The following is a 113,752-nucleotide window of genomic DNA, read 5'->3' as shown; positions in this document are numbered from 1 at the left end:
GCCTACACACCGCCATCACCTGCACGGCACGGGACGACGCGGGTATGCTCGCCACCGAACGTTGGCGTACCGAGCTTTCTGATGATCGGCACCGCAGCTCCACGTCATTAAGAGAAGCACGATGGCCTGTCAAGATATCCTTCGCTGCGCTTGCGTGGGCTGCTGGTGTCGCCCTTCTCGCGGCTGCAATTTTTGTGCCCTGCACGCCGCTGCAAGTGGTAACGCATCGCGTTTCGACGAACGAAGCGAGCGCGCCGGCCGCACGCCGGCGTAACCACGGTAGGCACGGCCCCCTCGTTGTAAAAGACCGGCTCTGCCCTGCTGCGACGGGTGCAGGGCGGCACCGCCAGAGATTTCCTGGGTGCTCAGGAAAGCGGTGGTTTCCGTTTTTATTTGATGCTCCTTTTACCCGTATGGGGCTCCTCTACGCTGCAAGCCGACGACCCGTCAATGCCGGCCGTGCAATCGCAGGCGGGAATACACACCAGCAGCCGTCATCGTGCCGAAAGAAGAAAATCGCATGCGAACCGCTTGGGGCCAAGGCCTCAACGCGCACATAGCGTCTCCTCTCGCAACCGGTACGGCCGAATTGAATTACGCGGAGCCGCGTCGTCGGAGTCGGCGCAAGCCATTTTTCTACCAGGAACCGCAGGGACTTCTCGGCGATGTTCATGTTCGCCTCCTTCCATTTCTGCCGCAGCTCACGACGATCAGCTGTCGGTAGCGGAACCCTGCGACCTGTCGATCGTGCTGCGTACACTGAGCTAACCACGCCAGCGTCCGATTTATTCCCGAGCCTCGAACGTGGCGGCATGCCGCGATTTCGAGCGCGCCTGTGCAACTTGCCCGAATTTTTGCGAGTTTTCTTGATCAGAGTCGAACCGGTCCGGATGCGGCTTCCTGTTGGACGGACGGTCAAATGGCGGGAATAAAGGTGCGTCGTTTCAAGTGCAACAGTGAGCTCAAGGGGAACCGAAGTGCAATCAATCGAGTCAATGCGACCAGTTCGTTGATTGGTGTGGCTTTCGGCCACCGAGGGGGTGCATCTTTAAGCGGTGTTCGGCAGCCTCGACTAAACCGCGGCGCGCTGTCTGGCCCGAGGAGAGACCCGCGGCAGACAGCGTGTTTCGCCGGATCGACTAGAACATCGTGTTGTCGTTGGCCGACTGCTCGGGCACGGGTTGAATCACATCCCAGTGCTCGGCGATCTTGCCGTGCTCGACGCGGAAGATATCCACGATGGCGTTGCCGCGGTCTTGCGGGTTGCTGGTCGAGTGAACATGCAGAAAGACGAGATCGCCGTCGGTCGCACTGCGCACGATGGTCGAACGGGCATCGGGGGCATGCTTGAAGTATTCGGTAAAGAAGCTGATGAACGGCGCGGACCCGGTGGGCACATGCGGATTGTGCTGAATGTAATTCGGTGCGAGCACGGTGCTAGCAGTCCCGAGATCGTGCCGGTTGAACACCGCATCGTAGAAGTTCACGACTAGCGCGCGGTTGCGCTCTTCCTGGGCAATATCGCGAGCGGCCGGATGAACCGGCGCGACGCTATCTTCGGCGCGGGCCACATGGCTCGCGATCAGCACAAAGAAAGCCGCGGCGGCTGCCGCGCGCTGGAGCAAGGAGGTTCTGTTTGGCATGACGATCCCTTTCTTTTCGTTAAAAGCCGGCGGCTGCAAGGACTTTAGCATCCGCAGGTGGCGGCGACGAGACGGATCTTGCCGGCGCATCGGTGCTCCCGCGCCGAATGGCTTGCTGCATTGCAAGCGCGTCGCCATGCCATCTGCGCCGGCCCTGGAACCTGGGCCATGGCGCGAAAGCCTGCAACACCGACGCGCTTGCAGCATAAAGCAAGTCCCCAAGAGACCCAATTCAAAAAGACTGCTCCGTGCGTCTGAAGATGTTCCAGCAGACGAGCGAGCAACCCATGCAGCCATGGTGACCACCAACAGCATCAGCTGCACACGGCCGAAGAACGGTGAATCGATCCAGAACGACTACAGCAACTCCGAGTAACCCTTGTTCAGACCGAACTCGGCAAAGGCGACCCGCGTATTCACGAGATGGTTGGCTAGCAGCGGCGGTATGCACAAAGCCAGAACGAGTTGCGCCATTTCACCTCGAGTCCAGTGCAATGAGCGTCGTTCGCACAGAGCCCACAGACCAAAGAAGAAATGCGTCACCAGCGCGCTGTACAGCACGGCCGTTCCAAGCCATCCCTGCCAGATGAATTTCTGCACAAGCAGATCACGCTCCATCCATGCGAGCGAGATATTCCCCAGCGAGTGATTCAGGAGGTACGTGCCCGCGTAGGTGAACACCACCAGTCCCGTGGTCATCCGGACCGATCGCACATCCGCCGGCCGCAACCATTGAGGATAGGGAATGTGTGACAACTTCTCCTCTCCAGGCGTCTCGATGCGCACATTCTTAACTACCTTGCTACATCGTGTCGATTCGGAGTCCGTTCGATACGTAGAGGGCGAGTTCCTGCACTGATGGTGTCCATCGTTCACGCCGTCAGGCCGCCCCACGCTGCTACGCCGCGAATAACCCCATTTTTCAGATCAGTTCCTCTTCTATTGTGGCCTCGTCAGCTTTCTGCATTGGCGGCTTGTAGCCAATCGACACCCGGCTACGGTCTCCCGACACCGGGAAGCCCGCAGACATTCGCGACTTCGCAAGCCTGGCGAGCTCAGGCAGTGGGAATAAATCTCCAATCGGGCAGGTACTCCCTGCTGAAGGCGCCGGTTTCTTCCTGGTCGATCCGGCCGCTCAGCTTGCTGATTCGCTTGCGAGGATCTCATGTCGTCGCAGAACCCATCCAATCCGTCACGTCGCAGCGTCTTAAGGTGCATGGCCGATGGCGGACCCGGAACGCTGTTCACGCTTTCCGGCGGCGTGCTCACGCCCATCGACCTGGCCATAGCGCAGGAAAAGAAGGGACAGTCCGTGGACATAGGCAAACCGTTGTTCCTGCAGATCAACGACACACACATTGGGTTCAACAATGAAGCCAACCCTGATGTGTCGGGAGCACTCAAGCAGACCATCGATCTCGTGAAGAGCATGCCCACGAAGCCTGCTCTGGCCATTCATACAGGCGATATCACCCGCCTCTCTCACGATTCAGCAACTGCATAAGCTTCGAGGAGATCATTGTGAAAAATCATTCGTTACCGAAATCCGTATTTGCGGTCGTGTTCTGCCTGGTAGCGTCTGGAGCTACAGTCACGGCGTCCGCACAAAGCGCGAGCGACTCTCTCGTGACGATAAAGAATTTGATGTTTTCGCCCTCGTCCGCCACGATCAAGGCCGGAACGACGATCACGTGGATGAATCTCGATGCGGAGCCGCACACGATAGTCCACGACGTAGGCGCCTTTGACGTGGGCCTCTTTCATTCGTATGACCTCGATCAAGACGACACGTTTTCGTACAAGTTCGACAAGCCCGGGATCTACAAGGTCTTTTGTGGGGACGACCCTGACATGAAGGAAACGATCACGGTTCAATGACTCGAACTATTGTGGTCTGAGCCGAGTAACGCCATGCATATCTGGACCATTGACGTACAGCGCGTCGACCGCGAAATCAATGGCTACGATGCCCTCGTGCCGCTTGTTGCGCGGATAATGCAGCTTCGGCCGTTTCACTGCGGCGCTCACACCATCGTCCATGGCAAAGTCGTACACCATCTATCCCTTCACGCACATCGCGCGTCCACGAATCCGTTGCCCGGAATAAGCCACGAACTTCCGCAGTCGACACGTAGCAGCCCCGCGAGGACACGAAGTGAGCGACGGCTACCCACACAACAGGCCGCAATTCACCACACGTCTGGCACTCACGATCGTGATAGCGACATTTGCGGCCGTTGAAACGCTGTGCCCGAGGCAATCCGCTTGATCTGGAAAATGCCGGCCGCTCCCGCATCGAAGAGCGGCACGAAGCTCCGGTAAGGCCTTGATCGGTGCCACCTTCGCTGGCTGATGTGGAACGCGCTTACGGCCATGAAGTCATCTGGCGTGCGCCGTCGCGATCGCGCTTTACTGCGGACAGTCTGCCGCGTATTGCTCCCAAAGTCGGCGCTGCGCCATGTTGAGATTGTCGGAAAGCTGGTTTTGCCGTTGTAACGTACGCTACTGTGGCGCGCAGGCAACCGGTCAGTAGCCGCCCGCGCTACCTCCGCTGCTGCCCGCGTTGGACATACCCGCGCCACTTTCCGACGAGCAGCCGGATGCCAAAGACGAAAGTGCAAGCGCGAAGACGATGAATAAAGTGGAAAGGATGCGAGACTTGTTCATTCTGAACTCCTGCAGGTTTGAACGTTCTGTTTGGTGACACCGACAGTGGCTGATGCGCTGTACGTTCCGTCGCCAGACTTGGGTCAGGGTTAAAGTCGAGATGGCAAATGCGGCACCGATAGCGCCGCCATCAAACATAACTCCCGCGAGCCGCGATTTATTCCGGGTGTTGCGCTCTTATATGTTCCCTGGTTCGGCGCGAACGACTTGTTCGCCATTCAAACGCCACTGACGACATGATCTGAGCAGGGCCGGGTGAGCCCACCTGCCCCAATGCAACCACATTGACAAGTTGCGTTAGGTTGCCGTAATGGCAATTACGCAGAGGATCGCGGCGTGAAGAGTGCGAAGCCAACCTACACGAAGGTGTTCGCTTTCAAGTCCGCAACGGCGGGATTCTCGATAATATTGCCAACGGCGCGCCGGCCGTACACCACGCTGCGCCGGTTGCCAACCGCTGCAACCAGGGAACGCGTACAGGCAGCACCACATAGGGCGGTTCGTTTCGCAATGACGCGGACATGGCACACAACGCCTGCAGGGCCCTGTCAAGCGCGCGATACTCCCCTGACTGTTCCGCCGTCTGCGACGCGTCGGAACGGTCGCCCGCGTGCCAGCGAGAAGTCGGTCAATAGCCGCCAGCCACCACGCCGGAACAGAACTGCAGCCTTTGCGAGGCCCGTCGCATCCCGGCACGCCCCGGCCCCGGTCTTCCGGCCTCGTGGTTGTTCATCAGCAGAATTCCGGCGGCGTCAGTAGTTCTTCAGAAATTACTGAAATTCATCGTCGCCTTTCGTGCGCGGGCTTGAGTCGGTCGGCGGATTGGCGTCTGACGAAGCGTTGCTGTTCCCGATCCCATTGCAATACAATCGCCCGAGCCGTCCGTATGGCATAAGCATTTCACTCGGCCCCGCGCCGCCCAAGCTTTTCCGTCGACGAGCCCGCTCGATGACGTAGGCCTCAGTCTGCGTTGCTGCCCTTCTGGGGCGACCCTCAGCAATCCACGAATCCAGCAGATCAGTTGCCTCCAGCGGTAGGTCCCAAACCATGGGGCGCGGCGCGCACCTGTGCAGTGGCCAAAGCATGCTAGCGCCAGCCGAATCAAGGATGGCCATGGTTCCTCACCCGACTTGCAATGGTCGGCGAGATCCCGTTGCGACTGGCTTGGAACGTCCTCTGCTTGCCTCTCCTCGTCGTCCATCTTCGTATCCTCCGCGCTTCCAGCGTATGAGCGGTATACCGGAGAGTGGGCCGGTTTATTCCAACGATGTGCCACGTACAGCGCACGAAGTTCGGGTCCAATGCTTCCGTCGTTCGTGCTGACGCATTGGATATCCGACGCTGCCACTTCGGATCGAACTGATAGAGGAGCGCCGAGTCGCTGAGGGCGATCCTCGACGTGGCGCCGTACAGCTGCGGTGAATACGTCGTCAGTGGTGGAACGACCCGATGCCGCCATGGTCCTGCTGGAGCAACTCGCTGCGCGACGCGTTCGTCAGTGCCTCATGTTTTGTACAAAACCATAGAAGCCGTTGGAATAAGCGGCGCCGGTCCCAGGTATACCTTTGCGTGAGCAGGCCTCGTGACGACTACAGCGTTTCGGCCCACTCACATTGAAGCGCGCGGAAAAAATGAATCACCATTTCATTCTCATCGTCTAATTAGGAGTCTAAAGTGATAAATCGAATCGTGATTGTTTCCCTGATTCTCTACGCCGGAGTAGGGATTTCCACCAGCGCGCCGGCTCAAGAAAAGACCCGAGAGCAAGTGCGTCAGGAATTGATCGAAGCCGAAAGCAACGGTTTGAATTCTGCCACCGACGCATCATCCACCGACGTCGCCCCGATCTCTGAAGAGCAAGCCGCCGGGCTCAAGCACCAAAAAGACTACGGCGGTACGGGCGCCGAAATGACAGGCAGGAGCGACGCCGGTCACATCAAGCGCAAGACGTCTCCATCCGCCTCACCGGCCTGCGTCGGACCGGTTAGCTTCTGCGATATTTTTTTCGGCGGCTCCTGAGCCGGATGTCTCCGTGTCTCACTCGTTCCCCGGCAAACCGGTCCTTTATTGGAAGGAATCCAGATCATGAAACAACTCGCCCTGCTGACGTTGACGCTCAGTGCGCTCGTCAGTTCCTCATTGACTTTTGCGCAGTCCGCGTCCGTCCCACTTACCAGAGCACAGGTACGCGCCGATCTCAAAAGACTCGAACAAGCCGGATACAATCCGGCGGCTGAAGACGATGCGAACTACCCCGCCGATATTCAGGCTGCGGAGGCGAGAGTCGCCGCCCAAAACGCTGCCCAAATCGACCAGCAACGGGCTGTCGAGTCCATGGGCGGAACGCAACAGTACGGCTCATCCGAAACAGGGAAGCCAACCGCGCAGACTCCTGCGCGCTCGATCGATTTCGGACACTGACTTCGTCAGGCCGTCGATGTGCGCACGATGCGTCGCCTCGCATGCTCCGCACCTGGCGCAAGCTGCCTGTATGACGCGGGAATAAACATCAACCAGGAACGGTCTTCCTCGGTAAGCCTGCCGACAGACGCGCCCAAACGAGCCGCTGTCTCAGTGCCGGCTCGACCCGCTAATTATCTAGCAATCCTATATGAATCGGTGTTTTGCACGTGCCATCGATTCGAAGTACGCATATGTGGGAATCAAAGGGGAGCGTGACGCACGCCCCTCGTGCAACGGCCATGCCGGGAGATCGCGATGAAAAACTCTCTGTTGCTTGCCAGTCTGATTTCAGGATCGGTTTTGTTCTCCATCGGCTCGAGCGCTCATGCTCGACCGCCTTCCGCACAAGACGACGTCTATTCACCGGAGAATAGCCTTGCGCTAATGCCGAATGCTCCGCTCGGGAGCGCATATCCCACGCATGGAGCCAGGCAAGCGGGTGAACTACCGCTGAACCCTGACGATCCGCGTGCGCAACTGGCAAACGGCTTGCCCAACAACACGCAATCCGGTGGCTATGGCTCACCGCTTGCCGGGGCGCGTCGAGCAACGGTTGTGCCGCCCGGAAATCAATGACCGTCCTCCACACCGCACCGACCACCAGCAGACGAGAGAATGACTCATAAGTATGAGGAATCGACATCATGAAGACCATCAGGCTGGCCTATCTGGTGCTGCTGACCGGCTTGGCGTTGGTCTCGCTGTTTGCCGTCGCCCCCGCTCAAGCCGGTGCATTCGGATTGGCGTTCACGCAGCCGCGTCAGTAGTTCGTGCGCTTTGCCGCGGTCGACGACAACACAAATACCTTGACCGTCTGGAAGATGCCTTTCGAGAATGGTGGGCAATGATGCGCGATGGAATGACGCGCAATCCGGCATCGACCGACGCCGAAGTCGCCTGGGAAGACGTTGTGGCGCTCGCGGAAACGGTCCCGTCACCGGGTAAGCCGCATGCCGCAGAGCGGGCCATCCGGCCGTTATGGCGCGACGAGTACCAGGCCCGCACAGGGGCAACCCGGCAAAGGCTATGGGTCGACCGTGTCGCAAGCGCATGGCTGATCCGTCGCTTCATCGACCCGAAGATGCGATTCCTCTGGCTGGATTCGCCAGAGGCCTGCCCGCCGGATGCACTCGGATTCGACTTCGACGGCGCTGCCTTTACGCAGGTCGGCGTGCGCGTGACGTTTGAGGTACTACTCGTGAGTTTCGGCCTCGACGACGACGCGGCGCTTCTTCGGCTCGGTGAAATGGTGCACGCGCTCGATGTTGGCGGAGCACCGGTGCCCGAGGCGATCGGCTTCGAAGCGGTGATGGCTGGTGCTCGGCAACGCGCGTTGGACGACGATCAACTGCTCGATGAGATGGGTCGCGTGCTGGATTCAATCTACGCAAACTTTACGGCGAGCACAAAAAACAGCAACGCGGCGGGCCGGTCATGAACACCACGACGGCGACCTCGCCCGGCTACACGCTCGGCCAGATGGTCCTTTATATGCTGCGGCTCGGCACCTTCGGTTTTGGCGGCCCGGTGGCGCTCGTCGGCTACATGCACCGCGACCAGGTCGAGCGCCGGGCCTGGATCAGCGAACAGGACTACAAGGATGGGTTGGCGCTGGCTCAAATGATGCCGGGTCCTTTCGCAGCACATCGTGGCATTTACCTCGGCTACGTACATTACCGCGTCGTCGGCGCAACGGTGGCCGGTATCGCTTTCGTCCTGCCTTCGTTCCCCCTGACCGGCTTGGGTCATGCGTTCTTTGACGCGCCACGTTCCAATGATTCCCGTTGGCATGAGACCGGTCGACGAAGGTTGACGCGAACGGGTTGAGCGACGGCGCAGCGTTAGCACTTGCCCAGCAACGATCTTTGCCCGGAAAATGGAATAGACCACTGCGGCAAACCGTTTATACGACATATCCGAACCTGCAGCAGACTTCGATGAGCAATCGACAATCGCACCTCATTCGATCCAACAGCGGACTGCTGCGCGCGGCGCTTGAAGGTAAGCCGTTGCGCACACGGGAGCGAAGAGAAAATGTGGGGCTTGAGGGATTCGGCGACCTCGTTTTGTCACACGCGGTAACGAAATTCCCCTGCACGGCCCCCGGACATGCATGCCGCGTCGCGGTCTAAATCTTTAGCGGAGTCGTTCCGCCGTATTAGATGAGGTCTTACCGTGCAACACATGATTTTTCCCCCTTTGACGGGGATGTTTGCAGCCGCGGTGCTGGGTGGCTGTGCCGCAGCACCTTACGACACATCGATGAATTCCTGTGATCAGGCGTACATGATGACGAATCCTGCGGGCGCCGAATATTACTGCGGTCCCGACTATGAGTATCCCCTGTACGGAGGCGGCTTTCTCGGTTTTGTCGATATCGACCACTTTCATCGTCATGACCATGACCATGACTTCGATTTTCATCGCGGCCCTGACCATGATCGTGACGTTCATCACGGCGGCGCCATGGCACGCGGCGGGCACGGCGAAGCGCGCGCCGAAGGCCACGGCGGCGGGCTCGGCTCGAGTGGTTTCGGCAGTGACTTTCAGCCGTCGGGAGCGAGCGGATCGCACGGGGGTGGCCCGCACAAGTAGCCGGAATTACACACCAGACAGCACCTTCACCATCCTCCGCTCGTACGCTCCGTACGTCCGCCCTTCTCCACGCCTTGTCTCTCGGCCGCTCTCGACTATTTGAGTGCGACCAGGAAATGCTTGCACATGGCATGGTGATGTGTGACGCACTCTACGCGTGGTGTCGCGATTGCCAGAGCGAAACGCACGGCAATGCCGCCAGCAGCGTAGACCGCATGCGGGTCAGTCAACGCAGCAGCGGCCTGACTGCTCATACGGCACCGGTTGGTGCCGTATGAGCAGTACACGCAACAATCTCCAGGTTCCGGCCTGAGCACTGCCTTGCAATTCTCGCATTCGGGAAGCCACACGCAGGCGTTGGTGGGCATCGCCTCGTCTTTCCTGTGTCCGAACACCGGACACGTGATGGTGGAATCCAGCACAACCGAAATCATCACTGCGGCTGCCTTACATGAGACGGATAATGCGGCTTCGCCACTGGGCCACGGGTGCTGAAGATCGAACAGCAGTCTCACACGCTGGGCATAGTGCGCTGGTGGCCTCGACGGAGCGGTCCATGTCCAGGCACAAGCAAGCGCACGCCGTGCACGTTCATGAGTTCGATGCGGGTCGGCTTTTCAGTCAGTCCCTCTTCACGAAAGCTGCGGGCATCGTGCTCGACGGTGCGCGCGATGAACTGCAGGCCGAGATCGCGGACACTATGGCGAATCAGGGAGAGGATCTGAGCGTCGGTGAGGGACAGAAGTGAGTGGTTTTCGATCCGCGTTCGCAACGACGTCGCCTGTTCGTCAGCCGTGAGACACCGGAACTGATCGACGTCCGCGCGGTTGCCTGCCAACCCGCAGCAGGCAGCGTGTCCCGGTTTGCTGGATGATCGGAAATGCGAACTCCGCAAAGCATCATGGGTTCAAACCGTCGCTGGCTTCCCGGCTTCTGAACGCCCGCCCAAGCATGCTGCATGCGTCGATCGCCATGGATCGCAATTGCACCGTGGAGATCTGGCCAGTCAGCGCGCATCCCGTCCCCTGACTCCCCCAGTAGAACGTGCTGCGATTGCCGTTACGAAACAGGCGGAATGCCGTCGCGCCCTTTGGAACTGCTGCGACGTACATCGTGAGCCGGATGCCGGCCGCGTTCTGATACATGAATTGCGCGGCGGGACCGGACTCGCCGGGCAGCAGACGACCGCCAACCAGCGAATACCCGTAGTCCCGAAGCGAAGGCACCGACAACCGCTGACCGAGGCGCAGTGACAGCCAGTCGACCAGCTGATCGCGTTGCGGCGCCGCTACCTCCACGGGGTGGCGTTGCTCAGGCGCGTACACCGCGAAAGCGATGTCGGCGCGCTCCGCGAACACGGATGGATCGGCCGCGAAATTCGCCGACACCCAACCGGGCGACGAGCCGAGCGCGACGCCCATAACCATGCAAGCTGCCGCCACACCGGCCTGCCGCCACCACGGCGTCCGGTGTCGCACGACAATACATCGCGCACCGTCTCGCGGATTTCCGAACAGTACAGTCAGCGCAGCCTTTTGCGCGCGGTAACCGGCCACACGGTCGGCCGCCCCGCGGTCAATCGTCATCCGGACGAGTGTGGCTGAGCGTTCCGTGGCGGACAGCTCATTGTCGGCAAACGCCGATAGCGGCCGCAGATCCAGCGCGTTCGAGCCTTGTCTCCCCCAATCACTATCGTCGTTCATGGCGCGTTTCACACTACCCCGGTTCGGTGCCTCGTAAAAACGGAATGTCGCGCATGGGCCAACGGCAGGGCCCGGCGTTGCCCGACGGGCATGCGATGGTGCCTGCGATGCACGTCGCGCAGGACCAGCCTGTCGCGCTCGCCCGGCCTAACTGTCTGGCTTCGATACTCATGGAAGTAATCCCGACCCCTGCGACTCCACCACAGTCATCAATATCCGCCGCTACCGCCACTGCTACCGCCACCGTTGTTTCCACTGCTGGACGTTGTGTCGCCATGCGTGCTCGCGTCCCGCGAGCATCCCGCCACGGCAGCCGATAAAACAATCAGGAATGCTACCAATAGTCGAGTCGCTTTCATTGTCATCTCCTCTGAGCGCGGTCTCGCCAGGTGCCGTATGCCCTTCGAACCATCACCATTCCTGGAACCAGATTCCCGGTCCATCGCAAACCCGGACGGGCGGTTCCCTTTGTATGTCAGACGGCCCTGTCATTTCCATACGCGAGCGCCCGCGGCCAGTTCCCGGCGCAGCCGCGCCCAGCACGCACCCTTGCCGGGTAACGGTGTACTTGCAACGGCGTAATGGGTCTGGCTGCCTTCGCCGACCCATTTTCCCGCGCTTGGTCTCCGCCAGGTCGGCAAGCCCGCAGCAGCGAGGCTCGCACAGGCGGCCTGCGGATCGGGGCTCCTGGCATAACGCCTACTTCGCGCTCAGGAACGACACATCCCGGTACGGAGTGGGCTCGAAGCATCGCGCGCCACTGTCGTTAATAAACGTGTGGGGGGACCGTTCTATTCCGCCAGGGTGAGGTAAAGGTCTGCTGGCAATGAGCCTTCGACAACGCTATCGACGTTCGCATTCGTCATCGTGCTGTTGGGACCCAGATCCCAGGGATGGTGCCCCTCACCCGTGCCGCCACCGCTTCCGGGAAGAGCAGTACTTCGGTGGCGATCAGCTTGCCGTCGGCTCCCGTCATCGCTGCCGTGCCCACAAACGATCCGACCTTGATCTCAGACAGCTGGATCGCCTTGACTGCCGAGACCGTCGCGGCAGGTTGGACTTCGATGGAAACGGTCTCGCCGCTGCGGCGATGCACCTTCAGGATATCGCCGTCGAGGGACATGATCTCACCACGGATGTGTTCCGGCTTGACAACTGGCGTCTGTGCGAGCGTTACGGAAGCGAACGCGAGCGTGGCCAGCGTAAGGGCGAGTTTGATGCGAACTAATATGGATGTTCCGCGTATGTCGGTTGAGACGAAAGTGAATCGAGCTGGCTCCCCCCGAACAGGTTGTACCTTTGCTTCGCGGTTCGAGCGTCGCTGAGCGACCTTTTTTCAGTCGTTCGCATGACTCGACAGCAAACATTCGCAAACTTCGCTGAACGGCGCGATCCAGCCCAGCGAAGACGGTTTGGACTTCCGCTCTGCGATTATCTTTTCTATCTTCAGAATGGTCGCGGAGAGTACCTGTCTCGTTGCATCTTCCGGGATGATTCAGTATCCCTCGGATACTTCCCGTGTTTGACAGAATTGTGGAGAATCCTGTCGTGTTCCGATTCTATACAATGCCTGTTCGAGCGTCAGCCTCAACTCGCCGGAGGAGGTGGTGGTGGCGGCAATACATAGGGCCGGCCCCCCGGCGCGACCATCATGTGCCCGCGGACCGGGACGCGATCGCCGGCGGCATACATGCACTGGACATACGAGTAGTCGTAGCGGCGCTGCACGTCGTAGGCTGAGCCTTGTGCTGCGCCCACGCCGAACGCGCTCCCGACGAGCAGGCCGGCACCCGCACCTACGGCCGCGCCGGCGCCTCCATTGAACGCCGCGCCCGCCGCCGCGCCGAGTGCTGTTCCAATGGCTGCGCTACCCACCGCGCTCGCGGTTGCCGCCTGGTTGGCCGACACTCCGCCCACCTGGCTGAACGCAAATTGCCGGCATGAGGCGTCGTCTGCGCGGAACTGGTCGAACGTCTTTCCGGTACCGGGCAACGCCATCACGCTCGGAGCGGTCGGTAGAACGGAGCACCCGCTGACACAGGTCAGCGAGGCAAGCAGAACAAGTCTTAAATACTTCATGGCGCTTTGAACAGCCAGTTGATTGTCAACGGGAAGATGCGGGCTGCGGAGACACCTCACGCCACCCGCCGGGGCACTGCTTCACGTAGGGGTAATAGGCCTTGGACGCATCGCAGTAGTACCAGGCGCCGCTGTACTGGCCCGGGCCGGCTGACGGCTGACCTTGTTCCACGTAGTTCACCGGAGCGGCCGGCACGGCGACGACGGGCGGATAGTAGTAGTACGGGAGCGGAGCGAACGGATAGAAGAAAGGGGTGCCAACGCCGACAAAGACCCGGACGCGCCCGGCATCTGCGGACCCGGATACGCAGGCGGCGGCCAGCACCGCCAGCGAGACGAAAATCTTCAGGCTTTTCACGACAAACTCCTCAATGGACGTGCTTGCCGTCAGCGTCAAGCAGACGTCTTTGCCGGCTAACGGCGACCGGCTGCCCTACTGCCCCCGAATGGCTCTAATGCGTTCCTGAGCGGCCGCGCTGGACGATCTCATATGAGTGTTGCGAGAGGCGCGGATAGGGAAAGGTGGACTAGCGCCGATGCGTTCCGCCGAACCCATGCATGCCACCGAATCCCCTCATCCCACCGAAACCACGCATACCACCGCCGGGGAATCGATGAAAGCCCGCTCCAGCTGATGCGAAGTGAACGTGCCCCATCTGACGAAAGTGGTCGAAGTGGTGGAAGTGATGGAAATGGTCGACAAAGATAAAGCTCACGCCCGCACCAATGAATATCGGCGGTCCCCACCACCAGGGGTCGGGATAGGGATAGGCTGCAACGGGGTACCACAGCACGCTGCCATCCGGGCTTTGCACAATCTGCCAGGTCCCATCACTTTGCAGGCACGCACGTCCGACGACCTGCTGCATCGTCCCATCGATTTCTGCCTGCCCGACAACTGCGCGGCAATTCGTGCTGTCCGTGCTGTCCGTGCTGTCGGCCGGCACCGGTTGATCGTCATAGGTTTGCGCGAGTAGAGGCGCAGCGAAGCCGAGACAGACGAGCAATGTCCCGAAACGAAGCAGTTTGTTCATGATGTATGGCCACCTGAATCCCCGACGTTTTCGACGTCGTGTCATCGGCGTCACCCAGCACATCGGTGTGCTTGCGCAAATTCACGCCGCGGGCTTAGCTGCGGTAATGGCTTGCCGCTCGGGACGTGGTTGCCTGATGGGTAAACGATGAAGCACGCCGGCTTATTCCAGCACTGTGCGTATCACGCGGACCATACCAAGGAGAGGGTGATGGGGTAAGCAACGCACCGGACACCGGTCTGACACATGAACTGGTCGTGCTAAAAACGGACCTGACCGCCGATAAGCCGCGCGTTGAAAACGTACAAGTGCCAGAAAGCCAGTTCAAAATGGATGGAGGGGTGGAGGACATGACGCGTTCATCGCCATTGTGGCGCTGAGCATTCTGACGACCGTATGCGCGCAGCTCATCGTTATCGGCCTCGGTGCTGTGCTCGGCCTCGCGCTGTGCCAGACGACGAGATCGTCAGACGCCAGTCGCGTACCACAGCACACTCACGAAATCCGAGTTTCCCGCACGGTGGGTGCTGTCGCGTTGATCCTCTTCTGTGTCCTGCTGCTCGGACTTCCAGCGCTGGTCGGACTCCACGCGGGTCAGGCGGTCAAGGTCTTCGAAACCTTCTACCGCTCGGGTGCTCTGGTGTTTGGCGGCGGTCACGTCGTGCTCCCGCTTCTGCAACAGCAAACCGTCGCGACCGGCTGGATCTCGCCAAACGATTTTCTTGCAGGCTACGGTGCCGCGCAGGCAGTTCCAGATCCCTTGTTCACGTTCGCCGCATTTCTCGGCTGGATGATGGCCGAAGCGCCGAATCACTGGGCCGGCGCATTGCTCGCTACAGCGGGCAATTTCCTCCTAGGTCTGCTACTCGTGCTCGCGGCGCTACCCTACTGGCAAGCGCTGCGCGCCCGCCCGTCGATGGCTGCACTGCTTGCCGGGGTGAATGCTGCAGTCGTCGGACTGCTGGCCACCGCGCTGTACTCACCGGTATGGACCAGTGCGGTTCTCTCGGAGCTTGACTTTGCCATTGCAGCCATCGGCTATTTTCTGCTGACGCGCTGGAAGGTCCCACCGTTCGCTGTCGTTGTGCTTTGTGCGCTGGCCGGCGTTGCGGAGGCGACCTTGCACTGAGTCGATGATTCCCTTGGGAGCGGGAAGTACTCGCCTTGGCGCAAATGCCAAAGGTGATTGCCGGAAAGAATCCGTTCATCCGCTCATCGATACTTTCCGTAACGTCCCCATCGACAAGCAATCCAAGATACTTTGCGCCTCGCCCTCGCTACGGGAATGCCAAGGGCCGGGTTATGGCGGCTGGCCTCAGATGGGTAGATGGCTCTTACCTTTTATTTGTAGAGCCAAGGCTTATAGGCAATCTCGATGTTGTATCCGTCCGGGTCGCCGATGTTCGCCGCGAAGTAGTCGGCACGCCATTCGGGCCGAAGGCTCGGTTCCTTGTTTGAAGTAGCTCCCGCGTCTATCGCCGCCTTGTAGCTGGCCCTGACAGCGTCCGCGCTCCTGGCGGTGAATGCGACGTAAAGGTCTTTGGCGACTTCGCCATTCTTCAGCCAGAAACCCGGATTGCTATTGATCGCGAAACCGTGCAGTTGATCGAACTTGTAGGGCATGTCGATGCCAAGCGGCTCAAGCGGCTTCTTGTAAAATTCGCTCGACCGTTCCAGGTCAGAGACGGGGAGATAAATATGGTCAATCATGGCTTTCCTCTTTTCGTTTGACTTTGACAGCCCCGATCAGGGCTCTGCTAAATCCTCATCCGGCAAGTTAGTTTGCCGGGGTCAGCACACCTCGGCGAAGCAGACGCGAATCTCCACGCTGGCTCCTCCCAGGCGGCGAAGTGGTCCCCGGTCCAGGATGAGGGTGAAGGGGGTGATGGCGTCATTGAGCATGCATTTCTTCTCCGTCAGCTGACACCTTCAACAATGAGTCCGTGATAGATCGCCCCGTGCTTGCGGTGCTTGGCGACGTTTTGGTAGGCCTCGCTGTAACACCAATCCTTTGCGGCTTTTACGCTCGGGAATTTCACAATGACCATTCCCTCAATCGGATCACCTTCAAGGACTTCGTGCTTTCCATCGGCTACGAGCACTTCGATAGGATGATCCTTCATCGTTGCTTTGATTCCAGTCCGATATTTTTCGAGCTCTTTTTGATCGATGGATTTAATTCTAGTGAAGACAATGTACGCGGACATGATCGTTCTCCTACTTTGTTAATCGATTACCGAAATTCCAATGAAAACCCTTGAGCCGTAGCCCGCGTTATTAACGAAGAAGGCGTTTTACCTGTTGCCGCCGTTCGCGAAGATGATTTGTCCCGTGAGCCAGCCCGCATCATCCGAGGCAAGAAATACGGACACACGTGCGATGTCCTCGGGTTGGCCGACGCGGCCCAGCGGAGTACTTGCGATTATCTGCTTCTTAAACTCCGTTCCCATGACGCCTGCCGCGTGCGCACCCTCCGTTTCGGTTCCACCGGGACTGAGAGCGTTAACGCGGATTTTCTTGGGGCCGAACTCTTTTGAGAGCACGCGCGTCAAGCCATCGACAGCGCTCTTTGACGCCACGTAGATCGAAAGGGCCGGGTCGGCAGCGACACTCTCCGTCGATCCGATGTTGATAATGCTGCCGCCTTCCGCACCGAAGGCCGGCAATGCGGCTTCGATCATGAGGAACGTGCCAAGCACATTCGTGTTGAACTGACGGTGAAACTCCTGCTCGCTGAACTGCTCGAAGGGCGCAAACGAGAAGACGCCCGCGTTGTTCACGAGCACATCCAGACGGCCGAAGGTATTTTTCGCCTCCGCGACGAGGCGTTGCGCGTCGGACCTCTGCGCCACGTCGCCTTGCACGGCGATAGCTCGCCCGCCTTTGCCGGTGATCTCGCGCACCACCCGTTCGGCACCCGCTTGATCGCGCGCGTAATTCACGATCACCACCGCGCCTTCCGCGCCGAAGGCTTTTGCAATGCCCGCTCCGATTCCTTTTGAAGCGCCTGTCACTATCGCAACCTTATTGTCGAGCCGTTTCATGATGCATCACCTCGTTTGAACACCTTGTTTGTCGGTGATGCAAATCTATCAATTCCACCAGGCGCGGACTAGACGTTAATTCTGGATAGCATCGATCCCATTGGGGAATGGATCAGTCGTCCATTTCGGCGAGCAGCTCAGCGAGAAAGTCAACAAACACGGCGACTTTGCTGGGCAGACTGCGGGACGCGGGTCGCACGGCACTGATCGGAATTCTCGCCGGCTCACAATCGCGCAGGATTCGCCGCACGGTTCCGGCGCGTATGTCGGCCGCAAAAAGCCAATATGGCGCCTGGGTGATGCCGAGGCCGGCAAGGACCGCGGCGCGTTGCTCTTCGCCATCATTGGTGCGAAACGATGCCGCCGCCTGATGGGATACCACCCCGGCGCGGCTGGAGAAGGTCCAGGGTCGCGGTCCATCCCGTGAGACAAAAAACACGCCGTCGTGGCGCTCGAGATCGCTCGGTCGCTTCGGCACTCCTCTGCGTTCCAGATAGTCCGCAGACGCTACGGCGACGAGGGCGAACTCGCCGATCTTGCGCGCGATAAGGCTAGAGTCCGCAAGGGCGCCATTGCGAATGGCGAGGTCGATGCCCTCGTCAACGAGATTGATCGTCCGCTCGGAGACGAGCGACTCGACAACGACCTTGGGATAGCGAACGCGGAACGCAGGGAGTTGCGGCACGACATAGAGTCGAGAGAAGGCGGGCGCGGCGCTGACACGCACCACGCCGGACGGCGAGACCTGTCCCGAACCGATGCGGGATTCCGCTGCCTCGAGATCGCTGATGAGTCGTACGGCGGATTCGTAGAAGTCGCGCCCGGCCTCGGTCAGGCTCAGGCTGCGGGAGGTGCGCATAAGAAGCTGCGCACCGAGATGTTCTTCGAGCGCGGCAACCTGTTTGCTGATCGCCGGCTGCCCTGTCCCAAGCTCACGCGCAACCGCTGAAAAGCTCCCGCTTTCTACGACGCGCACGAATATCTTGATGCCTTCGAGTCGATCCATCCGATCCTCCTACGGGGAATCGGTTATCTTACTAAGGAATAGATCATGCATGATCATGGGTAAATCTATTCCGGAATTGAGGGGGCCTTTCCGGGCCGTTTTGCGGCTCTTGTGACGAAGCATGAGGTAGTTACCTTGGGAAAGCTCGGCGAGGAACGTGCCCAGGCTCCCGGCCGTGCGCCCGTCGCCGCGATGTCCGGCTTCCAGATAGCGGTCGTTCACAACTGTCCGGAACGGGTCGATTCTGTTGAAAAAGTCGTCGTCGATGCGGAATGTTGGGTATCCTGGGAGACATCGAACGACGGGAGTGAATCGTCATGATGGGTCGACTGGACAGCGGACAGGACAAGCTCTTCTACTCGTTCGACCTCGACAACCACGTCCCGCAATCGCTCCGGTGGCGACAGATACGGATGAGCCAGCAGCGTCTTCGACGCCTCCAAAGAAGATATCCCTGGCCGATCCTGCTGCACGATGGACGGCCGCACCGGGTGGTCCCGCGTTCTTTGCCTATTCGACGAATTACCTGATTGATCTGCAGGCAGGGATCATTGTTGATGTTGAAGCGACGCCGGCGAACCGGTCACAGGAGGTCGAATCAACCAGGACAATGATCAATCGTGTTGAACACCAACGGGACCTGAAGCCTCGCCGGCTGGTAGGTGACACCGCATACGGCACAGCAGCGCTGCTTGGCTGGATGGTTGAACAGAAGCACATTGAGCCACACGTTTCAGTCTGGGATAAAACCACTCGCAAGGACAATACGTTCTCGCGCAGCGAATTTATCTGGAATGAACAGGCCAACGAGTATCGATGTCCTGCGGGGAACGCGCTACGCAGCGACTGGCGTCCATTCAGGAATGCCCGCACACACGTCACGAAAGCCGACACCATCGTCTACCGAGCGAGCCAGATGGACTGTGACGGCTGTTCGATGAAGGATCGATGCTGTCCGAATACGCTGTTTCGCAAAGTCGTGCGCAGCGTCCATGAAGCTGCACGCGATGAAGCGAGGCGCATCGCGGCAACCCCAGAATACAAACAGTCGCGCCGACAGCGAAAGAAGGTGGAAATGCTCTTCGCTCACCTCAAGCGCATCCTCAAACTCGATCGCTTGCGACTGCGTGGTCCGAGCGGTGCTCATGATGAGTTTCTGATGGCAGCAACTGCGCAAAATCTGCGAAGAATGGCCAAGTGGCTCACGCCTGAAGGTAAGCAGGCAAACCAGGCAGCTACATGACGAGAAACGGGGGGCGTCTCACGTTGCAAGACCGCCGCCTCGCTGAACTCTCCAACTCGAAACGTACTGCCAAAGCCAGCACCCCAAACCAAAACGCGACTTTTTCAACAGTATCGGCCGACCTCCACCCGACACAGACAAACCGCGAAGAATTTTCGAAAATCGCTCGATGTTCCTGGCCGATTCAGTGGGACGTGCCAGTCGCGGGCCCTGCGGCGCTCACTAAAACAGCGGCAAAGATTCGACGGTGGCCTGGCGCCGACGGCGCGGAGGCCCGGATCGACTCGTTCGTGCGGCACCTTTCTCGCCGACCGATCCGAGGTGCCTATTAAGGTCCGAAAGTACTTTGCAGACAGACCTGCGATCGGGGATTCCCACCAATGCCAGCTCAAGCCGGTCTAGCAGTACCGGCAGACTCAATTCTCCAGTTACCTTTCCTGCTAACTTCCGCTTCCGCATAAGACCGCTCCCTAATCGGGCAAACGCCGCCTGATGGAGTCACCACAAATCCTCAAGATCCAGCGACATCTGTTTTTTCACCTTGGCGTTAACCGGTGCGCCGGATGCATCTCCCTTTGGCAACGTCAGTTTTAGCACGTCGAGATGGAAAATCACATCGCCACAGATCCGGACAAAGCCATCATTCCCCCGCTTCGAGCCCTCGGTGCTTTTCGGGACAGCGATGCTGCCCACGACCTCCTCTGCCACGCTGTTCACGCCGCGTCCGCCAGCATCGAGTGACGACACTCCGTAGCTGTACACCGGCACGCGTACTGCGCCCGAACGTCTGCATCCAGCGGATCGTCAGTGGCCAGCAGATATTCGATGAACAGTTCTTCGCCGGGCTCGATGGCACGCAGCGTGTGGATGAAGATGCGGCCAGCGACTTCGATGGTCTCGCAGTTGGGCGCGCACGCGTGATTGAGCCACCGCGCACTATTGCCGTCACGGCTGCCATCGATCACGCGGCCGTCCGACAGCCCAAAAAGAAACGTATGTCCTTCGACGCCTTCGCGTTGGTGACGGCGCACCGCGTTCCGCCACGAAGTGATTTCACCTTTGTACTCGAGCACGCGCTCGCCTGCTGCGAGTGGCATCACTGCGAACACACCCCTGCCGTGAACTGACGATCGCCGGACGATCACACGCCTCATACTGTTACCTCGACTGATATGCGCGCCAGTATAAAAGAGGCATAAATCCGCATCCACACCGACGTGATGCGTCACTTGCGTCAGGGTGGCGACACCGGGCCGTGGAATGAAGCTGGAAGTTCAGGTTGCCGCAACCAGTCTGAGGTTGCCAGTGCGACCGACCGGAGAAAGTGACGGACTAGAACAGCTGGGCGCAGAGCTCGCGCAGGCTGTTCCACTGCACAGTGCTGACAAAGGATCTGCCCGCAGTATCGAGAGACTCGATCATCGCGCGTTGCCCACGCGCTTCCGCGACAGCGCGCACGATGCGCGTCCGGTAGCGCAACAGCGCATCGATTGGTGGACACGAGACTTCCCGCCTGATTACTCTCGCCCAATCCATCGATCCCTTCGATCACGCGCTCGAGACTACATCACCACGGGATCGCTTCGTTTTCCCAGCGCGTGAACGTCCCTGTGGGACCATCCGGGCCCAGCAGCGCGACGCGCACCGCTTCGCGAGCGCCCTCCTCGACAGTCTGCGTGCCCGCATATCCGTTGAGGTTCGTCCTGGTAAAGCCCGGAGAGACGGCGTTGACCTTGATCCCCTCCGGCTCCAGCTCGATTGCCATGGCGACCGTCAAAGCGTTGAGCGCCGTTTTGGACGCAGGATAGACGAGGCCGAAGATCGCACGGTAGGCGAAGGCCGGATCTGAGTTGGCCGTCAGCGACCCAACGCCGCTCGACACGTTGACGATACGGGCACCGGGCGTCTCGCGCAGGATCGGCAACATCGCCTGGTAAACGGCGAGAACACCGAACACATTGGTGTCCCATACCGCGCGCATTTCATCGAGCGACACGTTGCTCGGGCGGGTTGTCTTGACGTACTCCTCGACGGACTGGCCGGGCAGCCTGCTCGTATTCGAGATGGCTGCGTTCTGGACGAGCACGTCGAGGCGGCCAAACTCGTTGCCCACGCGCTCCGCCGCTGCGGTGACCGAAGCCCGATCCGTCACGTCGAGCTGAAGCGCAAGGGCGTCCGGCCCAACCTCCTGAGCCGCAGCCTCGCCGCGCTCGAGATTGCGCGACCCGACCAGCACCGTGAAGCCGTGTGCCGCGAGATCCTTTGCAATCTGAAGACCGATTCCCTGATTGGCCCCGGTGATCAGGGCGACGGGTTTGTCCTGCATGGCAATCTCCTTGTGGTATTGCGCAGTTGCGCGCAGAAATTCAGGGCGGTGGCGCCGGCCGGTTAGCGAACCTCGGCCGCCCATGCTTCGGCGTCGGCGCCGGCCGGGATGCGCATCGGCGATGACGGGTCGGTCGCCGCGCGCCACACGGCTTCGGCGACGTCCTGTGCATGGGTGATCGGGGCAGACGTATCGCCCATTCTCGCGACGACGCTCTTGACGAGATCGGCATAGGCCTCGTGGTTGAAGCCGTGTATGTGGGCACGCGCGTTCTCTCCGAAGCGGGTCTCAGGAGCACGACCCGGCAGCACCAGGTGCGCCCGCACGCCGAACTGCTCGAGCTCCAGCGCCATCGACTCGGTGAATGCGTTCACCGCCGCCTTGCTCGCGCGGTACGCGGCGAGCAGAGGCAGTGCTTTCAGCGTCACGCTCGACGTGACATTCACGACGACACCGGCCTTGCGCTGCCGGAACTGGGGCAGCACCGCTTGCGTCAATGCGATCGTGCCGATGGTGTTAGTTTCGAAAAGCTCGCGTACCGTCGCGATCGGGGTGAGTTCGGCAGGGGAAGCCGCGCCGAAGCCCGCGTTGTTGACGAGGACGTCGATCGGGCCTGCGGCCTCGACAGCCTCGCGAATGCTTTCCGGATTGGTGACGTCGAGCGCCAGCACGCGCAAGCGGTCTGAAGGCGGTAGCACGTCGGCACGCGGTGTACGCATCGTGGCGACGACCTGCCAGTCGCGGGCTAAGAAGTAGCGAGCGATCTTGAGGCCGAATCCGGAAGAGCAGCCGGTGATCAGTACGGTTTTCATGGGAAATCCTTTGTTTGGGTGTGCCCATACGATAGATCTCTGAGACCGTACTCGCTACAATCAATCATCCGAATTTCATTTGCAGGAGTCCGGCGATGATCGATCCCTTAGCCGAAGTCGTGACGCTGCTGCAGCCGGGTGCCCGGTTCTCCAAACTCGTTCTCGGCGCCAGCCCCTGGCGCATTAGCCGCTCGGATGCCGGCCAGCCGTTCTATTGCGTGATTCTCGAGGGCGGGTGCCGTATCGCGATCGACGGACACGAGCCGATCGAACTCCTGTCGGGTGACTTCGTCCTGATTCCCGCAGCCTACGGCGTCGCGATGTCCAGCCTCGAACCCCCACCGCCGGGTGTCGAGACGCTGGCGCCTGTCGCGCTGGGCAACGGTGAATTCAGAATCGGCGCGCCGGGCAACCCGATCGACTTGCGAATGGTGGCGGGCCATTGCAGCTTCGGTTCACCGGATGCGTCCCTGCTGGTTTCGCTGCTGCCGCAATTCGTCCATGTCCGCGGCGAACAGCGGCTGGCCACGCTCGTGCAACTGGTGCGAGAGGAAACGCGCGAGCAGCGGCCGGCGCGCGAAGTCGTGCTCTCACGACTGCTGGAGGTGCTGCTCATCGAGGCGTTGCGGTCCACGGCAAAAACGAACGCGTCACCGGGCCTGGTGCGCGGGCTCGCCGACAGCCGGCTCGCGGCTGCGATCCGCGAGATGCACGAACACCCAACGCACGCATGGACGGTTGCTGAGCTCGCGAAGGAGGCCGCACTCTCGCGCTCGACGTTTTTCGAGCGGTTCAGCCGCGCGGTTGGCGTCGCGCCGATGGAATATCTGCTCACGTGGCGCATGGCACTCGCGAAGGACCTGCTGCGCCGCAACGCAGGTCGTATCGCCGAGATTGCGCTGCGCGTCGGCTACAGCTCCGCCAGCACCTTTAGCGTCGCCTTCACACGGCACGTCGGCCGGCCGCCTACGCAGTATGCCCGCGAGGAGCAGGCCGCCGCGAACGGCGCGTAGGACGGGTGACGCGCCGTGGGTCGAAGCCTTCTGCTATCACCCCGTGCCGCCGGGTACCGCGGTATTGAACGCCAATGAGAGCGTGCCCACCAGAATGAGGCTCGATGCCCAGACTGCGTCCAGATTGAACCAACTCCGTGACACGAACTTCAGCCCCAGGTAGCGGTAGACCAACCAGGCCAGAAGTCCGCCGATCATGATCATGGCGGCGGCATGGACGCCGGAGACAAGCAGCGCCATGCCCAGATTGGCATCGATCAGGGTCCGCGCGGCCTGATGCACTCGATCGATGTCGTAGGACCGGCAAAGGCCGAGGTAGATCGGTACAAGCATCAGTCCCGCGCCGTGCGCGATGGCAACGGCGAAGGACCAGAGTGCTAGCCGCGACGGTGGAATCCGCGCGAGTACACGCGGATGGCGCCGCCAGATCAGAAGGAAGACACCGAAGCCGATGACCAGCACACTCGCGCCGATCTGGATCTCACGCTGCCAGGCGAGCAGGATCGCAAGCATGGCGAAGGGCACCATGACCACGAACATGGCCAACACGTGCCCCGCCGCGAGATAAAAAAGCGCGGAGAACAGCGACCGTGCACGTCTGTCCATCAGCCCGCTCGAAACAGCGAGCGGCCATCCCATCGCCGGGTTGAGCCCGTGATAGAGACCACTCGCCGCGACGGCTAACCAAAGACCGGTCTGCGGCCAGCCGCTCCCGATCAAATCCCCACCGATGGATAGCAGAACGAATCGGTCGAGCAGTCTCCGCCTTCGAGCCGGATCTGGTGAGCCCGGTATCCGTCGGGAAAGGCGACCCAGTAGTCGTCGGCCAGTGCAAGGCCGCCACCCGGTTCGGCCCGGGCCATGACCTGTGCCGCCGGCACGCCGTCCGGGTAGAACTGGTTGTCCCACGTCGAGTAGAGCGAGTTGGTCCAGTAGACCCGCTTGCCGTCGCGGCTGATCTCGACCATCTGCGGACCACCCGCAAAGGTTTGACCGTTCGGGTGGGGCGTGCGCCGTACGATCCCGCCGATGTGGACTGATCCCGTGAGCTTCGGTTTCCGGGGGTCCGTCACGTCGTACTGGCGCATCTCGCCGGTTCCCCAACAGGCGACGTACAGGAATTTGTCGTCGATGGAGAGATCGATATCGGTGACGAGCGGCGGCACCGCGCCGAATCCCTGAAGCAACGGTGGAAGCAGTTCCGTGGCTGCGGGCTCGGGCGGGATGGTCGCGGTCTTCTCGATGTGGAACTTTCCCCCTTCCCGCCACCAGGTCCAGATCGACCCTTCAAGGTTCGTCGTATCGACCACCACGCCGATGAAGCCGTACTCCCGGCTGGGATCGTGCGCAGGTCGCACTTCGAGTGCCATCTGGTGGTTGGCGCCGAGGTCGATCGTCTGCACGTTGCGCCTCGCCCGCAGATCCCAGAAGTGGATGCGGTGCCCATACTTGTTCGACAGAAGATCTTCGGGGACGATCCCGTTCTCGAATTGCGGCGGCAACGCCCACTCGCTCGACACCATGTAATCGCGCGGCAGGTTCCACCAGAAATCGTAGTGTTTCTCCTGCGGCCCGCGGTCGATTTCCCAGCGGCCGAGGACATCGAACGTTTCGCAGTCCATGATGAAGATGCCCGGAGGGCCGTCTGTCCCATCCTTCCCTCCGCCACCGAGCGTGCTGATGTAGATGCCTTCAGGCCCGCAATGGACCGTATGGGGACGCGAATAGCCTGTCTTCCGGAAGATTTCCTCGGGCTCGATGATCTTGTGGATTCGCGCCTGGGTCGGATGGGGCTTGGTGTCCACGATGTAGATGCGCGACGAGCGCATCCCCGGAATGATCAGATAGCGCCGTTCGAGGAACGCGTGGCCGGTCAGCGGCGACAGTGACGACGAGCAGGCATTCCATCCGAAGTGGTGAAATTCGTCCCCCTTGTTCGGCACCGGCACCGTGTGAACCACCTGGCTGTAGGTCGGCGATCCGGGCTTCACGTCGACGACGGCAAGCGCGTCGGGCTGCGAAAAATCGGGGCTGAGCAGCAACGTGTAGGCGAAGTCTTCCGCTGGCGCATCCATCGCGAGTTTCGGCGATGCATGGAACGTAGGATCTGGACGCATTCCCATGATGGGTTCCTCCTGTCGATCTGGTTCGGCGCCGGTAGCGGCGAGAGCATTCCGGTCTGGTCAATACGATCAAACAGCGATCGTAGCAATGCCAGATCGCACGGATAAGCGAGCGTTTCAACTATGCTTAGCAGGCTAGAGCATAACGATGAAAACTGCGTTGAGAATCAGTGCACATCCGGGTCGACGATCATCGGCAAAACCCTCACGGAAGACGAAGCCGACTCCCCAGGCTCGTTGTGAGCCGGTACAACCACCACCCCGCCACCATGGCCGGCAGGAAATAGAGCGCTTCCGTGTCAGGGGCCGCGAACAGTGCGATGGCCGGGCCGGGACAATAACCGGCAATGCCCCACCCTACGCCAAAAATCATGGCGCCGGCAATCAGCCGACGGTCAACCCCCTTCGTTGTGGGCAAATCGAAGGACGGCGCCAATAGCGGCGCCTTGCGCCGCAGAATGAAATGGAATGCCACCGTCGCAACGGTCACTGCGCCGCCTAGTACGAGTATCAAACTCGGATCCCACTTCCCGGCGACATCGAGGAAGCCCAGCACTTTCAACGGGCGTGTCATGCCTGACAGCGCGAGGCCCACGCCGAACAGGAGTCCACTGATTAAACTGACCAGATAGCGCAGCATCATTGAACACCCAGCATGTGACGCACGACGTAGGTCGTCGCGATACCCGCAGGCAGAAAAGTCAGCGTGGCAACGAAGGAGCGCGGAGAAAGCCGGGCGAGACCGCACACGCCATGACCGCTGGTGCATCCCCGCGCGAGCGCCGTACCAAACCCGACGGCCAGGCCACCCGCGATGAGCAGGACCGGCGGAAATCCGGGACGGCTATGCGGCAGGGTCACCGCATGCCCAGCGTCTTTCGCAACGACGTAATACAGCCACGCACCGGCGACGAGCCCGGCAAGGAACAGCGCGCGCCACCAGAATGCTTCGCGGTCGCCGGAAAAGAGGCCACGAGCGATACCGCTGATGCCGGCGATACGCCCGTTGAACCAGAGCAGCAGCGCGGCCGAGAGTCCGATGAGCACACCACCGGCCAGCGCGCTATAAGGTGTAAACGATTCCATCGAAGCGCTTTGCCAAACCCTCTGAATGTAGCCTGCGCGGCCTGCGGCGCCCCGTAGGCATAAGGGCTGCGGCGACCGTCCACGTGAACATGATTTTATAGGCGACAGCAAAACCGACGGTCAGATCGGCACCCGATTGTCCAGGTCCGTCGGTCATATTTGCTATCACGAATAAGTCATTTGACTTCCCTACTCTCGGCACCAAGAATGGTCCATGTTGCAACGCATCACGTTCGCGCCATGTTGTCGAAGTCGCCACCCGTGCACGTCTACCTTGGAGTATAGAGATGACCCAGTTTTCTCAGGAACAGTTCATTGCAGCACAAAAAAACCATGCTGACACATTCTTCGGCCTGACCAATAAGGTGTTCGATGGTTTCGAAAAGCTGACCATCCTCAACCTGCAGGCCGCGAAGTCGATCATTACCGAAACTCAGGAAACGACCGGGAAAGCACTGTCCGGGAAAGACCCGCAGGATCTGCTCGAGCTTCAGAACGCCCTGGCGCAGCCGGCCGCCGAAAAAACCCGGGCATACAGCCGTCACGCCTATGAGATCCTCTCGGCGACTCATGCGGAATTCGTTAAGTTTGCCGAAGCGCAGTTTTCCGGATACGGCCAGAACGTGCAAGACTTTGTCGATAGCGTGGCAAAGAACGCGCCGGCTGGTTCGGAACCCGCGGTGGCCCTACTGAAGTCGACAATCACCGCCGCCCTTACCGCTTACGACACCGCTAACAAGGCAACCCGGCAGGTCGTCGAAATCGCGGAAAGCAATTTCGACGCAGCGACTGCTGCCGCGTCGAAAGCGACCGGGGACACCACTGCACAGTCGTCGCGAGCCGCCGCCAAGGCCGCCTGACAAACCAACGCCCGGCGCACGGGGTTATGCAACCCGAGCGCCGGGATCGGTCGTTCCATGTCACCAAAAGGATCGGAACGTCACACCACTGTCACGGTCGTCTCCTGACATTGAATCAGGAGCGCTTGGCGAGGACTGCCCGGCCCACTCGAGACCCGTTGTCGCGACCAAGCTGGGCCGAAATCCACGCCCCGCAATCCACCAGCGCGTCCAGATCCACGCCCGTGTCTGCCCCTATTCCGTGCAGCAGGTACACGACGTCCTCCGTCGCGACGTTGCCGGTCGCACCCTTAGCGTAGGGGCACCCACCGAGGCCCGCGACCGAGCTGTCGAATACCCGGAGCCCGAAGTCGTACGAGGCGTGAATATTGGCGGCGGCCATGCCGTAGGTGTCGTGGTAGTGTCCCGCGAGGCCGCCGACGGGAACCTTCGCCGCTACCGCCTCGAGCATGCGCAACACCGAGCCCGGCGTGCCGGCACCAATCGTGTCGCCGAGCGATACCTCGTAGCAACCTAGTTCGTGCAGGCGTGCGGCTACGTGCGCGACCTTCTGCGGCGCGATCGCGCCGTCGTACGGACAGGCCACCACGCAAGACACATAGCCTCGAACCTTGACACCCAGGCGCGCTGCGGCCTCGAACACCGGAACGAAGCGGTCAATCGATTCCTCGATCGAACAATTGATGTTTTTCCGCGAGAACCCCTCCGAGGCGGCAGCGAACACGGCCACTTCAGTCGCGCCTTCGGCCACCGCGGCCTCGAAACCTTTCAGGTTCGGCGTCAGCACCGGATAGTTCACATCGGGACGCCGTTGCAGTCCGCGCATCACCTCGGCCTGGTCCGCCATCTGCGGGACCCACTTGGGTGAGACGAACGACGTGACCTCGATATCGCGCAGGCCTGCCGCAGTCAGACGCTCGATCAGCTCCAGCTTGACCGCAGTCGGGACATTCTGCTTCTCGTTCTGCAACCCGTCGCGGGGACCCACTTCTACGATGCGCACGCGTTCCATCATTTAACTCCCGCCAGATCGCGACCAATGCGACGGATCTCGGCCTCGCCCTGCGCAAGCGCGTCTGCGTTCGTATGCACCGAGTAGTGGCCGAGCACCAATGGATAGGGATGCTTGATAGCGGAGCCGATGACGAACGACGTCGCGTGTTCGGCTTGCAACTCAATGGGCGCCCCGTCGGATTCCTCGAACACGGCGAGTTGCCCTGCCTCGATCGGCTCGGACGCGTGCAGGCGGCCCTTGTCGATTGCCAGCCACGAGACGTTGTGCCCGGCAGGCGGCACATAGCGCCACGACTCTCCCGCGCTCAATTGAACATGGAAGTAGTTGATGCCTTCAGGCGCGCGGATATCGCTCGTCGCAGCTCCGTGGCGGCCGAGGATGACGCGAAGCGGCCCGTCCCGCTGGACCTGGGATGGCGAGATGTACTGGCTTTCCGCCGGCGAATTCTCCTGCGCGGGCGGAAGCGCGACCCAGAGTTGAAAGAGGCGTACGGCTTCGCCCGGCAATACGTCTCCGTCGTGCCAGACACCATTGCCGGCCTTCATCCATTCGAGGCCGCCGGCATGAAGTTCGCCATGCTTGCCGGTCGTATCCTGATAGGAGATTGCGCCACTCAGCACGGTTGTGAGTGTTGCGATGCCCGAGTGCGGGTGCATGCCGAACATCGGCTTGCCGGTGGGCACGACCACGGCGTGATCAAGGAACACAAAAGGCTTGATCAGGTCTCCGAGATCGGAGGGGCTGGCCAGACGAGTAATGCCGCCGTGCGCACGGCCGCGGGTGCGAAAAACGATCCGGCGCGGCCCCAGCATGGTTTCCTGAATTGGGGTGAGTACGGCTGTGTCGATGTTCATGGCTCTGTCTCGAGAAAACGCGATACGTGTAAAGGTAAGCGCTTGCACTCCATCTTAAAAGCCTATATTTTTAGATCACACCTATCGATTGGAGCGATGGATATGCTCGACCGCGTGACACTGGACCAGCTTCGGACCTTCATCGCGGCGGTCGATGAAGGCAGCTTCTCAGCAGCCGGACGGAAGCTCCGGCGCGCGCAATCAGTGGTTAGCCAGACCCTCGCGAATCTCGAAGCACAACTCGAGGTGAAGCTATTCGATCGCACTGCCCGTTACCCGCAGCTCACCGACGCAGGCAAGAGCTTGCTACTTGACGCCCGTTCCGTGGCTGACACAGTTGATGGCTTCAAGGCGCGAGCGCGCGCGATGCGAGAGGGCCTGGAGCCCGAGCTCTCCGTTGCGATGGACGTGATGTACCCAATGGACAACCTGACGAGCGCGGCGGCTCAATCCCAAAAGGATTATCCGCACACCCCGCTGCGACTCTATGTCGAAGCGCTGGGTGGGGTGATGAAACTTGTGCTCGATCAGGTTTGCAACATTGGCGTAATTGGCACATTGCCGATCGTCACGGACGAACTGCAGGTCGAATCCTTGCGCGAGCTCGAACTGGTTACCGTCGTCAGCGCCGCTCATCCGCTTGCAAATGTTCAAGGCCTCATTTCAGCGGCCGCCATCAGGAAGCGCGTGCAACTCGTTCTCAGCGACCGCACCGCTCTATCCCATGGACGCGAATTCGGTGTGCTGTCCCCCTCGACGTGGAGGCTCGCGGATCTGGGGGCCAAATATGCCTTTCTGAAGGCGGGCCTGGGCTGGGGGCATATGCCCCTGCACATGGTCAAGGCGGATCTCGAAAGCGGCACCTTGGTGACGATTCGTGTTGAAGGCCTGCCGCGCGATGTGATGATGCCGATGAAGGTTGTCTACCGTAAGGACGCGCCGCCTGGACCGGCGACCCGCGCCTTCATTGCACAACTGGCGAAATAAGTTAACTACTGTGCTACTGCGACTTGGCACGCGCGCCGCCGGCGCGCTGCCCGTCGCTTGGAGCGTCATATTCCACGAACGTAGCTTGCGGGTACACGCAATCACGAACAGTGGGACCATCAGAATCGATCGGCGATCACCAGACCCTCGTGCCGCCGTCGACCACGATATCGACGCCCGTCACCTTTCTCAGCTCGCGCTCAGCGTTGAGGCACGCGAGGAACCCACCCGACCGAGTCGCGCGTCCAGACTGAAGGCGCCGGCACCGAAGTAGGCGATCTGCAGCAGGCCACCCGCCATCATCACGTTCTTGAGAAAGTGAATCATCTGGTTTTGATCTGCGAAGTTGTGGTGAAAGAACATCGCCGTGACCACGCAGAACACCGCCATCGCCAGCGACACAGTGCGAGCCCTATAGCCTGAGATCAGCAGCAGGCCGCCGCCCAGCTCGGTCATCACGGCAACAATGAACGCGAGTGGCGGCACGGGCAGACCCATGGCCGCAATATAGCCAACCGTTGCGCTATACGCTGCGAGCTTGCCCAGCCCGCTCATGACAAACGGTGCCCCGATCAGAATGCGACCCAACAGCGGAAGAAATTTAAAACGCTCCATGACTAACTCCTTAAATATGAATTTGCGTAGGTGGAATACAAAGAAAGGAAATTAGCCGGCGTCCACCATCACCAGCTCGGAATCTTCAAGAGCAGAAATCTGCGCCGCGGCGACGTTCGTGATCGCCACGCCATCTAGCGGCCCAACGGGCTCGCCATTTACTTCGATGCGTCCCGAGGCCACGGCGAGATAGGCACGACGCACTGAATTCAACTCATGTCGAACGCTTTCGCCTGCCTTTAGCATTGCGCCAAGCACGCGCGCATTGGCACGAACGGGAAGTGCACCTTCATCGTCAGCGAACCCACTGGCAAGGACTACGAATCTTCCTGACCGGTCGCTTTTAGGAAATGGCTTGGTGTCCCATGCGGGTTCACCACCGGCTTTACGAGGCAGCAGCCAGATCTGGTAGACCTTGAGTGGCACGTCCCCCGTATTGAACTCGGTGTGGCGTATGCCCGTGCCGGCGCTCATGACCTGAACATTGCCTGCGTGGATCGTTCCGTCGGATCCCAAGGTGTCTCGATGCCCGAGCGAGCCCTGGCGCACATAGGTGATGATCTCCATGTCACGGTGCCCGTGCATGGGAAAACCGCTGCCTACCGCAATCTCGTCATCGTTCCAGACGATCAGGGGACCCAACGCTGCATGTTCGGGATTACCATCGGCGCTAACCGCGAAATGGTATTTCGCGCGCAGCCAACTTTGTTCCGCCCTGTCCAACGATTCCCAACGCCTGTGTGCAAGCATGTCCTTCTCCGTTTCCCATTACCGCAAATGCGGCGCCTGTCACCTGTGCGACCGACCGAATTCGGTGCTGATGCAGGTGATCCAGGCGATGAGAGGGATGCTATATTTGCAACGAACTCGTGTATAGGTCCAAGAATGAAAGGCATCCTTGCCGCCAATAGAACGATGAGAAGGAATTGAAGGCTGCCCATGAACGCAATCACTGACCTCAATGATCTTCGGCTCTTCGCGGAAGTGGTCGAGCATGGAAGCTACACGGCGGCCGCGCGCAGCCTCGGCCTGCAGACGTCGAAACTCAGCCGGCGCATTCGGGCCCTGGAAGAAGAACTTGGCGTTCGCCTGCTCAACCGCACGAGCCGGAGCCTGTCTTTGACGGAAACCGGGCGGCAGTTCCACCAGCATTGCCTGGCGCTGGTGGCGGAATCGAAGGCCGCCAAAGATATCGTGGACCGCACGCGCGCGAGGCCGCAGGGCACCGTCCGCATCGCCTGCCCGGTTGCCTTACTGGAGTCCGGCATCTCCGCGATCATCGCGCGATACGTAGAGGACAATCCTGATGTCCAGATCCTGCTGGACGCAACCAACCGCCGCGTGGATGTCGTCGAGGAAGGCCTGGACTTTGCCATCCGGGTCAGGCGCCCCCCGCTGGAAAACACCGATCTCGCCGTCCGTCAGTTGGGCTTGTCGATCCACATTCTGGTTGCCAGTCCCGCATTGACGGCGCGTCATTCGGCGCCCAGCTCGATCGAATCCGTGAAGGAATGGCCCACCCTCTCCATGGCCAGCAACAGCGAGCGATTTGTCTGGAATCTGGTCGATGTTGAGGGGCGCGTGACATCATGGGAGCACCGGCCCCGCCTCGCGACCGACGACCTGGCCAGCCTGCGGGTTGCGGCGATAGCTGGCATCGGCGTGGCGATGCTGCCGAGAGAGCTGGTTGAAGTCGATATTCAGGCCGGCCGCCTGCAGCACCTGCTGCCAGGTCTGACTACCACGCCGGGCCTCGTGCATGCGATCTTCCCCACGCGCCGAGGCATGGTGCCGGCCGTCCGTCACCTGCTCGATGCGCTCGTTGCAGGATTCGAAAGTCTGAACCGGCAGCGCTAGAGCGGTCCACCCGCGCCGTGCCCTGCAACTTGTGCCGCGCTTTCAGCGCGCAGTATGCGGGCCGGCGCCTGCCAGCAGCTTCTCCGCGAGAAACTTGCCGATGGCATCCAGCGCTTGTGCCGACGCCTTCAACGCTCCGATACTGCCGGCGAATCCATGTGGCATCCCCATCCAGACATCAAGCCGGGCATCGGTTCCGGCGGCAATCGCACGCTCGACATATCTGCGCGAATCATCGAGCAATACTTCGTCGTCTCCGACGTGAATGCGCACGGGCGGCAACCCGGAAAGCTGCGCGTGGAGCGGCGAAGCCAGCGGAAGTTTCGGGTCGGTACTCCCCAAATAGGAACCCACCAGTTCCGCGACTTGCGGGAGGGTGAAATACGGTTCGGCGTCCGCGCGCGTCACATACGTCTCGCCCGAGAGCGTCAAATCGGTCACCGGCGATAGTACGGCCACGCCAACAAGCGCCGCCTTCGCGAAGATGGCGTCGCTAGCGACGCGTGCGGCGAGTACCAGTGCGAGATTGCCTCCGGCAGAGTCTCCCGTGACGGCAATCCGGCGAATGCCCCTTTCCTCAAGCCCGCGGTAACACGCCAGCACATCGTCGACGGCCGCAGGAAAAGGATGCTCGGGAGCAAGCCGATAGTCCGGGATAAATGCGCTCGCTCCCGCCCTCGCGGCGATATGGCCGACCAGGTGGCGGAATGCTTTGGCCGATCCCAGACTGAACCATCCGGCGTGCAGATGGAGGATCGCCTCGTCAGATCGACCATGTGCAGGATGAACCCAGAGCCCCGGGATGCCGCCAACCGTGCCGGACTCGAAGCTCACGTCATCGCGTGGCAAAGTGCGCTCCATCATGGCATCGAATGGCTCGCGTGCTTCGATTCCCCTTAATTTGCCTTTCATGGAACTTGCCATCGCTCGCGTGGCGGCGGTGATCGCCCCATCTTCCGGGTCAAGTGGATGGGTTACGACGAAATCCCCCAACGCACCTTCAGTCGTCGGACGTTGCATGGTCAGCTCTCTCGAATTGATGGGTTGTCAATGGCACTGGTGCTCGGCCAATGTCGAACGACGGTCTGTATCCTGGTCAGTTCGGCATCCAGATCAGTGTCGGCCAGGCGGGAATCCGCCTGGCCGTCTCATTCGCGCCTCGACGGTGCGAATACGTGTGACATTCAGCCAAACAGCTTGTTTGCCGTCCGGGCGATCAGTTCGCCCTGGTGGCGAGCGCCGGCGAGTTCGATAGCACTCGGCTGGCGCTGACCTTGTCCACCGGCGATGGTCGTGGCGCCATAGGGCGCACCGCCGACGATCTCGTCCAGCGTCATCTGCCCCTGGTGGCTGTACGGCAGGCCGACAATGGTCATGCCGAAGTGCAGCAGGTTGGTGATAATCGAAAACAAGGTCGTTTCCTGGCCGCCGTGCTGGCTGGCGGACGAAGTGAAGGCACCGCCTACCTTGCCGTTCAGCGCCCCGCTCATCCACAAACCGCCAGCCTGATCCAGGAATGTCGCCATCTGCGACGAGATGCGCCCGAACCGGGTCGGCGTGCCGACGACAATAGCGTCGTAGTTGGCGAGCTCGGCGACCGTGGCAACCGGCGCTTGCTGGTCGAGCTTGAAGTAGGCGGCCTTGGCCACTTCCTGCGGCGCGGTCTCCGGCACCCGCTTGACGTCGACCGTGGCGCCCGCCGAGCGCGCACCTTCGGCAACGGCATCCGCCAGCGCTTCGACATGGCCATACGACGAATAATATAGAACCAGAACTTTCGACATTTCGATCTCCTTCCTATATCTGCGGTGGTGCTGCTGTGGGAAATTATGTGCACCCGAGAAGGCGCACAGTGTTGCTGCGAGGGTCGAACCTGAAATGAAGTGATAACGCGACGTGAAGGCTACGTCTGAAACGATTCAGCGCATATCTCCTCGGTTGCAATGGATCGTTGTTTTGGGCAGAACGATGAGAATAAATCAAAGCGTCCCAATGGACCAGATGCGCGAACAGCGGCGCAACGTCGATGTAGATACGGTAGTCGTCGATTTGCAGGCTAACGTCTGTGCTGGACGCATGGCAGACGCACCTAAAGCAAAACGGCCGAGGCTTCCTACCCATACAGGTAGGAAGCCTCGGCCGCACATTGCGCGATTTTCTAAAATAGCGCCCTAACACCCAATATTACATACCGCTTGCTGCGCCCGAACGAGACGTTCCGTCAGTAGCACCGCCGTATCCCGAAACGGGAGCCTGGGCTAAGGCGTTCTGCGCCGCGACTTTTGCTTGAGCCGCCTGGATGTTCTCGGGGTAGTGAATCCAGTCGTGCGGGTCATAGCCAGCTTGCTCGAGCTGCGCCAGTTCCGCACGCACCTGCGCCCGACTTACCGGCTGACTGGACTGTGCGAACGACGCAACAGGTGCTGCAAAAAGGGCAGCAATAAGCACCATCCTGGTGACCGACTTCATGATGACGTACCTCAACGATTTTTGTTAGTGGCGCTACAAAGGAGCTTCTCTGCCACGGTTGAGTGCAGTCTAAAGGGTAAAAATAACTAGGGTAAGTACCAATCCACCCAATTCTCTGTTGCAAATGCGTCAACAATCGGACAACACGGGTTCGACCGTTTTACCTGGATTTCGCCTGGAGAATGTGGCCGTCGTTGCGACGATATGAGGAGGGTGTGGAGAAGAGCGATGGTTTGGCGGGACCGAAGCCGCCAGGGCATCTGCAAGTTAGTCGGCGCGATCCCATGGACCGCGCCGTGAGCGAAAGAACGAAGGTCGCTTTGGCCTCGTCTCCGGCTAGAACAGGTGCCTGATTCCCACCACCGTGCCTACTGTCGTTCCAGCGACCCCGTACAGCGCACCATCAATTGACAAACCGGTATTCATTTTCCCGTGGTTATTCACTACGCCTACCTCCCCATACAGCGACGTTGACTTCGACAGGAAATATTGTGTCCCGATTGCACCCATAACTGAGTGATTTGACGTGTCGTTTCGATCTGTCGTGAACCAGACTCCGCCATTAAGATTCAGTGCTGGCAATACATAATAGTCAAATCCCCCACCATACACATCGTTGCTGAACGACCCTGCTACCTTGTAGCTCGAGAAGGAGGCCTTGACGGTCAATGAAGAGAACTTGTAGGACGCGCCCAGCGTGCGACCAAAGAACTCGACCGTTGTGGGTATAGGTGTCTGCCCGGTTCCACCTGAGTTTCCGTTAAAGAAAGCCGCGTCAACGAGCAGGCTTCCGTTTTCGTATTTCAGATCCGCAGAATATTGCCGTCCGGCTGCAAAATCGCCGGCCTGACCACCGAGCGCATAAAGTACGCTACCCTGAAATCCGCCAATGACAGGACTTGTGTACGACACCGCGTTCGACGTGAATACGCCTGTCGCAGCCACGCTATCGACATAAATAATGGCACCGCTCGCGAAGGTTGAAGTACCACGCGGATCAAGTCTGAACAACGCGAGAAAGAAAGGTGAATACTGCAGGCCCGCCTTAACCTCGCCGTAACCGGTTTGCAAGCCAACCCACGCCTGGCGACCAAACAGATTCCCGTTTGAAATACCGAAGCCTCCGTTTGCGACGCTAATACCGCTCTCGAGCCTGAATTCCGCCTTAACGCCGCAGCCAAGGTCCTCGACTCCTTTCAGACCAAAATTCGACGGCGTGGATCCCGCGTCGATAAGAGAGAATTGCTTTCCAGCATTCTGCCCATTTTGACTATTCAAGGTTTTGCTGGTGTATAGCAAACCTGCGTCGACTATGCCGTACAACGTCACGCTACTTTGCGAGTGTGCTGAGCTTACGAATAGCATCATGACGACCCCAGACACAATTTTCCGGCGGGCGAAGCGCCTTTTCTCAACCATCTGCAATCTCCTCCGATAGCTCGGCTTTGATGTATTTCTGGACGACAACCACCTATATTTCGCATTCCAAACTATTTATTTTTCACTTAAAAACGCGCCACACATCCAGCGAGCTACGGTTTTACACGGAATAGTCCGCTGAGCCGCGCTCAGCAGACAAGGCATACCGAACTCAAAATCATCTTCCACGGAAGATACATTTCACTTGCCGCAAACGTCAATCGGATTCACGCCAGGTAGATACCCTGAAACAGCGCGCCATCGATTGCGAGCCCCACATTCGGCCGTGCATTCCGAGACCACTCCGGCATTGTTAACGCGTCAAGTCATCGTTAAAACACTTCTATCGAGTCCCGGCTCAAGAATCGGTTGCTGGCATCTATCCGCGTTTGCCCTACCTCGACAACCGCCGCGCCGAATATTATCTTCCCTGGAAGATGTTTTTATTCACGTGCATGACTGGATGGGAGTACGTTGACAAATGACAGCACTACATTGCCGCAGGGTATGTCCATTTTTGGGTACGGCGCCGTCGCAAAGTCCACGTTTCGGGTGAACGATGGATGAGTCAAAAGACAAGGTTCGTCTTTCGCATAGCTTCGCCTGGCGCGACGACTATGCGCTTGGTCATCAGACTATGGATGAGACACATCATGAGTTTGTCGAATGCGTGCACACGCTGCTGACTACGGAAGACGACAAGCTCGTGAACGCGCTCGAAGCCTTTTCTGACCATGTGCATCGCCACTTCAGCGACGAGGACACCGCGATGCGCGACACGGGATACGGGTCTGCGGGCTGCCATATCGACGAGCACGCAGCCGTGCTCCGATCACTCGACGAGGTACGCGCCATGCTGGCTCAGGGACACACTGAAGTCGTTCGCTCCTTTGCGCGAGCCCTGGCGGACTGGTTTCCCGAGCATGTACGCGTGATGGATCAAGGACTCGCGCGTTGGCTAATTCAACGGCGGCTTGGCGCCGCCCCCGTGGCCATCTGGCGTCGTCGTCAAATGGCCACTTAAGCGCTCTCTCATGACCCCTACCCTCATGGAAAAAAAATCGATACCAACGAAGGCATTGCTGCAAGTCCGAGTAGCGGCCAAGACATGGTTAGCCGACGACATTGCCGGCTTCGAGCTTGTGCCGTTGTCGGGTGGCGAGCTACCTGCGTTTGAAGCGGGTGCGCACATCGACGTGCACGTACCCGGTGATATGGTGCGTCAGTACTCGCTGTACGATCCAGCCGGTCTGCAATCGTCGTACAGGATTGGTGTGTTGCGTGATCCCCAGTCACGTGGCGGATCGGTGAAACTCGTTGATAACGTGCATGCGGGCGACGTACTCACGATAAGCGCCCCTCGCAACCACTTTGCGCTGCACGACGGTCAACGAGACCAGTCGATCCTGTTCGCAGGTGGCATTGGCATCACCCCAATCCTTTGCATGGCGCAACAGTTGGCACGTGCGGGCCGAGCTTTCGCATTGCACTATTGCGGCCGCTCGCTATCGCGCATGGCCCTCATCGACCGCCTGCTGCCCTCCCACTTCGGAGAAGAGCCGCAAGTACACGTGCATGTCGACGACGGCGCCTCCGAGCAGCAACTCGATGCCCGTTCAGCAATAGGCGCGCCGTCCTCCGACAAACATCTCTACGTTTGCGGCCCGAACGGCTTCATGAATCACATCCTGAAGACTGCGCGGGAGCTCGGCTGGGACGAGGGACACCTGCATCGCGAGTATTTCGGTACAGACCCAGTCGAAACCTCCGGGGACGAACCGTTTGAAATTGAAATCCATCGTAGTGGCGAGGTCATTGTGGTCGCCGCGGATCAAAGCGCGGCGCATGCATTGCTCGATGCAGGGTTCAGTCTTCCGCTGTCCTGCGAGCAGGGGGTGTGTGGCACCTGCATGACGAAAGTGCTGGCGGGCCTGCCAGATCACCGGGACCTCTATCTAACTGATGACGAGCGGGCCGGCAACGATTGTTTCATGCCGTGCTGTTCACGCGCAAAGACCTCCAGGCTGGTCCTCGATCTTTGAGGCCGGCACTCACCCTTCACTCAGAATTGAATCGAGGGAATCGACATGTTGAGCAAGCAGGATAACGAATTGATGTGCCGTACCGACGCTGGCACCGCGATGGGCAACGCGATGCGTCGCTTTTGGCTCCCGGTGATTCAATCGTCAGACATGCCAGAGCCGAATGGGGAGCCGAAGACGATTGAGCTGTTGGGCGAACGCTATGTGGTGTGGCGTGATCAACAAGGGCGTCCGGGCCTCTATGCGGAGGGTTGTCTGCATCGGGGCGCTTCAATGCAATTGGCACGCGCAGAGGGCGACGGCTTGCGTTGCATTTACCACGGCTGGAAGTTTGCGGTGGACGGAACAGTACTCGAGACGCCAAACGTCGAGGATCCGAGATTCAAACAGCGCATCAAGGGACGAACCTACCCCGTGCGCGAGGCAGGCGGCATCCTCTGGGGTTACCTGGGGCCGAAAGGTGCAAAACCGCCTCTCCCACACTGGGCCTTCATGGACCAACCGGCCCCCCACCGCATCAATGCCTGCGCGGTTGTTAACGCCAATTATGTTCAGGTTATGGAAGGCCTCGTCGACTCATCACACCTGACTGTGCTCCACAGTTCCGCGCTGGCGAGGACGAACGACTCGGATCTCGACTATGCGAAAAAAACGTCTCACATGCAATTCGACGCTGCACCCAGGATCGAGGCCGACGAGACAGACTTTGGTTTCCATTACGTGGCAATTCGTCAGACCGACGGAAAGCGTATAGCGCGGGTAACGGCGTTCATCGCCCCCTGCTTCATCGCAAACGCGAACGGGGATGTTTGGCTGGCGATCGTGCCGGTCAACGACGAGCGCTGCATCCTTTACCACGTCTGGTGGGATGGCGAAAAGCGCATTGGCGAAGAGCCTTTGCGCAGTGAGCAGCTTAAATTTGTCGGACTGGATGACCCGACGCTTCGCAAATACGGCATGACAGCCGACACCTGCGACTCTTCGTCGGCGATGTCTGTCGCGAATGGCTATCGCCAGGACCGGGTTCAGCAGCGAGGCGGTCACTTCACTGGCTTCGACAGTATCACGCAAGAGGATGCAGCTTGCAGCGTGTCGAGCGGCGCGATCCGCGACCGCTCGCAGGAGTTGCTGTCAGCAGCGGACATCGCCATTAGCCGTCTTCAGCGCTGCCTGCTCACCTACGCCCGTGCGGCCCGCGACCAGAAGGAGATTGCCGCACTACGAGCGAACGCCGGGAGTGCGATCGGTGTGTCCGGTGAAATCGGCATTGAAGACGACTGGCGCGTGTTAGTACCCCACCACCGCATCCTTTCATCTGCAGCAGCGCGCGTTGAGCGCAGTGAATAACAAGAGCTACGATAGGAGTTCGACTATGTTGAGCCGTGAAGATAACGACGTCCTTTGCCGCGTCGGCCCCGGCACGCCGGGCGGCACGCTGATGCGACGTTTCTGGCACCCCGTTTGTACGTCCGCCCAGCTGCCCCATCCCGACTGCGCCCCCCTGCGCGTGCGCCTACTCGGCGAAGACTACGTGGCATTTCGCGACACTGCAGGTCAGGTAGGATTTTTAGAAGAACTTTGTATGCACCGGGGCGCATCGCTTGCGCTCGGCAGAGTCGAAGAAGGCGGAATCCGATGCCTCTATCACGGGTGGAAATTTAGTGCGTCAGGTGCCGTACTTGAGACACCCAACCATGCAGACCCCAAGTACGCCGCACGGTTGAAGGCGCCGGCGTTTCCCGTGCGGGAAGAAGGCGGCATCGTTTGGGCGTACGTAGGCCCGATCGAACTCCTTCCGGCATTTTCGCGCTACGCATTCATGGATGCAGAACCGGCCCACCGCGTAGTCCTGCGCATCAACGTCGCCTGCAACTACCTGCAGTTGGTGGAGGGCGGCGAGGACAGCTCGCACGTAGGCGTACTGCATACCAACATGGCACGTCCTGGGTGGAAGGACCACGATTTCACGCCCAATCCTGACGTAGTCAACCCTGCGGCACTCGCCTCCAATGACCTGGAGCCGGCACTCAAAATCGAAGAGACCGCGTTCGGATTCCAGTACGTCGCGCTGCGCAAGACCCATAACCCGGGCGTGCGCAATGCACGCGTCGTACCGTTCATCGTGCCGTATGGCCGTATCATCCCAGCGCCGGCGTTCCTGTTCACGGTTCTCGAGGTGCCGCAGGATGACACGCACACGAGTACCTACATTGTCGTCCACGGAGAGACCCCGATAACGGAAGTGAAAATCATTGAGCTTCTGGGATTGAATGATCCTCGGTACTACAACCGCAAAAACTGCGCCTTCACGGCTAGCTGGGAGGACGTATTCGGCCAGAACCGCGAGCTAATGAAAGAGAATTGGACCGGGTTACGCGGCGTCGAGGTGGAGGATGCGACGATCGGGCTTTCCCAGGGACCGCTTTATGACCGCTCCCGCGAGCATCTTGTGCCCGCCGACCAGGCTGTCGTGCGAGTTCGCCGCGTGCTAATGGAGTCTATTAAGCGCGTGATGGAAGACAAGCAGCCTGCCGCACTCGGGCTCGATCTGCGCGGTGTAAGCGCCTGTGACGCGCAACTCGAAGACGGAGCGGTATGGCAAGACCTGTTACCGTCCCATCGCCAAACCGTCGAAGCCTAGGAGAGTGCCGATGCCCGCCGATAGCGTCAGCAACACCGTTCCAGACTACTTGTCGCTCCTGCGCCTCGATGGTCGAGGTTTTGTGGTGCTGGGTGCGGGCCAGGGCATTGGCGCGCAAACCGTCCACGCACTTGCTCAGGCCGGAGCACGAGTCTTGTGCGTGGACCAGGATGAAGCTCGCATATGACGAGCGAGATCGTGGCTGTCGATGGCGGCACTCACGTCTTGGCCGCGATTCCTCACGTAACATTCGCCCCCTCGGTAACCCCGACACCCTGAGACCAGGTATGTCTTCATCTCAAGAACGGAACCACCCGTCGCTGCGGACGATTGCTGTCGCTGAGTTACAATCGGTCGCGATCGTACGATCTTCCCAGGAAGCCGCAAAGATGAGCCCAACCGCCACCAAGCAAGCCACGTCCGCTCGAACCCGCAAGAAGACCGTCTCGACCCGCGCCGAAGCCGGCCGCGCCGAAACTGGCCGTGCCGAACCCGCCGCAAAGTCACATTCTCCGGGTAGCAGCCTCGTCGATTTCATCAACCTGCAGTGGCAACGCGAATACGGCAATCTGGATCTTTCGAACTTCTTGCTGGCGGTTTATTTTATGCGCCTCGGTACGCTCGTTGAACTTGCGTTTGACAAGATGTGCCAGGAACGTTGGGGTATCAGCGGGTCAGACATGCGTGTCCTGCTGGCGCTGCGCCGTAGCGGCCACCCGTATGCAAAGCGGCCGACCGATCTATATCGCTCTCTACTCGTTACTTCGGGCGCCATAACCAAAAAGATTGATCGGCTCGCGAGCCTTGGCATGGTTGAACGCCAGTCCGATCCCTGTCACGGCGGCGGGTCGATCGTTCTGCTGACCAGGAAGGGCCTTGACGTTGTCGAAAAGGCGATTGTGAAGCTTGCGGAAGAGTCTTCGATCGCACCTGCGATGGCGCACTTTACGGAGGCCGAGCGGGCTAGTGGTACGGAGTTCTGCTTGCGTACGTTGGCCCTGATGGAAGAATTGAATACCCCGGCAATCGAAGACACCGAAAACATCGCGCCAAAGTCTCGAACCAAAGCTACGCGACGACCATCCAGCAACAGTCGTTAATGACACGGATCGTCGCGCCGCATCGCCCAATTGTCCTTACTGGCTTGCGCCACCGGCGACAGCGGCTTTTTTCTGTGCGTCCTGCAAGTTCTGCGGGTAGTCAGGATCGTTCACCCCGGGCCGGTAGCCCTCTGCCTCGAGCTTCTTCAATCACGTAGCTCTTGATTATGTGGTCAACCAGGGTCGGCAAACGCTGAGCGACCCGCCGGGAGTCGCCGCTTGATTTGAAATTAGATGTCGCACCTTCCCAAAGCATCATCAACGTATCCGCCAACGCTTCAGGATCCACTGCATTTGCGGCAACTGCCAGTCGCATCAATAGGGCGCGAAACTCCCGGCCAAGGTTGGTACGCGATAGCCTGACAGGCTGCTCCTCTTCGGTGAACTGTACCGCCGACATCTGAGGTTGCCCGCGCTGATATCCATCGGAAGCCAGTTCGACCGCGAGATCGATAAAGAGCTCGAGCATGTGTTGAACAGGCTCATCGCCAGATCGATGTCCAGCTTCCCGCCACCGCGCGCGCTCACGATCACAAAGCCGGTCCACGTAAGCTTGCAAAAACGCTTTACGTGACCCGAAAACCCGATAGATGCGCCTCTTACTGAACCCCGTTTGATTGGCGAGCCGCTCGAGACTCAACGACTCGACAGGCTCGCGATAGAACAGCGCTACCGCGGCTTCAAGAATGATGTTCCGGGGCTTGTCCGTTGCAGCCTGCGCTTGCCTCCCGTTCTTTCGACGGATCGCGGACCGCGCGCCCCGGAAAGACTCCGGTTCAGGTTCGTTTTTCTGAGAATGTTCATCCACCAGTGCTTTCCACATCGTTCAGTCATCCTTTGTGTTGGCAGCCGCACCGGCTCCAAAGACTGCTGTGACGATTCTCGTAACAACACATCTTTCCGAATATCGCGTAGTCGATACGGAAAGCGTCGCCTTGCAAGTCGTGCCGCTCTGGGCACGCCTCGTCACATTACTATACGATTGGAAAATATAATGTCAAGATGAGTTCATAGCCTACAAAACCGTGCCGGTTAAAACCGGCAACATGACACGACGCTGATCACGCCACGCAGAGGCGACAAACATCATTGGAAGCCTTCCAGCACGGTCTTTCCAATCGCCCTGCCCGTTTCGATCCGCTCGTGGGCCAGGCGAAGATTCGCTGCCGTCAACGGGCCGCCCACGTGCGTGAGCGTCGTCCGCAGCACGCCGGCATCGACCAGCTCTGACACTTCCTTCAGCAGGCGGTGCTGGGCATCCATGTCCGCTGTCTGGAACAGCGACCGGGTAAACATCATCTCCCACGAAACAGTGATGCTCTTCGGCTTGAACGGCGCAATGCTGTCGTCAAAGTTGTCGATCAACGTGATATGGCCCTGGGGGTTCATCGCGCGGGCGAGACTGGGGGCACTGCCGGGCGTCGACGTGATCGCCCCGATATAGTCCACGCCACTGAAGCCGATTGCGTGCAGCGCTTCGTCGATGGGCTTGCTGTGGTCGGCAACGTGCTTCGCGCCGAGCTTGCGTACCCATTCGACACTTTCGGGCCGGGATGCCGTTGCAATGACGGTGAGACCCGTGTGACGGTTCGCCAACTGGATCAGCATGGAGCCGACGCCACCTGCTCCGTTCAGAACGAGCAGCGTGCCGCAGGGTGTACGCACGCCGCGCGGTACCTTCATACGGTCGAAGAGCATTTCCCACGCGGTTATCGAAGTAAGCGGCAAGGCCGCCGCCTCGGCGAACGACAACGAGGTGGGCTTGGGCCCGACGATCCGCTCGTCGACGAGGTGAAACTCCGAGTTCGTCCCGGGCCGGTCCATCGCGCCCGCATAGAAGACCTCATCACCCGGTTTGAAGAGAGTGACCTCGCTTCCAACCGCTTCGGCCACACCCGCAGCGTCGTAACCCAACACTCGCGGAAGATTGCTCTCCGAAGGATCCTCCCAGCGACGGCGCTTCACATCGACAGGATTCACCGACACCGCCCTCACGACGACTCGCAAATCGCGCGGGCCAGGTTCAGGCATCGGGAGTTCAAGGTCTGTCAAGACCTCGGCGCCCCCCTTTGCTGCATAACCAATCGCCTTCATCACATTCTCCAATGCCGCCTATGCCGAACTTTCCTGGCTGGGCCACGTGAAGCGCAGGTTCACCCTGTGCGATTTCAAATTGCGCCGTCCAACTGATCGAGCGCGACAGCCGGGAGGGCGAGCGAGCCAGCCGCCAGATTCTCGCGCAGATGTTCGAGCGACGACGTACCGGGGATCAGCAGGATGTTGGGCGAGCGCTGCAGCAGCCACGCCAGCGCCACCTGCATCGGCGTGGCGTCCAGGGACGATGCCACTGCGGACAACGTCGCAGACTGCAAAGACCTGAAGCCGCCCAGCGGCCAGAACGGCACATAGGCGATGCCCTGCTGGGCGAGCGCATCGACTAACGGGTCGTCGTGGCGGTGCATCACATTGAACATGTTTTGCACGCAGACGACCGGGGCAATCGACTGTGCCTCCTCGATCTGCGCGGCGGTCACATTGCTGAGGCCCAGGTGCCGTATCAAGCCCTGCTGCTGGAGCTCAGCCAGGACCGTAAACTGCTCGGCGATCGATCCCTCGACCGGACGTTTATTGTCCTTCATGGTGCGCAGATTGACGACATCGAGGACATCGACATGCAGATTGCGCAGGTTATCGTGCACGGCCGCGATGAGTTCGACCGGGCTCTGCGCCGGTTTCACGGAGGCATCGCTACCGCGCACGGCTCCGACCTTGGTGACGATCGTGAGGTCGGCACGATACGGATGCAGCGCCTCTCGAATGATCTGATTCGTTACATGGGGACCGTAGAAGTCGCTGGTGTCGATATGGTCGACGCCGCTCGCCACTGCCTCACGCAGGATGGCAATCGCCGCGTCCCGATCCTTTGGCGGCCCGAACACGCCAGGGCCCGCGAGTTGCATGGCACCGTACCCCATACGGCTCACTTGACGGTCTCCGAGCGTGAACGCCCCGGGCGTGTTCGTTTTCGTCATGATGAAACTCCCGTGTTGCATTGGTTCGGCTTCTGCCTGGAGGCCGACGATCATCGTCGTAATAGCGAGGCAAATCGAACCCGTCACGGATGCTATATCCACAACGACAGTTCGCCTATGTCCTGATTCGCAACGCACCATTGCGCGTGCTGGAACGTTAAAGGCCCAGCTTGGCGCCATCAATGGACCCCATCACGGACCTCAATCCCAAACATGCCGTCATCGGCGAATGGGTTGACATGCTTCCGCTCGCATCCTAATATACAACTATGCTGTACGTGTTCACTATTGTTGAATTTAGACGGCACAGCGCCTGGCAGGAGACATCGAGGTTTCAGGATCGCCATCATTTATTAAGGATTCCTTTCAATGAAAAGCATCTATTTTGAACGTCGTCAGAACGTAGGCCATATCGTATTGGCCAATCCTCCCTCGAATCTCATCGCGGCTGATTTCGCTGACAGCCTCGAGAGCTCCGTCCGGGAAGCCAGCAAAGCCGATATCCGGTCGCTCCTGATACGTGCGCAGGGTCCCGATTTCAGCAAGGGCGGCGACGTCCTCGATTTCATCGACAAAGGTTTCGATGACTGGCGGACCTTCATATCGCAGATTCACCATACCTACCGGTCAATCGAAGCCCTCCAGATTCCGACGATTGCCGCAGTGCGCGGCGCAGCATTCGGCGGCGCATTCGAACTGGCTCTCGCTTGTGACTTCATCGTCGCGGCGGAGAACGCCACCTTCCGATGCATTGAAGCGTCCGTTGGCTCGGCGCCTGTCGCGGGCGGCGTGCAGCGCCTGGCGGAAAGAGCGGGTCGTGCGTATGCAGCGCGCTACGCGATGCTGAGCGAACCCATGTCCGGCGCGACCGCCGGTCGGCTCGGCGTCGCCGCCTTCGTCGTCGGCGAAGATCAGGTCGAGAATGTTGCCGAGGAGCTCGCCATCAAGCTTGCAAACGGCCCTACGCGCTCGTATGGCGCCATTCGCGCACTCCTCAAGGCATGGTCAGGCGGAGGCGTGCCCGGTGCCGACTCGCTGATCCTCGACCTCACCATGGGGCTGCACACAACGGAAGACGCAAGGAAAGGGCGCACTGCACGTGCAGAGGCCGTCACTCGTGGCGAAGAACCGGCTCCGGTCGTTTTTCTCGGCAAATGAGCCGTCAGACAGGCCCATTGCGCGGAAGATACCGATGAACACACTTTCCTATGAGCGCGGAACACGTTTCCCAGCGCTGATCGATAAAACAATTGGCGATTCATTCGACGAGATCGCCAGCAAGATGGGCGAGCACGTTGCGGTAGTCAGCCGGCATGAAGGGGTCCGGCTAAGCTACGCCGAACTTCGCGAACAGTCGGACCGGCTTGCGGCTGCACTTCTTGAGTCAGGGCTCGAGCCGGGCGACCGGATCGGAATCTGGTCCCACACGAACATTGCCTGGCTGCTGCTGCAGATAGCCACCGCAAAGGCCGGGTTGGTACTCGTCAACATCAATCCGGCTTATCGAACCTCGGAGCTGGAGCATGCACTCAACCTGGTGGGGTGCAAGGCCATCGTGACGATAGTCCGATACCGCTCGAGCGAGTACTTGAACATGTTGCGGGAGCTAGGCAAAGCCCGGCTACCGAGCCTTGAGACGATCTGGTGGATAGACGAGGCGGACTGCCCGGACGAAGCTGGCGCACAACGCTTCTCCGACCTGCTCCGCTTCGGCGAGACAAACAGCGCAGCGCTTGAGCGCGTACGCCGCACCGTGCGCCCGGACGATTCTGTCAACATCCAGTTCACCAGCGGGACGACGGGGCTACCCAAGGCCGCTACGCTGAGTCATCGCAACATCCTGAACAACGGTTTCTTCGTGGGCGAGTGCATGAAGCTCACCCACGTGGATCGCGTATGCGTTCCGGTCCCGATGTACCACTGCTTCGGCATGGTCATGGGCAATCTGGCTTGCCTGACCCATGGTTCGACGATCGTCTACCCCGCAGAGCGCTTCGACGCCGAAGCCGTTCTGGAGACCGTAGAGGCAGAAAAATGCACGGCGCTGTACGGGGTGCCGACCATGTTCATCGCCGCACTCAATCACCCACGCTTTGCGGAGTTCGATATGAGCAGCCTGCGCACCGGCATCATGGCCGGTTCGCCGTGCCCTATCGAGATCATGAAGCGGGTTGTCGGCGACATGCATCTGCCCGAGATCACGATCGCTTACGGCATGACGGAAACGAGTCCCGTGAGCTGCCAAAGCATGACAGATACGCCGGTCGAGAAGAGGGTATCCACGGTCGGTCAGGTGCAGCCTCACCTCGAAGTAAAGATTATCGACCCGCTCACCGGCCTGACCGTGGAGCGCGGCCAGACCGGCGAACTCTGCACCCGCGGCTACTCGGTCATGCTTGGCTACTGGAACCAGCAAGACCGCACACGCGAGGCAATCGATGCCGAAGGCTGGATGCACTCGGGCGATCTCGCCACGATGGATTCGGACGGCTACGTGAACATCGTCGGGAGAATCAAGGACATGGTTATCCGCGGTGGTGAAAACCTCTATCCCCGCGAGATCGAAGAGTTTCTGTACACCTGCCCGGGTGTTCTCGACGTGCAGGTGGTCGGCGTACCGGACCAGCATTTCGGCGAAGAGCTATGCGCATGGATCGTCGTCAGGCCGGAGGCGTCTCTGGACGACGCCGCAGTCCGCGACTTCTGCAAGGGCCGCATAGCGCACTACAAGGTTCCCAAATACATCCGCTTTGTCGATTCGTTTCCCACCACCGTGACGGGAAAAATCCAGAAGTACGTGATCCGGCAAATCATGAGCGACGAGCTTGGCCTGAAAGAACAACAGACAGCGTGACGCTTCTCGGTCAGGCAATCACATCAACTCAGTTATCACAATTCAACGGAGTTCCGCCATGGTAGAAGTAGACATACAAAGCGTCTATCTGGTTGCGAAGGATATGGTCAAGCTGGAAGATTTCTATGCATCGGCGCTGGGGATGCCTGTCCAGTTTCGCGACGAGAACAAGTGGACTCAATTTCGCCTGCAGCGCAGCGCATTTGCACTGAGCTCGGCGGAGGAAGCGGCACAAGGAGCCGTCGGGGCTGTCCCCGTCTTCCAGGTCGCCGGGGAGGCCCAGGGCGAGGTGCGGCAGAAAATCCTGTCCGCGGGCGGCCAGCTGCTCGCGCAGCGCGACATGGGCACGCACGGCGTCGTTGCCACCTACAAGGACCCGGAAGAGAACATCTTTCAGGTATTCAGCAAATCTCCGGCGCACTAAGCCGTGCCAAGTCGGAAGATCACTCAATTCGCAACTTACTGGAAAAACGATGAAATTCGGTATATTTGACCAAAACGATCGCAATGGTCTGCCTATTCATAAGCAGTACGAATATAGAATGCAGATCATCGAACTTTACGACAGGCTCGGCTTTCATTGCTATCACATGTCGGAACACCATGCGACCACGCTGAGCGCTTGCCCGTCGCAAAGCGTGTTTCTTGCCGCTGCCGCGCAGCGCACCAAAAAACTGCGCCTGTCTCCGCTCGTCTACATTCTCCCGATCCACCACCCCGTGCGCCTTGCCGAAGAAATTTGCATGCTCGACAATCTGAGCGGCGGCCGCCTGGAGTATGGCGTGGGCCGCGGCGCCTCGCCCCACGAAATCGAGGCGCTCGGTATCGATCCGGCCACGGCTCAGGCGAGATACATCGAGTCGTATGAAATCATCAAGCGGTATCTCAGTTCGGACACCCTCGACTATAAGGGAACGTTCTGGCAGTTCAACGACATGCCGATCGAACTCAAGCCGCTGCAGACGCCGCCTCCGACCTGGTACGCGCTGGCGTCGCCGGAGTCGACGGTATGGCCAGCCCAGGAGAAGATGAATATCGTGTGCGCTGGCCCAGTCCAGCAAGTCCGAGCCATTACCGAGCGATATCACGAAGAATTCGCCAAACGTCATCCGTCCGCCCCTGAGCCGCTCATCGGCGTGAATCGCTATATTGTTGTCGCGGAAACGGACCAGGAGGCCATGAAAATTTCCTCGCGGGCATGGTCGGTCTTCTACCCGAACTTTTCCAAGCTCTGGAAGAAGCACGGGACAGAGCCGGTCAACCAAAAGCTTCCGCCGACGATCGAGCCGCTCGTGGAATCGGGCCTCGCGGTAGTGGGCCGGCCGGAAACCGTTCGTGAAAAGCTGCTGGAGCAGGCGCACGATGGCGGCTTCAACTACCTCATCGGAACGTTCATGTTCGGGGACATGTCCGTTTCCGAAGCAAAGACATCTATCGGGCTGTTTCACGAGTCGATCATGCCGGCGTTCAGCGAGGCGCAAAAGGTTCTGTCATGACCGGAAGCACTTCGCTAGACCAGGAACGTCCTGCAATCAGGACGTTCGACAAACGTCAGCTAAGAGACGTGCTCGGGTCCTTTGTAACCGGTGTCACCGTGGTCACCACCCGCGATGCCGAGGGAGGAATGCACGGCCTCACCGCCAATTCGTTCTCCTCGGTCTCTTTGGACCCGCCTCTCGTTTTATGGAGTCAGGCGACATCCGCGGGAAGCCATTCGGCGTTCAAGGATGCCGAGAGATTCACGATCAACATCCTGGCTGAACACCAATATGACCTCGCCAATCACTTTGCGGCCCGCTCGCCAGACAAATTCTCCGGCATCGAATATGACCTAGGGGTCGACGGGTTGCCGCTACTGCGCGATTGCAGCGCATGGCTGGAGTGCAAGGTGGTCTCCCGCTATCCAGGCGGAGACCATATGATTTTTGTCGGGTCGGTGGATTGCATTCGCCAGAGCACGCGGCGGCCACTGGTATTTGGTGGCGGGCAGTATCTGGTTGCCGACCCGCACGACCTCGGGCGCGCGCCGGTCGGAACGGAGGGTGCGATGAAATCGCAGCCCCATGCTGTCAGGCTGGCCGGCCGCGCCATGTTGCGGCTCGCGGGTACGCTGGACAAGACACTTGCGCTGGTAGCGTGGGGCAATCACGGTCCTACCGTAATCGCGTGGCAAGCCGCAACCACGCCGGTGGCCGCCGATCTGCCGCTGGGGCTTGTGCTTCCGGTGACGTCCTCCGCTTCGGGGTTGGCACTGGCGGCGTTCCTTCCGCCCGAAGCAGTCGATCGATTCGTGACTGCGGAGCTGCGTGATAACGGGCGCCAGGCGTCTGACGAACTGCCCCACACCGCGGAAACACTCGTAAGCGAACTTGAATCCGTAAGGGCTTCCCATGTCGCGCCGAGGCGCCCCGGCCCATTTTATGACGACCGGGTGCTCGCCAACGCCATCAGCGTGCCCATTCTTTCCCCGAGCGGACTGGCCGTGCTGGCACTGACCGCAATCGGCCCCGCAGAGCATTTCGACGCCGCGGCTGACGGCCCTTGTGCAGAAGCCCTCAAGGCCGCCGCGCATGAGATCTCCGCTGCATTAAGAGAAGCGTGAATTGGCACTTGCCCAAGTTAAAGCGACTGATATATCCGGCCAAACTTCAATCATGACTGAAACAGATAGCCATCTACTTGAATCCTCGTTACCCGCCGTCGAACAGGCACCATTGAATCGCCCCACCCTCGGCGATGAACGGGTCATCACGTATCGGGCTGCCGGCGACGAGCGCGCGCCCGCCATCGTGCTGCTGCATGGCATTGGTGCGAGCTCGGCGGGATACCGCGCGCAGTTCGCCGCACTGAGCAGGAGCCATCGAGTGATTGCCTGGGACGCCCCCGGCTATGGACAAAGCAGCCCCTTTGCGATCGACACGCCGGCCGCCACGGACTACGCGGATGCGCTCATGGCCCTGCTGTCTGCGCTCGGCATATCGCGTGCAACCGTGGTAGGCAGTTCATGGGGAAGTGTCATCGCCGCAACGTTCGCGGCGCGGCACCCGTCGGCTACGCGCGCTCTCGTACTGAGCGCGCCCAATGTTGCACGAGGACATCTATCCGGTACGGAGCGCGACGCGGCACGAGATGTCCTGATACGAAGCGCAGCGGCACAATCGCCCGAGGCGCGCGCCGCTGTAGTCAACGCTCTGGTCGCTCCGAACGCCGGCCCCCTGGTTCGCGCGGTCGTATCCCGGCTGAGAGACGCGGCGACCCCTACAGGCTGGGAACACGCCGTGGACATGCTCTTCTCCACGTATACGCCATCCGTCGTTCCTTCGATCCAGGCGCCTATCTCCGTCATTATCGGCAACCTGGACCGCTTGGCGCCAATTGACGACCATGCCAGGCCGATTCACGAGGCTGCTCACGATTCGACACTCCACGTACTCGATGCAATCGGCCACATGCCGAAGCTTGAAGCGCCGGAGGCTTTCAATTCCATCGTGTTGGCAGCAGCCACAGCCGGGACAGACTGACGGAAGGACGAAGGCAATGAGGAGGCCGCGGCGCAAGCCGCTGCCCTCGCGTTAGGGCCTGTTGACACTAATAACAGGCCCTAACGTGTCCGTTGCGCGTCGCCCTCCGAGACAGACGGCGCGCATCGATATCGATGCGCCCGGCTTCTACCCAATTTTGCTGGGGGCCTTTCCGCCCAGTACAACCGTAGCTCGAGCCGCGCTGTCGAGTAGCGCCTTTATCTCTTTACCTTCAATTTCCGTGTTCAGCGTTGCGGGCGATCCGATGAGACTGATGGCAAATCGGAGATCTCCGTCCCTGTCCCAGATAGGGGCCGCGACAGACACGTAACCCATGTCCCCGCGATGAACCGTTGTGAAGCCACAGTTGCGCAATTCAGCGATCGCTTCTTCCCGCAAGGAAGCCGGACTCCATTCCTGTCCCGCAGACAGTTCGCGGTTGATGAGATCGTCGGTGCGGGCCGGTTGAAGGCAGGCAATGAACAGCTTTCCCGCGGCTGTCGTGACCAGCGGAATCAGGCCTGTTCTCAGCTCGAGAATACTGCGCGTCTGCCCCTCCTGCTTAAAGAGACTAACCGGTCCATCTTCGGTCCATGCGGTCACGGCCGCGCCACTCAGGGTGGCTTCACGCAAAGCGATCACTTCCCGACGAACGATATCGAATCCGTCCAGCTGGTTGATCGCGCTCATACCCAAAGCAAGCGACGCCGGTCCGAGCTTGTAGCACCCCGGTTTTTCGTCCGGCGACGCCAGCCCGGTCCGCACCAGACTAATCATGTAGTTGCTCGTCGCGCTCGGCGACAGTTCGGACAGCGCAGCAATCTCCTTTAGAGGGAGTGCACGCTCACTGGTCTGCAACGCCGAAAGAATTCGGAACGCAATCTCGACAGACTGAATGCCGCGCCTCGCAGTCACATTGGTCATTCTTCGGCCTTATGGAAGTCACAAAAAATCACCGCCCCGGGTTTCCACGGACGGTCGTCGTGTTGACACGTCCAGGGGCGGCCCCTATAGTGTTCAACATAGATTATCTCATTCATTATTGTTGAATGCAACGCCAGCAAGCAGGGGCGATTCGGGCCAAGCGAGCGGCGGGAACAAACGCTTGAATTCTTAGCGCCTCATTCATCAGTAGTACAAATTTTCTACCTTTCCTTTTATTCGAATAATTTCTTCGGAAGAATAACAACCGGTTCGGAGACAACGCATGGCAATTTTTGGACGTACGGTGGCAGGCGCGATCGTCGCACTTTCTGTGACGAGTGCTGCCAACGCGCAATCCAGCGTTACCTTATATGGAATTGCAGACACTGCGGTACAGTACATTAGCAACGTCGGAGGACACGCCCTATTCCAGGAGGCAAACACGCACTCACCCGACATTTTCGGCTTGAAGGGCGTTGAGGACCTCGGTGGCGGGCTACGCACCCTCTTCGATCTTCAGAACGAATACTTGCTAAACAACGGCCGGCAACTTGTTCCCGGGACGCTATTCAACAGGAAAGCGTATGTTGGACTGCAGTCGGACACCTATGGAACGTTGACGCTTGGTCACCAACCCAGCTTCATGTATGACGTTCTGTCCAATTATCAAACGCCTTTCCTCCTCGGCAACATTCTCTCGCTTCACGTGGGCAACCTGGATGAAATCGCCAACTTCTTCCAGTTCAACAATGCGGTGAAATATGTGAGCCCGACCCTTGGCGGATTCTCCGCGGGGGCAGAGTTTGCTTTTGGAAATGTGCCCGGCAATTTCAGCGAAAGCAGGGACTACTCTTTCTTTGTCCAGTACAAGGGAGGGCCGCTGAGTCTGGCAGCCACGTACGCGAACGAGAACAATCGCTTTCTGGAACTTTCCAGCTTTATCGGTCTTCCTTCGCTTTTTGGGACCGCACTTCCTCAGGCCGAAGGCGTTGTTGCCAACAAGCTCGTCAATTGGGGGCTCGGGGCATCGTATCAGTTGAAAAATGTGCTTCTGCACGCAACGTTTACGCAGTCGCGTCTCACATTGGCGACTGGCCAGGGTAACGCCAACACCGTTGACGCCGGTGCGAACTGGACGATCAAACCCGATGATGTCCTCGCGATTGGCGGATGGGTGGAAAATCTCGACGGCGGAAACTGGAAGACCATTACCCTCTCGAACTCTTACCTCTTATCGAAAAGAACGACCGTCTACCAGCAGGTAACCTATCAACACGCGTCGGGCGCCAATAGCGTCGCCTCGCTCACGGGCGCCGGCGTGGCATCCGGCCGGTCTACGACCGGCGTCTCGATTGGTATCCAGCACTTCTTTTAGGCATGCAATGATCTATCGTCCATGACGATAGATTGAATCGAAACATATAGGCTTCTTTCCAGACCTGCCATCGCTTACGCTTCCACGAAGTCACACGTCAAGGGGCCGCCGAGGGGTCGATTTCTTTCGCCGGTCGCCATCATTGAGACCATTACGTCGTTCGGCTGCCTGCCCCGTTGCAGGGGTGTATCGGCTAGTCAATAAGGAATAGTTTATGCAGACCGTCCATGCCGGTAACGCGGCCATTCCGACCATAGGCTTTGGCACCTATGGGATGAGCGGCGACGATATCTATCGAACGGTCCCCGCAGCCCTCCGTGCCGGCTTCCGTCATATCGACACCGCGCAAATCTACGGTAACGAAGCCGAGGTCGGCGACTGCGTCGCTACATCCGGTATCTCAAGAAGCGAAATATTTCTGACGACCAAGGTCTGGGTCAGCAACTACTCCGCAAGACACTTCGATGCATCCGTCAACGAGAGCCTACGCAAGCTCAAGACGGACTACATCGACCTACTCCTGCTGCACTGGCCGGGCGGATCGGACGTGCCTCTCGCCGAACAGATCGAGGAACTCAATGCGGTCGTGCGTGCCGGCAAGGTCAGGCACATAGGCGTCAGTAATTTCAACCGTGCTCTGATGACGGAAGCTATCCGGCTCTCGGCGGCTCCGCTGGTAACGAATCAGTTCGAATACCATCCGTATCTGAACCAGTCCTTGCTCATCGAAAGCACGCGCCAGGCTGGGCTTGCCGTGACAGGATATTGCGGCATGGCGGTTGGCCGCGTGTTCTCGGACCCAACGCTCAAGGAGATCGCGGCCCGTCATGACAAAACCATCGCCCAGATCGTCTTACGGTGGCTTGTTCAACAGCGCGGCATTGTGGCACTTTCGAGAACCACGCGGATCGATCGACTGGCAGAAAACATCGCGGTATTCGACTTTGAGTTAGATAGTGCGGACATGGCAGCAATACACGCATTGGCGACAGCAGGCAGCCGGATTGTCAATCCGCCCGGTCTTGCCCCGCTGTGGGATAGCACAGCCGCTTGAGCACCCTCGTGACCGAGGCGGGTTCAAGCGGCCGATGCAACACATCGAGCAGCCACGGGCCATTTAGAACAGGTGGCGAATACCCACCATCGCACCGGTTTGATCCACGCCTGGCAATGGCGTCGAAGCGGGCGGGACCACGCCGCCGTCAATCGAGAACGCTCCGTTGCGCTGGTTGAACACACGCCCTGCAGTGACGTACACCGAGGTGCGCTTGGACAATAAATACATCGCGCGCGCGGCGATCACGGAGCCCCCGGCGGCGTGGTCGCTCACGGTGATACGGCCGAACTGCGCGTCAAGCGCAATATCCGGACGGGGAAAATAGGAGCCACCGATCCACCAGTAGTTGCTGGTCGCGTCGAAAATGGTCGGCGTCTGCTCTCCGTGATTGATTCGATGTTGGAATCCCGCGCCGATAGTCGAGTTACCAAACTTCACGTAGCCATCGATGAGGGCGCGTGTATCGGTTTGCGAGCTAAGTGGCAGGGGCGAGCCGGTGCCCCCCCCACCGTAGTTGCGGTCGATGGCCGCCGCCACGCCCCATTTCCCCGCATCATATTTCACCATGGCTGACATTGCCTTGCAGGCCCGCCAGTCAGTCGGCGATTGACCGGCACACCCTCCGGCCGGCGCACTATCCACCGCGTCACGTCCGAGCGAATACGTCACGCCCACGGTCAGACCCGACGACGTGAAGGAATAGGCGATCGAATTGTCAACGCGCGGCTGGGTCAAGTAGGGGTCCAGATCGCCAGCGCCATAGATATTCGGCGCCAGCGTGTCGCCCGTTAGTGCCGTCCAGAAAATTTGTGAATATTGCCGACCGAGGGTCAACGTCCCCCACCGCCCCGAAAGCCCGACATAGGCCTGCCTGCCAAACAGACGTCCCCCTTGATTCAGCGAACCTTGTGCTGGAGCAAAACCCGACTCCAATACAAAGACCGCACTCAGACCACTACCCAGATCCTCTTTGCCACGAAGACCCCACAATGATGGTAGCGAGGCCGTGAGAGACGGCATGTGCACTGAACTGGCCTTCTTAGGACCGATGTTTGTCACATATTCAATGCCGGTATCGATGATCCCATACAGGGTGACAGAACTCTGCGCATGCGACGCGCTCGACGCAACTGCCGCAAGAAACGAGAACGCTCCCCCAGCCACCTGGCGCCATGCATGGCCACCTCTGGCCCGATTCAACCGTGAGCTCATTTTTTTCGCCTCCGATATTGTTTAGATTTCCTATCAATCTGATCCAGCCCAGCCCGGTCAGCGGCGGCTGATCGAACCGGATGCGTGCTTCATGGTGCTATGTCCGACCACCCTCGCGGCGAGATCATCGGCGGCCTGCGGGAGTCGATCGCCGCGCCACGCGACATGCATGTCAGGCCGGACGAGGACGAGGTCGCGCTCGTAGACGGCGCGAAGCGCGGAATCCGGGGCCACGAGCACATCGAGTGGCGCGCCGAGCGCTTCGAACGCGGCGAGAAGCGGGCCGGCATCGTGCCCACCCGCGACGTCGATCAGCGTGTAGCGGTCCGACCGTAGCCGGTCCTGGATGGCGCTTCCGTCGGTGAGCCACATATGGGGAAGCCGCGCGCCCGGCCAGGTAGTGGGAAAATAAGCACGCAGATCGTGCTGCGGGCCGCCCGGCACATTGTCGATAATGGGTGAATCGACATAGCGATAGCCCAGCTCTGCGCCGATCATTTCGTTCGACTTGCGCTGCTGCACGTTCGCCACTTCGACAAGGTGAGCCCGAGCCGCCGCCCCTTCGGGCATATCGTCGCCGATGCCCGGGCGCACCTCCGCCAACCAGGCGCGGTATCCCAGCGACGCGTATCGCGATGCGCCGACGACCCGCTCGCCAATCTGGCGCCGTTCAGCTTCGTAGGAGGCCAGCAATCCCGGTCCTCCCCACCCCTGCAGCGTGGCGGCCAACTTCCAGGCAAGATCGGTGGCATCGCCAACGCCGGTGTTCATGCCGAGACCGCCCGTAGGAATCACGAGATGCACCGCGTCGCCCGCGAGAAACACCCTTCCCGCTCCATAGCGTTCGGCCAGCAGCAGGTTCTGCCGCCACTCCGCGCAATAGAGCATCTCGTAGGGTAGCGGCACGCCGATGATCCGCTCGAACATCCGTCGCATCTCGTCATCGCTCTCGACGGCGGAATGGACCGTCCAGTGACGCGTCGAATCCTGCATGATCATGAAGGTCGGCGGTCCGCCGGCTACCAGATAGTGCCGCCCCCGGCTCGGTCCGTTGCCTATCGGCAGTCGCTCGACCAGTTGCTCACAGTAGAACAGGCCCTGCCTCAGCCGCGCAATGTCGCCCTCGCCCTCCAGACGGATGCCCAGTTGCTTACGCACGTGGCTCGCGCCACCGTCGCAACCCACGAGGTAGGCGGCCTTCAATATTCTTCTCGTACCATCGGCGTCATTGACCGCTACCAGAACGCCGCTGTCCTGCTCGGCGAATTCCAGAAACGTCGTACTGCGCATCACCGTGACCGCCGGCAATTGGTCGGCTACCTCCAGAAGAAGCGGCTCCAGGGTGTATTGCGAAATGAGCTGATAGGGTTCGAGCGGCAGGCTGCCGTCGTGGCTCTCGCGCGTCAGCGCGAGAGCCACCGCCACCGATGGATAAGGCAAGCGCAGGATCGGCGGTTCCACCATCGAGCGGATAATCTGGACGTCCATGGGAACGTCCTCAGGCATGCCGGCGGCCCGGATACGGTCCGCGAGACCCAGCCGCCGGAAAATCTCCATGGTCCGCGCGTTGCAACGCTCCATTTTCGGCAGAAACTGGGGCTTCGCCTTTTGCTCGACAAGCACACACGCTATGCCGCGCCTGCCAAGGTCGATGGCAAGTGTCAGTCCTACCGGGCCAGCGCCGACAATGATGACTTGAGTTTCCAAAACCAATCTCCGTTTTCTAACCCTGTCTACCGGACGTGCTCCGGGGCCGTGTCACCACTTGGCTTCCCCTTCAGGCGTCTCCTCAAGACGTCAACGCCCTCTAGCCGGCCAATTCGCGTCGTATGGCCGTCTGATCCGAATCGGAGCCTTCCATCCATGGCGCCACTTTTTGCAGATCAGTCCAGCGTGTAAACTGTCACCTCGATTATTTTTTTAATTAGCCATACTAATAAATTTATCGAAAGATCAGGTTCGAATTGGTCATAGTCAGCTAGCCCCAGGCCCGATCGATCCGATTCCGTCCCGGCGCATGGTCAGGTAAAACACACATCAGATGCGATCCTGATGCAGACCGCGGCGGCAAGGCACGGCTTATTCGAGTTCGGCTGGATCACATTTATTTGATTTTTCAATCATATTTGAAATGGATTGTAGTTGATTTTTCAAATATACCTACTCATGTAAACCCTCAACCTACCGATGCGGCAGACTGAAATGAACTGGCTCAAGAATGTTCCCCTCGCCCCCTGATCGAAGGCGAGCACACATCAGACGAGACGCTCGAGAACCTTGGCCGGCACCATGGGCAAATTGCGCAAACGGGCGCCGCTTGCATGCGCCACCGCGTTCGCTAGCGCGGCTGCCGTCGGGCCCAGGGAACATTCGCCTGCGCCAAGGGAAGCCGCATCGGCAGGGTCCAGCAGCACGACGTCGATCGGCGGCACCTCGGCGAAGCTCAGGATCGGGTAGTCTCGCCAACTACGCGTGGTGATTTCGGTGTGACTGAACATGACCCGCTCCTTGAGCGCCCAGCTCAGCGCCTGGACGATGCCACCCTCGATCTGATTCTTCACGCCGTCAGGATTGATCACGCGGCCCACGTCAATGGCAGCGGTCACTTTCGTCACACTGATCACGCCCGTGGAGCGGTCAACGTGCACGTCGACGACGATCGCAGCGTATGCCCCAATGTTTTTGTAGCGTGCATACGCGAAGCCGCGTCCGCGCTGCCCGTCGCCCTTCAACCCGGGCCGCCATCCGGACTGGCCTGCCGCCTCCCGCACCACGGCAAGCGCACGCGGATCACTGAGGTGCGCCAGCCGGAACGCGACCGGATCGGTATTTGCCGCGAGCGCAAGCTCGTCCATGAACGACTCGATCGCAAATACATTTCCGTAAGCGCCCAACGTGCGCAGCGAACTCGTGCGAATGGGTGCGTCCAGCAGCAGATGGTTCGTCACCCTCTTGCGCGCCAGATCGTAGAGTGGCACCGCATTACGGTCTCCATTGCCGTATGGCTGTGGAATCGGCACGGGTGTCGACGGCTGAAAGGGCTTGGCGAGGTGCCAGGCGGCCAGTAGATTCACACCACCGGGTTGGCCCGGCCGCATTGCGTGCGAATTGCTCCAAACGTCATAGTTCCAGTCGACGATGCGGCCTTCCGAGGAGAGCGCCGCCTTCACCCGCATCACCATTGCCGGACTGATCGGCGCCCATGCGAATTCGTCATCGCGCATCCATTGAACCTTCACCGGCCGTCCCGCCACCTCACGAGCAAGCAGCGCCGCATCCAGCGCCACATCGTCAGCGCCATTGTGCCCGTAGCAACCCGAACCCGGCACGTGCACCACGTCGACCGCATTCATGGGCATATCAAGCACCGTAGCGAGATTGCCGCGCAGTGGAAACGCACCCTGCGTGTGGGACCAGACGGTCATGTGCCCGTCCTTGAGCTGCGCAACGGAACACGAAGGCCCAATTGACGCGTGTGAAAGGTAGGGGCGAGAGTACGTCACCTCCAGTTGCTTCGCGCTATCAGGCACGGGCGTCTCCTGTCCCGCTTCGCCAATCACGGCATCTGCGCTTCGCCAGCGTTGCAATGCCGGCTCGAGATGATCGACGTCCGGCAACGCAACATAATCCGCGCTCCACTGTGCCGCCTCCTGCAACGCACGACGTGCAGCTATCGCCTGCTCTTCGCGCTCGGCGACGACACCGAGGAAGTTGCCATTGCGAACCACCGCAACGACACCCGCGAGCGCCCTGACCGATGCATCGTCGAGCGAAACCAGCTGCGCGCCATACCTCGGAGGCCGCACGATACGGCCGAAAAGCATGCCCGGCAGACGCATATCCTGAACGAATGCCGCGCCGCCGGTGAACTTCGCCGGAAAATCAATGCGCGCCACCGACTTGCCGACCAGCTTGTATTCCGACGGACGCTTCGGGGTGACGTCCGCCGTCACCTCACGCGCGAGAAGCTCCCGTTCGTCTCTCACGATCTCCGCGTAGCTCATGCGACGGCCGTCGGCCGTCAGCACGACACCGTTCTCGACCCGCAGCTCCGCCGCCGGTACGTTGAATCGCCGGCACGCCACGCCAACCAGGACCGCCCTCGCCTGGGCTGCGGCAGCGCGTAACGCCGCCCCGCCTTGCTCGACCGATTGGCTGCCGAAAGTGTAGGTCTCGTTCGGGCTGCGGGCCGTATCCGCGGAAATCATGTGCACGCGATCCAGATCCACATCGAGTTCGTCCGCAGCGATCTGCAAGAGCGCGGTGAGAATACCCTGCCCCAGCTCAGCCTTTCCCGTGAAGATCGTGACCGTGCCCGCCTCGTCGACTCGAATCCAACCATCAAGCCTGCGATTGGCACGAAGATCAACCGGGAGGTCGGGCTCGTCCCACGCAAACTCGGAGAACGGCGCAAGCGAGAACGTCGCGACTACCGCGCCAGCCAGCTTGCCGAACGCGCGTCGAGAAAGTTTGATGGTGTTCATCCGCGCAACTCCTGCGCTGCGCGCTGAATCGCACGGACGATTCGGTTGTGCGTGCCGCACCGGCATTTCTGGCCGGCCAACTTGCGCCGTATGGTCGCCGGATCCGGATCGGGAATTCGTTCTAGCAGCGCTTTCGCGGCCATCAACATGCCGCTCGAGCAATAGCCACACTGTGCGGCCTGCTCAGCGAGGAAGGCTCTCTGCAACGCATGAAGGTGTTCGCCATGACCCAGGCCTTCAATCGTGGTCACCTGAGCCGCACCTACCGCGCCAACCGGGAAAACACATGAGGGCGTCGCATCTTTGCCGACCATAACCGTGCATGCACCACACTGCGCCTCGCCGCAGCCGAACTTCGGACCATTTAACTGAAGATCGTTGCGCAGCACGTAGAGCAGTGGCGTGTCAGCAGCTACGGTCAGAAGGTGTCGCTTGCCATTCACCGTGATCGAAATGCCCATGTCATCTTCCTTGAATTCCTATCTCTGATGCCATTTTTTCTGGATCAGATCGACGCAGAAACCGCTACCACGGTTTTTACATTAGTCATGCTAATTTATTGATCGAAATACGCTCTCTGGATTTGTCGAGACTCGCTAGCAATCGACGCAATCGATCCGATTTTTCCTCGAAACACGGCTAAGGAGAACAAGCATCAGACACGATGCCAGCGCCGGCACCGCGGCCGCGACAAACAACGCCGTGTTCGACCACTGCAGTTCGACCAGTTGTCCCGCCACGACAGGACCGATAATTGAACCCGCCCGGCCGATTCCGAGACTCCAGCCAACTCCGGTGGCCCGCAGCGAGGTGGGATAGAGTGTCGCGGTCAACGCGTTGACCGCCGGTTGCCCGCCTACAATGCAGATCCCGCTTATCAGCACGACCGCATAGCGCAATCCTGTCGATAGATCAGGGAGACCGACGGACGAGACCGAAATTGTCGCCACCAGAAAGCTGAACGCCAGGACACGATAGAAGCCGAAGCGGTCCATCAACGGGCCCAGCAGCAGCGCACCCACAGTACCGCCGATCTGCAATGAGGTGCCGATGAGCACAGCCGTCGACACTTCGTGGCCCACTCGCAAGGAAAGCATTGGAAGCCAGTTCGACAGGAAAAAGAGATCAAGCAGGTTCGCGAAGTTGATACCCCATAGCAACAGCGTAGTTGTGCCGCGGCCATGGCGAAAGAGTTCGCTAACTGAGGCCTTCGCCTGCGGCTGCCCGTGAACGGCAAAGCGCGTTCCGGGCCCGACCTGGACGTTCGGCGCGATCCGCCTCAGCCACTGGGCAATCCGTTCCAGGCTGCGCTGTTTGAGCACCATCAGTTGGAGCGATTCTGGCAAGTACCTGGCCATCGCGGCTGCGATGGCCAACGGCAATATGCCCCCAACGAAGAACACCGACCTCCAGCCCATCGACGGGAGCAGCGTGGCGCAGAGAAGCCCTCCAGCGATTGCCCCACCCGTGAAACCACACGAAACCCACGTCATCAGAGACGCCCGATTTTTCTGCGGACTGTATTCGCTGACCAGCGCGATGGCGTTACCCATCACACCACCGATACCGAAACCGGTCAGGAAACGAATGACAAGAAACTCCGGCACACTTTGAACCAGGGTGGTACCGAGCATGCATAGCCCATAGAAGACGGTCGCGCCGATCAGCACCGGCCGGCGCCCCGCGCGATCGGCCATAGCGCCGAGTACGATGGAGCCCACGAGCATCCCCAGCAGGCCGACGCCGAAAATGGGGCCGAGTTCGGCGGGACTGATGCCCCACGCCCGGACAATCGCAGGTGCGACAAAACCCATTGTCTGCACATCGAACCCATCCATCACCACCGAGCAACCGATCATGACCATGATCCATTTCTGGAAGGTGCTCAGTGGCTGGCTATCGATCAGCGCGCCAATGTCGACGGTCGAAGCAGGTGCCTCTTGCACGCGTTGCTCAGTACTGGGGGTCACTATTCACCTCACTCTGTCTGATCTAGAACGGAAAAGCCGGAAGATCGTCGCGGCTCGTCACCCACTGCCATTCTGTAAACTGGTCGATGTTGGTCAGCGTGCTGTAGTTATGTCCGTTGCCGGACAAACCCAGACCGCCCATCGGCCCAAACACCTCGTGATTAACCGTCTGATCATTGATGTGGATGATGCCGGCGTGCAGCCGGTCCGCGATCCGCTGGGCTCGGCGCAAATCGGCTGAAGCCACGGCAGCAACCAGGCCATACCGGTTCTGATTGGCGAACGTTACGGCTTCGTCATCGTTCTTGAACACAGTCACTGCGGCGACGGGACCGAAGATCTCTTCCTCAAACGCAGGCATGCCTGGTGCGACGTCTACCATGACGGTCGGTTTAAAAAACAGCCCGTCGCGGGATCCACCGGCGAGCACCTTCGCCCCCTTGCTGCCAGACTCCGCCACGATGCGATCCACGTTCGCGGCCTGCCGTTCGTTGATGATGGGGCCAAGATGGAAATTGCCCTTGAAAGGGTCGCCAACCGATAGCGCCCGGGCGCGCCGGACGAGGCTTTCAATGTACGCGTCAGCAATGCTTTCATGAACGAGATGCCGGCCTGCCGACATGCAGACTTGCCCCTGATGCAAAAACGATCCCCACGCCCCAGCGCTCGCCGCAGCTTCGACATCGACATCGTCAAGCACGATGTAGGGATTCTTGCCGCCGAGCTCGAGGCTCGCTCGCTTGAGCAAACCACCCGCGACGGCGCCGATCGTTTGCCCAACCTGCGTCGACCCCGTGAAGCTGATCATGTTGACAAGCGGATCCCGGACTAGCGCGTCACCGGTGTCCGCGCCACCGGGAAGCACATGGAACAGTCCCTCAGGCAAACCCGCAGCCTCGAATAGCCGCGCATACATGACACCGCCGCAGACCGGCGATTGAGGATCGGGCTTGAGCAGCACGGCGTTACCGGTGGCCAGCGCCGGCGCGATGGCTCGCGCCGCCAGGATGAACGGAGAATTCCACGGGGTAATGACGCCGACCACGCCCATTGGAATTCTGCGCGCTACGCTATGCCGCCCCTTCACGTCGCTCGTCGTGATCATCCCGGTTGGCTGGCTACCTAACGCCGCAGCTTCGAGAATCTCGCGTATCGCCAACTTCACCTCAAGTTGCCCCTTTGGCCGTATCGACCCAGTCTCGCGGACAATCTGAACGGCGATCTCCTCTTTGTGAACCTCCAGCAAACGCGCAACCTCGCGCAACACATCGCCTCGCTGAGGCCCCGGTGTCGCAGCCCAGGCGCGTTGCGCATCCGCCGCGATCGCGGCGGCGGCTGACACGTCGGCAGCCGACGCGCAACCTATCGATCCCATTTCCGCACCGGTCGCTTTCTCGGTCACCGGAATCGTTCCCGCGCCTCCGGTTTTCCACCCACCGCTAAAAATGTTGTTGCGCCAGACGTTAGCTGGTGCCAGTTCAGTTACAGACATCACATTGCTCCCTATTCCTCGCATCATTCAAGTCCGAATAGGCGCCGAGCATTCTCACGTCCAATCTTCACGCGATCAGTTTCGCTGATCGAGCATGTGTCGAACCATTGGGACGCCTCGTCATGCGTTTCAAATGGGTAGTCGACCGAATACATGATCCGGTCACTGCCAACCTCCAGCATCGCGGACTGAAGCGTCTGCGTTCTGAAATTCCCGCTCGTCGTGAGGTAGACGTTCTCCTGGAGATATTCGCCCACGCTGCGCTTGCACGGCACGCCGCGTGGCGCCTTGTTGAGAATGTGGTCGACGCGCCAGACGTTGTACGGAATCCCCTCGCCGAGATGGCCAAGAATCATCTGCAAGCTGGGATTACGGTCGAAGAGACCTGACGTCATCAGTCTCAGGGCGTGAATACTCGTTTCAACCGCGAACGCCCAAGTCGCCGCGGTCAGCCATGGAAAACCGTCGTAGATCGGTTCACGGGACGGCAACGGATCCCGGGGATGCATATAAAACGGTTTGCCGAGCGCCGCCGCGCTCGCCCAGAAATCGGTGTACTGCGGGGCGTCGTAGTACACGACATTTTCCGCATCGCCCACCTGGGAAAAACCATTCACCATGAAGCCGTGAAATCCCAGATCCTTCACGGTTCGTTCGAGCTCACGTGCCGCAGCTTCGGGGTCCTGCATCGGCAACGCGGCGAACCCGCCCAGGCGCGTGGGATGCCGGGAAACATGGTCAGCGAGGACATCATTGGCGCGCCTCGCGACATCGATCGCCTGTTTGGCGTCCGGGATCCCCTGGATGCCCGGCGAGTTGAGCGACAGGATGGAATACTCGGCTCCGCCCTGCTCCATCCGCTCGAGTCTCTGCTGCTCAATGTCCATCAGATTGGACTTCAGCATCTCCCAAACGGGGGCAGGCGCATAGATTTTCGACTGCTCGATGGTGAGGTCTATCGCAAAGTGTTCTTCAAGTGCAATCTTGTTTCTCATTGATCCGCTCCAATTCAACGCATCGCAACCTCATCTGCAAACAAGGAAGATGAGGGGCATCACATAGGGTTGTCCCCGGTCGTCACATATTTGATTTTTCAAGTATATGCAGTGAACTGTACTTGATTTTTCAAGTATATGTGCTCCGTGTAAACCCTTGTCGATTGACGCCCGTGAACAGTCCCACGCACCCCGAAAAACTGCTTCAATTCGCGCTCACTATCGGATAGCATATAATTGACTTTTCAAGTATATGCATTCACTTCAATCCTCAGTTTTGGCGACGATCGTGAACACTCCCAAGCGACCAGAAGAACTGGAAAAAGCGATTCCCTTCCTGATGGCCCGTGCCACCAGCCGAATGGGAAACGCCTTCTCGAAGGCACTTAAACCGTTCGGCCTGAACCTCAGCGAGTGGCGGGTCTGCGCCTCGCTTCTGTATGTTCCGGGCCAGACTTTGTCTGAGCTTTCTCTCCATGCATCGTCCGATATTTCGGCGCTCTCCAGGATCATCGATCGTCTCGAGGGGCAGGAGTTGGTGCGGCGGGAGAGGAGCGCGACAGATGGACGGTCGATCAGGGTTGTCCTGACGGAAAAAGGGGAAGAGCTTGCGCTGCGCATCGTCCCTGTCGCAAAGCGCCATGAGTCGGTAGCGCTCTCGGGCTTCACCGCCGCCGACGTCAAGGTGTTGCGCTCCATGCTGCTCAAGTTGTTCGAAAACGCAGGCGCGCTTGAAGATTTGCCTTAACCGTAGATTCGCAAGGCGGGGATGGAGTCAGGAAGGTGGCGCTATGCGTGCTGAGCACAGCGCCAATAGTCGCGATGAGCGGAACGAACCCGCAGGGCGGTAAAGCGCGAGGACAGTGTTGCGTTGCTGCCCTTCCCGCCAGGTTACGGTCAGATAGACCTGACAACTGCCATCGGCAAGCAGCTTCGCCTGCGCGCCGCACGGCCGTGCCGGCGAAGCCGATCTTCCGCTCGCCGCAGACCGTGCGCGTACCCGTTGACCAGCGTTGCCCCTAAAACGGGTACGGCGTCTGGGTGCTGCGCGAATTGATCCAGATGACGTCGCTGAAGTCGGCCAGACTGTCGGGGCCGGTACGTCCCCAGCCGCTGTCGCGCACGCCGCCCATCGGCGCGTGGATCTCGTCGTTGACCGTCGCCGTATTGACGTTGACGATCCCGCACTGGATCTTTGGAGCGAGTTCGAAGGCCCGGTAAGTGTCGCCGGACAGAATGGAAGAACTCAGGCCGTACATGGTCCGGTTGGCGGCGGCCACCGCCTCCTCCGCCGTGTCCACGGCCTCGACCACGACCACTGGCCCGAAGGTCTCCTCCTGGGCGACTAGTGCATCGGCCGGCACATCCGTCAGAATCGTGGGTTCGTAGACCTGGCCCGTGTAGCGACCGCCGCTGCGCACGACGGCGCCTTTGGCGACGGCTTCCCTGACACGCTCATCGACAAGTTCGACCGCCGCTGGCGTAACCAGCGGTCCGATGATGGTCTTCGGATCCTGCGGGTCGCCGGAGGTGAGGGTCCGGGTCCGCGCCACGAACCGGGTCAGGAACGCGTCGTAGATCTTGCGTTGGACGATGATGTGACGCGTATTCAGGCAAATCTGCCCCTGATGGAAAAAACAGCCGAAAGTCGCCGTGCGAACCGCATAGTCGAGGTCGACGTCGTCGAGCACGATCATCGGGTTGTAGCCACCCAGTTCCAGCACCGTGCGCTTGAGCGTGCGGCCCGCCCGTTCAGCCAGCATGCGGGCTGTCTTCACGCCACCGATCAGGTTGATGACGCGCACATTCGGGTTGTCGAAGAACTCATCTGCGATTTCGCCTGCGGCGCCGGGTGCGTGGGGCACGACATTGATGACGCCGTCGGGAAAGCCGGCTTCATGCGCGATTTCCGCCAGCATCAGGCCCGCCGACACCGGAGCGAGTTCGGACGGCTTGACCACCACCGTATTGCCGGCACCGATCGGAGAAATAACCGCCCGCCATGACAGGATGTTCGCGCCGTTCCAGGGCGTGAAGCTGGCTACCACACCCAGCGGGCGACGCACGGCGATGGAATGCACACCCGGCTGGTTGGTTGCCAACACCTGGCCCGCTGGCTGATACATCCAGCCGGCGGCCTGTTCGAGCGTCGCGGCCACGAGGTCCTGCTGGAAGTTGGCGAAAGAGATCGTGCTGCCGGTTTCGCGGGCGAGCGCATCGGCAATCTCGCTGCGGCGACGTTTGACGATCTCCGCGGCCTTCAGAAACAGGCGCGCGCGTTCGGCCGGAGGCGTATTGGACCATTCCGGAAACGCTCTGGCGGCGGCCTCCACGGCAATACGCGCCTCAGCCCGCCCGCCTGCGGCAACCTGTGCGAAGGACTGGCGGCTATAGGGCTCCAGTACCTCGAAGGTCCGGGCGCCTTCGGCTTCACGCCATGCACCGCCCGCGAAGTACTTGTAGCTATGGGTCATTTCGTTTTCCTGATCGATCTAGGTTGGCTTTGAACCCATCGGCACGGGTGTGGGTGTATCGGAGGTAGGTGCTGCAGGTTGACGCCTCCACGCTGGCGCAGGGGATCATTGAATCGGGTCGATATCGGCCCAACGAAACCTGCGATAGGCTGGTTCGTCGGCCAATACTATGGTTGCAACGTTCACGCGTGCATCTCCTGAGTTGCAAAGCATCATTGCACTGGATAGAACGTTAAGGCCTCGCTCAAGCCGGACCGGCGGATGTGGCCTTGCATCAACTTGACCAGGAGCACGTGGACGGCTGGATCGCTCACTAAACTTTGCAAACGTAAAAAATAACGACTAAGATGGGTCTAAGCCGAGGAGGCAATGCCGCCTCCCGATGCAAAAGAATTCTTCATAGGAGACGACGGCCATGCCGAAGCGAAAGATTGATACGCACCAACATTTTCTGCCGAAGCTCTACGTGGACGCAGTTGGACTGGATTTGCTGAATGCGGCAATGCCGGGCGGCGTGGCCCCTACCTGGTCAGTCGAGGCAGCCATCGCGATGATGGATGAAAACGGAATCGACGAGGGAATCCTGTCCATCTCCTCCGGCCCCACCCTTCCGGATGCGGCTACGCTGCTGAGAAAATGCAACGACCACGCAGCGGAGCTCAGATCCCGGCATACCGGACGGTTCGGCTCCTTTGCGAGCTTGCCGCTGCCAGACGTCGATGCTTCGCTGAAGGAAGTCAGCTATTGCCTTGACGAGTTGAAGGTCGATGGTTTCATTGTCTTTACGAACTACAACGGACTGTATCTGGGGGACGAGCATTTCACGCCGCTGTGGGAAGAATTGAACAGGCGCGGGGCCGTGGTTTTCGTTCACCCCAACCAGCCGCCTCACGATGCGCCGCCGGTCGCTCCGGCGTCCGTGCTCGAGTTTCCCTTCGAGACGACACGTACAGCCACCAGCCTGATCATGTCAGGTGCGACGAATCGCTTCAGGAACATCCGGTTCATCCTTTCGCATGCCGGGGGAACGCTGCCGTTTCTGGTTCCTCGCCTCGCGCTCTCGATCTCCATGATGCCCGCGGTGGCCGAACGCGTGGGTGATACGTTGGCGGCGGTCCGATCCTTCTACTTCGACACCGCACTTTCCGCCGGCAATGCGCCCCTCAGCGCGCTGGCGCAAGTAGCAGACCCCGATCACATTCTCTTCGGAACGGACTTCCCGTTTGCACCGAGAGGCGCAATTCGGCAGTTCGGGAATGTGCTCGACGACATCCAGATTCCCGGCATCGAGATGGACAAGGTGTACGGGGAAAATGCTGCCCGGCTGCTTGCGCGCTAACTGTACTGGCAACGCGGAGTTCAAGGAAAGACGATGCGCAATATCAACGAAGACACCATCACCCAAGCGGTGCTCGAGGCGATGGCCGGCTGCACCAACGACAGGCTGCGCACTGTGATGACCAGCCTTGTCCAGCATTTGCATTCGTTCGCAAGAGACGTGAAGTTGACCGAGAGTGAATGGCGGTACGCGATCGACTTCCTCACCGATGTTGGCCATATCACTGACGAAAAACGCCAGGAGTTCGTCCTCCTGTCGGATACGCTCGGTCTGTCGATGCTGGTTACGACACAGAACAACCGCAAGCCAGCCGAATGCACGGAGGCCACTGTTCTTGGCCCGTTCTTTGTTATGGGTGCCCCCGAATACAGGAACGGTGACGACATTTCCAACGGTGCAGCGGGCCTCCCCTGCTTTGTTACCGGCAGCGTTCGGGGCCTTTCGGGAGAACCTGTAGCCGGGGCGTCGATCGAGGTCTGGCAATCCGATGAAGACGGATACTACGACGTGCAGTACGGGGACCCTCAGGATGCAAACGTAGCCTATCAAGCCCGTGGTCGTTTGCAGACGCTGCCTGACGGACTCTTTCATTTCCGCTCGATTCTCGCCGAGGCCTATCCGATTCCGCACGACGGACCGGTGGGCCGAATGCTTGATGCGCTCGGACGCCATCCGTGGCGCCCAGCCCACCTGCACTTCTGGATCAAGGCGCCAGGGTACGAGCCCTTGATTACACACGTGTTCCGGAACGGGGACAAGTACCTCGACTCGGACGCCGTATTCGGCGTACGTTCAACTTTGATCGTTGACTGGATCAAGCACCCGCCGGGTGTCGCGCCAGACGGCACCGCGATGGACACCTCGTTTTATACGCTCGACTACGACTTCGTTCTCAACCCTTCGGAGCGCGGCTAATGAACGGGCACACTCTCGTCGGAACCCGCTATGTCAACATCTGAATTCGTCTATAACGGGCGCGGCACGCGTGTCGTCTTTGGCAGCGGCTCGCGCACCCACATCGAACGCGAATTGCACACGCTGCAGGTACACCGCGCTCTGGTTCTGTGTAGTCAGGAGCAGCGCGCATTGGGTGTATCGGTTGCCGATCAATTGGGTGTGCGCGCAGCGGGTGTCTTTGATCGAGCTGCCATGCACGTGCCGGTTGAGCTCGTCGCGCAAGCGCGCACAGTTGCCGAGTCGTTGAATGCCGACTGCCTCATCGCCGTGGGCGGCGGTTCCGCAATCGGCCTCGCGAAGGGTCTTGCCCTTGAGACGAGCCTGCCCATTCTCGCCGTGCCGACCACCTACGCCGGCAGCGAGATGACACCGATATTCGGATTGACCGAGTCGGGCCTGAAACGGACAGGCACCGATTTGCGCGTATTACCCAAAACGGTAGTCTACGATCCAGACCTGACCCTGACTTTGCCAGTCAGCATGTCCGTGACAAGCGGCATCAACGCAATCGCACACGCGGCAGAAGGTTTGTATTCACGTGATGCCAATCCGCTTACCAGCCTGATGGCCGAAGAGGGCATCGCGGCGCTCGCGCGCAGCTTGCCCCAAATCGTCGCACAGCCGAACGATCCATCCGCACGCGCCGATGCGCTCTATGGTGCCTGGCTTTGCGGAGCCGTGCTCGGAAGCGTTGGTATGGCGTTGCATCATAAGCTCTGCCATACGCTCGGCGGCAGTTTCAATCTGCCGCATGCGCCCACCCATACCATTGTGCTGCCACACGCCTTGGCGTACAACGCCGCCGCTGTGCCGGATGCGATGAGACGGATTGCGCGGGCGATCGGGCACGACAGCGCTGCGCAAGGCCTATACGAACTAGCTCGCGCAAACGGTGCGCCCGTCGCACTGAAGGAGATCGGCATGCTGGAGGAACAACTCGACCAGGCCGCCGACATTGCATGCAACAACGCCTACTGGAATCCCCGCCCGCTAGAACGCGGTGCTATTCGCGCCTTGCTGCAGCGGGCATTTGAGGGTAGCGCACCAGACGCTGGGTTGTAGAACAAGTCTCGTCCGGATCCAATGATCTGGACACCAAACATTCACCTCAACGTGTCGCAACGTACTCGCCAATGGCGTCACGAACCCTACCTGTTGCAAGCAATGCCCGGGCACGTCGCCCGGCGGCGCTGAAGCGTATTGAGCAGCAGCGTGCTCAGGAAACGCGTTCGGCCATTTTACATGCCGCGCTTACCGAGTTTTCATCAAAGGGTTTCGAGGTCGCGAGTATTCGTAGCATTGCAGACCGAATCGGGATGCAGCATCCGCTCATTACCTACCACTTTCGCTCCAAAGAAATTCTGTGGCAGGCGGTAGCCGAATATGTATTCGAACGGGTCCGGCAAGAACGCGATGCAAGTCTGTTCAACCTCGGCCCGGCTAGCGCAGTCGATCGGCTCAAGCTGGCATATCGGGCGCTATTTCGCTTCACTGTAGCGTTTCCCGAGTTTCACCGCTTCATACTTCAGGAATCGCTAGGTTCCAGTTCGCGGCTGCAATGGCTCGCCGATACTTTCTTAAAACCGCTGATCAGTTGGTTGCTGCCGCAAATCCGTGCCGCCCAGCAAGAACAGGCGTTACCCAACGTCGAGCCGATTGTTTTCCACTATATGTTGATTAGTCTGACGTCGACTCTTTCGAGCTTCGGTCCGGAATTTTCGGCGACCAGTGATCTATCACCGTCCGATCCGGCGCTGGCCGAAAATTACTGGCGCACTGTGGAGCAACTCGTGTTTGGCGCATTGGCATCGCGCTAGAAGGGCTGCCAGCCACGAGCAAGACTAATGGTACTCGAATGGTGAAGGCGTCTCGCCGTTGATCCGTAACTACACCGATCCCGGCGAAACGCCCGCCTTCAGTATTTACTTCGAGAGCACCTGCCCCAATGCCCGGCGAAGCTCGGCTACCGGATCACTCGGCAACGTAAGGCTACGCCACGCAACATGATGGTCCGGGCGGGCCAATACGCAGCCACTGTCGCCGATTTCACGCACGCGAGCCCAGTCGCCAGTGTGGTCCGCATAGGCCTGCCGCGGACCAATAACGTGTACGTCAACCTTCACCCCCAGCTCCTCACCGATTCTTGAGGCAGCCTCAACCCATGCTTCGCCTCCCAGACCGGTGAACAGTACGAATCGCCCATGTCCTGCGAGGTCAAGCGTGGAGTGTTGCCGTCCACGGGCGTCGAAAACCCAGGCATGCGGCAAACGCGCGCCGGGCCATGTCGTCGCCTGGTAATACAGTTCACGGTCGCGCGTGAACTCCGGTTCTGTTTGCCCATCGGTCACCGCAGCGCTCGAGTGATAGCGTTGATTCATCTCCACACCCTGGGCGTCCAGTTCATATCGCTTGAACGCCAACGCCTCCCGAATTTCGTCCCGCTGTTTTTCGGCAGCCGCCGTGGATCCGCTTCGGGCATGCATATTCGCTTGCAGGACTTCCCCGTCATTCGATTTGTCAATGCCAAGCGCGCTATAGAGCGGGGCAAATTCGGCAATCGACTGGTTTGCGCGGGTGACGACCTGCTTGGCGATCGGTGCACGCTCTACCGAATAGGTATCCAGAAGCGCTTCACCCGCGCGCCCCTTGATGACTTCCGCGAGCTTCCACGCGAGGTTAAACGCGTCCTGAATCGACGTGTTGGAGCCCAACCCGCCGGACGGTGGGTGCCGGTGGGTCGCATCGCCCATGCAGAACACTCTCCCGTCTTGCATGCGAGTTGCGTACATGTTGTTCACTGTCCAGGTATTCGCACCCAACAGTTCGATCTCGAGATCCGGCTTGCCCACCAGTTGTCGCGCGATCGTGGTGGCCTTTGCCTCGTCCACAACCGGCGCAGGTTCGTTGATGTCATAGCCCCAAACAATCAACCACTCGTTCCAAGGCCGAACCATCCGGATCAGGCCCATCCCGATACCGCCCACTTCCGCGCCCGGTTGCATGATGGGGTACAACACCGCAGGGCGGTGTGCAACGAATTCAGACAGGTCCGCGCGGAACCAGATGTTCATCGACCCCCGCACGCCCATCTGCCCTTCGAAAGGCAGGCCCGCGTCTTTTGCGACCTTCGAGTTCCCTCCGTCTGCGCCGATAAGGTACTTTGATTTGACCGTGAACTCCTCCCCCGACAATCGGTCACGGCAGCGCGTGAGAACACCCTCTTCGGTCTGCGTATGACTCAGATATTCCGTGCTCATCCGCGCCTCGGTACCTCGCGCGCAAGCCGTTTTGAAAAGCAGCGGCTCCATGAACGTCTGCGGCAAATCGTTCATCTTGGTCGGACTCGACAATTGACGCTCCGCTCTTGACAGCGGATGCAGCCCCCAACTGGGCACCCTGCCAATCTCCTCACCGGTCAGACTTTCGCAGAAAACCGTCCCACCCATCAGATCCTGATCGGTCGCGAACAGGTAAGCCTCCTGCTCCACCTGCTGGCCGAGGTCGCGAAGGACCTCCATGGTGCGCAGGTTTGTGATGTGCGCTCGCGGCGTGTTGGCCAACCATCGATATTGATTGATGACCATGTTGTTGATTCCGTACGTCGAAAGCAGCGCGGCGCTGGCGGAGCCGGCTGGCCCCGTCCCGACGATGAGGACATCCGTGGTTATTTCATACATTCGACACCTCCAATTGGCAAACCTCCGCATTTCGCCATCAGCATCTATTTCGGATACCTAAATCATGGCGAGTTTGCGAGTCTCGATTTTTTACGATTCCGCCCAGTTTTCACCAACCTGTCAGGCGGTCTTGTGCCCGGTCAGATTGAGATAACGGATCATCTCCTCACGCATGGCGAACTTCTGTACTTTGCCCGTAACAGTCATCGGCAATTCATTAACGAAGCGAATATACTTTGGCACCTTATAGTGAGCGATCTGCCCCCGGCAAAAGTCTCTGATGTCCTCCTCAGTCGAACCTTCACCTTTCCGAAGCACGATCCAGGCGCACAACTCCTCGCCGTTCTTCTCATCCGGCACGCCAAACACCTGCACATTCTGTATTTTTGGATGCCTGAAGAGGTATTCCTCAACTTCGCGGGGATAGATGTTCTCCCCCCCTCGAATCACCATGTCCTTCAGCCTCCCGACGATGTTGCAATATCCATCGGCGTCGATGGTTGCGAGATCGCCTGTATGCATCCATCCGTCAACGATGCTTTCGCGCGTCTTCGAATCGTCTTCCCAGTACCCCAGCATCACCGAGTACCCTCTTGTACAGAGTTCTCCCGTCTCACCGACAGATACAGTACGACCATCGAAATCAACGATCTTGACCTCGAGATGAGGTTGAATCCGCCCGACCGTTGTCGTGCGTTTATCGAGCGGATCCGTGGTTGCGCTTTGAAATGACACAGGACTGGTCTCTGTCATGCCATACGCAATGGTGACCTCTCGCATATGCATTTGGGTCACGACCTGATTCATTGTCTCGACAGGACAGGGCGATCCAGCCATGATGCCGGTCCGCAGACTGCTCAGGTCAAACGATGAAAAGTCCGCATGCCCCAGTTCAGCGATAAACATGGTCGGCACCCCGTGAAGTGCGGTGCAACGCTCTTCCGCGACCGCCGCGAGGGTCGCACCGGCGTCGAATCCTTCGCCCGGGAAGACCATCTGCGCGCCAACCGACACGCACGCCAGTACGCCGAGCACCATGCCAAAACAGTGGTACAGCGGGACAGGAATGCAGAGTGAGTCGGCTTCGGACAGCTTCATCGCCATGCCAACAAAACGCGCGTTGTTGACGATGTTTCGGTGTGTCAGCGTTGCCCCCTTCGGGCTACCGGTGGTGCCGCTCGTGAACTGGATATTGATCGGGTCATGAGGAGAAAGTGTTTGCTCGACGGTATCGACTACCTCACGCCCTTTGTCTCGAAGCATCCCGTCTCCGCACTGCATGACCGAGTGGAATGACATGACGCCCGACACGCTCCAATCACCCACGGAAATCACCGTACGAAGGTCGGGCAGACGTGCGACCCTCACCTCGTCCGGCTGCTGCGACGCTAGCTCAGGCGCTATGTCGAGCAACATCGAAATGTAGTTCGACGTTTTGAAACTCTCAGCGGTGACGAGCGCTTTGCAGCGTACTTTCCGTAGCGCGTACTCGAGTTCCGCCACACGATAGGCGGGGTTGATGTTGACCAACACAGCGCCGATGCGCGCTGTCGCGAACTGCGTGAGCAACCATTCGAACCGGTTGGGAGACCAGATGCCGACGCGATCCCCCTTTCCTATTCCCAATGACAGGAAACCTGCGGCGAGTTGATCGACATGGTCGTCAAACTCCTTCCATGTCCATCGTACAAGTTGCTCCCGGAACACCACAGCTTGCTGATCAGGAAACCGGCGTGCTGTTTCCCTTAGAAACTGGCCAACTGTAGACTCACTCAACGGAACGTCCGTCGAACCCATTACGTAGGCGACGCCATCGGCAGGCACATCGCGCGTAAGGGAACTGGGTAAAGTGTGCATGAAGCCATCCTCCATCGTGCTGCGCGTTTCTGCCGAAAGGTCCGTCGAACCGAGGTTATGCAGCGATTGCAATGCCGCCGTACGTCGCTGGTGAGGTCGAGCCTGACTACACCGGGGAGCGTCGGGCTATTTCCCGTGAAAAACCATCTCACCGGGCTCCTGATCACGGTCGAACGCCTCGGCTGTGTTGACGAAACCTCGCCTGGCGTCCTCCGTGTTGTACAAGTCCATGCAAACATCCAGCATGGTTGCATCCGCACCGGCGATGCCACCGCTTGACCACACCTTCAGCAGGGTGCGCGTAGCTGCGTACGAAAGCGTCGGACCGTCGGAGAGCCGCGTAATCAGCTCGGCAGCAACACGTTCGAGCGCATCGGGTTCAGCCACGTGCGTCACAATCCCGAGGTCTCGGGCCACGCTGCCGGGAATCGGATCACCCAGCATCGCGAAACGGGACGCGTTGCTACGCCCTACTCGCTCGGCCAACCGCTGCAGCGCTCCCGCAATGGGAAGCATCGCCGTCGTGACCTCGACGCATCGGAACACTGCATCGGTTGCCGCCACAATGAAGTCACAGTTCAACGCGAGTTCGAAGCCGCCGCCAAAAGCCAGACCCTGCACCACCGCCACCGTCGGGACGCGGAGCGCTTCGATTGCACGATACGAAGTGTTGATTTCCGCGACGAAGGTGCGGAACCAGTTCAGGTCTTTTCCTGGCCATTCGCGAACTTCTCCACCGAGACTGAAGTTGGGCCCCTCCGCCCGGACGACCAGTACCCGGATGTCGCTTTCGCTAGCTTCGTGAACCGCCTCCCGGAGACACTCTGCAAAATGCGCATCGAGCCGGTTGTAGGGGGGATTCGCGAGGACGATATTCCCAACCTTCCCGTCGCGCTCAAAACGTATGCTTTTCATCGCCTAACCTCACTAATCAATTAAATTCACCAGGCGTCCGTGACGCTCAGAAATGTTTCGCCATTCAGGCGTTCTGTCCATTAATCGGAATCAATGGAAGAAGCAGATGTGAGGGGCGATCAGCGTCCCGGTAAATCTTGTGAGTGACCGTATTGCTACTGGTTACGTGATACGGAATGTATTCGACGTCGGTCATCGCGCCCGTTCCCGTCGGTGCGTCCATACTGCAAATCTCGATACAGATCCGATGGCCGGCCTTGAACTGGTTTGCCGTTGCGAGCACCTGGATTTCATACTTGACGATCTCGCCAGGCGTGACCGGTGCGATCGACTCTTTCGTCAGTTTGTGAAACGGTTCCGCAGGCGTGGATCGGTCGGGATCCGTTGCGCGGTACGACGCTTTCAGCCAGCCGCGGGTAAGTTCACGCTCCGGCAACGTCTCTGGAACCGATCGTTCGCCGACGCGTGCGGTAACGACCGATACGTCGGGACCCACGTCCTTGAGTACGACAATCCAGTTCGTGTCTGTCTGATCAATCTCGGCGTAGAGCATCAGCGAAATGGGACCCGCCACCAACACGTCTTGCGCAAGCGGCTCGGTCATGTAGCGCAGGCGCTCAACCTTGGATGTCTTCTTGAGCGGCATTTGCGTGAAGACATCGGGCTCCCGATGTGCGTTGCCAACTTCGGCCGAAGGTCGAGGGGCATCTGTGGAAAGCTGTTCCCAGCCTGCAAGGTAGTACTTCGCCCATTGGGTCTCAGGCAAAGGCCAGTCACTACCCGTGCGCCATTCGTTGGCGCCCATGACCCAGTAACGGACCGGGGGTTCATCCATGATGCCGGTGTCGATACCCTTCAGCCAGTAGTCGTACCAGCGAATAACTTCGTCGTGGTACTGATGGAATGGCCGCTCCAGATGCGCAGGGCCCGTAAAGATCAGCTTGCGCGGCTGTTTGACATTGCTGAAGTAATGCTGGGCGCCAAGCCAGTGCAATTTGTACGTGTAAGCGTAGGCACCGGAACCCGTATAGAACGGCACCTTGATCGACTTGAAAATTTCCTCGGCTCGTTCGACGGTCCCTTCCGGCTCCCAAGGGTTCGTCATGATGTGGTACATCACCCCCGTGCGCTGCCCCTTCTGCGTCAGGATGTTGTACAGGTTGATGTACATCTTGTAGTCGGGATTGCGCATGGCTGCGCGCCAGAGTTCCTCTTGCGCATCAGGTAACGTACCCGGCACACCGCGCGGCTCATGCACCGTACTGAAAACGTCGAGCAGGTACGGGAAAGTGTGAATGACGCCACCGGGATTGAAGTCCCGAAACCCGAACATCCCTCCGTATGCGCTACAAGCGTCGTACGGAAAAATTGCCTTGAGCGCGGGGTGTCCCTGCGCCGCCGCACGCCATTGTTCACCCGCAAAACCCGAGATCCCCACCATGCCGACCTTGCCGTCGGACCACGGCTGCTGCGTGATCCATTCGATCATGTCGTAATGGTCGGTATTCTCTTCGCCATAGTGGCCTTCCGACTTGGCCGAGCCGCGCGGTTGTGCAATAACGTGCACATAACCATTGGCGATGAAGCGGCGAGTGTCCCCGGCTTCGATCGGCCCGAACCAGAGCGGCGCCTGCGCGGGCTGTGGGGGCAAGACATCCGCAATATCCGGACCCTGAAGATCCTTGTTGTGCAGCGCTGAAGCGTACAGCACGGGATACTTGCCATCCGCATCCGGTCGATAGACGTCTACTGCAAGACGGGTTCCGTCTCGCATCGTTACGACGATGTCGCGTTCTTCAATCATGTCTCCTCCTTCGTTGGCCTGATTGGCGTCAACAGACAGCCCTTTCAAGGCTGAAAATGTCCTGACCCGCTGACATGCGCTTCGCGTTCGCGCTTCGAAGCCGCACGATCCAGCAGGTTCCGTAATTCACTATACTTCACGGTCGTAAAGTATGCAAGGCGAACGGCACGCCGAAGATGAAAATTTGAATCCCCAATGCGTTGCGACTCTGGAACTGCTACGTGCCCAGGACCCCGGGTGCTAGCGCCATACCGTCACTGCGGGATGCTGCTCTGCAACGGTGGATCACCCGCCGATGCCGTACTGATGCCCACCTCGTGATCGTCCGGTATCCGTCGTTGTGCCGCGAGCACCCGGGCCATGACGGTCATGCATACACAAGCCATCAGGAGCGGTATCGACAACAACGCGCATGTGAGCAGATAGGGGAAACCCGATATGACGATCAGACCAATCAACGACGAACCGACAATGGACCCCAGCCGTCCGACCGCAACGTTCCAGCCACCACCGGACGCACGAAGCGCAGTGGGATAGAAGATGCCCGGAATGGTGTTGATACAGATCAGCGGGCCTCCGACGGCCATGCCGGACAAGAAGACCACGCCCGCGTGCCACCGAGTGGCTTCTGACATGCCCAAAGCGATGACAAGCAGCGAGCCTGCGCCGAATGCCACGGAAACGACTGACGCCACGTTATAGCGACGGACAAGGATCGCGAAAAGAACCGCGCCGCCAAGCGCACCGAACTGGAACATTGACGATACTTGCGAGGCGTCGTGCATCGATAGTCCCATCTGTTTCAGGTGCGTCGGCAACCAGCTGCCAATCAGGAAGAACGCCAGATAACCCGCGAACTCGGTAAACCACGTCAACAGGGTGCCAAGCCGGTATTCGCCACCCAACAGCGCCCGACTTCCGTTGATCGATTTGCGCGTCTCCGCGCTGAATAAATGCACGCCGGAGCAGTCTAAAGACGGAAACACTTTGCCAAGGATTCGTTGCGCCTCTTCATTGGATCGTCGACTGGCCACGACGTAGAGCGGCGACTCGGGTACCTGCCACGCGAATAAGGCAACGACCCCAAGCGGCAACAGACCACTCAGTACGAGCATGCCTCGCCAACCCAATGTCCCGATAGCCGAGGACGTCACGACCCCAGCGGCCGCCGCACCGAAAAGAAATCCACAATAAGTCGATGCGAGCATCGCTGAGCGTGAACGATCGGGGCTATATTCCGCGACGATCGCTGACGTGGCGGGCATCGCTGCACCGATACCAAGGCCGGTTATGAAACGCCAGCCAACTAGCTGAAATATCGACTGGGCTTCGCTCGACATCACACCCGCGATTCCAAACCAGGCGATTGCCACGATGCTCACCGTTCGGCGGCCGACACGGTCGGCCAGCGTTCCTCCAACGATCGAACCAACCAGCAGTCCGGTTAATCCAAAGGCCACCAGTGGTGAAAGAGCGGCGCTCGAGAGTTGCCAGTGCTGGCTGATCGCAGGCGCGATGAAGCTGATCACAATCGTGTCGAAACCCTCGATTGCGGTCGCTGCGAAGCAGATGGCGAACACCAGCCACTGCCTTCGCCCGATGGGCATATCGTTGAAAATCTTGCGCACATCCCACTGGACATTGCCTACGCTTTCCATGACCTTTTCCTTGGTGATCGTCCGCCGGGGTCAAGTGTCAGCCTGACCTCACCTGTCCCTCGACAGCATCGACATCAGATGTTCGTTAAAAACGGTGGCGAATGCCGACTCGCAACAGACCTTGGGTTTGTCCGCCCGATGGTGAAGGAATCAACGTGATCTGTGCCTGAGTCGCGGAGCCCCCCGCTTTCAGCAGTTCGGCCGCAAAGTAAACGTCTGTCCGCTTCGACAGGAAGTAGTTGGTGTAGAGGTCGATTGCCCGATAGATTGGGTTCGAGGAGGTCGCATCGACTTTGCCGTGCGTGTAAATGTACGCCGCGCCGGCGAACAGGAAAGGCGTAATGAAGTAACCGACGTTGGCCTCGTAGTTGTCAAACCGCACATCACTACCAAGAAAGCCTTTCTTGAATTGCGTCGACGTGTACATGAAGGCAACTGAAGCGCTGCCGATCTTGTACGATGCACCTACCCCTGCGATGGATTCGCTTTGCGCGCTCTGCACGTAAGGGGCGTAGATGATGTTGTGCGGCGCGATGCTATCGAAAGCGGCAGCATACGGATTCTTGATGATCGTATAGGCAGCCGCAACATACAGTGGGAGGCTTATTCCCGTGTAACTCAGTCCCACCGACGTCACGCTATCCGTGGAGAATTGTCCGGGCTGCCCACCAAAGCTATAGAGCGCACCAAATGCGAACCCTCCAATTTTCGGACTGGCATATTTGACAGAGTTGTTGATGCGTATACTTCCTCCAACGTTGTCAACGTCACCGGCATGAGCGAAGTAGACCGCCCAGTTCAAACCAGCAGCGATCGGGGAAAGCATTTCGGCTACTTCCTCGTATTGACGCCCAGCCGTGAGCGTCCCATACGGGCTTGAAATGCCAACGTACGCCTGTCGGCCAAACAGACGCCCATTGTTCGACAGGTTTCCGCTGGACACATCAAAGCCGTTTTCCAACGTAAAGACCGCTTTGTAACCTCCACCCAGGTCTTCAGCGCCGCGCAGTCCCCATCTGGACAGTGATCCACCTCCGCTCTGAAGCAACCAGGCTGAATGTCCGCCTTGATTACTTGTGTAGGTCAAGCCTTCATCCAGCAGACCGTACAGCGTGACGGAACTTTGGGCGTACGCCACCGCAGGAGCGACACAAAGAAGCGCCGCGGCCCATGACAATCTCTTCATCTCCAGTCTCCTTTGTCGTTTTGAACGTACTGCTAACTGGCACGTTAGAGGTGCTGAAATGAAGGATAGATCTAAATTTTCCAGTCGTACAGTATAGTTTGGATAGGAGTATCCCCAGGTATGTTTCACCCGACGAATGAAGATAACGAATGTCCGACGCCACCGGGAAGCCGGGGATGGATTGAATCTGGCAGCGCGTCAGATCGGAAATCGATGGTGACGGCGTGTGGTAGTGACGTTACGAGGACGCCAACTGGCAAAGGGGATGGGGATGTAGTGCAGTGATGAAGTGCAACTGACCTCGCACTTGCGGTGCACGCGACGCCTTTTGATTCGCTGTTATGCCGCGTCGGCTTACACAATGGATCGTGTGTTCGCACCGACTTGGGCGTCATGCCACCGCTCAACCCGGTGAGCCGGCATCAGATCAAAGCGTCATCAATTCAGGACTTCTGCAGACCGTTCTTGAGACGCGTTGTCGTCATCAGGTCGACGCGCTTCTGGGCGACTCGGAGTTGGCGATGAATTGCGCGACGCGTTGGGAAAACGCTTCCGTCGCCGCGCATCGCAGGAATGCGCGCTTTTCCTCTTCAAGATGGCGCTCAAGGTTATCTTCGGCCGCCATTCCGACCAGCGATTTCGTTTCTCTAATCGCCGCCGCGGGTATATCCATGACTTTCCGCGCGAGCGCCAGACTGGCTTCCTGCAGGGAAGCGGGTTCCGCAATACTCTGGACGAGCCCCAGCAGCCTGGCCTCGTCTGCACTCAACGAGTCCCGCGTCAACATGATCTCCAATGCCCTCGCCGCCCCCAATCGGCGCGCCAGATGAAAAGACAGGCCACCGTCGCTAGATGTCCCCAGCTTGGCGTAGCCGACGACAAGGCGGGCAGCGCTCGACGCCACCACCAGGTCGCACGCCATGGCCAGCGAAAAGCCCGCACCCGCTGCCGCCCCCTGAACGCTAGCGATCACAGGTATCGGCAAGCGCCGGATCGCCATAATCGTGGCGTTCAGTGCGCTAATCAGGGATTCGAGGAAGGAGTCGGAACGCTGCAGTCCGTCAAAAATCTGACGAAGATCTCCGCCGGCCGAGAATATTCGGCCTCTGGCTTGAAGGATCACCGCACGATACTTCGACGACCCCTCAATTTCGTGGAGGACGGCCAGCAACTCATCGCAGAACGCCTTGTCGATCGAGTTCGCGCGTGCTTCGTTCACCATCGTAACGAAAGCGATGTCGTCACTTGATGTCAGCGTGATTTTGCTTTCCATGTGTCCTTGGCCCGTGAATCAAATCTGTAGTCGGATTCAGTTCTGTCCTCGGCCGGGTGGAACAGCTGGACCCGCCAAAGTTACCGCCCCATTATACTTTACGATGTGTTAATTTAAAAGAAAATTAGACACCATGGAAGCGGCGGGTCGGCAGAGCACGCCGCACGGGCGGCGCAACTTTTGTCCGATGAATTGGATCACTCATTGCAATGTGTTACTGTGCCGGCCAAATCAACGGTGCACAGCAGGTTCAGCGACGGTCAAGATTCGACGGGCGCGTGTGTGATACCTTTGTGAAGCCCGCCCTCGCTGACGGACGCGTAGCCTGCTACGCCTAGAGAGTGTTGGCCTGTCAGAGGCGAAAGGCACTGGAACGCAGAAGTAACGAAATTCCCAATCGAGAAATCAAATGGTGGATAGCACAGGTCCCAAGAACGCTAGCAGCAAAAGCAGACCAACCGAACTCAAACGCGCAGAGCAGCAGCGGTCGCAGGAAACCCGCTCCGCGATTCTGAACGCGGCACTTGCCGAATTCGCATCGAAGGGCTTTGAGGCTGCGAGTATTCGGAGCATCGCGGATCGCATTGGGTTGCAACATCCGCTGATCACCTACCATTACCGATCCAAGGACGTTCTCTGGCAGGCGGTCGCGGAGTATGTATTCGAACGCATCCGCCATGAGTGGGAGGCCTATCTGACCGATACGCCCCCTGCCGAGGCGGCGGACCGGGTAAGACTGGTGTATCGCGCTTTGTTTCGGTTCACGGTTGATTTTCCCCAGTTCCATCGTTTCATGCTTCAAGAGTTCCTTGTGTACAGCCCTCGATTGCAGTGGCTTGCCGACACGGTGCTCAAGCCATTGATCAGCTGGTTAATTCCGCAGATTCGCGCGGCACAGAATGAACACGCTTTACCCCAGGTCGAGCCGATCCTCTTGCACTATCTCATGATCAGCCTGACATCGACCCTATCTGGATTCGGCCCGGAAATGCTGGCGACCAGCAATGTTTCCGCATCCGATCCCGCTGTGGTTGACGCCTATTGGCAGATGGTCGAGGCGCTCGTCTTTGGCAAGCAAGCGGCGGCGCAACGTTCGGACCAGGCCGAATCAGCTCCCGACAAGCCCGCAAATCGGCCGCGCGTAGCCGCTCGCGTGAAGAACGGTTGAAGCGCCCCACACTGCTACAGCGTTTCAAGGAAGGTCCGCATGTCCGGCGCTAGCCGCCCACTTGCGGTTCAAGCCTTCTCCTGATCACGTCAATCAACGCACGTACCTTAGACGTCGGATAACGGGTAGGGGGAAACACCGCGTAGATGCCCTTGGGCTTGCCGGCCCAATCAGGCAACAAGCGGACCAGCCGCCCCGCCGCCACGTCTGCCGCAATCGAAAAATCAGTCAGCAATCCGAATCCACCGCCCGCGAGCGTCGCCGCACGTGCGGCATCGGCCGTATTCACCAGCAGAACATTCTCGCACCGCACACTTTGTCTTGCGCCTTTCGCACGCTGCAGATCGAGCGTCAGCGGATGCGGCAACACAGACAATGCGACATGAGGCATGGCCGCGAGCGCAGCCGGCGTTTTCGGCTTACCCCACGCACCAATGAATTCCGGGCTCGCGACGATCCATTTGACGAACCCACCGAGCTTCACCGCCCGGTAGCCCGAGTCGGCAAGTTGCCCCAGACGGATCGCCACGTCGATACCCTCCGCGATCAGATCCACATAGTGGTCGTTGCAGACCAGTTCGATGTCGAGTTCCGGATACATGCGGCGCATCTCGACCAGCGCGGGCGTCACGACCAACGTCCCATAGTCGATCGGTGAACTCACGCGCAGCGTGCCTCGCAACGGCGCCGATTCCCCCGACACGACCGATAGCGCGTCCTCGGCTGCCAGCAAGATCTTGCAGCTTGCCTCGTAGAAGGCACGCCCGCTTTCGGTCACGCTGAGCCGCCTCGTGGTTCGGACCAGCAGGCCCGCGCCGATCTCGCGCTCGAGCCGCTGTATGTGCGTGCTGACCATGGTTTTCGTGAGTCCGAGGCGCGCTGCGGCCGCGGTAAAAGAGCCCGCTTCCACCACCGCAACAAAAATCGCAAGGCGGTTCAGATTGACATCCCGTAGATCTGCCATTCGCCGATTGTCCATCTTTGATTGATTATGTTTTCTAGCTTAGCAGGCTTCTGCGTTGCGCCGCGAGTCGGTAGGCTTACTTCATTCCAGCCGACGGTTGTCGGCTTTTCCCGATCCAGGAGCTTTCCATGTCTGCCGCCAAACCCGCCCAGCCGATCCGCCTTCACACCACGCTCCTCTCCGGGCACGGACACCGCGTCAAGCTGTTCCTGACCTTACTCGATCTGCCGTTTGAAGTGATCGAACTGGACATGCGTGCCGGCGACAATCGCCGCCCTGAATATCTGAAGCTCAACCCGTTCGGCCAGGTGCCGACGATCGAAGATGGCGACACGGTACTGTTCGATTCCAATGCCATCCTCGTCTATCTGGCGAAACGCTATGGCGACGCCTCATGGCTGCCGGAAGACGCACTTGGCGCCGCGGCCGTGCAACGCTGGCTCTCGCTCGCGGCCGGGCAGATCGCTTACGGACCGTGCGCCGCCCGGCTGGTCACGGTATTCGGCGCGCCACTCAATCTCGACACCGCGCAGAAGATCGCCCTGAAACTGTTCGACGTGCTCGACGCGGAGCTTGCCAGCAAAGATTTCGCGGCAGGCGACCGTGTGAGCATTGCCGACATCGCCGCGCACACGTACATCGCGCATGCGCCGGAAGGCGGCATATCGCTCGAGCCGTACCCGAACATCCGGGCATGGCTGCGTCGTGTCGAAGCACTGCCACGCTTCATTGCGATGCCGGCGACGAAAGCCGGACTAGTCGCCGCGTAACCTGAGCAACACACATGCCGTAACCGGCAGAGGCCGATATGTCTTCCCTTTCTTCCAGCGCGCCGCGCGGTTGGGACGCCGCCGAGTCGCCCTTTCACGCCGCCGAAATCGTGGCACAGCGACGTGCAGGCGTGACCGAGGAGGCGGCGTCGAACGGTCGTCGAGGCATCCGTCGACATATGCCGGATCAGCATCGGCAGTTTTTTTCCGAGCAGCCGTTCATGGTGTTCGGTGGTCTCGACGCAAACGGCCAGCCGTGGGCAACCCTGCGCGCCGCCGAAGCGGGCTTTGTATCGTCCCCTGACGCACGCACCTTGCGGATCGACGGCGGCGTTTTACCGGGCGATCCACTGGCGGGCCGCTGGCAACCCGGCATGATGATCGGCGGCCTGGGACTGCAAGCGCAGACGCGCCGGCGCAATCGCGTCAACGGCGTCGTGTCGTCGGTCGAGGGCGACACCGTCATGCTCGAGGTCATGCAAAGCTTCGGCAACTGCGCAAAATACATTCAAAGCCGTACGCCGACCTTCGTCGCACGCGGCGAAACCAGTACGCGGACACCCGTCGAGACGGCGACCCAACTCAGCGATGCGGACCGCGCCTTGCTCGCCAACGCGGATACTTTTTTTATCGCCAGCGCCAATGTCGGCGAAGAAGCAGGCCCGGCTCGCGGCGCCGATGTATCGCATCGTGGCGGCATGCCGGGCTTCGTGCGCATTGATGACGCCACCACGCTGACAACACCCGATTTCAGCGGCAATCGCTTCTTCAACACGCTCGGCAACCTGCTCCACAATCCGCGCGTTGGCTTACTGTTCGTCGACTTCGCGAGCGGCGACCTGCTGTACGTCGCGGCCCTGGCCGAGATCGTCTGGGACGGTCCGGAACTGGCCGACTTCCCCCTGGCCGAGCGCCTCGTACGCTTTCGTATTACCGAAGTGCGGCGCAGCCGCAAGGCGTTACCGTTTCGCTGGTCCGAAGTCGCCTATGCGCCGCAGTTCGTGACTGCCGCGTCAGTACCCGCTTCACTATCCGATTCACTGCCAACTCCATCGCTCGGATCGCCGTGGAAGAAGCTCAGGATCGCCGCCGTTCACGACGAAACGCCGATGATCCGCTCGTTCTATTTTGAATCGACGGACGGCGCACCGTTACCGGCGTACGAGCCCGGCCAGTACTTGCCGATCCGCGTGCCGGTCGACGGCCTGGACAAGCCGCTGACGCGCGCCTATACGCTGTCCGACGCGAGCAATCGGCAGCAGTACCGGATCACCGTGAAGCGCGACGGAGTCGGCTCCAGCTGGCTGCACGAACGCTTCGCCGCCGGCATGCAGGTCGAAGCGATGGCACCGCGCGGCGCATTCACCTACGATTCAGCGAGCCCGCGCCTCGCCGTATTCATTTCGGCGGGCATTGGCATCACGCCGATGATCACGATGCTGCATCACGCAATGGCAGCCTATGAGCCGCAAACGCCGCCCAAGCCGCTGTATTTCTTCCATGGCGCGCGAAGCGACGGCGATCGACCGTTCAGCGCGCACTTGCGGGAACTCGCGTCGCACCATCCGGCGGTCTCGATCCACCTGTTCGACAGCGCCGCCGCCCCGGCCACCCACGCGCCTTCCGGCACCGTGCCCGGTCGCGTGAGCGTGGCGGAAATCAAGCGCGCACTGCCGTTCGACGACTACGACTTCTATCTGTGTGGTCCCGAATCGTTCATGCGCGAACTGTATGAAGGATTGCGCGCGCTCAACGTCGCCGATAGCAGAATCCGCTTCGAGGCGTTTGGACCGGCAACCGTCAAGCGCACGCCTGCGATCCCCCCGGCGGTGCAGCAAGACGCACGAGGCGCGCAGCTCGCGAACGTACCGGAAAGCGCCGAGGGTGGCATACCCGTGACGTTCGCGCGATCGCACCGCACGGTTCAATGGCGGCCAAAGGACGGCACGCTGCTCGAATTCGCCGAGGCATGCGGCATCGCCGCGCAGTCGAGTTGCCGGTCCGGGATGTGCGGCACCTGCTCCACGCGCGTGTTGAACGGCCACGTCGCTTACGAAGAACCCACGGACGCCGCCATCGACGCAGGCCACGCCCTCATCTGCATGGGGCGGCCGGTTGCCGGTGACGCAGTCGCGACGGACGGACTGTCGCTAGAACTCTGAATGACGGACCCGCCATCCTGGCGCAAAATCGGGTTACGCATGCTTCCACGCGGGTGAGTTCTGTTTCCGACCGGCAAGGTGAAGCGGGGATCTGGCATTTTCACGCCGAATGCCGGTTTTCCCACAGACCGAAAGCCGACGGCTTGCCATGCTGACCACTCAGGCGTGCGGCGGGAGGTTGCCATGTCGGTATATGTCGATGAAGGATTTAGGCCCTGTGTCACGGAATGCGCCACTGTCGCCTTCCGAGTCTGTTTTGACGATCGGGTGCAGGTCTTTGAGGTCAGCGCCGAGGCACTGATGACCTATTGCGGGGCCGCAAGCAAGCGGCGCAAGGATTTGCTCGTCGCGTTCGAAGACTCGCAACTGGAAATATTGAAGGTGGTGGAATGTAAATGGCCGTTCAAACAGACCGAGCCCGTGCGCCTGGGTCTGGACGAATTCCGAATGGTCAGACATTAGGTATGCCAGAATCGCGTCCATGACCTGGATCGCCGCCCTGCCGATGTACAACGTGACGCCCGCGCTCGCCACCGTGTGGCGCGAGTGGCTGGACGACGTCTTGCGCCTGGTTACGCCAGCGTGCCGCATCGTCGAACCCGACGAGGAACTGCATGGTTTCTGGCGACGCCCCAACGTACTGCTCTCGCAGACCTGCGGCTTCCCCCTGATGCACGGTTTAAACGAGCAGGTTCAGTTGATCGCCACGCCGCGATTCGACGCGCCGGGTTGCGAAGGCGCGGATTATTCGAGCGTACTGGTTACACGGGCGGAGGCTCAGTTCGATTCGCTCGCGGCGTGCCGTGGCGCCCGCGCCGCCTACAATCAGGACGATTCGAATAGCGGCATGAATGTGTTTCGCCACGCGGTGGCGCCGCTTGCGCGCGACGGCGCATTTTTCAGCGCGGTTCTGCGCACCGGTTCGCATCTTGGCTCATTGCGAGCGGTAGTCGAAAATCGTGCGGACGTCGCCGCGATCGACTGCGTGACGTTCGCTTTTGTCTGCGATGAATTGCCGGAACTGGCGCAAAAGGTTCGGCAGATCGGTGTGACCGCGGCATCGCCGGGATTGCCTTTGATCGCCTCCCACAACGTGCCGGCCGCGACGATCGAGACGCTGCGCGAAGCACTGAACGAAGCGCACCTTGCGCAGCCCGAGCGCGCCAAACGCCTGCGTTTGACGGGCTTTTCGGCGTTGCCGCCCACGGACTACGAACGGATCGAGCAACTCGAAAACGAAGCGCGTGCCACCGGCTACGCGCGCCTCGCTTGAATCCCGCGGTTACCCCACATCCAGCACGAGAAGCTGCGCCCCATCGGCGACCTGATCGCCGACCGCATACAGCACTTCCTTCACCGTGCCTGCCGCCGGCGCGCCGATCGTGTGCTCCATCTTCATCGCTTCCATCACGATCAGCGGCGTACCCTTCTCCACCACCGTGCCCGGTTCGACCAGCACCGCGATCACCTTGCCCGGCATCGGCGCGGTCAAACGGCCTTCGCCGCCTTCAGCATCCGCGGCATGCGCGAGCAGGTTCTGCCACTCGAATGCCAGCGCGTCGCCGAGGCAGAACACGTGGAACGTATCGCCGTCGATAAAAACGCGCCCTGTTACCCGCGCATCGCCGATCGTCGCGCGGTATTCATGCTGCCCCGTGCCGGCCGACCACGTGAAGTCCTCGCGCACGCCGTCGTGTTCGAGCATTTGCGTGGCGCCGTCGCGCGCAAACGTGACCGGGAAAACGCTTTCGTTCTCACTGTTGTCGATATTGCGCCAGCCGAGCGTCTGCGTATAACCGCTGTTCAGGCGCCAGTGCGATAGCGCATCCCACGGCGACGCGCCGTGCGCGGTGCCGCCTTCGCGCGTCAGCAACGCCGCGCAGGCGAGCGCCAGGGCTTCCTTGAAGGGTTTCTTGACGGGCGCGAACAAGGCATCGTGATGACGCTCGATCAACCCCGTATCGAGATCGCCGGTCGCGAACGGTTCGCTCGTGACGATGCGTTGCAGGAACTCGACGTTGGTGTGTGGACCGACCACTTCGCAGGCGCGCAGCGCACGATTCATTCGCGCAAGCGCCTCTTCGCGCGTCGCGCCGTGGACGATCAGCTTGGCAATCATCGGATCGTAGAACGGCGTAATGGTGTCGCCTTCGCGCACGCCGCTGTCGATACGTACCGGCGCTTTGCGATCCGAGTCGCCCGCGCCTGCCGCGCTGATCGAGAATTCGACGCCTTCCGGCATGCGCAAATGCTTGAGCGTGCCCGTCGACGGCAGGAAGCCGCGCGCAGGATGCTCGGCATAGATACGCGCTTCGATCGCGTGGCCGTCGATTTTCAGCTCTTGCTGCGTGAGCGGCAGCGGTTCGTCCGCAGCGACGCGCAGTTGCCATTCCACCAGGTCCTGCCCCGTCACCATTTCCGTGACCGGATGCTCGACCTGCAGGCGCGTGTTCATCTCCATGAAGTAGAAGTCGCCCGTGCTGGTCATGATGAACTCGACCGTGCCGGCCCCGACGTAATTCACCGCACGCGCGGCGGCCACGGCCGCTTCGCCCATCTCGCGTTTGATTTCCGCGGACAAGCCCGGTGCCGGCGCTTCTTCCAGCACCTTCTGGTGACGCCGCTGCACCGAGCAGTCGCGGTCGAACAGATACACCGCGCCGCCGTGACGGTCCGCGAACACCTGCACTTCCACGTGACGCGGCCGCGTCAGATACTTTTCGATCAGCACGCGATCGTTGCCGAAACTGCTGGCCGCTTCGCGTTTGCACGATGCCAATGCCGCCGCGAAGTCTTCCGTGCGTTCGACGACGCGCATGCCTTTGCCGCCGCCGCCCGCGCTCGCCTTCAGCAGGACTGGATAACCGATCGCATCGGCTTCGCGATGCAGCAACTGCGGATCCTGATCGTCGCCGTGATAACCCGGCACGAGCGGCACGGCGGCCGCATGCATCAGTGCCTTCGCGGCCGCTTTCGAGCCCATCGCGGCGATCGCCTCGACCGGCGGTCCGATGAAGACGATGCCGGCTGCTTCGCAGGCATGCGCGAAGTCTTCGTTTTCCGACAGGAAACCGTAGCCTGGATGCACCGCTTGTGCGCCGGTCGCACGCGCGGCTTCGATAATGCGTTCGACGCGCAGATAGCTTTCCGCCGCGGTCGATCCGCCGATATGCACCGCCTCGTCACAGGCGGCCACGTGTTTCGCGTTGGCGTCCGCATCGGAATACACGGCCACGCTCGCGATACCGAGCCGCTTGCAGGTCGCGGCGACCCGGCAGGCAATCTCACCGCGGTTGGCAATCAGGATCTTGTTGAACATGAGGTGTCTCGGTGAAGTGTCCCGTTCGGGGCTGAGTTGTTCTGGCGAAGGCCGGGCAGCGCCCTGGAGTGGGGGCTTGCCCGCGCTTCAGGTGCGCTTCAGTTACGTTTCAACGGCATGTCAATCGCGCCAGGACGGCGTGCGCTTTTCGAGGAACGACGCGACGCCTTCACGGCCTTCCGCACCGGCTCGCGTGCGGGCGATGCGTGCCGCCGTGTCTTCGATCATGGCTTCGTTCAACTCGTGACCGGCGATGTCCTGCACGAGCTGCTTGCAGGCACGCACGGCTTGCGGACCGTTTGCGCAGAGCGTTTCGGCGATCTGCTGCACGGTCGCGTCGAGTTGCTCCGCGCTGACCGCTTCACTGACAAGGCCCAGGCGAAACGCCGTCGCGCAATCGAACTGCTCCGCGGTCGTGAAGTAGCGCCGCGACGCCTGCTCGCCCAACGCGCGGATCACATACGGCGCGATGGTCGCAGGGATGAGGCCGAGACGTGCTTCCGAGAGGCAAAAACGCGCGCTTTCCACCGCGACGACGATATCGCACGCCGAGATCAAACCCATGCCGCCCGCGTACGCGTCGCCGTTCACGCGCGCGATCACCGGTTTGTTGCAGCGATAGATCGACGACAGCATGTTCGCGAGCAGCATCGCGTCGGCGCGGTTCTCGTCGTCCGAGTAGCCGGCCATCTTCTTCATCCAGTTCAGATCGGCGCCCGCGCAGAACGCCTTGCCGTTCGCGGCGAGCACGACCGCGCGCACGTCGTCGCGCGCGTTCAGGGCCGTGAAAGCCGACGTCACTTCGGCAATCATCGTTTCGTTGAACGCGTTGCGCACGTCCGGCCGATTCAGCGTGACCGTGGCGATCTGACCCGCGAGTGAGACATTCAGCGTTTCGTATTGCATCGTTGCAGCTCCTCTCTCGTAGCGCACTGTCACATTCTGAACACGCCGAAACGCGTGTCTTCGATTGGCGCATTCATCGTCGCCGAAAGGCCGAGGCCGAGCACGTCGCGGGTTTGCGCCGGGTCGATCACACCGTCGTCCCACAGACGCGCGCTCGCGTAATACGGGTGGCCCTGGTGCTCGTATTGGTCGCGGATCGGCTGCTTGAATGTCTCTTCCTCTTCGGCGCTCCACGAACCGCCCTTGCCTTCGATGCCGTCGCGCTTGACCGTGGCCAGCACCGACGCCGCCTGCTCGCCGCCCATCACCGAAATACGCGCGTTCGGCCACATCCACAGGAAGCGCGGCGAATACGCGCGGCCGCACATGCCATAGTTGCCCGCCCCGAACGAACCGCCGATGATCACCGTGAACTTCGGCACCTTCGCCGTGGCCACGGCCGTTACCATCTTCGCGCCGTTACGCGCGATGCCTTCGTTTTCGTACTTGCGGCCCACCATGAAGCCCGTGATGTTCTGCAGGAACACCAGCGGAATCTTGCGCTGGCAGCACAGTTCGATGAAGTGCGCGCCCTTGAGCGCCGACTCCGAAAACAGGATGCCGTTGTTCGCGATGATGCCGACCGGATGCCCCCAGATATGCGCGAAGCCACACACGAGCGTCGTCCCGTAGCGAGCCTTGAATTCGTCGAAAGCGGAATCGTCGACGATGCGCGCGATCACCTCGCGAATATCGAACGGCTTGCGCGTGTCGACGGGGATCACGCCGTACATGCTCTTCACGTCGTAGCGCGGCGGCTTCGGTTCCTGCAACGCCACCGGCACCTGCTTCGTGCGATTCAGATTGCCGACGATGCTGCGCGCAATGCCCAACGCATGCGCATCGTTCTGCGCGAGATGATCGACCACGCCCGACAAGCGCGTATGCACATCGCCGCCGCCGAGGTCTTCCGCGCTCACCACTTCACCGGTTGCGGCTTTGACGAGCGGCGGCCCGCCCAGAAAAATCGTCCCTTGATTCTTGACGATGATCGACTCATCGCTCATGGCCGGCACATAGGCGCCGCCTGCCGTGCACGAGCCCATCACGACGGCGATTTGCGGAATGCCTGCCGCGGACAGATTGGCCTGATTAAAGAAGATGCGGCCGAAGTGATCGCGATCGGGGAACACGTCGTCCTGATTAGGCAGATTCGCACCGCCCGAGTCGACGAGGTAGACGCACGGCAAATGATTCTCGGCGGCGATTTCCTGCGCCCGCACGTGCTTTTTAACGGTGACCGGATAGTAAGTACCGCCCTTGACCGTCGCGTCATTGCAGACGATCACGCACTCCTGCCCCGCGATGCGGCCAATGCCGGTGATGACACCCGCGCCCGGCGCGTCGTTGTGGTACATGCCATAGGCCGCGAGTTGCGAGAACTCGAGAAACGGCGTGCCCGGATCGAGCAGTTTCTCGATGCGCTCACGCGGCAGCAGTTTGCCGCGGCCAGTATGTTTGTCGCGCGCCGCTTGCCCGCCGCCCAGCGCGAGTTTCTCGACCTTCGCGCGAAGATCGGCGACCAGCGCTTCGAGCGCCGCCGCATTGGTGCGGAAGTCGTCCGAGCGCGGATTCAGTTTTGATTCAATGATCGGCATTGCGTGGTTTCTCCGGTGTCGACCCGAGTTAGCGCTTCAGCGCTTACTCGGGTCCCATGCAAAGTGCGAGTCGACCAGAGTTGGCGCTTTAGCTGTCGATCAGAGTTCGCGCTTTAGCGCGCTACTCTGATCCCATGCAAAGCACTTACTCTGGTCCCATGCAAGTTGATTGCTATAGCCGCTTTTTGTAGGCCTGCAGCGACGCGCAGTGCTGTTGGCTCAAGCCGTTTCGGCGAACAGTTCGCGGCCGATCAACATGCGGCGGATTTCGCTCGTGCCTGCGCCGATTTCATAGAGCTTCGCATCGCGCCACAAACGACCGACCGGATACTCGTTGATATAGCCGTTGCCACCGAGAATCTGAATCGCCTCACCAGCCATCCAAGTCGCTTTTTCAGCGGTGTAGAGAATCACGCCCGCACAGTCCTTACGCACCTGGCGAATATGTCCGTTGCCGAGCGTATCGAGTTGACGGCCCACTGCGTAGAGATACGCGCGGCACGCTTGCAGCGTGGTGTACAGATCGGCGACCTTGCCTTGAATCAGCTGGAATTCACCGATCGGCTGGCCGAACTGCTTGCGGTCGTGGATATACGGCACGATCGCATCCATGACCGCGACCATGATGCCGGTCGGGCCACCGGCGAGCACGGCGCGTTCGTAATCGAGGCCGCTCATCAGCACCTTCACGCCGCCGTTCAACTGGCCAAGAATATTTTCTTCCGGCACTTCGACGTCCTGGAACACCAGTTCGCCGGTGTGCGACCCGCGCATGCCGAGCTTGTCGAGCTTCTGCGCGACCGAGAAGCCCTTCATGCCCTTCTCGACGATAAACGCGGTAATGCCTCGCGAATTCGCTTCGAGATCGGTTTTTGCGTAGACGACGAGCGTGTCGCAATCCGGGCCGTTGGTGATCCACATTTTCGTGCCGTTCAGCACATAGTGATCGCCCTTCTTGTCCGCGCGCAGCTTCATGCTGACGACGTCCGAGCCCGCGTTCGGCTCGCTCATGGCGAGTGCGCCGATGTGCTCACCGGAGACGAGCTTGGGCAGATACTTTTCCTTTTGCGCTGCCGTGCCGTTGCGGTGAATCTGGTTGACGCACAGATTCGAGTGCGCGCCGTACGAGAGACCGACCGATGCCGAGGCGCGAGAGATTTCTTCCATCGCGATCATGTGCGCCGTGTAGCCCATGTTCGCGCCGCCGTATTCCTCCGAGACGGTCATACCGAGCACGCCCAGGTCGCCGAATTTTCGCCACAGGTCCATGGGGAACTGGTCGGTGCGGTCGATTTCCGCGGCCCGCGGGGCGATTTCTTTGGCAGCGAATCCGGCGATGCTGTCACGCAGCATTTCGATTTCTTCGCCGAGCGGGAATTGCAAACCGGGCAGGTTGCTCATTGCTGTGTCTCCAGAGTTCGTTGGCGGCCGGTCCGCCTGGGTGGGCACCGGCTCGTCTGAGTGCGGCTCAGCGGGCGGCGGCGGCTTTGTGGGCCACCCTCATCACCCTGCACGAGGCGCGAAACGTTCAAGCCGCATTTCACGCCAGATTTACGTAAGCGTCAAGTGGTATTTTTGAGTATCACTCAGAAACTGGTTGGCACGTGTCTGGAGCCGCTATACAGTGATGGGATCGGGGTCACCGAGGCTATTGGCCTCCCAAAACTGAACTGGACTCATATGACGGTTGCCTTGAAGGCTGAGTTACCTGCCTCGCGCCGCCAGCCGGCCGGGCGCAAGTCGCAGCAGCGCGTGAAGGAAATATTGCAGGCGGGGCGCGACGTCTTTTCCGAGAAGGGCTACGAGCGCGCGACGACGGCGGAGATTGCGCAGCGCCTGGGCATTTCCGAGGCGACTGTATTCAGTTATTTCCGCGGCAAGCGCGAGTTATGCGCGCGGGTGATCGGCGACTGGTACGACGAGATCATTGAAGCGATCGAGTCCGGGTTGCCGCGTGATGGCAGTGTGCGGCAGCAGTTTGCTTTTATTGTGCGCACGCATTTGCGGTTGATGCTGCTCAACGGCACTGACCTGTGTGCTTTGGTGTTGTCCGAGGGTCGGGCTCGGCATCATGAGTTGAGTGAGGCGCTGACCGAGTTGCAGCGGCGGTATACGGCGCCGTTGATGCGGGTGTTGGCGCAGGGTCAGGAGGCGGGGCAGATTCGGGCTGATATGCCGTTGAGGCTATTGCGGTCGATGGTGTTTGGGCCGATGGAACATGTGCTTTGGGACGCCACGCTGGCGAACCGGCATATTGATATTGACGCTACCGCGGATCAGTTGATCGATGTGTTGTGGGCGGCTTTGACGCCGCCGGATGTGGCGGTTAGTGCGTTGCAGCAGTTTAGGGCCGAGGTGGCTGAGGCAAACCGGCGGTTTGAAGAGGCGACGCGGGCGCCTGGCGGCGAATAATGGTTTGGTTTGTTTGCCTGCGCGGCGCTTTTTGTTTGTATGCCTACGGTGTTGGCCTTTCCTTGATTTGTTGGTCTCGTCGACGCTTGTTCGTCTGTACGCCTACGGCGTTGGCCTCTCCTTGATTTCTTATTGGTTTATTAGCGTTGCCCCTGTGCGGGGCGGCACCTACTTCTCTTTGCCGGCCGCAAAGAGAAGTAGGCAAGAGAAAGCGGCTCAAACCGCTAATTCTTAAGCGGGTCCCCCGCACAGTCGCGGTAGTGGTACATCTGGAATCCGCGCCCTCGCACACTCGGCGTTAGTGACAAAGCGCTCATCAGCTCCCACTCCGCACTGCGTGCGTCGCGGATGGGTCTGCATGGGAAACCAGGGGCTTCGTTTGGGCGCGGTGGGGGCCATCGGCTTCGCCTCGGCGAGGCACCCATGCATCTCGAAGGCGATTTCCGCAAGCGGTCGTGGTGCCAATCAAAATACGAGGGCGAAACCGCAACAATCGGTTGTTGAATTACGCGTCGGCGCGCGCAGCGCCACCGGAAGTATGACTGCTTTGTCACTCGCGCTGAATGTGCGAGAACACAGATTCCAGATGCACCACTATCCCCTCCAAGCCAGGGGACCCACTTAAAAATTAGCGGTTTGAGCCGCTTTCTTTTGCCTGCCCCGCACAGGGGCGACGCTAATAATCCAATATCAAATCAAGGAAAGGCCCACGTCGCAGGCACACAGAAACAAAGCGCCGCGCAGGCGAACAGATGAAGAAAAGCCCACCGCCGCAGGCGTACAGACAGAAAGCGCCGCGCAGGCAAACAAACCAGGCAAGGCCCAACGCCGTAGGCAAACAGACGAAACAAGCGCCCCGCAGGCAAAACCCAAAACAAATGCGTTAATCTACCCTCCCGGCGAAGCCACCCCAAAGAGGCAGAGAAAAATGCCATCCCCGAAAAGCGGCAAAATCCGAATCGGCATAGGCGGTTGGACCTATGCCCCCTGGCGCGGCACCTTCTACCCATCCGACCTCACGCAAAGCCGTGAACTCCACCACGCGAGCAAAAACCTCACATCGATTGAAATCAACGGCACCTTCTACGGCTTGCAAAAACCAGCAAGCTACGAAAAGTGGTATCAGGAAACCCCGAAAGATTTCGTCTTCTCGCTAAAAGCCCCCCGCTACGCAACAAACAGAAAAATCCTGGCGGACGCCAACGAAACCATCGAACGCTTCTTCGCCAGCGGCGTGCTGCTGTTAAAACAAAAGCTAGGCCCAATCAACTGGCAATTCGCCACCACCAAAAAGTTCGACCCGGAAGATTTCGAAGCCTTCCTGAAACTGCTGCCCGCCAGCATCGAAGGCCAAACACTAAGACACGCCATCGAAGTCCGCAACGACAGCTTCAAGACCCCCGAATTCATCGCGCTAGCCAGAAAGTACAAAGTCGCCGTCGTGCTGGCAGCCGACAGCGACTACCCGCAAATCGCCGACATCACCGCGCCATTCGCCTACGCCCGCATCATGGGTACCAGCGACAAGCACGCCAAAGGCTATTCGCCCCAGGCCCTCGACACCTGGGTCGAACGCGCCCGCCAACTCGCCGCAGGCACCACACCGGACGACATGGAAACCTCGGCCGCAGCCCCCGCAAAAACCACGGCACGCGACGTCTACCTCTACATCATCAGCGGCTTCAAGGAACGCAATCCGGCCGCCGCCATGGCGCTCATCAAACGCCTCGAATAACGGTCATCCGGCCCGCACGCGCGAGTGTCATAATCCCGGCAGCAGCCAGGCAACGCACCAACACCCACCCATTCAGGCCGTGAGGCCACCCCACATACCAGGTCCGGGAGAATATTTTGAGCGCCATCGACAATCCTTTGCACGATCAGGAAGTCGGCTCGGCCGACGCCACCCAGGACACCACGCGCATCGACGACGTGCGTATCGGCGCGGTACGTCCGCTGATTTCCCCCGCCCTGCTGCAGGACGAGTTGCCTGTGCCGCAGCCGGTGCAAACGCTCGTCGAGCAAACCCGCACGGAAATCGCCGACATTCTGCACGGCCGTGACGACCGGCTCGTGATGATCGTCGGCCCGTGTTCGATTCACGATCACGACGAGGCAATCGAATACGCGCACAAGCTCAAGGTCGCGGCACAAACCTATAGAGACGATCTGCTGATCGTCATGCGGGTTTACTTTGAAAAGCCGCGCACAACGGTGGGCTGGAAAGGCTATATCAACGACCCGCGTCTCGATGGCAGTTTCCGCATCAACGAGGGGCTGCGTCTCGCACGGCAACTGCTGCTTGACATCAACGGTCTCGGCTTGCCCACGGCTACCGAATTTCTCGACCTGCTCAGCCCGCAGTACATCGCGGATCTGATCGCGTGGGGTGCGATCGGCGCACGCACGACGGAGAGCCAGAGTCACCGGCAGCTCGCATCGGGGCTGAGCTGCCCGATCGGCTTCAAGAACGGCACGGACGGCGGCGTGCAAATCGCCGCGGACGCGATCGTGGCGGCACGCGCGAGTCATGCGTTCATGGGGATGACCAAGATGGGGATGGCCGCGATCTTCGAAACGCGTGGCAATGACGACGCGCACGTTATTTTGCGCGGCGGCAAGAAAGGTCCGAATTACGACAGCGCGTCCGTCGAAGCCGCCTGCGCGGCGCTCAAATCGGCAGGCCTGCGCGAACAGGTCATGATCGACTGTTCGCATGCGAACTCAGGCAAATCGCATTTGCGTCAACTGGAAGTGGTGCAGGATATCGCGCAGCAACTCTCTCAGCGCGAGCGCCGCATTATCGGCGTCATGCTCGAAAGTCATCTGGAAGAAGGCCGTCAGGATCTGAAAGCCGGTGTGCCGCTGCGTCACGGCGTGTCGATTACAGACGCCTGCGTGAGCTGGGCGCAAACCGAACCGGCGCTCGACACCCTGGCCGAAGCGACGCGAAAACGACGCGCGGGCTGAACTCACCGACGCGGCCTGCACGATCTCGCGCAACCAGCAACCGGAAGGCGAGCGTGCATGACGCAAAACCAGAAGCCAACAACAACGGCATAAGTGCCAACGCGCACCACACGCGCCGCACCAACCACCGATTAAACACGCTTACCGGGGCTGGGCAGCGCGTGATTCCTCACACCCGATGCATCGGGCGCCGCGCGCTACAACAACGCGCGTGGATGCTCCGGCGCGAGGCGCGTTGCATTACGACGCGTTGACGGCTTCCTTGAATGCCTTGCCGGCGGTGAACTTCACCGTCTTGGCTGCCGCGATCTGGATCTCGGCACCCGTCGACGGATTGCGGCCCACGCGTGCTGCGCGCGCGCCGGTCGAGAAAGAACCGAAACCGACCAGTTGCACCGTATCACCACCCACAACGGCTTTGGTCACCGCTTCGACAATAGCGTCGATGGTTTGGCCGGTGGCCGCTTTGCTTTCGCCCGTCGCTGCGGCGACTGCATCAATCAGTTCCTGTTTGTTCATAGCACTTCCCGTATGGTAATCATGGAACCGGCGCCACATCTGTTGCGCCGGGACCGACACACTAACGCATAGGCGCATATTCACGCAAACGTTGGATGTAAGCCTTGTATCGCCCGCCCAGCGGCAATTTGACGTTTTTTTGTCCCAAAGTCCTATAAGAATCGCGCGCTTACGCGTTTCTCCCGCTTTATGGCTGCTCGCGGCGTATCACATTCCGTTGCAATTTCAGTGCTTTAGCGGCGGCAAACCGGTTGCAGTCACGCTTTTTTACTATCTTATGGTGGATCGCAACGATTCGGTATTCAGCACCCGCCGCGCTCAGCAATAAAGAATCCGGAAAGAATAAAACAATGAAAATTCTCCATATTGCAACATGAGCGATGCTCGCCGCAGGGTCCCGCACCACCGCCGCGGCCAGCGATACCGCCTGCGCAAGGCCGCCCGGCAGGGCGAATCCGGCCATGCCCCGACGCCCTGGATGAGCAAATCTCGTGCAAGCTGACGCTGCACAAATGACTTATGGCCGACTCGCTCGCCGGGCGTATTTACCGCTCATTTAATGCGCGCTTTATTTCCCCTGAAAACGCCCTCAAGGTCTCACCGATCCGGCCGATATACAAAGCTGCGTGTGCGGCGCAAACGTTACAAGGACGGGAATGGTTCGGTTAGCCAGATTGAGGGAAGCGCTGTCGGTCGCGGAAGGCGACCCTGAACTCGTGCGCTCGCAACTCCAGGCATTCGGCCGCCAGATACCGCTGCTCTATTTCATTCTGCTCGTAAACACGCTGGCTGTCGCCATCACCCATCTGGGGTCGACGCCGGCATGGTTGTCCATCTACTTCCCGGGAGTGCTCTGCACGCTGTGCATCATCCGTTGCGTGCGCTGGTGGCGGGTCCGGCAGCGGGTTCTGACGCACGACAAGGCCGTGCCCGAACTGCGCAAGCTGATCTGGCTCACGGGCATCTTCGGCACCGCCTTCAGCAGTTGGTCGCTTTTGCTGTTTCCCTACGGCACCGCCTATGAGCAGGCGCAAGTCACGTTTTACATGGCGACGACATTGGTCGGCTGCGTATTCTGTCTCATGCATCTGCGGGCGGCCGCCCTGCTTCTGCTCTCGATCGTCGTCCTAAGCTTTTCGGCGTTTCTGGTTTACACGCGCTCGCCTATCTTCATCGCGATGGCAATCGACATGACGCTGGTCGGCGTCGCACTCGCCTTCATCATCGAACTGTATTACCGGACTTTCGCTGGCGTCGTGCACGCGCAGCGCGAATTGCAGGTAAGCCAGCAGAAAACGCAAACCCTCAGTGACGACAACTTCCGGCTCGCGAGCATCGACAGCCTGACCGACCTGCCCAACCGGCGCAGCTTCTTCGCCTCGCTGCGCGCGCTATCGGAACAGGCGCTCGGCACCGGCGGCGGCTTCAACGTCGGGCTGATCGATCTCGACGGCTTCAAACAGGTCAACGATATCTACGGACATGCAAGCGGCGACCTCGTGCTGCAGGAAGTCGGCGTGCGACTGCTGGCGTTCGCCGAGCCTGGCATTTTCTTCGCGCGCCTGGGCGGCGACGAATTCGGCGTGCTGGCCCAGCACAAACTGGCGAACGAGACGCTGGTCGAGTTGGGAGAGCGCGTCTGCGAAGCGCTCAGCCAGCCCTATCGGGTGGCCGGCAATGTCGCCGAGCTGACAGGAACGATCGGCTGGGCAGCGTTTCCGGAAGCAGGCACGACCGTCCAGCAGGTTTTCGAACGCGCCGATGCCGCCTTGTACGTCGGCAAGGAAAGCCGCCGCGGCACACCGGTCATCTTCTCGACGGAACATGAGACGCGGATCCGGCGCTCGAGTCTCGTCGCCCAGGAACTCCGCCATGCGGACCTGGAGTCCGAACTGCTCCTCGAGTTTCAGCCGATTTACGATGTGCTCACGCAACGCACCATCGGCATGGAGGCGCTCGGGCGATGGCACAACGCGCGGCTAGGCGCAGTCAGGCCTGAGGAATTCATTCGGATTGCCGAGCGTACCGACCTGATTCTGCACGTCACCGAGGTGTTGCTGCGCAAAGCGCTTGAGGAAGTATCGCGCTGGCCGTCCGACCTCTACCTGTCGTTCAATCTCTCCGCGATCGATATTTCGACTTCGCCACGCGCTCGCCGCCTGGTCGATATCGTGTTGGACAGCGGTGTGCCCGCGCATCACGTGAACTTCGAGATCACGGAAACCGCGGTAACGCGCGATTTCGAGCAGGCCCACAGTTCGCTCACGATGATCAAGCAAGCCGGCTGCCGCGTCTCACTCGACGATTTCGGCACCGGCTATTCGAGCCTCAGCTACGTGCATCGCCTGCCCTTCGACACGATCAAGATCGACCGCAGCTTCATGACCGACGTGGATTCCAATAGCGCGTCGAAGAAGATCGTCAAGTCGGTGCTCGATCTGTGCAGAAATCTCGGACTCGAATGCATCGTCGAAGGACTCGAAACGGCATCGCAAGCCGACGTCGTCCAGGCGCTGGGCGCTCGCGCGATGCAGGGCTATCTGTTCGGCCGACCGATGCGGGCGAGCGCCGTCTCGACCTATTTGCAGACGACGGTCGAGCAGGGTCACGCCGTCGGGACGTAGGCGCTCACGCCTCGAGCCTCAGGCGAATCAGCGCGACACGCGCAAGACACGCGGGCAACAATCGAAACCGGTTTGCAAGGTATCCTTTCCCGAAACAGCATGCGCGCACCGGCGCGCTATTGCACCGTCACGGCGCCCGCCGCGCCGCCCTTGGGGATGCACCATGCCGCTTCGCCTGCCGCCCCTGCCCGCGCTTCGCTTCTTCGAAGCGGCCGGCAGGCATCAGAGTTTCAAGCTCGCCGCCGCGGAACTGAACGTCACGCCGAGCGCCATTAGTCACGGCATCGTCGGCCTCGAGCAGTCGCTCGGCGTGGAACTGTTCGTGCGCGAGCCGCGCGGCATTTCGCTCACGGCGGCGGGCGCCGATTATCTGTCGTACGTATCCGAAGCGTTCTCGCTGATCGCGATCGGCACGCAGCGCCTGCCGAACCACCGCGCGAATCGCCCAATCGCGCTGAGTTGCGCGCCCACGTTAGCCTCGCGCTGGCTGCTGCCGCGCCTGGCCGCCTTTCGCACACACTGGCCGGATGCAAATGTCACCGTCGACACGTCGCACCGTCAGGTCGGCTTTCCCGTCGACGGCTTCGATTTCGCCATTCGCCTCAGCCGCGCCCCGGTCGCGGGGACCGCCTGGACGCGTCTGTTCGGCGAACGCCTGGTGCCGGTGTGCAGCCCTGCTTACAGGGATAGTCTGCGCGACGAGCACGGCAACGTCGATCTGCGCCACGCGACGCTCATTCACGTGAACTCGGCAAGCGAGGACTGGCAGGCGTGGATCGACGGGGTCGCCATAGATGGGGCCGCCACCGAAGGGTTCGAATTGAACGACGGGTTACGCGTGGACACGATCCAGCTTGCTTTCGAAGCCGCGAGCATGGGCCTCGGCGTCGCGCTCGGCAGACGGCCGCTGGTGGACCGCGATCTCGCGACCGGCGCACTCGTCGAAGCCAGTCCACACACGATCGCCTCCTCCACGGCTTACTGGCTGGTGTGCGCGCAAAATGCGGATAGCGCGCAGCAGCGCCCGGAACTGTTCGACTTCAAGCGGTGGCTGCTCAGCGAGGCTGAGCAGTTCGACACGCCATCGGATGCTGCCGGCACGGGATTGCGTCGCGCCAGCTACTGAACCCCACATCCAACCTGAACAGGTGAGCCGCGCTCACCTGTCGTCAAAATCTTTTCTTTTGCCGCTTCTGACGCTCACTGCGACCATGGTGTCCAAGGAGATCAGAACCATGTCCACCACACAGAGCAAACGCCTCGCCGTGCCGTTCAATCAGACGACGCTCGTGATCATCGCCGGCGCGCTGATTCTGAGCGCCGCCATGGGTATCCGGCAGACCTTCGGGCTCTTCATCGGGCCGTTCTCGTTCGACCGCGGCCTGCCCGTCACGCTGATCGCGTTCGCGATCGCGCTGCACAACCTGGTGTGGGGTTTCGCGCAACCGTTCGCGGGCGCCGCCGCGGACCGCTATGGCTCGGCGCCCGTGGTCGCGTTCGGCGCGACGACATTCGCCGCGGGCCTGGGCGTCCCGGCCGTCGCGCCATCGGGCCCGATGCTGATCGTCGGCATGGGTCTGCTGGTCGGCATCGGCGTCAGTTGCACGACGTTCGGTGTGGTGTTGCCGGCGGTCGGCCGCATTGCTTCCCCGGAAAAACGCAGCATGGCGATGGGTCTTGTTAGCGCAGGCGGTTCGGCCGGACAGGTGCTGATGATCCCGCTCGTGCAGAGCATCCGGCTCAGCTCGGGCATCGCCACATCGCTCTTCGTGCTGGCCTTCCTGATGTTGCTGATCGCGCCGCTTGGCATCGTGCTCGACCGGCGCGCGAATGTCGGCACGCCGGTCCAGGAGCCGCCCGCCATGCCGCTTAGCAAGGTATTCGCTCAGGCGGCCCGGCATCGCGGATATCGACTCCTGACGCTCGGCTTCTTCACCTGTGGATTTCAACTTGCGTTCATCGCCACCCATTTGCCCGAATATCTGACGCTCTGTCATATGCCTGTCGGGCTGGGCGCGACGGCGCTCGCCCTGATCGGCCTGTTCAACATGGCGGGCAGTTGGGGATGCGGCTGGCTCGGCGGCCGGTTCCGGCAGCACCATGTGCTCGGCTGGCTTTACCTGATTCGCAGCGTGACGATCGGCACCGTCTTCCTGCTGCCGAAGACCTCTGCTTCGGTCGTCATCTTCGCGGCCGTGATGGGGCTGACCTGGCTTGGGACCGTGCCGCTGACGAGCGGGCTCGTAGCGAAAGTGTTCGGCACCCGGCACCTTGGGAGCCTCTTTGGGGTCTGCTTTCTAAGCCACCAGATCGGCTCGTTTCTGGGCGCGTGGCTAGGCGGTCTGGTGTTCGATCTGACGGGTTCGTATTCGCTGCTGTGGGAAGCAACGGTCGCCGCCGGACTCATCGCCGCGATGCTGCACTTCCCGATCGACGACAAGGCCGTCAGCACGCCCTCAATTCGCCCCGAGCCGGCGACGGCCTAAGGGCGTGCATGAGACGTGCATGAGCACCCGTTCTCACGCACGCCACGAGTCCGCAGCAAGCGCTCCGATGCTATTTTCGCGGCGCATCCGCTGCCGCTTTCGGCACGCGCCCCATCAGATAGAACTCGTCGTTCGGGCGCATTGAAATAACGTTGGCCATCCGGTTCGACAACCCGAAAAATGCCGTGATGGCCGCGATATCCCACACGTCTTCATCCGAAAAGCCGTGCTCACGCAGCGTCTGAAAGTCGGCATCGTCGACAGTGCCGGATTCGCGGCAGACTTTCAGCGCGAAGTCGAGCATCGCCTTCTGGCGCGGCGTGATATCCGCCTTACGATGATTGACGGCCACCTGATCCGCCAGCAACGGCGCCTTTTCGTAAATACGCAGAATCGCCCCGTGCGCGACCACGCAATACAGGCACTGATTCACGGCGCTCGTGGCGACGACGATCATCTCGCGCTCACCTTTGGTTAAGCCACCCTCTTTCAGCATCAACGCGTCGTGATAGGCAAAAAAGGCGCGGAATTCATCTGGCCGGTGCGCCAGCGTCAGGAATACGTTCGGAACAAAACCGGCTTTCTCCTGCACTTCGACGATGCGGGCGCGGATGTCGTCTGGCCACTCACCCGGCTCAGGCACGGGGTAGCGGCTGATCGGCGGAAGGTTTGCCATGCGGTGTCTCCGTTGTATCTGTACGTGTAAGACGATTGTAGCAACCGTGGCGCGGAACACCGCATGCGCCATGCGGATGCTCGTCACTCGCTCATCCCCACACGTCCGATCTCCCCATTTCCTTGAATTTTTTCAGGCTTTCGGCCCGCCCCGCAGCGCCCTTTGGCCAACCTGTGCTTAAATCCGCATTCGTCCTGCTGCGTTCGTACCGATCGGCTGAATGCGCCATGCGGCCGACCGCTGTCCGGCAGGCACCTAACCTGCACGACGCGTGCGCAACGCAGGCTGCCAACGTGCGGACGGGGCGCGGATTGTTTCAAACCCTTTCATTGGCTCAAGAGGAGCGTGGTTGTGTGGCATTTTCCGGTTGCTATTCCACCCTCGCTGGGCGTGTGGGCCGTGTTCATGAGCGTGCTCGTTACGCAACTCGGCCTGCCGATTCCGGCGGCGCCGATGCTGATCCTCGGCGGAACCATGGCCGCCATGGGACAGACCTCTTACGCCAGCGTCGTTGGCGCCGCCGTCTGCGCGACGCTGATTGCTGACTCGCTATGGTTTTTCACGGGGCGGACGTACGGCCGCCGGTTGCTGAATCATCTGGTGCGCTTCTCGCTCTCGCTCGACACCACCGTGCGCGTCGCACGCAATACCTATGAACGGTACGGCGCGCCGATTCTCACCGTCGCGAAGTTCCTGCCCGGCCTCGGTCTGATCTCGGCGCCGCTGCTCGGCACGACGCCAATCAACGTCGGCGTGTTTCTGCTGTGGGATTTTGTCGGCGCGACGCTGTGGGCCAGCGTCTGGGTGATCGGCGGCGCGGCGATTCACGATCAGATCGTGCAACTCGTTCTACTCGTGCGCCACAACGGCGGCACGATCTTCGACGCGTTCGCGGCGATCTTCATTGCCGCGCTCCTCTATCGCTTTGTGCGCCGCTGGCAGTTTCGCCGCTGGCTCGCGCACGTGCGCATTTCGCCAGATCAGCTCGACGAACTGATGAAGTCCAATGAGCCGCCGCTCATCCTCGACGCGCGGCCGCACAGCATCCGCGCAAAAGAATCGCACCGGATTGCGGGCGCGCAGTTGCTCGATCTCGATTCACCCGAGCCACTGGATCCCGAGTTACTGAAGCGGCCGATTGTCGTCTATTGCGTGTGTCCCAACGAAGCGACGGCCAAGCGGATCGTCAATCAGTTGCATCGAAAGAATATCCATCACGTCAAGGCGCTCAAGGGCGGTCTCGACGCGTGGGAAAAACGCGGTTATCCGGTCGAGCCGCTGCCGCCCGACTTCAATACGGCGATGGCCCATATGTTGGAAGACGAGGTCGACGAGGGCGAGTACACCGTGCGGGCACGATTGGCGAAGTGACGATGGGCGCAGCACGCGTCTGAACCCGAGCCTGGACCACAGCCGGGCCGCGCAAAAAACCCCTTGCGCGTCGCCCCCAATGTGTGCAACATACATATATGCACGTTGCACACATCGAGGTGTCCCCATGACGCAGCGCACAGAGAACCTGCTCGGCGTGCTCGCCCTGCTGGTCACGGACGAGATCAACGCGCAGCCTGCCGTGGCCGCGCTTGCGGGCCCCACTGCCCGCGCCATGCTCAACGCTGTCGGTCAATATCCCGACTCATCCATTGAAGTATTGCGCGAGGCGGTCGATCTTTCGCATCCGGCCGCGGTCCGCGCTATCGCGGGTCTGGTGGACGCGGGGCTTGTCGAAAAGAAATCCGGCGCTGATAAACGTGCCGTCGCGCTTGCCTTGACCGCTGCCGGCAAGCGTGAAGCCAAACGCCTGCAAACGGCACGCGACCGGATACTCCAACGTATCGTCGGGCAGCTCGACGAGCGCGAGCGCCCTGTGCTCGAAAGCCTGCTGATCAAGATCCTGTGGAACGAAACCCGCGATCCGGCACACGCCATGCAACTGTGCCGCCTTTGCGACGATGGTCCCTGCCTGAAAGCCGGCTGCCCGGTCGAATGCCGCGAATTGGGTCTGCCGATGCCCGCGCGGAGCAGCCCATGAATGCCGCCGCGCCGGTGCGTTGGCCGGCGATCGCCGCGCTGACCTCGGTCTCGGCGCTTTCGCAGATTGGCCAGTTCGGCATCGGCTTCATGGTGCTGCCCGTCTGGCTGGCGCATCACGGTCTCGACGCGCCGCGCGCCGGCCTCTTCTCCGCTTCGCAATGGACCGGCATGCTGGTCGGCCTGTTAATCGCGCCGTGGCTGGTGGAACGCATCGGTGCGAAGCGCACGGTATCGCTGGGTCTCGCCGCCACGATTGTTGCGTTCGCGACGATGAACGCGCTGTGCTGGCCGTTGTGGCTCATACCCGGGCTGTTGACCGGCCTCGGCGTCGGTTTGCGCTGGATCGCCAATGAAACGTGGCTCTACCGGCTTGTGCCGGCTGAGTCGAGCGGGCGTGTAGTGGGCGTTCACGAGGCGCTGATCGCCAGCGCAGGCGTACTCGGCCCGGCATTGGCGGTGTGGTGCGCCGTCGACGGACGCATCACGTTCGCGGCCGGCGCGGCCTTCACGTTTGCAGCGGCCGTTCCGCTGTGGCTGACCACCGCGGATGATGGGCGCCGTGCTGTTGAAACAGACCGGCCTGTGCGAACAAGCAGGATCGGAAAAGGTGCCCCAATCGGCCCATTGGTGAGCCTTGGCATGGTGGTCGTCGCGGCAGGCGGGATCGGCGATGGCGCGCTCTACGGCCTCTTCCCGCTCTTTGCCGACGCCCACGGCCTCGATACCACACAGACGGCCACGCTACTCACGCTATTCGGTGTCGGCGGCATGGCGCTGCAATTTCCGGTCGGCTGGTTTGCCGATCGCGCGGGCCTCGCCGCAACGGTGATCGTCTGCGCCGCGCTCAGCACGCTGGCGATCTGCGGTTTCGCGCTCGCCGCGCCCGCCTCATGGCTTGCTGACGCGAGCGCACTGCTGCTCGGGGGCACGAACAGCGCGTACATTACACTCGGCATGGTCGCGGCGGCATGCAGCGATAAGGCTGCCCTCACGCGCAACATGCGGCTGGTGTCGCTCACCTTCACCACGAGTTCGATCGTGGGGCCGCTCATCGCCGGCTTCGCCATGAAGGCCCGCGGGAGCGACATGCTGATGTGGCAACTGGCGATCATGAGCGGCGCGCTCGTCACCTACACGCTCGGCTTGCGCGAAGGCCGGCGTCAACCCGATCGATCGTCGTCGATGGGCTGAGCCGGTCGTCCTACACGCCGATGAAGCGTGATTAGCGTTCAGCGACCTTCCGCTGCCGCCAGAGACACAACAGATCGCACGCGATATGCGCGGCGGCAATCGCCGTGATCTCGCTCTGGTCATAGGCGGGCGCCACTTCCACCACATCCGCGCCCACCAGATTCAACGCGCCGAGCCCACGCACGATGGCCAGCCCCTGTGCCGACGACAAACCGCCCGCCACGGGCGTACCCGTGCCTGGCGCGAACGCCGGATCGAGACAGTCGATATCGAAGGTCAGATACGCGGGCCGCTGGCCGACAATCGACGTGATCCGCTCGACTGCTGCTCGCGTGCCATGTTCGTGGACCCACGCAGCATCGAGGATATTGATCCCCATAAAATCGTCGTTCCACGTGCGAATACCGACTTGCACCGAGGTCTTCGGATCGATCAGACCGTCCTTCACCGCCTTGTAGAACATCGAGCCGTGATTCAGGCTGTCCGGACTGTCGTCGGCCCAGGTATCGCAGTGGGCGTCGAAATGGATCAGCGAAAGCGGCTTGCCGTACTTCTCCGCATGCGCAATCAGCAACGGATACGTAATGTAGTGATCGCCGCCGAGCGTCAGCATCTTCGCGTCCGAACGCAGGATCGTACGCGCATGGTCGACGATCGACTCCTTGATCGTCATGGGATTGTGCGCGTCGAACCAGCAGTCGCCGTAATCGGTCACGGCGAGATCGTCGAACGGATTAAAGCCCCAAGGATACGGATGCAGCTCCGACAATTGCACGCTCGCAGCGCGCACTGCCGCCGGGCCGAGACGCGCGCCCGAACGGAAGGTCGTGGCCAGATCGAGCGGCACGCCTGAGACCACGACATCGACGCCGTCGAGTTCGCGGGTGTATTTGCGGCGCATGAACGACAACACACCCGCATAGGTGTTTTCGATCGACGAGCCATAGAGCGACGAACGACGGATCGCGCCGTCGCCGTAAACGAGTTCAGTCATAGATGACCTGATACCTGATAAACATGCCGGCGCTGCACGCGAAGCTTCCTGGTGGTGCATGCGACGTCCGGCCTCGGATTCATTGGGAACGCGGCGGCGCCTATGAGGCACGCCGCCGCGCTGGCTTGCGAATCCTTTAGCGCAGCCGAACGAGCGTGGACTTCAGCTCGGTGTACTTCTCCAACGCGTGCAACGACTTGTCACGGCCGTTGCCCGATTGCTTGTAACCGCCAAACGGGAAGTTCATGTCCCCGCCTTCGTCGTAGCAATTGACCCACACCGTACCGGCACGCAGCTTGCGCGACACTTCATGCGCGGTGGTCAGATTCGAGGTCCACACGGCAGCGGCGAGACCATATTCGCTGTCGTTAGCGATCCTGATCGCTTCCTCAACCGTGTCAAACGTAATCACCGACAACACCGGCCCAAAGATTTCCTCGCGCGCGACCTTCGCGCCGGCAGCCGGGATCTCGAAGATGGTCGGTTCGATATAAAAGCCGCCGCTCTCCTGCTTGACGCGCGATCCACCCAGCAGCAGCTTCGCTTCGGCGCGGCCCGCTTCGATATAGCCGAGCACGCGTTCGAGTTGCACGTTGTCGACGATCGCGCCCATCGAGGTTTTCGGATCGAGCGGGTTGCCCGGCGTATAACTGCGTGCGGCGGTGATCAGCTTGTCGAGGAACACCTCCTTGATGTCGCGATGCACGAGCAGGCGCGAACCCGCCGTGCACATTTCGCCCATGTTGTAGAAGATCGCGCCGGCCGCCGCGTTCGCCGCGCGGTCGAGGTCCGGGCAATCGGGCATCACGATGTTCGGCGACTTGCCGCCGAGTTCCAGCCAGACGCGTTTCAGGTTCGATTGGCCGGCGTACTGCATGATCAGCTTGCCGACGTTGGTCGAGCCGGTGAAGGCGAGACAGTCCACGTCCTGATGCAGCGCGAGCAGCTTGCCCGGTTCGCCCGCGCCCGGCACCACGTTGAACACGCCGGCCGGAATGCCCGCGTCCAGCGCGAGTTGAGCGAGGCGAATCGCGGTGAGCGGTGACTTCTCCGAAGGCTTGAGCACGACGCTGTTACCTGCGGCGAGCGCCGGGCCGAACTTCCACGACGCCATCAGGATCGGGAAGTTCCACGGCACGACGGCCGCAACGACACCGATCGGCTCACGCGTGACGAGGCCCACCAGATGATGATCGGCCGGCGCGACTTCGCCGCCGACCTTGTCGATCGCTTCAGCGAACCATTCGACGCAATAGGCCGCGCCCGGCACGTCCACTGTGGTGGTATCGGCGATCGGCTTGCCCGCGTCCAGCGTTTCGAGCAGCGCGAGTTCGTCCATATGCTCGCGGATCGACGCGGCCCAGCGCAATAGAATCGCCTTACGCTTGCGCGGATTGAGGCCAGACCACACGCCGGCGTCGAACGCGCGGCGGGCGGCAGCCACAGCGGCGTCGACATCCGCCGCGCCGCTGTCAGCGACCTTGGCGAGCAGCTTGCCGTCGATCGGGCTCAGGCAGTCGAACGTGCGGCCGCCTGCGGCGTCACGGTATTCACCGTCGATAAACGCACGGCCTTCGAGCGAAAGCGTAGCGGCTTTGTCTTGCCAGAAAGCGAGAGATTGCTTGTCCATCAGGATGCCTCATTGTTATGCGCTCGACGCACGCCGGCATCGACTTCAGGCGGCTTGGAACTGCGTCGCGGCGCGTTGGCGCGGAGTCTTTAGAACGTGGGCGGCGAATTGGCCGACACGATCTCGCAGAGATGCTCCGCGCTGGGATTGCGAAAACGATGCGGTAGACGGCTTTCGAAGTAGTAGCTGTCACCGGGGTCGAGCAGCCACGTGACGCCGTCCACCGTCAGTTCGATCTGACCGCTGACCACCACCCCGCCCTCGTGCCCCTCGTGCTCCAGCATCTCCGGCCCCGTATCCGACAGAGGCTGATACACCTCGCGCAGAATGCCCATGTTGCGGTCTTTGATACTGGAGCCCGCCAGATAGAACTCGATCGACTCATTGCCGAGATTCGGCATGTCGGCGCGGCGCGACACGACAGAGCGTTCCACCTCGACTTCAAAGGTGAAGAACTCGGCGAGACTCATCGGTATGCATTCGAGCAGTTTCTTCAGTGACCCAACTGACGGACTCACGCGGTTCTGTTCAATCAGCGAAATCGTGCCATTGGTCACCCCCGCCCGTTTCGCCAGCTCACGCTGGGACAGGCCATTTTTCTTACGAATGTATTGCAGGCGGGTCGCTACTTCTATAGACATCGCTGAATTCTCTGACATGGGAGACGATCGGGGCGCGTGAACTCGGGCAGGGATTGCCCGCGAGTGTTGAATATTCTAATCACTTTAATCTTCGCGCCGCTAGGGAAAACCCCTGAAAGGCTTCCGAAATATAGTGGACGCAACGAATGTTCCCACGGACTGGTATTCTCGCGACACCCCCGGGAAAGCCCTGATAAATCTTTTATAAAAATGATTTGACGGCTTTATTGGCTCGTATACGATGGTTCTCAGGCGGTCGTCATGCCGGCGTCACGAAATACGAATGTGTGTTTTGCGGCGCAGCGAATCAACTTCGCAACGGTAGCTCCGACCATCCCAACGTGCTGTTTCTTTAAACGCCCCCAAGCGTTTTCGAGCAAGCCGTTCAATAGACATTAGAGTGTAATCGTGAGAGTCCGAGGCCCTTTGGTTAGATGGAATCGTAGTCAGGCGAGTTGTCCTCGCGCTGACGGCGCCATCGCCGACGGCAGCAACGGCAGCCTTGCGTTCCGCCGCTTCCTGTCCGTCTTCACGATCCTGTCCCGCCGTTCAGTTCGACGTCACAACTCCATCTCCGCGCGCGCCTTCATTGCCGTGCGCACGGACGAAGTCGCCTCGCTGCTGCCGTAGCGCCTCCCCCCTTTTCGCTGTTCGATTCGTCTGTTTGCGTGTGCGCGCTCTTTCGAGCCCTGCGCTCGTGCCTGTCCGGTGCTGTCTGCCGCCTGCACGTTTCATGCGAATCAGATCAGTTGCGCACCGCGACGGATCGAATCGAACAGCCTCCCTGATTACCACGCGCGGCGCGTTCAGTTGACGACGACCGCCTGCACTACCCCGGTGGTCTGACGCCTTGCGTCCGGCTGCGGAATCGTGCCGCGCTGTGTTTAACGTTGTTCATGCCGCATCCCGCGGGGAACACACACGTCTATTCGTTATGCGAAACAAACCCCTGGTCGGCATCAGCGCCGACAGAACGATGATGGGAGTCCACCCGTCGCACGTCACCGGCGAGAAGTACATCGCCGCGATCGTGGACGGCTCGCAGGCGCTGGCCATGTTGCTGCCGGCGCTCGGCGAGCGTCAGTCCACCGAGGACGTGCTGGACGCCGTTGACGGCTTACTGTTTACCGGCAGCTATTCGAATGTCGAACCGCGCCGCTACGGCGGCCCTCCCAGCGCGCCGGGCACGCTGCACGACGCCGCACGCGATGCGACGACGCTGCCGCTGCTGCGCGCGGCGATTGCCGCAGGCGTGCCGGTGCTGGCGGTATGCCGGGGCTTCCAGGAAATGAACGTGGTGTTCGGCGGGACGTTGCATCAAAGCGTTCACGCGGTGGCCGGCTTGAACGACCATCGCGAGAACAAGGAAGACGACCTCGACGTGCAATACGCACCGTCGCATTCGATCACGCTGACGCAGGGCGGCTTGTTACAGCGCCTCGCGGGCGGCACGAATGAAGCGCGTGTGAATTCATTGCACGGCCAGGGCGTCGAGCGGTTAGGCGTGGGACTCGTGGCCGAAGCCACGGCGCCGGACGGATTGATCGAAGCAGTCAGCGTAAAAGATGCGCGCGCTTTCGCGCTGGGTGTGCAGTGGCACCCGGAGTGGAAGCATGCCAGCGACGCGCTGTCTACCGCGATCTTCCGCGCCTTCGGCGACGCCTGCCGCGATCGAATGCGCACCAAGGCCGGCTATGGCGCGGCATCCGCCGCTGCCACGCATGCCTGAGCCGGTCGCGCACCAAAACTGAGAGAATAACCATGCATGAAATCGACGACTTCCTGAAGAAGAACCGCGTCACCGAAATCGAAGCGATCATTCCGGATATGGCCGGGATCGCACGCGGCAAGATCATTCCGCGCAGCAAGTTCGAATCCGGCGAGTCCATGCGCTTGC

Annotated in this window: 104 protein-coding genes and 8 pseudogenes; 51 read left to right on the top strand and 61 right to left on the bottom strand. The window is 60.3% G+C overall.

Annotation, left to right across the window (positions count from 1 at the left end):
* Nucleotides 1-1,139: 1,139 nt before the first annotated feature.
* Complete coding sequence (locus GNZ12_RS34885; protein ID WP_172316619.1) at nucleotides 1,140-1,643, bottom strand: nuclear transport factor 2 family protein; 504 nt, start codon at nucleotides 1,641-1,643, stop codon at nucleotides 1,140-1,142.
* 357 nt (nucleotides 1,644-2,000) lie between these two features.
* Nucleotides 2,001-2,399 (bottom strand): hypothetical protein, encoded by a 399-nt coding sequence (locus GNZ12_RS34880; protein ID WP_235993972.1) that lies wholly within the window; start codon nucleotides 2,397-2,399, stop codon nucleotides 2,001-2,003.
* Between the two features lie 409 nt (nucleotides 2,400-2,808).
* Here GNZ12_RS34880 and GNZ12_RS34875 point away from each other — a divergent pair.
* Nucleotides 2,809-3,126: pseudogene (locus GNZ12_RS34875) on the top strand (metallophosphoesterase); the annotation flags it as partial.
* Between the two features lie 77 nt (nucleotides 3,127-3,203).
* A complete protein-coding gene (locus GNZ12_RS34870; RefSeq protein ID WP_407947746.1) occupies nucleotides 3,204-3,521 on the top strand; it encodes a cupredoxin domain-containing protein in 318 nt (105 codons plus the stop codon).
* A gap of 6 nt (nucleotides 3,522-3,527) precedes the next feature.
* Here GNZ12_RS34870 and GNZ12_RS34865 read toward each other — a convergent pair whose 3' ends face one another.
* Together GNZ12_RS34865 and GNZ12_RS34860 are read right to left on the bottom strand one after the other, a co-directional pair.
* Nucleotides 3,528-3,701, bottom strand: coding sequence for a hypothetical protein (locus tag GNZ12_RS34865; RefSeq protein WP_172316517.1), 174 nt, complete (start codon nucleotides 3,699-3,701; stop codon nucleotides 3,528-3,530).
* A 468-nt stretch (nucleotides 3,702-4,169) separates the two neighbouring features.
* Nucleotides 4,170-4,310 (bottom strand): hypothetical protein, encoded by a 141-nt coding sequence (locus tag GNZ12_RS34860; protein ID WP_172163275.1) that lies wholly within the window; start codon nucleotides 4,308-4,310, stop codon nucleotides 4,170-4,172.
* 1,674 nt (nucleotides 4,311-5,984) lie between these two features.
* Between GNZ12_RS34860 and GNZ12_RS34855 the strand changes: the two genes are divergently transcribed.
* From GNZ12_RS34855 to GNZ12_RS34830, 7 genes and pseudogenes are all read left to right on the top strand, one after another.
* Nucleotides 5,985-6,329, top strand: coding sequence for a DUF4148 domain-containing protein (locus tag GNZ12_RS34855; RefSeq protein WP_172316516.1), 345 nt, complete (start codon nucleotides 5,985-5,987; stop codon nucleotides 6,327-6,329).
* 66 nt (nucleotides 6,330-6,395) lie between these two features.
* The gene (locus tag GNZ12_RS34850) at nucleotides 6,396-6,731 is read left to right on the top strand and encodes a DUF4148 domain-containing protein (RefSeq protein ID WP_172316515.1); all 336 of its coding nucleotides are present in this window, start codon (nucleotides 6,396-6,398) and stop codon (nucleotides 6,729-6,731) included.
* Nucleotides 6,732-7,028: 297 nt separating this feature from the next.
* Nucleotides 7,029-7,349, top strand: coding sequence for a hypothetical protein (locus GNZ12_RS34845; RefSeq protein ID WP_172316514.1), 321 nt, complete (start codon nucleotides 7,029-7,031; stop codon nucleotides 7,347-7,349).
* Nucleotides 7,350-7,417: 68 nt separating this feature from the next.
* On the top strand, nucleotides 7,418-7,540 hold the full coding sequence (locus tag GNZ12_RS45135) for a hypothetical protein (RefSeq protein WP_268959075.1): 123 nt from the start codon (nucleotides 7,418-7,420) through the stop codon (nucleotides 7,538-7,540).
* 107 nt (nucleotides 7,541-7,647) lie between these two features.
* Nucleotides 7,648-8,211: pseudogene (locus GNZ12_RS34840) on the top strand (chromate resistance protein ChrB domain-containing protein); the annotation flags it as partial.
* Nucleotides 8,208-8,531, top strand: a pseudogene (locus tag GNZ12_RS34835) (chromate transporter); the annotation flags it as partial. The pseudogenes GNZ12_RS34840 and GNZ12_RS34835, both read left to right, overlap by 4 nt.
* Nucleotides 8,532-9,035: 504 nt before the next feature.
* A complete protein-coding gene (locus tag GNZ12_RS34830; RefSeq protein ID WP_172316512.1) occupies nucleotides 9,036-9,368 on the top strand; it encodes a hypothetical protein in 333 nt (110 codons plus the stop codon).
* A 95-nt stretch (nucleotides 9,369-9,463) separates the two neighbouring features.
* Here the strand turns inward: GNZ12_RS34830 and GNZ12_RS45790 are convergent, their stop codons facing one another.
* Entirely contained in the window at nucleotides 9,464-9,736 is a 273-nt protein-coding gene (locus GNZ12_RS45790) for a GDCCVxC domain-containing (seleno)protein (RefSeq protein WP_456238565.1), read from the bottom strand.
* Nucleotides 9,737-9,924: 188 nt separating this feature from the next.
* Here GNZ12_RS45790 and GNZ12_RS34825 point away from each other — a divergent pair, with 188 nt between their 5' ends.
* A complete protein-coding gene (locus tag GNZ12_RS34825; protein ID WP_172316511.1) occupies nucleotides 9,925-10,116 on the top strand; it encodes a hypothetical protein in 192 nt (63 codons plus the stop codon).
* A 151-nt stretch (nucleotides 10,117-10,267) separates the two neighbouring features.
* Here GNZ12_RS34825 and GNZ12_RS34820 read toward each other — a convergent pair whose 3' ends face one another.
* The 5 genes and pseudogenes from GNZ12_RS34820 to GNZ12_RS34800 all read right to left on the bottom strand — a co-directional run bounded on the left by GNZ12_RS34820 (nucleotide 10,268) and on the right by GNZ12_RS34800 (nucleotide 14,184).
* A complete protein-coding gene (locus tag GNZ12_RS34820; protein ID WP_172316510.1) occupies nucleotides 10,268-11,071 on the bottom strand; it encodes an anti-sigma factor family protein in 804 nt (267 codons plus the stop codon).
* Between the two features lie 803 nt (nucleotides 11,072-11,874).
* Nucleotides 11,875-12,302, bottom strand: a pseudogene (locus GNZ12_RS34815) (hypothetical protein); the annotation flags it as partial.
* A 356-nt stretch (nucleotides 12,303-12,658) separates the two neighbouring features.
* The gene (locus GNZ12_RS34810; RefSeq protein WP_172316509.1) at nucleotides 12,659-13,150 is read right to left on the bottom strand and encodes a hypothetical protein; all 492 of its coding nucleotides are present in this window, start codon (nucleotides 13,148-13,150) and stop codon (nucleotides 12,659-12,661) included.
* A 25-nt stretch (nucleotides 13,151-13,175) separates the two neighbouring features.
* Nucleotides 13,176-13,508 carry a hypothetical protein gene (locus GNZ12_RS34805; protein ID WP_172316508.1) on the bottom strand — a complete coding sequence of 111 codons (333 nt, stop codon included), beginning with the start codon at nucleotides 13,506-13,508 and terminating at the stop codon, nucleotides 13,176-13,178.
* A 169-nt stretch (nucleotides 13,509-13,677) separates the two neighbouring features.
* On the bottom strand, nucleotides 13,678-14,184 hold the full coding sequence (locus GNZ12_RS34800) for a hypothetical protein (RefSeq protein WP_172316507.1): 507 nt from the start codon (nucleotides 14,182-14,184) through the stop codon (nucleotides 13,678-13,680).
* Nucleotides 14,185-14,539: 355 nt separating this feature from the next.
* On the opposite strand from GNZ12_RS34800, the pseudogene GNZ12_RS34795 reads away from it, so the two are divergent.
* Nucleotides 14,540-15,313: pseudogene (locus tag GNZ12_RS34795) on the top strand (chromate transporter); the annotation flags it as partial.
* A 212-nt stretch (nucleotides 15,314-15,525) separates the two neighbouring features.
* On the opposite strand, the gene GNZ12_RS34790 reads toward GNZ12_RS34795, so the two are convergent.
* From GNZ12_RS34790 to GNZ12_RS34775, 4 genes are all read right to left on the bottom strand, one after another.
* Nucleotides 15,526-15,894 (bottom strand): VOC family protein, encoded by a 369-nt coding sequence (locus GNZ12_RS34790; protein ID WP_172316506.1) that lies wholly within the window; start codon nucleotides 15,892-15,894, stop codon nucleotides 15,526-15,528.
* Nucleotides 15,895-16,100: 206 nt separating this feature from the next.
* Nucleotides 16,101-16,391 (bottom strand): DUF1330 domain-containing protein, encoded by a 291-nt coding sequence (locus GNZ12_RS34785; protein ID WP_172316505.1) that lies wholly within the window; start codon nucleotides 16,389-16,391, stop codon nucleotides 16,101-16,103.
* A gap of 87 nt (nucleotides 16,392-16,478) precedes the next feature.
* Nucleotides 16,479-17,228, bottom strand: coding sequence for an SDR family NAD(P)-dependent oxidoreductase (locus tag GNZ12_RS34780; RefSeq protein ID WP_172316504.1), 750 nt, complete (start codon nucleotides 17,226-17,228; stop codon nucleotides 16,479-16,481).
* Nucleotides 17,229-17,340: 112 nt separating this feature from the next.
* Nucleotides 17,341-18,234 (bottom strand): LysR family transcriptional regulator, encoded by an 894-nt coding sequence (locus GNZ12_RS34775; protein WP_172316503.1) that lies wholly within the window; start codon nucleotides 18,232-18,234, stop codon nucleotides 17,341-17,343.
* A gap of 436 nt (nucleotides 18,235-18,670) precedes the next feature.
* Between GNZ12_RS34775 and GNZ12_RS34770 the strand changes: the two are divergent.
* Nucleotides 18,671-19,477: pseudogene (locus tag GNZ12_RS34770) on the top strand (transposase); the annotation flags it as partial.
* A 498-nt stretch (nucleotides 19,478-19,975) separates the two neighbouring features.
* On the opposite strand, the gene GNZ12_RS34765 reads toward GNZ12_RS34770, so the two are convergent.
* The 4 genes from GNZ12_RS34765 to GNZ12_RS34750 all read right to left on the bottom strand — a co-directional run bounded on the left by GNZ12_RS34765 (nucleotide 19,976) and on the right by GNZ12_RS34750 (nucleotide 22,615).
* The gene (locus GNZ12_RS34765; protein ID WP_172316502.1) at nucleotides 19,976-20,194 is read right to left on the bottom strand and encodes a hypothetical protein; all 219 of its coding nucleotides are present in this window, start codon (nucleotides 20,192-20,194) and stop codon (nucleotides 19,976-19,978) included.
* Nucleotides 20,191-20,631: an SET domain-containing protein gene (locus tag GNZ12_RS34760; protein WP_172316501.1), complete on the bottom strand. Its 441-nt coding sequence runs from the start codon at nucleotides 20,629-20,631 to the stop codon at nucleotides 20,191-20,193. Before GNZ12_RS34760 ends, GNZ12_RS34765 begins: the two co-directional genes overlap by 4 nt.
* Before the next feature lie 413 nt (nucleotides 20,632-21,044).
* Entirely contained in the window at nucleotides 21,045-21,803 is a 759-nt protein-coding gene (locus tag GNZ12_RS34755; protein WP_172316500.1) for an SDR family oxidoreductase, read from the bottom strand.
* Nucleotides 21,804-21,865: 62 nt separating this feature from the next.
* Nucleotides 21,866-22,615: an SDR family oxidoreductase gene (locus tag GNZ12_RS34750; RefSeq protein ID WP_172316499.1), complete on the bottom strand. Its 750-nt coding sequence runs from the start codon at nucleotides 22,613-22,615 to the stop codon at nucleotides 21,866-21,868.
* A 95-nt stretch (nucleotides 22,616-22,710) separates the two neighbouring features.
* Between GNZ12_RS34750 and GNZ12_RS34745 the strand changes: the two genes are divergently transcribed.
* Nucleotides 22,711-23,628: an AraC family transcriptional regulator gene (locus GNZ12_RS34745; RefSeq protein ID WP_172316498.1), complete on the top strand. Its 918-nt coding sequence runs from the start codon at nucleotides 22,711-22,713 to the stop codon at nucleotides 23,626-23,628.
* A 36-nt stretch (nucleotides 23,629-23,664) separates the two neighbouring features.
* Here GNZ12_RS34745 and GNZ12_RS34740 read toward each other — a convergent pair whose 3' ends face one another.
* From GNZ12_RS34740 to GNZ12_RS34725, 4 genes are all read right to left on the bottom strand, one after another.
* On the bottom strand, nucleotides 23,665-24,348 hold the full coding sequence (locus GNZ12_RS34740; RefSeq protein WP_172316497.1) for a hypothetical protein: 684 nt from the start codon (nucleotides 24,346-24,348) through the stop codon (nucleotides 23,665-23,667).
* Nucleotides 24,345-25,751, bottom strand: a complete 1,407-nt coding sequence (locus tag GNZ12_RS34735; RefSeq protein ID WP_172316496.1) for a selenium-binding protein SBP56-related protein — start codon at nucleotides 25,749-25,751, stop codon at nucleotides 24,345-24,347. Before GNZ12_RS34735 ends, GNZ12_RS34740 begins: the two co-directional genes overlap by 4 nt.
* A 205-nt stretch (nucleotides 25,752-25,956) precedes the next feature.
* Nucleotides 25,957-26,394, bottom strand: coding sequence for a DUF6691 family protein (locus GNZ12_RS34730; protein WP_328806107.1), 438 nt, complete (start codon nucleotides 26,392-26,394; stop codon nucleotides 25,957-25,959).
* Nucleotides 26,391-26,837 carry a YeeE/YedE family protein gene (locus GNZ12_RS34725; RefSeq protein WP_172316495.1) on the bottom strand — a complete coding sequence of 149 codons (447 nt, stop codon included), beginning with the start codon at nucleotides 26,835-26,837 and terminating at the stop codon, nucleotides 26,391-26,393. Before GNZ12_RS34725 ends, GNZ12_RS34730 begins: the two co-directional genes overlap by 4 nt.
* A gap of 287 nt (nucleotides 26,838-27,124) precedes the next feature.
* Here GNZ12_RS34725 and GNZ12_RS34720 point away from each other — a divergent pair, with 287 nt between their 5' ends.
* Nucleotides 27,125-27,697: a phasin family protein gene (locus tag GNZ12_RS34720; protein ID WP_172316494.1), complete on the top strand. Its 573-nt coding sequence runs from the start codon at nucleotides 27,125-27,127 to the stop codon at nucleotides 27,695-27,697.
* A gap of 115 nt (nucleotides 27,698-27,812) precedes the next feature.
* On the opposite strand, the gene GNZ12_RS34715 is transcribed toward GNZ12_RS34720, so the two are convergent.
* Together GNZ12_RS34715 and GNZ12_RS34710 are read right to left on the bottom strand one after the other, a co-directional pair.
* Nucleotides 27,813-28,712: a hydroxymethylglutaryl-CoA lyase gene (locus tag GNZ12_RS34715; RefSeq protein WP_172316493.1), complete on the bottom strand. Its 900-nt coding sequence runs from the start codon at nucleotides 28,710-28,712 to the stop codon at nucleotides 27,813-27,815.
* Complete coding sequence (locus GNZ12_RS34710) at nucleotides 28,709-29,566, bottom strand: pirin family protein (protein ID WP_216673469.1); 858 nt, start codon at nucleotides 29,564-29,566, stop codon at nucleotides 28,709-28,711. Before GNZ12_RS34710 ends, GNZ12_RS34715 begins: the two co-directional genes overlap by 4 nt.
* Before the next feature lie 102 nt (nucleotides 29,567-29,668).
* Between GNZ12_RS34710 and GNZ12_RS34705 the strand changes: the two genes are divergently transcribed.
* The gene (locus GNZ12_RS34705; protein WP_172316492.1) at nucleotides 29,669-30,553 is read left to right on the top strand and encodes a LysR family transcriptional regulator; all 885 of its coding nucleotides are present in this window, start codon (nucleotides 29,669-29,671) and stop codon (nucleotides 30,551-30,553) included.
* Nucleotides 30,554-30,742: 189 nt separating this feature from the next.
* On the opposite strand, the gene GNZ12_RS34700 is transcribed toward GNZ12_RS34705, so the two are convergent.
* The gene (locus GNZ12_RS34700) at nucleotides 30,743-31,168 is read right to left on the bottom strand and encodes a DoxX family protein (RefSeq protein WP_172316491.1); all 426 of its coding nucleotides are present in this window, start codon (nucleotides 31,166-31,168) and stop codon (nucleotides 30,743-30,745) included.
* 51 nt (nucleotides 31,169-31,219) lie between these two features.
* Nucleotides 31,220-31,918: a pirin family protein gene (locus tag GNZ12_RS34695; RefSeq protein ID WP_172316490.1), complete on the bottom strand. Its 699-nt coding sequence runs from the start codon at nucleotides 31,916-31,918 to the stop codon at nucleotides 31,220-31,222.
* A 189-nt stretch (nucleotides 31,919-32,107) separates the two neighbouring features.
* Here GNZ12_RS34695 and GNZ12_RS34690 point away from each other — a divergent pair, with 189 nt between their 5' ends.
* A complete protein-coding gene (locus tag GNZ12_RS34690; protein WP_172316489.1) occupies nucleotides 32,108-33,025 on the top strand; it encodes a LysR substrate-binding domain-containing protein in 918 nt (305 codons plus the stop codon).
* Between the two features lie 42 nt (nucleotides 33,026-33,067).
* Here GNZ12_RS34690 and GNZ12_RS34685 read toward each other — a convergent pair whose 3' ends face one another.
* From GNZ12_RS34685 to GNZ12_RS34670, 4 genes are all read right to left on the bottom strand, one after another.
* Nucleotides 33,068-34,045: an alpha/beta hydrolase gene (locus tag GNZ12_RS34685; RefSeq protein ID WP_172316488.1), complete on the bottom strand. Its 978-nt coding sequence runs from the start codon at nucleotides 34,043-34,045 to the stop codon at nucleotides 33,068-33,070.
* A 164-nt stretch (nucleotides 34,046-34,209) separates the two neighbouring features.
* Nucleotides 34,210-34,809 (bottom strand): NAD(P)H:quinone oxidoreductase, encoded by a 600-nt coding sequence (gene wrbA / locus GNZ12_RS34680; RefSeq protein ID WP_172316487.1) that lies wholly within the window; start codon nucleotides 34,807-34,809, stop codon nucleotides 34,210-34,212.
* A gap of 400 nt (nucleotides 34,810-35,209) precedes the next feature.
* Nucleotides 35,210-35,494: a DUF4148 domain-containing protein gene (locus GNZ12_RS34675; protein ID WP_172316486.1), complete on the bottom strand. Its 285-nt coding sequence runs from the start codon at nucleotides 35,492-35,494 to the stop codon at nucleotides 35,210-35,212.
* Nucleotides 35,495-35,830: 336 nt separating this feature from the next.
* Nucleotides 35,831-36,913 carry a porin gene (locus tag GNZ12_RS34670; protein ID WP_172316485.1) on the bottom strand — a complete coding sequence of 361 codons (1,083 nt, stop codon included), beginning with the start codon at nucleotides 36,911-36,913 and terminating at the stop codon, nucleotides 35,831-35,833.
* Nucleotides 36,914-37,472: 559 nt separating this feature from the next.
* Between GNZ12_RS34670 and GNZ12_RS34665 the strand changes: the two genes are divergently transcribed.
* From GNZ12_RS34665 to GNZ12_RS34645, 5 genes are all read left to right on the top strand, one after another.
* Nucleotides 37,473-37,937, top strand: coding sequence for a bacteriohemerythrin (locus GNZ12_RS34665; protein WP_172316484.1), 465 nt, complete (start codon nucleotides 37,473-37,475; stop codon nucleotides 37,935-37,937).
* Between the two features lie 25 nt (nucleotides 37,938-37,962).
* A complete protein-coding gene (locus GNZ12_RS34660) occupies nucleotides 37,963-38,955 on the top strand; it encodes a PDR/VanB family oxidoreductase (RefSeq protein WP_172316483.1) in 993 nt (330 codons plus the stop codon).
* A 45-nt stretch (nucleotides 38,956-39,000) separates the two neighbouring features.
* Complete coding sequence (locus tag GNZ12_RS34655) at nucleotides 39,001-40,302, top strand: Rieske 2Fe-2S domain-containing protein (protein WP_172316482.1); 1,302 nt, start codon at nucleotides 39,001-39,003, stop codon at nucleotides 40,300-40,302.
* 25 nt (nucleotides 40,303-40,327) lie between these two features.
* Entirely contained in the window at nucleotides 40,328-41,596 is a 1,269-nt protein-coding gene (locus tag GNZ12_RS34650; RefSeq protein WP_172316481.1) for a Rieske 2Fe-2S domain-containing protein, read from the top strand.
* A gap of 287 nt (nucleotides 41,597-41,883) precedes the next feature.
* Nucleotides 41,884-42,696, top strand: a complete 813-nt coding sequence (locus GNZ12_RS34645) for a MarR family winged helix-turn-helix transcriptional regulator (protein ID WP_235993971.1) — start codon at nucleotides 41,884-41,886, stop codon at nucleotides 42,694-42,696.
* Nucleotides 42,697-42,732: 36 nt separating this feature from the next.
* Here the strand turns inward: GNZ12_RS34645 and GNZ12_RS44695 are convergent.
* The 4 genes and pseudogenes from GNZ12_RS44695 to GNZ12_RS34630 form a co-directional block, all read right to left on the bottom strand.
* Nucleotides 42,733-42,846 (bottom strand): annotated as a pseudogene (locus GNZ12_RS44695) (DUF4148 domain-containing protein); the annotation flags it as partial.
* The gene (locus GNZ12_RS34640; RefSeq protein ID WP_172316480.1) at nucleotides 42,797-43,519 is read right to left on the bottom strand and encodes a TetR/AcrR family transcriptional regulator; all 723 of its coding nucleotides are present in this window, start codon (nucleotides 43,517-43,519) and stop codon (nucleotides 42,797-42,799) included. The gene GNZ12_RS34640 and the pseudogene GNZ12_RS44695, both read right to left, overlap by 50 nt.
* A gap of 263 nt (nucleotides 43,520-43,782) precedes the next feature.
* Nucleotides 43,783-44,790: a zinc-binding alcohol dehydrogenase family protein gene (locus GNZ12_RS34635; protein ID WP_172316479.1), complete on the bottom strand. Its 1,008-nt coding sequence runs from the start codon at nucleotides 44,788-44,790 to the stop codon at nucleotides 43,783-43,785.
* A gap of 74 nt (nucleotides 44,791-44,864) precedes the next feature.
* Nucleotides 44,865-45,728, bottom strand: coding sequence for an aldo/keto reductase family oxidoreductase (locus tag GNZ12_RS34630; protein WP_172316478.1), 864 nt, complete (start codon nucleotides 45,726-45,728; stop codon nucleotides 44,865-44,867).
* A 369-nt stretch (nucleotides 45,729-46,097) separates the two neighbouring features.
* Between GNZ12_RS34630 and GNZ12_RS34625 the strand changes: the two genes are divergently transcribed.
* The 6 genes from GNZ12_RS34625 (at nucleotide 46,098) to GNZ12_RS34600 (ending at nucleotide 52,103) form a co-directional block, all read left to right on the top strand.
* Nucleotides 46,098-46,886: an enoyl-CoA hydratase/isomerase family protein gene (locus tag GNZ12_RS34625; RefSeq protein WP_172316477.1), complete on the top strand. Its 789-nt coding sequence runs from the start codon at nucleotides 46,098-46,100 to the stop codon at nucleotides 46,884-46,886.
* Nucleotides 46,887-46,920: 34 nt separating this feature from the next.
* Entirely contained in the window at nucleotides 46,921-48,582 is a 1,662-nt protein-coding gene (locus tag GNZ12_RS34620; protein WP_172316615.1) for an AMP-binding protein, read from the top strand.
* A 58-nt stretch (nucleotides 48,583-48,640) separates the two neighbouring features.
* On the top strand, nucleotides 48,641-49,006 hold the full coding sequence (locus GNZ12_RS34615; RefSeq protein WP_172316476.1) for a VOC family protein: 366 nt from the start codon (nucleotides 48,641-48,643) through the stop codon (nucleotides 49,004-49,006).
* A gap of 49 nt (nucleotides 49,007-49,055) precedes the next feature.
* Nucleotides 49,056-50,078 carry an LLM class flavin-dependent oxidoreductase gene (locus GNZ12_RS34610; protein WP_172316475.1) on the top strand — a complete coding sequence of 341 codons (1,023 nt, stop codon included), beginning with the start codon at nucleotides 49,056-49,058 and terminating at the stop codon, nucleotides 50,076-50,078.
* Nucleotides 50,075-51,184 carry a flavin reductase gene (locus GNZ12_RS34605; RefSeq protein WP_172316474.1) on the top strand — a complete coding sequence of 370 codons (1,110 nt, stop codon included), beginning with the start codon at nucleotides 50,075-50,077 and terminating at the stop codon, nucleotides 51,182-51,184. Before GNZ12_RS34610 ends, GNZ12_RS34605 begins: the two co-directional genes overlap by 4 nt.
* Nucleotides 51,185-51,296: 112 nt before the next feature.
* The gene (locus GNZ12_RS34600; RefSeq protein ID WP_172316473.1) at nucleotides 51,297-52,103 is read left to right on the top strand and encodes an alpha/beta fold hydrolase; all 807 of its coding nucleotides are present in this window, start codon (nucleotides 51,297-51,299) and stop codon (nucleotides 52,101-52,103) included.
* Nucleotides 52,104-52,250: 147 nt separating this feature from the next.
* On the opposite strand, the gene GNZ12_RS34595 is transcribed toward GNZ12_RS34600, so the two are convergent.
* Nucleotides 52,251-53,027: an IclR family transcriptional regulator gene (locus GNZ12_RS34595; protein ID WP_172316472.1), complete on the bottom strand. Its 777-nt coding sequence runs from the start codon at nucleotides 53,025-53,027 to the stop codon at nucleotides 52,251-52,253.
* A 283-nt stretch (nucleotides 53,028-53,310) separates the two neighbouring features.
* Between GNZ12_RS34595 and GNZ12_RS34590 the strand changes: the two genes are divergently transcribed.
* Together GNZ12_RS34590 and GNZ12_RS34585 are read left to right on the top strand one after the other, a co-directional pair.
* The gene (locus GNZ12_RS34590) at nucleotides 53,311-54,402 is read left to right on the top strand and encodes a porin (RefSeq protein WP_172316471.1); all 1,092 of its coding nucleotides are present in this window, start codon (nucleotides 53,311-53,313) and stop codon (nucleotides 54,400-54,402) included.
* Nucleotides 54,403-54,616: 214 nt separating this feature from the next.
* On the top strand, nucleotides 54,617-55,456 hold the full coding sequence (locus tag GNZ12_RS34585) for an aldo/keto reductase (RefSeq protein WP_172316470.1): 840 nt from the start codon (nucleotides 54,617-54,619) through the stop codon (nucleotides 55,454-55,456).
* Nucleotides 55,457-55,519: 63 nt separating this feature from the next.
* Here the strand turns inward: GNZ12_RS34585 and GNZ12_RS34580 are convergent, their stop codons facing one another.
* From GNZ12_RS34580 to GNZ12_RS34550, 7 genes are all read right to left on the bottom strand, one after another.
* Nucleotides 55,520-56,671, bottom strand: coding sequence for a porin (locus GNZ12_RS34580; RefSeq protein WP_172316469.1), 1,152 nt, complete (start codon nucleotides 56,669-56,671; stop codon nucleotides 55,520-55,522).
* Between the two features lie 57 nt (nucleotides 56,672-56,728).
* Nucleotides 56,729-58,378, bottom strand: coding sequence for an FAD-dependent monooxygenase (locus GNZ12_RS34575; protein WP_172316468.1), 1,650 nt, complete (start codon nucleotides 58,376-58,378; stop codon nucleotides 56,729-56,731).
* Between the two features lie 548 nt (nucleotides 58,379-58,926).
* A complete protein-coding gene (locus tag GNZ12_RS34570; protein WP_172316467.1) occupies nucleotides 58,927-61,155 on the bottom strand; it encodes a xanthine dehydrogenase family protein molybdopterin-binding subunit in 2,229 nt (742 codons plus the stop codon).
* Nucleotides 61,152-61,616 carry a (2Fe-2S)-binding protein gene (locus GNZ12_RS34565; protein ID WP_172316466.1) on the bottom strand — a complete coding sequence of 155 codons (465 nt, stop codon included), beginning with the start codon at nucleotides 61,614-61,616 and terminating at the stop codon, nucleotides 61,152-61,154. The genes GNZ12_RS34570 and GNZ12_RS34565 overlap by 4 nt, the downstream gene beginning before the upstream one ends.
* Nucleotides 61,617-61,751: 135 nt before the next feature.
* Nucleotides 61,752-63,101, bottom strand: a complete 1,350-nt coding sequence (locus tag GNZ12_RS34560; RefSeq protein ID WP_328806106.1) for an MFS transporter — start codon at nucleotides 63,099-63,101, stop codon at nucleotides 61,752-61,754.
* Nucleotides 63,102-63,147: 46 nt separating this feature from the next.
* Complete coding sequence (locus GNZ12_RS34555; RefSeq protein ID WP_172316465.1) at nucleotides 63,148-64,617, bottom strand: aldehyde dehydrogenase family protein; 1,470 nt, start codon at nucleotides 64,615-64,617, stop codon at nucleotides 63,148-63,150.
* Between the two features lie 23 nt (nucleotides 64,618-64,640).
* Complete coding sequence (locus GNZ12_RS34550) at nucleotides 64,641-65,612, bottom strand: amidohydrolase family protein (protein WP_172316464.1); 972 nt, start codon at nucleotides 65,610-65,612, stop codon at nucleotides 64,641-64,643.
* 289 nt (nucleotides 65,613-65,901) lie between these two features.
* Here GNZ12_RS34550 and GNZ12_RS34545 point away from each other — a divergent pair, with 289 nt between their 5' ends.
* Entirely contained in the window at nucleotides 65,902-66,360 is a 459-nt protein-coding gene (locus GNZ12_RS34545) for a MarR family winged helix-turn-helix transcriptional regulator (protein ID WP_328806105.1), read from the top strand.
* A 271-nt stretch (nucleotides 66,361-66,631) separates the two neighbouring features.
* Here GNZ12_RS34545 and GNZ12_RS34540 read toward each other — a convergent pair whose 3' ends face one another.
* The gene (locus GNZ12_RS34540) at nucleotides 66,632-68,086 is read right to left on the bottom strand and encodes an aldehyde dehydrogenase family protein (RefSeq protein WP_172316462.1); all 1,455 of its coding nucleotides are present in this window, start codon (nucleotides 68,084-68,086) and stop codon (nucleotides 66,632-66,634) included.
* A 415-nt stretch (nucleotides 68,087-68,501) separates the two neighbouring features.
* On the opposite strand from GNZ12_RS34540, the gene GNZ12_RS34535 reads away from it, so the two are divergent.
* From GNZ12_RS34535 to GNZ12_RS34520, 4 genes are all read left to right on the top strand, one after another.
* Entirely contained in the window at nucleotides 68,502-69,425 is a 924-nt protein-coding gene (locus tag GNZ12_RS34535; protein ID WP_172316461.1) for an amidohydrolase family protein, read from the top strand.
* Nucleotides 69,426-69,458: 33 nt separating this feature from the next.
* The gene (locus GNZ12_RS34530) at nucleotides 69,459-70,340 is read left to right on the top strand and encodes an intradiol ring-cleavage dioxygenase (protein ID WP_172316460.1); all 882 of its coding nucleotides are present in this window, start codon (nucleotides 69,459-69,461) and stop codon (nucleotides 70,338-70,340) included.
* Nucleotides 70,341-70,370: 30 nt separating this feature from the next.
* The gene (locus GNZ12_RS34525; protein WP_172316459.1) at nucleotides 70,371-71,444 is read left to right on the top strand and encodes a maleylacetate reductase; all 1,074 of its coding nucleotides are present in this window, start codon (nucleotides 70,371-70,373) and stop codon (nucleotides 71,442-71,444) included.
* Between the two features lie 71 nt (nucleotides 71,445-71,515).
* On the top strand, nucleotides 71,516-72,199 hold the full coding sequence (locus tag GNZ12_RS34520; protein ID WP_172316458.1) for a TetR/AcrR family transcriptional regulator: 684 nt from the start codon (nucleotides 71,516-71,518) through the stop codon (nucleotides 72,197-72,199).
* A 105-nt stretch (nucleotides 72,200-72,304) separates the two neighbouring features.
* Here the strand turns inward: GNZ12_RS34520 and GNZ12_RS34515 are convergent, their stop codons facing one another.
* The 7 genes from GNZ12_RS34515 to GNZ12_RS34485 form a co-directional block, all read right to left on the bottom strand.
* Nucleotides 72,305-74,059, bottom strand: coding sequence for an FAD-dependent oxidoreductase (locus GNZ12_RS34515; RefSeq protein WP_172316457.1), 1,755 nt, complete (start codon nucleotides 74,057-74,059; stop codon nucleotides 72,305-72,307).
* A 120-nt stretch (nucleotides 74,060-74,179) separates the two neighbouring features.
* Complete coding sequence (locus GNZ12_RS34510) at nucleotides 74,180-75,916, bottom strand: AMP-binding protein (RefSeq protein WP_172316456.1); 1,737 nt, start codon at nucleotides 75,914-75,916, stop codon at nucleotides 74,180-74,182.
* 126 nt (nucleotides 75,917-76,042) lie between these two features.
* Entirely contained in the window at nucleotides 76,043-76,831 is a 789-nt protein-coding gene (locus GNZ12_RS34505; RefSeq protein WP_172316455.1) for an enoyl-CoA hydratase/isomerase family protein, read from the bottom strand.
* Nucleotides 76,832-76,895: 64 nt separating this feature from the next.
* Nucleotides 76,896-78,635 (bottom strand): CocE/NonD family hydrolase, encoded by a 1,740-nt coding sequence (locus tag GNZ12_RS34500; protein ID WP_172316454.1) that lies wholly within the window; start codon nucleotides 78,633-78,635, stop codon nucleotides 76,896-76,898.
* A gap of 254 nt (nucleotides 78,636-78,889) precedes the next feature.
* Entirely contained in the window at nucleotides 78,890-80,242 is a 1,353-nt protein-coding gene (locus GNZ12_RS34495) for an MFS transporter (protein WP_235993976.1), read from the bottom strand.
* A 136-nt stretch (nucleotides 80,243-80,378) separates the two neighbouring features.
* The gene (locus tag GNZ12_RS34490; RefSeq protein WP_172316452.1) at nucleotides 80,379-81,479 is read right to left on the bottom strand and encodes a porin; all 1,101 of its coding nucleotides are present in this window, start codon (nucleotides 81,477-81,479) and stop codon (nucleotides 80,379-80,381) included.
* A gap of 484 nt (nucleotides 81,480-81,963) precedes the next feature.
* Nucleotides 81,964-82,752, bottom strand: coding sequence for an enoyl-CoA hydratase/isomerase family protein (locus GNZ12_RS34485; protein ID WP_172316451.1), 789 nt, complete (start codon nucleotides 82,750-82,752; stop codon nucleotides 81,964-81,966).
* 409 nt (nucleotides 82,753-83,161) lie between these two features.
* Between GNZ12_RS34485 and GNZ12_RS34480 the strand changes: the two genes are divergently transcribed.
* A complete protein-coding gene (locus GNZ12_RS34480) occupies nucleotides 83,162-83,920 on the top strand; it encodes a TetR/AcrR family transcriptional regulator (protein ID WP_172316450.1) in 759 nt (252 codons plus the stop codon).
* Nucleotides 83,921-83,969: 49 nt separating this feature from the next.
* Here the strand turns inward: GNZ12_RS34480 and GNZ12_RS34475 are convergent, their stop codons facing one another.
* Nucleotides 83,970-84,884 (bottom strand): LysR family transcriptional regulator, encoded by a 915-nt coding sequence (locus GNZ12_RS34475; RefSeq protein ID WP_172316449.1) that lies wholly within the window; start codon nucleotides 84,882-84,884, stop codon nucleotides 83,970-83,972.
* A 128-nt stretch (nucleotides 84,885-85,012) separates the two neighbouring features.
* On the opposite strand from GNZ12_RS34475, the gene GNZ12_RS34470 reads away from it, so the two are divergent.
* The 4 genes from GNZ12_RS34470 (at nucleotide 85,013) to GNZ12_RS34455 (ending at nucleotide 89,089) form a co-directional block, all read left to right on the top strand.
* On the top strand, nucleotides 85,013-85,654 hold the full coding sequence (locus GNZ12_RS34470) for a glutathione S-transferase family protein (protein WP_172316448.1): 642 nt from the start codon (nucleotides 85,013-85,015) through the stop codon (nucleotides 85,652-85,654).
* Between the two features lie 38 nt (nucleotides 85,655-85,692).
* Nucleotides 85,693-87,816: a pyridoxamine 5'-phosphate oxidase family protein gene (locus GNZ12_RS34465; protein ID WP_172316447.1), complete on the top strand. Its 2,124-nt coding sequence runs from the start codon at nucleotides 85,693-85,695 to the stop codon at nucleotides 87,814-87,816.
* A gap of 183 nt (nucleotides 87,817-87,999) precedes the next feature.
* A complete protein-coding gene (locus GNZ12_RS34460; RefSeq protein ID WP_074287109.1) occupies nucleotides 88,000-88,278 on the top strand; it encodes a DUF1488 family protein in 279 nt (92 codons plus the stop codon).
* A 19-nt stretch (nucleotides 88,279-88,297) separates the two neighbouring features.
* Nucleotides 88,298-89,089, top strand: a complete 792-nt coding sequence (locus tag GNZ12_RS34455) for a phosphate/phosphite/phosphonate ABC transporter substrate-binding protein (protein ID WP_172316446.1) — start codon at nucleotides 88,298-88,300, stop codon at nucleotides 89,087-89,089.
* Between the two features lie 9 nt (nucleotides 89,090-89,098).
* Here GNZ12_RS34455 and GNZ12_RS34450 read toward each other — a convergent pair whose 3' ends face one another.
* The 4 genes from GNZ12_RS34450 to GNZ12_RS34435 form a co-directional block, all read right to left on the bottom strand.
* The gene (locus tag GNZ12_RS34450) at nucleotides 89,099-91,135 is read right to left on the bottom strand and encodes an acetyl-CoA carboxylase biotin carboxylase subunit (RefSeq protein ID WP_172316445.1); all 2,037 of its coding nucleotides are present in this window, start codon (nucleotides 91,133-91,135) and stop codon (nucleotides 89,099-89,101) included.
* Between the two features lie 120 nt (nucleotides 91,136-91,255).
* Nucleotides 91,256-92,041: an enoyl-CoA hydratase/isomerase family protein gene (locus GNZ12_RS34445; RefSeq protein WP_172316444.1), complete on the bottom strand. Its 786-nt coding sequence runs from the start codon at nucleotides 92,039-92,041 to the stop codon at nucleotides 91,256-91,258.
* Between the two features lie 29 nt (nucleotides 92,042-92,070).
* Nucleotides 92,071-93,678: a carboxyl transferase domain-containing protein gene (locus tag GNZ12_RS34440; protein WP_172316443.1), complete on the bottom strand. Its 1,608-nt coding sequence runs from the start codon at nucleotides 93,676-93,678 to the stop codon at nucleotides 92,071-92,073.
* Between the two features lie 219 nt (nucleotides 93,679-93,897).
* Nucleotides 93,898-95,079 carry an isovaleryl-CoA dehydrogenase gene (locus tag GNZ12_RS34435; RefSeq protein ID WP_172316442.1) on the bottom strand — a complete coding sequence of 394 codons (1,182 nt, stop codon included), beginning with the start codon at nucleotides 95,077-95,079 and terminating at the stop codon, nucleotides 93,898-93,900.
* A 279-nt stretch (nucleotides 95,080-95,358) separates the two neighbouring features.
* On the opposite strand from GNZ12_RS34435, the gene GNZ12_RS34430 reads away from it, so the two are divergent.
* The 3 genes from GNZ12_RS34430 (at nucleotide 95,359) to GNZ12_RS34420 (ending at nucleotide 99,060) form a co-directional block, all read left to right on the top strand.
* Nucleotides 95,359-96,090 carry a TetR/AcrR family transcriptional regulator gene (locus tag GNZ12_RS34430; protein ID WP_172316613.1) on the top strand — a complete coding sequence of 244 codons (732 nt, stop codon included), beginning with the start codon at nucleotides 95,359-95,361 and terminating at the stop codon, nucleotides 96,088-96,090.
* A 928-nt stretch (nucleotides 96,091-97,018) separates the two neighbouring features.
* Nucleotides 97,019-97,825: a DUF72 domain-containing protein gene (locus GNZ12_RS34425; protein ID WP_172316441.1), complete on the top strand. Its 807-nt coding sequence runs from the start codon at nucleotides 97,019-97,021 to the stop codon at nucleotides 97,823-97,825.
* Nucleotides 97,826-97,941: 116 nt separating this feature from the next.
* Nucleotides 97,942-99,060, top strand: coding sequence for a 3-deoxy-7-phosphoheptulonate synthase (locus GNZ12_RS34420; protein WP_328806104.1), 1,119 nt, complete (start codon nucleotides 97,942-97,944; stop codon nucleotides 99,058-99,060).
* 240 nt (nucleotides 99,061-99,300) lie between these two features.
* On the opposite strand, the gene GNZ12_RS34415 is transcribed toward GNZ12_RS34420, so the two are convergent.
* Together GNZ12_RS34415 and GNZ12_RS34410 are read right to left on the bottom strand one after the other, a co-directional pair.
* Nucleotides 99,301-99,579, bottom strand: coding sequence for an HU family DNA-binding protein (locus tag GNZ12_RS34415; protein WP_006049832.1), 279 nt, complete (start codon nucleotides 99,577-99,579; stop codon nucleotides 99,301-99,303).
* 187 nt (nucleotides 99,580-99,766) lie between these two features.
* Nucleotides 99,767-100,042, bottom strand: coding sequence for a hypothetical protein (locus GNZ12_RS34410; protein WP_172316440.1), 276 nt, complete (start codon nucleotides 100,040-100,042; stop codon nucleotides 99,767-99,769).
* A gap of 193 nt (nucleotides 100,043-100,235) precedes the next feature.
* Between GNZ12_RS34410 and GNZ12_RS34405 the strand changes: the two genes are divergently transcribed.
* The 3 genes from GNZ12_RS34405 to GNZ12_RS34395 all read left to right on the top strand — a co-directional run bounded on the left by GNZ12_RS34405 (nucleotide 100,236) and on the right by GNZ12_RS34395 (nucleotide 104,689).
* Nucleotides 100,236-102,203, top strand: a complete 1,968-nt coding sequence (locus GNZ12_RS34405) for a putative bifunctional diguanylate cyclase/phosphodiesterase (RefSeq protein ID WP_172316439.1) — start codon at nucleotides 100,236-100,238, stop codon at nucleotides 102,201-102,203.
* Nucleotides 102,204-102,366: 163 nt separating this feature from the next.
* Complete coding sequence (locus tag GNZ12_RS34400; RefSeq protein ID WP_172316438.1) at nucleotides 102,367-103,329, top strand: LysR substrate-binding domain-containing protein; 963 nt, start codon at nucleotides 102,367-102,369, stop codon at nucleotides 103,327-103,329.
* Between the two features lie 109 nt (nucleotides 103,330-103,438).
* Nucleotides 103,439-104,689 carry an MFS transporter gene (locus GNZ12_RS34395; RefSeq protein ID WP_172316437.1) on the top strand — a complete coding sequence of 417 codons (1,251 nt, stop codon included), beginning with the start codon at nucleotides 103,439-103,441 and terminating at the stop codon, nucleotides 104,687-104,689.
* A 70-nt stretch (nucleotides 104,690-104,759) separates the two neighbouring features.
* On the opposite strand, the gene GNZ12_RS34390 is transcribed toward GNZ12_RS34395, so the two are convergent.
* Complete coding sequence (locus GNZ12_RS34390) at nucleotides 104,760-105,365, bottom strand: peroxidase-related enzyme (protein WP_172316436.1); 606 nt, start codon at nucleotides 105,363-105,365, stop codon at nucleotides 104,760-104,762.
* A gap of 351 nt (nucleotides 105,366-105,716) precedes the next feature.
* On the opposite strand from GNZ12_RS34390, the gene GNZ12_RS34385 reads away from it, so the two are divergent.
* The 3 genes from GNZ12_RS34385 (at nucleotide 105,717) to GNZ12_RS34375 (ending at nucleotide 108,590) form a co-directional block, all read left to right on the top strand.
* A complete protein-coding gene (locus GNZ12_RS34385) occupies nucleotides 105,717-106,736 on the top strand; it encodes a VTT domain-containing protein (RefSeq protein WP_172316435.1) in 1,020 nt (339 codons plus the stop codon).
* Between the two features lie 127 nt (nucleotides 106,737-106,863).
* The gene (locus GNZ12_RS34380; RefSeq protein WP_172316434.1) at nucleotides 106,864-107,397 is read left to right on the top strand and encodes a MarR family winged helix-turn-helix transcriptional regulator; all 534 of its coding nucleotides are present in this window, start codon (nucleotides 106,864-106,866) and stop codon (nucleotides 107,395-107,397) included.
* The gene (locus tag GNZ12_RS34375; RefSeq protein WP_172316433.1) at nucleotides 107,394-108,590 is read left to right on the top strand and encodes an MFS transporter; all 1,197 of its coding nucleotides are present in this window, start codon (nucleotides 107,394-107,396) and stop codon (nucleotides 108,588-108,590) included. The genes GNZ12_RS34380 and GNZ12_RS34375 overlap by 4 nt, the downstream gene beginning before the upstream one ends.
* Before the next feature lie 31 nt (nucleotides 108,591-108,621).
* On the opposite strand, the gene speB is transcribed toward GNZ12_RS34375, so the two are convergent.
* From speB to GNZ12_RS34360, 3 genes are all read right to left on the bottom strand, one after another.
* The gene (speB, locus tag GNZ12_RS34370; protein ID WP_172316432.1) at nucleotides 108,622-109,584 is read right to left on the bottom strand and encodes an agmatinase; all 963 of its coding nucleotides are present in this window, start codon (nucleotides 109,582-109,584) and stop codon (nucleotides 108,622-108,624) included.
* Between the two features lie 136 nt (nucleotides 109,585-109,720).
* Complete coding sequence (locus GNZ12_RS34365; protein ID WP_172316431.1) at nucleotides 109,721-111,214, bottom strand: aldehyde dehydrogenase; 1,494 nt, start codon at nucleotides 111,212-111,214, stop codon at nucleotides 109,721-109,723.
* A gap of 89 nt (nucleotides 111,215-111,303) precedes the next feature.
* A complete protein-coding gene (locus tag GNZ12_RS34360; protein ID WP_074287080.1) occupies nucleotides 111,304-111,855 on the bottom strand; it encodes a cupin domain-containing protein in 552 nt (183 codons plus the stop codon).
* A gap of 426 nt (nucleotides 111,856-112,281) precedes the next feature.
* Between GNZ12_RS34360 and GNZ12_RS34355 the strand changes: the two genes are divergently transcribed.
* The 3 genes and pseudogenes from GNZ12_RS34355 to GNZ12_RS45625 form a co-directional block, all read left to right on the top strand.
* Nucleotides 112,282-112,485: a hypothetical protein gene (locus GNZ12_RS34355; RefSeq protein ID WP_035516723.1), complete on the top strand. Its 204-nt coding sequence runs from the start codon at nucleotides 112,282-112,284 to the stop codon at nucleotides 112,483-112,485.
* Between the two features lie 304 nt (nucleotides 112,486-112,789).
* Nucleotides 112,790-113,584 carry a gamma-glutamyl-gamma-aminobutyrate hydrolase family protein gene (locus tag GNZ12_RS34350; protein ID WP_172316430.1) on the top strand — a complete coding sequence of 265 codons (795 nt, stop codon included), beginning with the start codon at nucleotides 112,790-112,792 and terminating at the stop codon, nucleotides 113,582-113,584.
* A gap of 32 nt (nucleotides 113,585-113,616) precedes the next feature.
* Nucleotides 113,617-113,752: pseudogene (locus tag GNZ12_RS45625) on the top strand (glutamine synthetase); the annotation flags it as partial.

It is taken from the genome of Paraburkholderia solitsugae (assembly GCF_013177695.1).
Taxonomy (GTDB): Bacteria; Pseudomonadota; Gammaproteobacteria; order Burkholderiales; family Burkholderiaceae; genus Paraburkholderia; species Paraburkholderia solitsugae.
This window is presented reverse-complemented; position numbering and strand designations above follow the sequence as displayed.

Coding starts and splice junctions, on each gene's coding strand:
- GNZ12_RS34595 (WP_172316472.1), bottom strand. CDS start 53,027: ATGACCAATGTGACTGCGAGGCGCGGCATTCAGTCTGTCGAGATTGCG.
- GNZ12_RS34605 (WP_172316474.1), top strand. CDS start 50,075: ATGACCGGAAGCACTTCGCTAGACCAGGAACGTCCTGCAATCAGGACG.
- GNZ12_RS34845 (WP_172316514.1), top strand. CDS start 7,029: ATGAAAAACTCTCTGTTGCTTGCCAGTCTGATTTCAGGATCGGTTTTG.
- GNZ12_RS34540 (WP_172316462.1), bottom strand. CDS start 68,086: ATGACCCATAGCTACAAGTACTTCGCGGGCGGTGCATGGCGTGAAGCC.
- GNZ12_RS34415 (WP_006049832.1), bottom strand. CDS start 99,579: ATGAACAAACAGGAACTGATTGATGCAGTCGCCGCAGCGACGGGCGAA.
- GNZ12_RS34630 (WP_172316478.1), bottom strand. CDS start 45,728: ATGACGAAAACGAACACGCCCGGGGCGTTCACGCTCGGAGACCGTCAA.
- GNZ12_RS34455 (WP_172316446.1), top strand. CDS start 88,298: ATGACCTGGATCGCCGCCCTGCCGATGTACAACGTGACGCCCGCGCTC.
- GNZ12_RS34435 (WP_172316442.1), bottom strand. CDS start 95,079: ATGAGCAACCTGCCCGGTTTGCAATTCCCGCTCGGCGAAGAAATCGAA.
- GNZ12_RS34650 (WP_172316481.1), top strand. CDS start 40,328: ATGTTGAGCCGTGAAGATAACGACGTCCTTTGCCGCGTCGGCCCCGGC.
- GNZ12_RS34825 (WP_172316511.1), top strand. CDS start 9,925: ATGTCCAGGCACAAGCAAGCGCACGCCGTGCACGTTCATGAGTTCGAT.
- GNZ12_RS34440 (WP_172316443.1), bottom strand. CDS start 93,678: ATGCCGATCATTGAATCAAAACTGAATCCGCGCTCGGACGACTTCCGC.
- GNZ12_RS34620 (WP_172316615.1), top strand. CDS start 46,921: ATGAACACACTTTCCTATGAGCGCGGAACACGTTTCCCAGCGCTGATC.
- GNZ12_RS34430 (WP_172316613.1), top strand. CDS start 95,359: ATGACGGTTGCCTTGAAGGCTGAGTTACCTGCCTCGCGCCGCCAGCCG.
- GNZ12_RS45135 (WP_268959075.1), top strand. CDS start 7,418: ATGAAGACCATCAGGCTGGCCTATCTGGTGCTGCTGACCGGCTTGGCG.
- GNZ12_RS34490 (WP_172316452.1), bottom strand. CDS start 81,479: ATGAAGAGATTGTCATGGGCCGCGGCGCTTCTTTGTGTCGCTCCTGCG.
- GNZ12_RS34530 (WP_172316460.1), top strand. CDS start 69,459: ATGCGCAATATCAACGAAGACACCATCACCCAAGCGGTGCTCGAGGCG.
- GNZ12_RS34510 (WP_172316456.1), bottom strand. CDS start 75,916: ATGCACACTTTACCCAGTTCCCTTACGCGCGATGTGCCTGCCGATGGC.
- GNZ12_RS34775 (WP_172316503.1), bottom strand. CDS start 18,234: ATGGATCGACTCGAAGGCATCAAGATATTCGTGCGCGTCGTAGAAAGC.
- GNZ12_RS34635 (WP_172316479.1), bottom strand. CDS start 44,790: ATGAAGGCGATTGGTTATGCAGCAAAGGGGGGCGCCGAGGTCTTGACA.
- GNZ12_RS34585 (WP_172316470.1), top strand. CDS start 54,617: ATGCAGACCGTCCATGCCGGTAACGCGGCCATTCCGACCATAGGCTTT.
- GNZ12_RS34535 (WP_172316461.1), top strand. CDS start 68,502: ATGCCGAAGCGAAAGATTGATACGCACCAACATTTTCTGCCGAAGCTC.
- GNZ12_RS34810 (WP_172316509.1), bottom strand. CDS start 13,150: ATGAAGTATTTAAGACTTGTTCTGCTTGCCTCGCTGACCTGTGTCAGC.
- GNZ12_RS34470 (WP_172316448.1), top strand. CDS start 85,013: ATGTCTGCCGCCAAACCCGCCCAGCCGATCCGCCTTCACACCACGCTC.
- GNZ12_RS34495 (WP_235993976.1), bottom strand. CDS start 80,242: ATGCCCATCGGGCGAAGGCAGTGGCTGGTGTTCGCCATCTGCTTCGCA.
- GNZ12_RS34800 (WP_172316507.1), bottom strand. CDS start 14,184: ATGAACAAACTGCTTCGTTTCGGGACATTGCTCGTCTGTCTCGGCTTC.
- GNZ12_RS34720 (WP_172316494.1), top strand. CDS start 27,125: ATGACCCAGTTTTCTCAGGAACAGTTCATTGCAGCACAAAAAAACCAT.
- GNZ12_RS34400 (WP_172316438.1), top strand. CDS start 102,367: ATGCCGCTTCGCCTGCCGCCCCTGCCCGCGCTTCGCTTCTTCGAAGCG.
- GNZ12_RS34485 (WP_172316451.1), bottom strand. CDS start 82,752: ATGGAAAGCAAAATCACGCTGACATCAAGTGACGACATCGCTTTCGTT.
- GNZ12_RS34735 (WP_172316496.1), bottom strand. CDS start 25,751: ATGGGAATGCGTCCAGATCCTACGTTCCATGCATCGCCGAAACTCGCG.
- GNZ12_RS34395 (WP_172316437.1), top strand. CDS start 103,439: ATGTCCACCACACAGAGCAAACGCCTCGCCGTGCCGTTCAATCAGACG.
- GNZ12_RS34475 (WP_172316449.1), bottom strand. CDS start 84,884: ATGGCAGATCTACGGGATGTCAATCTGAACCGCCTTGCGATTTTTGTT.
- GNZ12_RS34675 (WP_172316486.1), bottom strand. CDS start 35,494: ATGAAGTCGGTCACCAGGATGGTGCTTATTGCTGCCCTTTTTGCAGCA.
- GNZ12_RS34380 (WP_172316434.1), top strand. CDS start 106,864: ATGACGCAGCGCACAGAGAACCTGCTCGGCGTGCTCGCCCTGCTGGTC.
- GNZ12_RS34365 (WP_172316431.1), bottom strand. CDS start 111,214: ATGGACAAGCAATCTCTCGCTTTCTGGCAAGACAAAGCCGCTACGCTT.
- GNZ12_RS34445 (WP_172316444.1), bottom strand. CDS start 92,041: ATGCAATACGAAACGCTGAATGTCTCACTCGCGGGTCAGATCGCCACG.
- GNZ12_RS34655 (WP_172316482.1), top strand. CDS start 39,001: ATGTTGAGCAAGCAGGATAACGAATTGATGTGCCGTACCGACGCTGGC.
- GNZ12_RS34580 (WP_172316469.1), bottom strand. CDS start 56,671: ATGAGCTCACGGTTGAATCGGGCCAGAGGTGGCCATGCATGGCGCCAG.
- GNZ12_RS34715 (WP_172316493.1), bottom strand. CDS start 28,712: ATGATGGAACGCGTGCGCATCGTAGAAGTGGGTCCCCGCGACGGGTTG.
- GNZ12_RS34555 (WP_172316465.1), bottom strand. CDS start 64,617: ATGTCTGTAACTGAACTGGCACCAGCTAACGTCTGGCGCAACAACATT.
- GNZ12_RS34460 (WP_074287109.1), top strand. CDS start 88,000: ATGTCGGTATATGTCGATGAAGGATTTAGGCCCTGTGTCACGGAATGC.
- GNZ12_RS34705 (WP_172316492.1), top strand. CDS start 29,669: ATGCTCGACCGCGTGACACTGGACCAGCTTCGGACCTTCATCGCGGCG.
- GNZ12_RS34565 (WP_172316466.1), bottom strand. CDS start 61,616: ATGGGCATTTCGATCACGGTGAATGGCAAGCGACACCTTCTGACCGTA.
- GNZ12_RS34615 (WP_172316476.1), top strand. CDS start 48,641: ATGGTAGAAGTAGACATACAAAGCGTCTATCTGGTTGCGAAGGATATG.
- GNZ12_RS34760 (WP_172316501.1), bottom strand. CDS start 20,631: ATGAGGCGTGTGATCGTCCGGCGATCGTCAGTTCACGGCAGGGGTGTG.
- GNZ12_RS34505 (WP_172316455.1), bottom strand. CDS start 76,831: ATGAAAAGCATACGTTTTGAGCGCGACGGGAAGGTTGGGAATATCGTC.
- GNZ12_RS34550 (WP_172316464.1), bottom strand. CDS start 65,612: ATGAGAAACAAGATTGCACTTGAAGAACACTTTGCGATAGACCTCACC.
- GNZ12_RS34660 (WP_172316483.1), top strand. CDS start 37,963: ATGGAAAAAAAATCGATACCAACGAAGGCATTGCTGCAAGTCCGAGTA.
- GNZ12_RS34780 (WP_172316504.1), bottom strand. CDS start 17,228: ATGAAACGGCTCGACAATAAGGTTGCGATAGTGACAGGCGCTTCAAAA.
- GNZ12_RS34645 (WP_235993971.1), top strand. CDS start 41,884: ATGTCTTCATCTCAAGAACGGAACCACCCGTCGCTGCGGACGATTGCT.
- GNZ12_RS34730 (WP_328806107.1), bottom strand. CDS start 26,394: ATGATGCTGCGCTATCTGGTCAGTTTAATCAGTGGACTCCTGTTCGGC.
- GNZ12_RS34885 (WP_172316619.1), bottom strand. CDS start 1,643: ATGCCAAACAGAACCTCCTTGCTCCAGCGCGCGGCAGCCGCCGCGGCT.
- GNZ12_RS34750 (WP_172316499.1), bottom strand. CDS start 22,615: ATGAAAACCGTACTGATCACCGGCTGCTCTTCCGGATTCGGCCTCAAG.
- GNZ12_RS34625 (WP_172316477.1), top strand. CDS start 46,098: ATGAAAAGCATCTATTTTGAACGTCGTCAGAACGTAGGCCATATCGTA.
- GNZ12_RS34850 (WP_172316515.1), top strand. CDS start 6,396: ATGAAACAACTCGCCCTGCTGACGTTGACGCTCAGTGCGCTCGTCAGT.
- GNZ12_RS34425 (WP_172316441.1), top strand. CDS start 97,019: ATGCCATCCCCGAAAAGCGGCAAAATCCGAATCGGCATAGGCGGTTGG.
- GNZ12_RS34640 (WP_172316480.1), bottom strand. CDS start 43,519: ATGTGGAAAGCACTGGTGGATGAACATTCTCAGAAAAACGAACCTGAA.
- GNZ12_RS34785 (WP_172316505.1), bottom strand. CDS start 16,391: ATGTCCGCGTACATTGTCTTCACTAGAATTAAATCCATCGATCAAAAA.
- GNZ12_RS34745 (WP_172316498.1), top strand. CDS start 22,711: ATGATCGATCCCTTAGCCGAAGTCGTGACGCTGCTGCAGCCGGGTGCC.
- GNZ12_RS34570 (WP_172316467.1), bottom strand. CDS start 61,155: ATGAACACCATCAAACTTTCTCGACGCGCGTTCGGCAAGCTGGCTGGC.
- GNZ12_RS34725 (WP_172316495.1), bottom strand. CDS start 26,837: ATGGAATCGTTTACACCTTATAGCGCGCTGGCCGGTGGTGTGCTCATC.
- speB (WP_172316432.1), bottom strand. CDS start 109,584: ATGACTGAACTCGTTTACGGCGACGGCGCGATCCGTCGTTCGTCGCTC.
- GNZ12_RS34515 (WP_172316457.1), bottom strand. CDS start 74,059: ATGTATGAAATAACCACGGATGTCCTCATCGTCGGGACGGGGCCAGCC.
- GNZ12_RS34525 (WP_172316459.1), top strand. CDS start 70,371: ATGTCAACATCTGAATTCGTCTATAACGGGCGCGGCACGCGTGTCGTC.
- wrbA (WP_172316487.1), bottom strand. CDS start 34,809: ATGTCGAAAGTTCTGGTTCTATATTATTCGTCGTATGGCCATGTCGAA.
- GNZ12_RS34755 (WP_172316500.1), bottom strand. CDS start 21,803: ATGCAGGACAAACCCGTCGCCCTGATCACCGGGGCCAATCAGGGAATC.
- GNZ12_RS34500 (WP_172316454.1), bottom strand. CDS start 78,635: ATGATTGAAGAACGCGACATCGTCGTAACGATGCGAGACGGAACCCGT.
- GNZ12_RS34865 (WP_172316517.1), bottom strand. CDS start 3,701: ATGGTGTACGACTTTGCCATGGACGATGGTGTGAGCGCCGCAGTGAAA.
- GNZ12_RS34790 (WP_172316506.1), bottom strand. CDS start 15,894: ATGATTGACCATATTTATCTCCCCGTCTCTGACCTGGAACGGTCGAGC.
- GNZ12_RS34390 (WP_172316436.1), bottom strand. CDS start 105,365: ATGGCAAACCTTCCGCCGATCAGCCGCTACCCCGTGCCTGAGCCGGGT.
- GNZ12_RS34410 (WP_172316440.1), bottom strand. CDS start 100,042: ATGGCCGGATTCGCCCTGCCGGGCGGCCTTGCGCAGGCGGTATCGCTG.
- GNZ12_RS34860 (WP_172163275.1), bottom strand. CDS start 4,310: ATGAACAAGTCTCGCATCCTTTCCACTTTATTCATCGTCTTCGCGCTT.
- GNZ12_RS45790 (WP_456238565.1), bottom strand. CDS start 9,736: ATGCCCACCAACGCCTGCGTGTGGCTTCCCGAATGCGAGAATTGCAAG.
- GNZ12_RS34710 (WP_216673469.1), bottom strand. CDS start 29,566: ATGAACATCGACACAGCCGTACTCACCCCAATTCAGGAAACCATGCTG.
- GNZ12_RS34670 (WP_172316485.1), bottom strand. CDS start 36,913: ATGGTTGAGAAAAGGCGCTTCGCCCGCCGGAAAATTGTGTCTGGGGTC.
- GNZ12_RS34360 (WP_074287080.1), bottom strand. CDS start 111,855: ATGTCTATAGAAGTAGCGACCCGCCTGCAATACATTCGTAAGAAAAAT.
- GNZ12_RS34405 (WP_172316439.1), top strand. CDS start 100,236: ATGGTTCGGTTAGCCAGATTGAGGGAAGCGCTGTCGGTCGCGGAAGGC.
- GNZ12_RS34695 (WP_172316490.1), bottom strand. CDS start 31,918: ATGCTTGCACACAGGCGTTGGGAATCGTTGGACAGGGCGGAACAAAGT.
- GNZ12_RS34375 (WP_172316433.1), top strand. CDS start 107,394: ATGAATGCCGCCGCGCCGGTGCGTTGGCCGGCGATCGCCGCGCTGACC.
- GNZ12_RS34610 (WP_172316475.1), top strand. CDS start 49,056: ATGAAATTCGGTATATTTGACCAAAACGATCGCAATGGTCTGCCTATT.
- GNZ12_RS34685 (WP_172316488.1), bottom strand. CDS start 34,045: ATGCAACGTCCGACGACTGAAGGTGCGTTGGGGGATTTCGTCGTAACC.
- GNZ12_RS34520 (WP_172316458.1), top strand. CDS start 71,516: ATGGCGTCACGAACCCTACCTGTTGCAAGCAATGCCCGGGCACGTCGC.
- GNZ12_RS34820 (WP_172316510.1), bottom strand. CDS start 11,071: ATGAACGACGATAGTGATTGGGGGAGACAAGGCTCGAACGCGCTGGAT.
- GNZ12_RS34590 (WP_172316471.1), top strand. CDS start 53,311: ATGGCAATTTTTGGACGTACGGTGGCAGGCGCGATCGTCGCACTTTCT.
- GNZ12_RS34830 (WP_172316512.1), top strand. CDS start 9,036: ATGAATTCCTGTGATCAGGCGTACATGATGACGAATCCTGCGGGCGCC.
- GNZ12_RS34480 (WP_172316450.1), top strand. CDS start 83,162: ATGGTGGATAGCACAGGTCCCAAGAACGCTAGCAGCAAAAGCAGACCA.
- GNZ12_RS34665 (WP_172316484.1), top strand. CDS start 37,473: ATGGATGAGTCAAAAGACAAGGTTCGTCTTTCGCATAGCTTCGCCTGG.
- GNZ12_RS34690 (WP_172316489.1), top strand. CDS start 32,108: ATGAACGCAATCACTGACCTCAATGATCTTCGGCTCTTCGCGGAAGTG.
- GNZ12_RS34350 (WP_172316430.1), top strand. CDS start 112,790: ATGCGAAACAAACCCCTGGTCGGCATCAGCGCCGACAGAACGATGATG.
- GNZ12_RS34465 (WP_172316447.1), top strand. CDS start 85,693: ATGTCTTCCCTTTCTTCCAGCGCGCCGCGCGGTTGGGACGCCGCCGAG.
- GNZ12_RS34700 (WP_172316491.1), bottom strand. CDS start 31,168: ATGGAGCGTTTTAAATTTCTTCCGCTGTTGGGTCGCATTCTGATCGGG.
- GNZ12_RS34450 (WP_172316445.1), bottom strand. CDS start 91,135: ATGTTCAACAAGATCCTGATTGCCAACCGCGGTGAGATTGCCTGCCGG.